The organism is Pseudomonas syringae (genome assembly GCF_021606685.1).
Lineage (GTDB): Bacteria > Pseudomonadota > Gammaproteobacteria > Pseudomonadales > Pseudomonadaceae > Aquipseudomonas > Aquipseudomonas syringae_R.
On sequence record NZ_WKCB01000001.1, the window covers coordinates 1 to 115,343 of the forward strand.

Annotated in this window: 88 protein-coding genes and 13 pseudogenes (1 of these 101 running past the window's edge); 43 read left to right on the top strand and 58 right to left on the bottom strand. The window is 58.5% G+C overall.

What is annotated here, in order from left to right; translation table 11 throughout:
* Positions 1 to 3: 3 nt before the first annotated feature.
* Entirely contained in the window at positions 4 to 1,629 is a 1,626-nt protein-coding gene (gene pvdP / locus GIW02_RS00005; protein ID WP_236415264.1) for a pyoverdine maturation tyrosinase PvdP, read from the bottom strand.
* 142 nt (positions 1,630 to 1,771) lie between these two features.
* Between pvdP and pvdM the strand changes: the two genes are divergently transcribed.
* Genes pvdM through pvdO form a run of 3 tightly spaced genes read left to right on the top strand, consistent with a single transcriptional unit; the run spans position 1,772 to position 5,316 of the window.
* Positions 1,772 to 3,121: a pyoverdine-tailoring dipeptidase-like protein PvdM gene (gene pvdM, locus GIW02_RS00010; protein ID WP_236415261.1), complete on the top strand. Its 1,350-nt coding sequence runs from the start codon at positions 1,772 to 1,774 to the stop codon at positions 3,119 to 3,121.
* Positions 3,122 to 3,138: 17 nt separating this feature from the next.
* Positions 3,139 to 4,410: a pyoverdine-tailoring periplasmic protein PvdN gene (gene pvdN, locus GIW02_RS00015; RefSeq protein ID WP_236415259.1), complete on the top strand. Its 1,272-nt coding sequence runs from the start codon at positions 3,139 to 3,141 to the stop codon at positions 4,408 to 4,410.
* Between the two features lie 33 nt (positions 4,411 to 4,443).
* Entirely contained in the window at positions 4,444 to 5,316 is an 873-nt protein-coding gene (pvdO, locus tag GIW02_RS00020; RefSeq protein WP_236415257.1) for a dihydropyoverdine dehydrogenase, read from the top strand.
* Between the two features lie 135 nt (positions 5,317 to 5,451).
* Here the strand turns inward: pvdO and GIW02_RS27090 are convergent.
* Together GIW02_RS27090 and GIW02_RS00025 are read right to left on the bottom strand one after the other, a co-directional pair.
* Positions 5,452 to 5,523, bottom strand: a pseudogene (locus GIW02_RS27090) (hypothetical protein); the annotation flags it as partial.
* A gap of 187 nt (positions 5,524 to 5,710) precedes the next feature.
* Positions 5,711 to 6,538 carry a N(5)-hydroxyornithine transformylase PvdF gene (locus tag GIW02_RS00025; protein WP_236415255.1) on the bottom strand — a complete coding sequence of 276 codons (828 nt, stop codon included), beginning with the start codon at positions 6,536 to 6,538 and terminating at the stop codon, positions 5,711 to 5,713.
* Between the two features lie 201 nt (positions 6,539 to 6,739).
* Here GIW02_RS00025 and GIW02_RS00030 point away from each other — a divergent pair, with 201 nt between their 5' ends.
* Together GIW02_RS00030 and GIW02_RS00035 are read left to right on the top strand one after the other, a co-directional pair.
* Positions 6,740 to 8,392, top strand: coding sequence for a cyclic peptide export ABC transporter (locus GIW02_RS00030; protein ID WP_236415253.1), 1,653 nt, complete (start codon positions 6,740 to 6,742; stop codon positions 8,390 to 8,392).
* A gap of 156 nt (positions 8,393 to 8,548) precedes the next feature.
* Entirely contained in the window at positions 8,549 to 10,936 is a 2,388-nt protein-coding gene (locus GIW02_RS00035) for a TonB-dependent siderophore receptor (protein ID WP_456362081.1), read from the top strand.
* 121 nt (positions 10,937 to 11,057) lie between these two features.
* Here the strand turns inward: GIW02_RS00035 and GIW02_RS00040 are convergent, their stop codons facing one another.
* The 3 genes from GIW02_RS00040 to GIW02_RS00050 are packed head-to-tail and all read right to left on the bottom strand — an operon-like array spanning position 11,058 to position 37,204.
* The gene (locus GIW02_RS00040) at positions 11,058 to 15,182 is read right to left on the bottom strand and encodes a thioesterase domain-containing protein (protein ID WP_236415249.1); all 4,125 of its coding nucleotides are present in this window, start codon (positions 15,180 to 15,182) and stop codon (positions 11,058 to 11,060) included.
* Entirely contained in the window at positions 15,182 to 26,200 is an 11,019-nt protein-coding gene (locus tag GIW02_RS00045; RefSeq protein WP_236421746.1) for a non-ribosomal peptide synthase/polyketide synthase, read from the bottom strand. The genes GIW02_RS00040 and GIW02_RS00045 overlap by 1 nt, the downstream gene beginning before the upstream one ends.
* Before the next feature lie 3 nt (positions 26,201 to 26,203).
* A complete protein-coding gene (locus tag GIW02_RS00050) occupies positions 26,204 to 37,204 on the bottom strand; it encodes a non-ribosomal peptide synthetase (RefSeq protein ID WP_236421747.1) in 11,001 nt (3,666 codons plus the stop codon).
* A gap of 209 nt (positions 37,205 to 37,413) precedes the next feature.
* Between GIW02_RS00050 and GIW02_RS00055 the strand changes: the two genes are divergently transcribed.
* Both GIW02_RS00055 and GIW02_RS00060 read left to right on the top strand, forming a co-directional pair.
* Positions 37,414 to 37,665 (top strand): type II toxin-antitoxin system HicA family toxin, encoded by a 252-nt coding sequence (locus GIW02_RS00055; protein WP_236418167.1) that lies wholly within the window; start codon positions 37,414 to 37,416, stop codon positions 37,663 to 37,665.
* Positions 37,662 to 38,027 carry a type II toxin-antitoxin system HicB family antitoxin gene (locus GIW02_RS00060; RefSeq protein WP_236418166.1) on the top strand — a complete coding sequence of 122 codons (366 nt, stop codon included), beginning with the start codon at positions 37,662 to 37,664 and terminating at the stop codon, positions 38,025 to 38,027. Before GIW02_RS00055 ends, GIW02_RS00060 begins: the two co-directional genes overlap by 4 nt.
* Positions 38,028 to 38,035: 8 nt before the next feature.
* Here GIW02_RS00060 and ispC read toward each other — a convergent pair whose 3' ends face one another.
* Positions 38,036 to 39,217 (bottom strand): 1-deoxy-D-xylulose-5-phosphate reductoisomerase, encoded by a 1,182-nt coding sequence (ispC, locus tag GIW02_RS00065; RefSeq protein ID WP_236418165.1) that lies wholly within the window; start codon positions 39,215 to 39,217, stop codon positions 38,036 to 38,038.
* Between the two features lie 274 nt (positions 39,218 to 39,491).
* Here ispC and GIW02_RS00070 point away from each other — a divergent pair, with 274 nt between their 5' ends.
* The 4 genes from GIW02_RS00070 to ispG are packed head-to-tail and all read left to right on the top strand — an operon-like array spanning position 39,492 to position 43,970.
* Complete coding sequence (locus tag GIW02_RS00070) at positions 39,492 to 39,929, top strand: hypothetical protein (protein ID WP_236418164.1); 438 nt, start codon at positions 39,492 to 39,494, stop codon at positions 39,927 to 39,929.
* Positions 39,922 to 41,748 (top strand): 1-deoxy-D-xylulose-5-phosphate synthase, encoded by a 1,827-nt coding sequence (dxs, locus tag GIW02_RS00075; protein ID WP_236418162.1) that lies wholly within the window; start codon positions 39,922 to 39,924, stop codon positions 41,746 to 41,748. The genes GIW02_RS00070 and dxs overlap by 8 nt, the downstream gene beginning before the upstream one ends.
* Positions 41,745 to 42,674, top strand: a complete 930-nt coding sequence (gene ispH, locus GIW02_RS00080; protein ID WP_236418161.1) for a 4-hydroxy-3-methylbut-2-enyl diphosphate reductase — start codon at positions 41,745 to 41,747, stop codon at positions 42,672 to 42,674. The genes dxs and ispH overlap by 4 nt, the downstream gene beginning before the upstream one ends.
* 18 nt (positions 42,675 to 42,692) lie before the next feature.
* A complete protein-coding gene (gene ispG, locus GIW02_RS00085; protein ID WP_236418160.1) occupies positions 42,693 to 43,970 on the top strand; it encodes a flavodoxin-dependent (E)-4-hydroxy-3-methylbut-2-enyl-diphosphate synthase in 1,278 nt (425 codons plus the stop codon).
* Here ispG and GIW02_RS00090 read toward each other — a convergent pair.
* The 5 genes and pseudogenes from GIW02_RS00090 to GIW02_RS27095 all read right to left on the bottom strand — a co-directional run.
* Complete coding sequence (locus GIW02_RS00090) at positions 43,932 to 45,110, bottom strand: MFS transporter (protein ID WP_236418159.1); 1,179 nt, start codon at positions 45,108 to 45,110, stop codon at positions 43,932 to 43,934. The genes ispG and GIW02_RS00090 overlap by 39 nt on opposite strands.
* A gap of 40 nt (positions 45,111 to 45,150) precedes the next feature.
* Positions 45,151 to 46,506, bottom strand: a complete 1,356-nt coding sequence (locus GIW02_RS00095) for an MATE family efflux transporter (protein WP_236418158.1) — start codon at positions 46,504 to 46,506, stop codon at positions 45,151 to 45,153.
* A gap of 86 nt (positions 46,507 to 46,592) precedes the next feature.
* Entirely contained in the window at positions 46,593 to 47,408 is an 816-nt protein-coding gene (gene nadE, locus GIW02_RS00100; RefSeq protein WP_236418157.1) for an ammonia-dependent NAD(+) synthetase, read from the bottom strand.
* Positions 47,409 to 47,483: 75 nt separating this feature from the next.
* Positions 47,484 to 48,116 (bottom strand): annotated as a pseudogene (locus tag GIW02_RS00105) (nicotinate phosphoribosyltransferase); the annotation flags it as partial.
* Positions 48,105 to 48,815 (bottom strand): annotated as a pseudogene (locus GIW02_RS27095) (hypothetical protein); the annotation flags it as partial. The pseudogenes GIW02_RS00105 and GIW02_RS27095, both read right to left, overlap by 12 nt.
* Positions 48,816 to 49,246: 431 nt before the next feature.
* Here GIW02_RS27095 and GIW02_RS00110 point away from each other — a divergent pair.
* Entirely contained in the window at positions 49,247 to 50,062 is an 816-nt protein-coding gene (locus tag GIW02_RS00110; protein WP_122822210.1) for a DUF1206 domain-containing protein, read from the top strand.
* A 33-nt stretch (positions 50,063 to 50,095) separates the two neighbouring features.
* Here the strand turns inward: GIW02_RS00110 and GIW02_RS00115 are convergent, their stop codons facing one another.
* Both GIW02_RS00115 and GIW02_RS00125 read right to left on the bottom strand, forming a co-directional pair.
* Entirely contained in the window at positions 50,096 to 50,299 is a 204-nt protein-coding gene (locus GIW02_RS00115) for a hypothetical protein (RefSeq protein ID WP_064053019.1), read from the bottom strand.
* A gap of 643 nt (positions 50,300 to 50,942) precedes the next feature.
* A complete protein-coding gene (locus GIW02_RS00125) occupies positions 50,943 to 51,497 on the bottom strand; it encodes a hypothetical protein (RefSeq protein ID WP_236418337.1) in 555 nt (184 codons plus the stop codon).
* 297 nt (positions 51,498 to 51,794) lie between these two features.
* Between GIW02_RS00125 and GIW02_RS00130 the strand changes: the two genes are divergently transcribed.
* The 4 genes and pseudogenes from GIW02_RS00130 to GIW02_RS27100 all read left to right on the top strand — a co-directional run bounded on the left by GIW02_RS00130 (position 51,795) and on the right by GIW02_RS27100 (position 54,177).
* Positions 51,795 to 52,262 (top strand): transcriptional regulator, encoded by a 468-nt coding sequence (locus GIW02_RS00130; protein ID WP_122822211.1) that lies wholly within the window; start codon positions 51,795 to 51,797, stop codon positions 52,260 to 52,262.
* 374 nt (positions 52,263 to 52,636) lie between these two features.
* On the top strand, positions 52,637 to 52,957 hold the full coding sequence (locus GIW02_RS00135) for a hypothetical protein (RefSeq protein ID WP_206199171.1): 321 nt from the start codon (positions 52,637 to 52,639) through the stop codon (positions 52,955 to 52,957).
* Positions 52,958 to 53,025: 68 nt separating this feature from the next.
* Positions 53,026 to 53,634: pseudogene (locus GIW02_RS00140) on the top strand (histidine phosphatase family protein); the annotation flags it as partial.
* Between the two features lie 156 nt (positions 53,635 to 53,790).
* Positions 53,791 to 54,177, top strand: coding sequence for a DUF7693 family protein (locus GIW02_RS27100; RefSeq protein WP_419789540.1), 387 nt, complete (start codon positions 53,791 to 53,793; stop codon positions 54,175 to 54,177).
* 305 nt (positions 54,178 to 54,482) lie between these two features.
* On the opposite strand, the gene GIW02_RS00150 is transcribed toward GIW02_RS27100, so the two are convergent.
* A complete protein-coding gene (locus tag GIW02_RS00150) occupies positions 54,483 to 54,731 on the bottom strand; it encodes a CsbD family protein (protein WP_083221824.1) in 249 nt (82 codons plus the stop codon).
* A gap of 100 nt (positions 54,732 to 54,831) precedes the next feature.
* Positions 54,832 to 55,011: a CsbD family protein gene (locus GIW02_RS00155; protein WP_003191424.1), complete on the bottom strand. Its 180-nt coding sequence runs from the start codon at positions 55,009 to 55,011 to the stop codon at positions 54,832 to 54,834.
* Between the two features lie 219 nt (positions 55,012 to 55,230).
* On the opposite strand from GIW02_RS00155, the gene GIW02_RS00160 reads away from it, so the two are divergent.
* The 3 genes from GIW02_RS00160 to GIW02_RS00170 all read left to right on the top strand — a co-directional run bounded on the left by GIW02_RS00160 (position 55,231) and on the right by GIW02_RS00170 (position 58,510).
* Positions 55,231 to 56,544, top strand: coding sequence for a sensor histidine kinase (locus GIW02_RS00160; protein ID WP_236418335.1), 1,314 nt, complete (start codon positions 55,231 to 55,233; stop codon positions 56,542 to 56,544).
* Positions 56,545 to 56,757: 213 nt separating this feature from the next.
* Complete coding sequence (locus GIW02_RS00165; protein WP_098466033.1) at positions 56,758 to 57,486, top strand: helix-turn-helix domain-containing protein; 729 nt, start codon at positions 56,758 to 56,760, stop codon at positions 57,484 to 57,486.
* 79 nt (positions 57,487 to 57,565) lie between these two features.
* Positions 57,566 to 58,510, top strand: a complete 945-nt coding sequence (locus GIW02_RS00170; RefSeq protein ID WP_236418333.1) for a DMT family transporter — start codon at positions 57,566 to 57,568, stop codon at positions 58,508 to 58,510.
* A 62-nt stretch (positions 58,511 to 58,572) separates the two neighbouring features.
* On the opposite strand, the pseudogene GIW02_RS00175 reads toward GIW02_RS00170, so the two are convergent.
* Positions 58,573 to 59,040, bottom strand: a pseudogene (locus tag GIW02_RS00175) (IS66 family transposase); the annotation flags it as partial.
* 155 nt (positions 59,041 to 59,195) lie between these two features.
* Entirely contained in the window at positions 59,196 to 60,134 is a 939-nt protein-coding gene (locus GIW02_RS00180) for a LysR family transcriptional regulator (protein WP_236418332.1), read from the bottom strand.
* A gap of 121 nt (positions 60,135 to 60,255) precedes the next feature.
* Here GIW02_RS00180 and GIW02_RS00185 point away from each other — a divergent pair, with 121 nt between their 5' ends.
* The 3 genes from GIW02_RS00185 to GIW02_RS00195 all read left to right on the top strand — a co-directional run bounded on the left by GIW02_RS00185 (position 60,256) and on the right by GIW02_RS00195 (position 62,029).
* Positions 60,256 to 61,182 carry an alpha/beta hydrolase gene (locus GIW02_RS00185; RefSeq protein ID WP_164444776.1) on the top strand — a complete coding sequence of 309 codons (927 nt, stop codon included), beginning with the start codon at positions 60,256 to 60,258 and terminating at the stop codon, positions 61,180 to 61,182.
* Positions 61,183 to 61,346: 164 nt separating this feature from the next.
* A complete protein-coding gene (locus GIW02_RS00190) occupies positions 61,347 to 61,556 on the top strand; it encodes a hypothetical protein (RefSeq protein ID WP_122822213.1) in 210 nt (69 codons plus the stop codon).
* On the top strand, positions 61,553 to 62,029 hold the full coding sequence (locus tag GIW02_RS00195) for a hypothetical protein (protein ID WP_122822214.1): 477 nt from the start codon (positions 61,553 to 61,555) through the stop codon (positions 62,027 to 62,029). The genes GIW02_RS00190 and GIW02_RS00195 overlap by 4 nt, the downstream gene beginning before the upstream one ends.
* 49 nt (positions 62,030 to 62,078) lie before the next feature.
* Here GIW02_RS00195 and GIW02_RS00200 read toward each other — a convergent pair whose 3' ends face one another.
* The 9 genes and pseudogenes from GIW02_RS00200 to GIW02_RS27110 form a co-directional block, all read right to left on the bottom strand.
* Complete coding sequence (locus tag GIW02_RS00200; protein WP_122822264.1) at positions 62,079 to 62,342, bottom strand: CsbD family protein; 264 nt, start codon at positions 62,340 to 62,342, stop codon at positions 62,079 to 62,081.
* Between the two features lie 570 nt (positions 62,343 to 62,912).
* Positions 62,913 to 63,569, bottom strand: a complete 657-nt coding sequence (locus tag GIW02_RS00205) for a VOC family protein (protein ID WP_122476224.1) — start codon at positions 63,567 to 63,569, stop codon at positions 62,913 to 62,915.
* A 12-nt stretch (positions 63,570 to 63,581) separates the two neighbouring features.
* Positions 63,582 to 63,740, bottom strand: a pseudogene (locus tag GIW02_RS00210) (transposase domain-containing protein); the annotation flags it as partial.
* Between the two features lie 328 nt (positions 63,741 to 64,068).
* On the bottom strand, positions 64,069 to 65,250 hold the full coding sequence (locus GIW02_RS00215; RefSeq protein WP_122822215.1) for a GGDEF domain-containing protein: 1,182 nt from the start codon (positions 65,248 to 65,250) through the stop codon (positions 64,069 to 64,071).
* Positions 65,251 to 65,633: 383 nt separating this feature from the next.
* Positions 65,634 to 65,996 carry a histone-like nucleoid-structuring protein, MvaT/MvaU family gene (locus tag GIW02_RS00220; protein WP_122822216.1) on the bottom strand — a complete coding sequence of 121 codons (363 nt, stop codon included), beginning with the start codon at positions 65,994 to 65,996 and terminating at the stop codon, positions 65,634 to 65,636.
* A 269-nt stretch (positions 65,997 to 66,265) separates the two neighbouring features.
* On the bottom strand, positions 66,266 to 67,447 hold the full coding sequence (locus GIW02_RS00225; RefSeq protein WP_122822217.1) for a GGDEF domain-containing protein: 1,182 nt from the start codon (positions 67,445 to 67,447) through the stop codon (positions 66,266 to 66,268).
* Between the two features lie 127 nt (positions 67,448 to 67,574).
* Positions 67,575 to 69,623: a hybrid sensor histidine kinase/response regulator gene (locus GIW02_RS00230; RefSeq protein ID WP_122822218.1), complete on the bottom strand. Its 2,049-nt coding sequence runs from the start codon at positions 69,621 to 69,623 to the stop codon at positions 67,575 to 67,577.
* 256 nt (positions 69,624 to 69,879) lie between these two features.
* Positions 69,880 to 70,743: a methyl-accepting chemotaxis protein gene (locus GIW02_RS27105; protein ID WP_419789529.1), complete on the bottom strand. Its 864-nt coding sequence runs from the start codon at positions 70,741 to 70,743 to the stop codon at positions 69,880 to 69,882.
* Positions 70,744 to 71,904, bottom strand: a pseudogene (locus GIW02_RS27110) (HAMP domain-containing protein); the annotation flags it as partial.
* Positions 71,905 to 72,321: 417 nt separating this feature from the next.
* On the opposite strand from GIW02_RS27110, the pseudogene GIW02_RS00240 reads away from it, so the two are divergent.
* Positions 72,322 to 72,636 (top strand): annotated as a pseudogene (locus tag GIW02_RS00240) (IS66 family transposase); the annotation flags it as partial.
* Positions 72,637 to 73,043: 407 nt separating this feature from the next.
* Here GIW02_RS00240 and GIW02_RS00245 read toward each other — a convergent pair.
* Positions 73,044 to 74,105 (bottom strand): GGDEF domain-containing protein, encoded by a 1,062-nt coding sequence (locus tag GIW02_RS00245; RefSeq protein ID WP_122822220.1) that lies wholly within the window; start codon positions 74,103 to 74,105, stop codon positions 73,044 to 73,046.
* Between the two features lie 267 nt (positions 74,106 to 74,372).
* Here GIW02_RS00245 and GIW02_RS00250 point away from each other — a divergent pair.
* Positions 74,373 to 74,508 (top strand): annotated as a pseudogene (locus tag GIW02_RS00250) (GNAT family N-acetyltransferase); the annotation flags it as partial.
* A 122-nt stretch (positions 74,509 to 74,630) separates the two neighbouring features.
* Here GIW02_RS00250 and GIW02_RS00255 read toward each other — a convergent pair.
* Positions 74,631 to 74,807: pseudogene (locus tag GIW02_RS00255) on the bottom strand (universal stress protein); the annotation flags it as partial.
* A gap of 53 nt (positions 74,808 to 74,860) precedes the next feature.
* Positions 74,861 to 76,348 carry a SulP family inorganic anion transporter gene (locus GIW02_RS00260; RefSeq protein ID WP_122822221.1) on the bottom strand — a complete coding sequence of 496 codons (1,488 nt, stop codon included), beginning with the start codon at positions 76,346 to 76,348 and terminating at the stop codon, positions 74,861 to 74,863.
* A gap of 513 nt (positions 76,349 to 76,861) precedes the next feature.
* Here GIW02_RS00260 and GIW02_RS00265 point away from each other — a divergent pair.
* Positions 76,862 to 78,142 (top strand): chloride channel protein, encoded by a 1,281-nt coding sequence (locus tag GIW02_RS00265; protein WP_236416817.1) that lies wholly within the window; start codon positions 76,862 to 76,864, stop codon positions 78,140 to 78,142.
* Positions 78,143 to 78,145: 3 nt separating this feature from the next.
* Here the strand turns inward: GIW02_RS00265 and GIW02_RS00270 are convergent, their stop codons facing one another.
* The 7 genes from GIW02_RS00270 to GIW02_RS00300 form a co-directional block, all read right to left on the bottom strand.
* Positions 78,146 to 79,423 (bottom strand): DUF2254 domain-containing protein, encoded by a 1,278-nt coding sequence (locus tag GIW02_RS00270; RefSeq protein ID WP_236416813.1) that lies wholly within the window; start codon positions 79,421 to 79,423, stop codon positions 78,146 to 78,148.
* A gap of 292 nt (positions 79,424 to 79,715) precedes the next feature.
* Positions 79,716 to 81,356 (bottom strand): methyl-accepting chemotaxis protein, encoded by a 1,641-nt coding sequence (locus GIW02_RS00275; protein ID WP_065874736.1) that lies wholly within the window; start codon positions 81,354 to 81,356, stop codon positions 79,716 to 79,718.
* 666 nt (positions 81,357 to 82,022) lie between these two features.
* Positions 82,023 to 82,475 carry a DUF4253 domain-containing protein gene (locus tag GIW02_RS00280; protein WP_236419534.1) on the bottom strand — a complete coding sequence of 151 codons (453 nt, stop codon included), beginning with the start codon at positions 82,473 to 82,475 and terminating at the stop codon, positions 82,023 to 82,025.
* 89 nt (positions 82,476 to 82,564) lie between these two features.
* Positions 82,565 to 82,777 (bottom strand): hypothetical protein, encoded by a 213-nt coding sequence (locus GIW02_RS00285; protein WP_236419532.1) that lies wholly within the window; start codon positions 82,775 to 82,777, stop codon positions 82,565 to 82,567.
* Positions 82,778 to 83,330: 553 nt separating this feature from the next.
* The gene (locus GIW02_RS00290; RefSeq protein ID WP_098466005.1) at positions 83,331 to 83,564 is read right to left on the bottom strand and encodes a hypothetical protein; all 234 of its coding nucleotides are present in this window, start codon (positions 83,562 to 83,564) and stop codon (positions 83,331 to 83,333) included.
* Between the two features lie 58 nt (positions 83,565 to 83,622).
* Complete coding sequence (locus tag GIW02_RS00295; protein WP_098466004.1) at positions 83,623 to 83,841, bottom strand: hypothetical protein; 219 nt, start codon at positions 83,839 to 83,841, stop codon at positions 83,623 to 83,625.
* A gap of 373 nt (positions 83,842 to 84,214) precedes the next feature.
* Positions 84,215 to 84,472, bottom strand: coding sequence for a hypothetical protein (locus GIW02_RS00300; RefSeq protein WP_236419538.1), 258 nt, complete (start codon positions 84,470 to 84,472; stop codon positions 84,215 to 84,217).
* A gap of 501 nt (positions 84,473 to 84,973) precedes the next feature.
* Between GIW02_RS00300 and GIW02_RS00305 the strand changes: the two are divergent.
* Both GIW02_RS00305 and GIW02_RS00310 read left to right on the top strand, forming a co-directional pair.
* Positions 84,974 to 86,403, top strand: a pseudogene (locus GIW02_RS00305) (IS1182 family transposase).
* Between the two features lie 267 nt (positions 86,404 to 86,670).
* Positions 86,671 to 86,943 (top strand): hypothetical protein, encoded by a 273-nt coding sequence (locus tag GIW02_RS00310; RefSeq protein ID WP_236411757.1) that lies wholly within the window; start codon positions 86,671 to 86,673, stop codon positions 86,941 to 86,943.
* 204 nt (positions 86,944 to 87,147) lie between these two features.
* On the opposite strand, the gene GIW02_RS00315 is transcribed toward GIW02_RS00310, so the two are convergent.
* Positions 87,148 to 87,588 carry a hypothetical protein gene (locus tag GIW02_RS00315; protein ID WP_137211957.1) on the bottom strand — a complete coding sequence of 147 codons (441 nt, stop codon included), beginning with the start codon at positions 87,586 to 87,588 and terminating at the stop codon, positions 87,148 to 87,150.
* A gap of 198 nt (positions 87,589 to 87,786) precedes the next feature.
* Between GIW02_RS00315 and GIW02_RS00320 the strand changes: the two genes are divergently transcribed.
* From GIW02_RS00320 to GIW02_RS00330, 3 genes are all read left to right on the top strand, one after another.
* Positions 87,787 to 88,257, top strand: coding sequence for a hypothetical protein (locus tag GIW02_RS00320; RefSeq protein ID WP_122528459.1), 471 nt, complete (start codon positions 87,787 to 87,789; stop codon positions 88,255 to 88,257).
* Positions 88,258 to 88,449: 192 nt separating this feature from the next.
* On the top strand, positions 88,450 to 88,785 hold the full coding sequence (locus tag GIW02_RS00325) for a hypothetical protein (protein WP_236411758.1): 336 nt from the start codon (positions 88,450 to 88,452) through the stop codon (positions 88,783 to 88,785).
* Positions 88,786 to 88,903: 118 nt separating this feature from the next.
* Positions 88,904 to 89,461: an arsinothricin resistance N-acetyltransferase ArsN1 family B gene (locus GIW02_RS00330; RefSeq protein ID WP_150580695.1), complete on the top strand. Its 558-nt coding sequence runs from the start codon at positions 88,904 to 88,906 to the stop codon at positions 89,459 to 89,461.
* Here GIW02_RS00330 and GIW02_RS00335 read toward each other — a convergent pair.
* From GIW02_RS00335 to GIW02_RS00370, 8 genes are read right to left on the bottom strand one after another with little or no spacing between them, the layout of a single operon-like run.
* Positions 89,442 to 90,629 carry an MFS transporter gene (locus GIW02_RS00335; RefSeq protein ID WP_236411759.1) on the bottom strand — a complete coding sequence of 396 codons (1,188 nt, stop codon included), beginning with the start codon at positions 90,627 to 90,629 and terminating at the stop codon, positions 89,442 to 89,444. The two genes, GIW02_RS00330 and GIW02_RS00335, sit on opposite strands and share 20 nt — an antisense overlap.
* The gene (locus GIW02_RS00340; protein ID WP_236411760.1) at positions 90,629 to 91,702 is read right to left on the bottom strand and encodes an ArsO family NAD(P)H-dependent flavin-containing monooxygenase; all 1,074 of its coding nucleotides are present in this window, start codon (positions 91,700 to 91,702) and stop codon (positions 90,629 to 90,631) included. The genes GIW02_RS00335 and GIW02_RS00340 overlap by 1 nt, the downstream gene beginning before the upstream one ends.
* A gap of 37 nt (positions 91,703 to 91,739) precedes the next feature.
* Positions 91,740 to 92,162: an arsenate reductase (glutaredoxin) gene (gene arsC, locus GIW02_RS00345; RefSeq protein WP_150580697.1), complete on the bottom strand. Its 423-nt coding sequence runs from the start codon at positions 92,160 to 92,162 to the stop codon at positions 91,740 to 91,742.
* A 20-nt stretch (positions 92,163 to 92,182) separates the two neighbouring features.
* Positions 92,183 to 92,896, bottom strand: coding sequence for an arsenical resistance protein ArsH (arsH, locus tag GIW02_RS00350; protein ID WP_055135316.1), 714 nt, complete (start codon positions 92,894 to 92,896; stop codon positions 92,183 to 92,185).
* A 47-nt stretch (positions 92,897 to 92,943) separates the two neighbouring features.
* Entirely contained in the window at positions 92,944 to 93,414 is a 471-nt protein-coding gene (locus GIW02_RS00355; RefSeq protein WP_003395039.1) for an arsenate reductase ArsC, read from the bottom strand.
* A gap of 16 nt (positions 93,415 to 93,430) precedes the next feature.
* Positions 93,431 to 94,714 carry an arsenic transporter gene (locus tag GIW02_RS00360; RefSeq protein ID WP_236411761.1) on the bottom strand — a complete coding sequence of 428 codons (1,284 nt, stop codon included), beginning with the start codon at positions 94,712 to 94,714 and terminating at the stop codon, positions 93,431 to 93,433.
* Between the two features lie 24 nt (positions 94,715 to 94,738).
* Complete coding sequence (locus GIW02_RS00365; RefSeq protein WP_175385216.1) at positions 94,739 to 95,095, bottom strand: metalloregulator ArsR/SmtB family transcription factor; 357 nt, start codon at positions 95,093 to 95,095, stop codon at positions 94,739 to 94,741.
* Positions 95,092 to 95,514: an arsenate reductase ArsC gene (locus GIW02_RS00370; protein ID WP_177015390.1), complete on the bottom strand. Its 423-nt coding sequence runs from the start codon at positions 95,512 to 95,514 to the stop codon at positions 95,092 to 95,094. Before GIW02_RS00370 ends, GIW02_RS00365 begins: the two co-directional genes overlap by 4 nt.
* Before the next feature lie 129 nt (positions 95,515 to 95,643).
* On the opposite strand from GIW02_RS00370, the gene arsN2 reads away from it, so the two are divergent.
* Entirely contained in the window at positions 95,644 to 96,108 is a 465-nt protein-coding gene (gene arsN2, locus GIW02_RS00375) for an arsenic resistance N-acetyltransferase ArsN2 (protein WP_236411762.1), read from the top strand.
* Between the two features lie 72 nt (positions 96,109 to 96,180).
* Complete coding sequence (locus GIW02_RS27115; RefSeq protein WP_456361591.1) at positions 96,181 to 96,549, top strand: hypothetical protein; 369 nt, start codon at positions 96,181 to 96,183, stop codon at positions 96,547 to 96,549.
* Between the two features lie 372 nt (positions 96,550 to 96,921).
* Here the strand turns inward: GIW02_RS27115 and GIW02_RS27120 are convergent.
* A pseudogene (locus GIW02_RS27120) lies at positions 96,922 to 97,332 on the bottom strand (DUF3800 domain-containing protein); the annotation flags it as partial.
* Positions 97,333 to 97,424: 92 nt separating this feature from the next.
* On the opposite strand from GIW02_RS27120, the gene GIW02_RS00385 reads away from it, so the two are divergent.
* Positions 97,425 to 97,661 (top strand): helix-turn-helix domain-containing protein, encoded by a 237-nt coding sequence (locus tag GIW02_RS00385; protein WP_236411764.1) that lies wholly within the window; start codon positions 97,425 to 97,427, stop codon positions 97,659 to 97,661.
* Positions 97,662 to 98,047: 386 nt separating this feature from the next.
* Here GIW02_RS00385 and GIW02_RS00390 read toward each other — a convergent pair whose 3' ends face one another.
* Positions 98,048 to 98,695, bottom strand: coding sequence for a nicotinamidase (locus GIW02_RS00390; RefSeq protein ID WP_236411765.1), 648 nt, complete (start codon positions 98,693 to 98,695; stop codon positions 98,048 to 98,050).
* A 145-nt stretch (positions 98,696 to 98,840) separates the two neighbouring features.
* Between GIW02_RS00390 and GIW02_RS00395 the strand changes: the two genes are divergently transcribed.
* Positions 98,841 to 99,533 (top strand): NUDIX hydrolase, encoded by a 693-nt coding sequence (locus tag GIW02_RS00395; RefSeq protein WP_236411766.1) that lies wholly within the window; start codon positions 98,841 to 98,843, stop codon positions 99,531 to 99,533.
* A 48-nt stretch (positions 99,534 to 99,581) separates the two neighbouring features.
* On the opposite strand, the gene GIW02_RS00400 is transcribed toward GIW02_RS00395, so the two are convergent.
* Positions 99,582 to 100,355 (bottom strand): L-iditol 2-dehydrogenase, encoded by a 774-nt coding sequence (locus GIW02_RS00400; protein WP_236411767.1) that lies wholly within the window; start codon positions 100,353 to 100,355, stop codon positions 99,582 to 99,584.
* Positions 100,356 to 100,368: 13 nt separating this feature from the next.
* Positions 100,369 to 101,628 (bottom strand): ABC transporter substrate-binding protein, encoded by a 1,260-nt coding sequence (locus tag GIW02_RS00405; protein WP_236411794.1) that lies wholly within the window; start codon positions 101,626 to 101,628, stop codon positions 100,369 to 100,371.
* Positions 101,629 to 101,887: 259 nt separating this feature from the next.
* Here GIW02_RS00405 and GIW02_RS00410 point away from each other — a divergent pair, with 259 nt between their 5' ends.
* From GIW02_RS00410 to GIW02_RS00420, 3 genes are all read left to right on the top strand, one after another.
* The gene (locus GIW02_RS00410; protein WP_236411768.1) at positions 101,888 to 102,808 is read left to right on the top strand and encodes an AraC family transcriptional regulator; all 921 of its coding nucleotides are present in this window, start codon (positions 101,888 to 101,890) and stop codon (positions 102,806 to 102,808) included.
* A 172-nt stretch (positions 102,809 to 102,980) separates the two neighbouring features.
* Complete coding sequence (locus GIW02_RS00415) at positions 102,981 to 103,943, top strand: nucleoside-specific channel-forming protein Tsx (RefSeq protein WP_236411769.1); 963 nt, start codon at positions 102,981 to 102,983, stop codon at positions 103,941 to 103,943.
* A gap of 14 nt (positions 103,944 to 103,957) precedes the next feature.
* A complete protein-coding gene (locus GIW02_RS00420) occupies positions 103,958 to 104,986 on the top strand; it encodes a purine-nucleoside phosphorylase (protein WP_236411770.1) in 1,029 nt (342 codons plus the stop codon).
* Positions 104,987 to 105,097: 111 nt separating this feature from the next.
* On the opposite strand, the gene GIW02_RS00425 is transcribed toward GIW02_RS00420, so the two are convergent.
* The 3 genes from GIW02_RS00425 to GIW02_RS00435 all read right to left on the bottom strand — a co-directional run bounded on the left by GIW02_RS00425 (position 105,098) and on the right by GIW02_RS00435 (position 107,105).
* Positions 105,098 to 106,057, bottom strand: a complete 960-nt coding sequence (locus GIW02_RS00425; RefSeq protein WP_236411771.1) for a quinone oxidoreductase family protein — start codon at positions 106,055 to 106,057, stop codon at positions 105,098 to 105,100.
* Positions 106,058 to 106,086: 29 nt separating this feature from the next.
* On the bottom strand, positions 106,087 to 106,260 hold the full coding sequence (locus GIW02_RS00430) for a DUF1427 family protein (protein ID WP_236411772.1): 174 nt from the start codon (positions 106,258 to 106,260) through the stop codon (positions 106,087 to 106,089).
* A 68-nt stretch (positions 106,261 to 106,328) separates the two neighbouring features.
* Entirely contained in the window at positions 106,329 to 107,105 is a 777-nt protein-coding gene (locus tag GIW02_RS00435) for an AraC family transcriptional regulator (protein WP_236411773.1), read from the bottom strand.
* A 396-nt stretch (positions 107,106 to 107,501) separates the two neighbouring features.
* Here GIW02_RS00435 and GIW02_RS00440 point away from each other — a divergent pair, with 396 nt between their 5' ends.
* The 3 genes from GIW02_RS00440 (at position 107,502) to GIW02_RS00455 (ending at position 110,311) form a co-directional block, all read left to right on the top strand.
* Entirely contained in the window at positions 107,502 to 109,382 is a 1,881-nt protein-coding gene (locus GIW02_RS00440; RefSeq protein ID WP_236411774.1) for an S-type pyocin domain-containing protein, read from the top strand.
* A 397-nt stretch (positions 109,383 to 109,779) separates the two neighbouring features.
* The gene (locus tag GIW02_RS00450) at positions 109,780 to 110,022 is read left to right on the top strand and encodes a DUF6555 family protein (RefSeq protein WP_101268988.1); all 243 of its coding nucleotides are present in this window, start codon (positions 109,780 to 109,782) and stop codon (positions 110,020 to 110,022) included.
* Between the two features lie 16 nt (positions 110,023 to 110,038).
* Complete coding sequence (locus tag GIW02_RS00455) at positions 110,039 to 110,311, top strand: hypothetical protein (RefSeq protein ID WP_236411776.1); 273 nt, start codon at positions 110,039 to 110,041, stop codon at positions 110,309 to 110,311.
* Between the two features lie 61 nt (positions 110,312 to 110,372).
* On the opposite strand, the gene GIW02_RS00460 is transcribed toward GIW02_RS00455, so the two are convergent.
* From GIW02_RS00460 to GIW02_RS00470, 3 genes are all read right to left on the bottom strand, one after another.
* Entirely contained in the window at positions 110,373 to 110,543 is a 171-nt protein-coding gene (locus GIW02_RS00460) for a metallothionein (protein ID WP_101268984.1), read from the bottom strand.
* An 89-nt stretch (positions 110,544 to 110,632) separates the two neighbouring features.
* Positions 110,633 to 111,085, bottom strand: coding sequence for a DMT family transporter (locus tag GIW02_RS00465; RefSeq protein ID WP_236411777.1), 453 nt, complete (start codon positions 111,083 to 111,085; stop codon positions 110,633 to 110,635).
* A 4-nt stretch (positions 111,086 to 111,089) separates the two neighbouring features.
* Positions 111,090 to 111,578, bottom strand: coding sequence for a DMT family transporter (locus GIW02_RS00470; RefSeq protein WP_236411778.1), 489 nt, complete (start codon positions 111,576 to 111,578; stop codon positions 111,090 to 111,092).
* 117 nt (positions 111,579 to 111,695) lie between these two features.
* Here GIW02_RS00470 and GIW02_RS00475 point away from each other — a divergent pair, with 117 nt between their 5' ends.
* From GIW02_RS00475 to GIW02_RS00485, 3 genes and pseudogenes are all read left to right on the top strand, one after another.
* Positions 111,696 to 112,628, top strand: coding sequence for a LysR family transcriptional regulator (locus GIW02_RS00475; RefSeq protein ID WP_236411779.1), 933 nt, complete (start codon positions 111,696 to 111,698; stop codon positions 112,626 to 112,628).
* A gap of 75 nt (positions 112,629 to 112,703) precedes the next feature.
* Complete coding sequence (locus GIW02_RS27125; RefSeq protein ID WP_236411795.1) at positions 112,704 to 112,907, top strand: DUF2281 domain-containing protein; 204 nt, start codon at positions 112,704 to 112,706, stop codon at positions 112,905 to 112,907.
* Positions 112,904 to 113,282 (top strand): annotated as a pseudogene (locus GIW02_RS00485) (type II toxin-antitoxin system VapC family toxin). The gene GIW02_RS27125 and the pseudogene GIW02_RS00485 overlap by 4 nt, the downstream one beginning before the upstream one ends.
* 16 nt (positions 113,283 to 113,298) lie before the next feature.
* On the opposite strand, the gene GIW02_RS00490 reads toward GIW02_RS00485, so the two are convergent.
* A complete protein-coding gene (locus GIW02_RS00490; protein ID WP_236411780.1) occupies positions 113,299 to 114,618 on the bottom strand; it encodes an Nramp family divalent metal transporter in 1,320 nt (439 codons plus the stop codon).
* 38 nt (positions 114,619 to 114,656) lie between these two features.
* Positions 114,657 to 115,343: the 3' portion of a DUF726 domain-containing protein gene (locus GIW02_RS00495; protein WP_236411781.1), read on the bottom strand. It continues 870 nt past the right edge of the window; the window shows 687 of its 1,557 coding nt (coding positions 871-1,557); the start codon falls outside the window, past its right edge; its stop codon occupies positions 114,657 to 114,659.

Sequence of the window (115,343 nt, forward strand, 5' to 3'; positions counted from 1 at the left end):
AAACTACCCCTTCCCAACCCTCAAATGCCGCGCATACCAAGGCCGCCTAGGCACCCGCCTAAACAACCCCTCCAACCCATCCCCCTCAGCCCCAAACGTAATCCGCAACGCAAGTTTCATCGTCTCCGGATCCATCTCCATCGACTTCCCCATCTGCACCCCAGGCGTGGTACTGCACCCATGCGTATCCGGCCCCAACCACGGGTCCCCCACCTCAACCCAACGCCCCGGCGCAAACCACGCAATCCCATTGACCTCGAGCCTGCTCACCTCACCCGGATGGAACCGCTCATGCGCACGAAACCAGTCTTCAATACGGTCATCGATCCACCCATGAAAATGCCAGAACACCGGGTTCACATGGGATGAAAACGGATCACCAAGAAAGTCGTTTTCCGCCACATACCAGCGTGGCGCAAAGTCCGCCGGGTCGCGGGCCATCGGCACCGGGGCGCCGTTGGAAGGGTCGCGCGGCACCGAGGCCCAGCGCATGTGCAACCAGTCATGCAGCCCCAGCTCCATCTCTGACCCCAACTGGCCCAGGCTCAACCTGGCCAGGTAACGCGGGTCGCGGTATTGGGATTCCCAGACCTGGAAATTGCTGTGATACGTCTCGGCCGCCTTGATGTCGCTGACCCATTGCGTGTAGTCGCTGTCATCCGGCGCCGTCCAGGTGGGCGGCAAGGCAAAGCCGTCGTGGTTGTCGAAATACCGCAGGAACCCCAGGCGGTCACGCTCCAGGGGCGGCTGCGGCGCAGGGAATTCTGGCCACGAGGGCAAGTCCTGCAGGGCACGCGCCGTGCCGAGCATGTGCCGGTGCATAAAGAAGAAGTCGATGCCCGAGCCGTTGCGGTCCTTGTGTTTGCCGCGGGCGTCGCGCTCCTTACCGCGAGGGCCGGGCTGCCAGCCGATGCCGCGCAAGGCGTCGCGTTTTTCTTCGGAGAGTTTATGCCACTGGTCACGGGTGGCGTGCCACAGCTGGTGAAACAGACGGTGCTCGGGCGCGATCAACCAGGCCAGCAGGGTCGGGTTGAGGCCGATGCGTTGGCGGGCCTCGGGAAACCAGTGTTTGTGGGCGATAAAGCGGCTGTCGCGCTCGGTCAGCGCCAGCGGCCGGTCCAGGTCGAGGATCTGCCCGGTGAGGGTGCTGCTGCCGGCGTTGGCGAAATCGGCCCAGACCTGATCGAGGGTCATCTTAAACTCATAGGCGGGCGTGCCGTCGGCCGAGTCGCGGTCGATCAGCCGCCAATAGAGCACGGCACTCTCGCCCGTCAGCAGGTCGCCAAGCACGCGGTAACGCGGTTCGCCCTCGGCACGCAGGTTTTGCGCGGTGTCCAGGTAGCCGCGCAGGCCACGGCCACGCGGGGCGATGTCGAGCAGCAGCTCCAGCCCTTGCAGCGGCAGGCCCTTGAGGCCCGCGTCGCGACCTTCCAGACGCAGGCTCCAGACCCCGCGCAAGGTATTCGCCAGCTGCTGGCCAGCCGTGTCGGCCAGGTCCACCGTGGCTTCACCGGGGGTAATCGGGAATTCTTCTTCGCGCGTCAACTCGCGATGGGCATAAAAGGCCGCCGGCACAGCGGCACCGGTAAGCGCCAGGCCTGCGATGAACCCGCGTCGAGAGATGGTCATTGTCTACCTTAGGAAACGGCTTTATCAGAGCTAGAACGTTTGCACGCCGGGGAAATTTACCGTGCAACCCGCGCCGCCTAAATTTCCCCGCCCACCGCTCGTTCTTCCCTGATAGCGAAGGCCTCAACTGACTGAGATGGCAATGACAAAACCACGTTCGAAAAAGGCGCTGTACATCGGCTTGCCACTGGCATTGGCCATCGGTGCCGGGGCCGGTTTCCTGGTCTGGGATCACTGGTTCAAGGGCAATGCCGGTTACCCGCTCAAGGTGATCAAGCAGGCCAATGAAATGCAGGACCGCCTGCTGTCGTTCGACAGCCATATCACCGTACCGGTAGATTTCGGCACCGCCGGCAACGAGGCCGACAAGGACGGCAGTGGCCAGTTCGACCTGGCCAAGGCTGCCCGGGGGCGCCTGTCGGGCGCGGCCCTGACCATTTTCGGCTGGCCGGAAATCTGGAACGGCCCCAACGCGCCGCACAAACCCACCGAAGGGTTTGTCGAGGCGGCCCGGCATGAACAGGAAGTGCGCTACAAGATCATCAGCGCCATGGTCCGCGACTTTCCCAACCAGGTTGCCATTGCCTACACCCCGGACGATTTCCGACGCCTGCACGGCGAAGGCAAGTTCGCGATCTTCATCAGCATGCTCAACGCCTACCCGCTGGGCAACGACCTGAACCAGCTGGACCTGTGGGCCGCACGCGGCATGCGCATGTTCGGTTTCAGCTACGTGGGCAACAACGCCTGGTCGGACTCATCGCGCCCACTGCCGTTCTTCAATGACTCGGTGGACGCACTTGACGGCCTGTCGGACATCGGCAAGCAAGCCGTGCACCGGCTCAACGACCTGGGCGTGATCATCGACGTGTCGCAGATGTCGACCAAAGCCCTGGAGCAGGTCGCGCAACTGAGCCGCACGCCCATGGTGGCATCGCACTCGGCGCCGCGCGCAGCGGTGGATATCCCGCGCAATCTCAGCGACAAGGAACTGCAACTGATCAAGAACAGCGGCGGCGTGGTGCAGATCGTGGGCTTCTCTGCCTACCTGCGGCCACTGAGCCAGCCGACCCAGGACAAGCTCAATAAACTGCGCGCGCGCTTCGACCTGCCGCCCCTGCCCAACCTGGCCATGGCGTTGATGCCGGGCGACGCGATCATTGCCGCCTGGCCCGAGCAAAAATTCGGCCAGTACGCCAGCGCGCTGTACGGCATCCTCGAAGAAGAACCCAAGGCCACGCTCAAGGACCTCGGCGACGCCATCGACTACACCGTGCGCAAGATCGGCATCGACCACGTCGGCCTGTCTTCGGACTTCAACGATGGCGGCGGCATCGAGGGCTGGAACAACGTGGGCGAAGTGCGCAACGTCACCGCCGAACTGATCCAGCGCGGCTATTCCGAAGCCGATATCGCCAAACTGTGGGGGGGCAACTTCCTGCGGGTGTGGGACCAGGTACAAAAATCCGCCAAACCCTTGGCTAACCGCTAACTACCTAGAACAAGTCCATGACCGACCGCCGTACTTTCCTCAAGCAGGCCGGGGTATTTGCCGCCAGCCTGCCGCTGGGCACCGCCCTGCTCCCCCAGGCGATGGCCGCCAACGCAACAGACGACCCATGGACGGGGTTCAAGCAGCTGTTCAACCAGGACCCGGATTACCTGCATTTTTCCAACTTCCTGGTGGCCTCACACCCCAGGCCGGTGCGCGAAGCGATTGAGCGTTACCGCGCGCAGATCGACCGTAACCCGGGCCTGGCCATGGACTGGGACCTGCAGGAAACCTGGAAGCGCGAAGGCCAGGTGCGCGAATGGGCCGCGCGCTACCTGAACGCCACACCCCCGCAGATCGCCCTTACCGGCAGCACCTCCGAAGGGCTGGCGATGATCTATGGCGGCATCAAGGTGCGGCCCGACCAGGAGATTCTCACCACCGTCCACGAGCATTACGCCACCCAGAACGTGCTGGATTTTCGCGTGCAAAAGCAAGGCACCCAGGTGCGTCGAATCAAGCTGTTCGACAGCCCCAGCCGGGTGTCTGCCGATGAGGTGCTGGGCACTCTGCAACGCGCCATCCGCCCTAACACCCGCGTGCTCGGCATGACCTGGGTACAGTCCGGCAGCGGCGTGAAGCTGCCTGTCGGCGCAATCGGCCAACTGGTGGACGAGCACAACCGCAACCGCGACGACCAGGACCGCATGCTGTATGTGGTGGATGGCGTGCACGGGTTCGGGGTGGAAAACCTGGGTTTCCCTGACATGCACTGCGACTTCTTTATCGCTGGCACCCACAAGTGGATGTTCGGCCCACGCGGCACCGGTCTGGTCTGCGCCCGCGATGCTAAAAACAACTACGTCACACCAATGGTGCCGACCTTCTCCGAAGACAAGGACTTCGCCACCATCATGACCCCCGGCGGCTACCACGCCTTCGAGCATCGCTGGGCCGCGGATGAGGCGTTCAAGCTGCACCTGCAACTGGGCAAGGCGCAGGTACAGGCACGCATTCACGCGCTCAATACCGAACTCAAAGACCAGTTGCTCGAGCACCCGCAAATCGAACTGGTGACCCCGCGCAGCCCCGACCTGTCGGCTGGCTTTACCTTCTTCAGGGTCAAGGGCCAGGAGAGCGATGCGGTGGCGGCCTACATGCTGAAAAATCGTGTGGTGATCGATGCGGTAGAGCGCGATGTCGGCCCGGTGATCCGCACCGCTCCCGGCCTGCTGAACAGCACCGATGAGATCCAGCGCTTCATGACCCTGCTGAGCCAGCGGTTGTGACCCGCCCTTTTTTCCTTTGAACGAGATGCCCACATGAATCCATCCCGACTCAAACCCCTCACGGCCCTGGCCCTGAGCGCCCTGTGCGGCGCCCTGCTGCCCAACCTGGCGCAGGCCGCCGCGCCGCAACCTGGCAAGGTTTTCAAGGACTGCAAGGACTGCCCGGAAATGGTGGTACTGCCCGCCGGCACGTTCACCATGGGCACGCCGGACGATGAAGTCGGCCGCGAGCCGGACGAAGGCCCGATGCACGACGTGACGTTCGCCAAGCCCTTCGCCATGAGCCGCTTCCACATCACCGCCGGTGAATGGGACAGCTACGTCCGCCAGACCGGGGTAAAAATCGCCGACGGCGACACTCGCCCCGGCCGCGAATGCATCGCCAGCAAACCACGCTACCCCCAGGGCCCGCGCCAGCCGGCAGTGTGCATGGACATGGACGACATCAAGCAATACGTGGCCTGGCTGTCGAAAAAGACCGGCCAGCAGTACCACATGGTCAGCGAAGCCCAGCGTGAATACGCCGCGCGCGCAGGCTCCACCGGGCCTTTCCCCTTCCCGTTCGACGCAGGCAAGGGCTACAGCATCGCCGAGCACGCCAACACCTACGGCCCGGCGGACGGCTACAGCTACTCCTCGCCGGTGGGCAGCTACCCGCCGAATGCGTTTGGCATGTATGACATGCATGGCAACGTCTACGAGCGGGTTGCCGACTGCGAGCACCCCAACTACATCGGCGCGCCCACCGACGGCAGTGCGTGGACCGAGCCGAACTGCAAGGGCTACATGATTCGCGGCAACGATTGGGGTGAAGCGCCGGTGTTCTCGCGCTCAGGCAACCGCAACACCATCTACCCGCAGACGCGTGGCGACTGGATCGGTTTCAGGGTAGTGCGCGACCTCTGAAACACCGAATATCCAATGTGGGAGGGGGCTTGCTCCCTATGGCGGTGGGTCAGGTACAAATTTACTAACTGACCCACCCTCATGGGGAGCAAGCCCCCTCCCACATTTGAATCCCACACATCAGGAAGACTCGGTTCAGCCCTTCTGAGCCAACAGCGCCAAGCCTTCATGCAATGCCGGGAATAGGCTGTTGTTGAAGTTGTTCCAGGTGGCGTACCCCCCGCAACTGGATCGGTTTCAGGGTAGTACGCGACCCCTGACACACCGAATACCCACTGTGGGAGGGGGCTTGCTCCCGATGGCGGTGGGTCAGTTACAAATTTACTAACTGACACACCTTCATCGGGAGCAAGCCCCTCCCACATTTGAATCCCACACATCTGGAAGACTGGGTTCAGCCCTTCTGAGCCAACAGCGCCAAGCCTTCATGCAATGCCGGGAACAGGCTGTTGTTGAAGTTGTTCCAGCGCAGCTCGAGGATGGTGTCTTGCGGGGAGATCTCGGTCTTGAGCACGTCATGGAACACTTCACCGGAATCGATGCCGTTGTCCACGTAGTGGAACGACGCACCGGTGAGGTACAGCGGCTCGGACGGCGTGGTGGCCTTGGTCGCCCAGTCCACCACCGTTTGCCCGCGCGCACCGTACAAGGCGTTCCAGGTGGCGTACGCCCCGCGACGCTCGTAAGGCGATTCGATGCGCGTAATGCCTGGGTGGATGTTCATGATCCGCCGGGCAAACGGCGCGCCGGGGCGCACCAGCTCATCGAGGATCACCAGCAGGCCATCCAACACCACGATATCGGCCTTCAATTCCACCAGCGTGTCATGCAGGCGGCGCTCGAAATCCTGTTTGCCGGCGATATGTTCCGCGCTGCCCCTTGGCAGGCGGCGGTAGGTGGACGGCACGCTCATCAGCAAATCGTTGACCAGGCGCCCCTGCACCCGCAGGTCCGCCGGGTACAGCCACTGGCGGCCCGGCTGGTAGGCAAAGCCGTAGTCGGCCACCAGCTGTTGGTCCCGTGGGTTCTGTTCGTCGTCGTCATACACCACGCCCACCAAGTTGTAGGCCTCGCCCAATGGCGTGTCGTTGAGCGCCCCCACCAGAGATTCCAGCACCGACATCATGTAGCGCTCGTGGTCCTTGTAGGCCACCGGCTGCCCGGCCTTGTCGGCGGCGGCATTGCGCAGGGACCACACGTACACCAGATTCTTTTTCGTCATTGTTTCGCTCTCGCTGGATAGATCAGGCACGCGCCAATACGCGTGCGCCTACACCACAAGAACGAACCAGACGCCGTGCAATTTATCCGCCGCCGCTGCCGCCGAGCACACCGAGCTAAATAGTCGCGCCAATTCTTCGTTTGTCATGGGTAAGGGTCTGTGTGCCCAGCCCCCTCTCATTCACTTTTCCGGGAAATATTTATGACCGACCCCAAGCGCGGCGCCTTCAAAGGTCTGCTCGCATTGCTCAGGCCCTTTCGCACCATCATGACGATCTCCGTCGCCCTGGGCATGGCCGGCGGCCTGGCCATCACGTTCCTGCTGGCGACCATCAATAAAGCCCTGCACTCTTCCACCGGCATGACCCAGGGTGTGATCCTGACCTTCGCAGCCTTGTGTCTGCTGGCGCTGGTCAGCTCGATCGTGTCGGACATCGGCACCAATTTCGTCGGCCAACGCATCATTGCCGCGCTGCGCAAGGAGCTGGGTGAGAAAGTGCTGTCGGCGCCCATCGAGCAGATCGAGCGCTACCGCACCCACAAGCTGATCCCGGTGCTGACGCACGACGTCGACACCATCAGTGATTTTTCCTTTTCCTTCACGCCGCTGGCCATTGCCTCGACGGTCACGCTGGGCTGCCTGGGCTACCTGGCGTACCTGTCGGTGCCGATGTTCTTGATGATGGTCGTGGCGATTGTGATCGGCACGTCCGTGCAATACGTCGCGCGCTCGGCCGGGATCAAGGGCTTCGAAGCCGCCCGCGACCAGGAAGACGAACTGCAGCGTTACTACAGCGCGATTGCCTCCGGCGCCAAGGAGCTGCGCATGCACCGTCCGCGTCGCTACCGGATGAACACCCATCGCATCCAGGCGACGGCTGATCGCATCAGCGACATCCAGGTACGTTCGGTGAACATTTTCATCGTCGCCAAGACGTTCGGCTCCATGCTGTTCTTTGTGGTCATCGGCCTCGCGCTGGCGTTCCAGGCCTATAACCCCAACCCCGACCCGGCCGTGATTACCGGTTTTGTGCTGGTGTTGCTGTACATGAAGGGCCCCCTGGAGCACGTCGTGACGGCGCTGCCGATCGTCAGCCGTGCGCAAATCGCGTTCTCGCGTATCGCCGAGCTGTCCGAGCGTTTTTCGTCACCCGAGCCGCACTTGCTGCTGGAAGACAGCGAAGCCCCGAAACCGATGGTGCACAGCCTCGAACTGCGTGGCGTGAGCTACAGCCCACCGCCGGTGGAAGGCAGCGCGCCGTTCCACCTGGGCCCTATCAACCTGAGCATCAAGCAAGGCGATATCGTCTTTATCGTGGGCGAGAACGGCTGCGGCAAAACCACGCTGATCAAGCTGCTGCTGGGGCTGTATCAACCGCAATCGGGTGAAATCCACCTGAATGGCGAGGCCGTGATCGCGCCTACCCGCGACGATTATCGCCAGTTGTTCACCACGGTGTTCGCTGACTACTACCTGTTCGACGACCTGGTTCAGGGCGGCGGGCAGCAATCGATGGACAGCGCCGCGCAGTACCTGCAGCGCCTGGAAATCGCGCACAAAGTCACGATCAAGGATGGCTCCTTCAGCACCACCGACCTGTCCACCGGGCAGCGCAAACGTCTCGCGCTGGTCAACGCCTGGCTGGAAGAACGCCCGGTACTGGTGTTCGACGAATGGGCTGCCGACCAGGACCCGGCCTTCCGCCGCATTTTCTACACCGAGCTGCTGCCGGACCTCAAGCGCCTGGGCAAGACCATCATCGTGATCAGCCACGACGACCGTTATTTCGACATCGCCGACCAGTTGGTGCGCTTGCGCGCGGGCAAGGTCGTGCACGAAATGGAACCTGCTTGAATTTTCTTTTCCGGTTTTTCCAAGTAGCAACGTCTCACTAGTGTTAATGAGAACCAAACTCAAAAAACACCTATAGACTGCCTACCTGAAAACCTAGAAGAGAACGTATCCATGCCAGTAAGACTCGGTCTCAGCCCGCTGAGCAAAGCGCTATTCATGCGCCGGGCCCTGTACGTCAACTGGACGCCCTGCGCGCTGGCCCTGGCGGTTTCGCTGCCCGTCGCCGGTTACGTACAGGCCCAGGAGATCGAGATCAATATTCCTGCACAGCCATTGGGGACGGCGTTGCAGGAATTTGGCCGGCAAACCAACCTGCAGGTGCTCTACAGCCCTGCCGATGTGCAAGGCAAAAACAGCACTGCGGTCAAGGGCAAGCTGGAACCGACCCAGGCCATCACGTCCCTGCTCGCGGGCACAGGCATCAACTACAGCCTGCAAGGCAATACCGTCACCCTCACCGGGGGCGGTTCCGCCGCGCTGGAGCTGGGGGCCACGTCGGTGACCGCCAACCAACTGGGCACCGTGACCGAGGGTTCGGGCTCCTATACCCCGGGCACCATCGCCACCGCCACGCGGATGGTGCTGACGCCGCGTGAAACGCCGCAGTCGATCAGTGTCATCACGCGCCAGCACATGGACGATTTTGCGCTCACCTCCATCGATGATGTGATGCGCCACACGCCTGGCATCACCGTGTCGAGGCTCGACAGCGAGCGGACCGAATACTTCGCGCGCGGGTTCTCCATCGAGAACTTCCAGTACGACGGCATCCCTACCCTGCGTAACGCCGCGTATTCGTCGGGCCAGACGCTCACGAACATGGCGATCTATGACCGCGTAGAGGTGCTCAAAGGTGCCAACGGCTTGCTGGCAGGCGCCGGCGCCCCTGGGGCGACGCTCAACCTGATCCGCAAAAAACCCACCAAGGACTTCAAGGCCAGCCTTGAGGTGGGGGCCGGCAGCTGGGATAACTACCGCTCGCAACTGGATGTCAGCGGCCCGCTGACGGACAGCGGCAACGTACGCGGTCGCGCGGTCGTCGCGTACCAGGACCAGCACTCGTTCATCGACCGTTACGAGCGCAAGACCAACGTGTATTTCGGCACGCTGGAAGCCGACCTCAGCGACGATACCCTGCTGACCGTAGGTTTCGATTACCAGAACAGCGACCCGTCCGGCTCGGGCTGGGCAGGTAGCCGTCCGTTGTTTGACCGCAACGGCAACCGCATCAGCGTAAAACGCTCGTTCAACAACGGCGCCAAGTGGAGCAGTTGGGAGCAATTCACCCAAAGCGCCTTCGCCACGCTGGAGCACCAGCTGGCCAACGGCTGGGTGGTCAAGGGCCAATACACCCACCAATTCAGTGGGTATGACGCCCCACTCGGCGCCATCCAGCTCGGCCCATTCCCGGCGACCGGCTTGTCGACGGTCTACGCGAACAAACTCAAGGGCGATACCCGCGCCGATTCCGGTGATATCTACGCCAGCGGCCCGTTCAGCCTGGGCGGCCGCGAACACGAGCTGGTGGTCGGCGCCTCGGCGTCGAACTCCCACTGGCAAGGCAAGAACTGGGAAGCGCCGATCCACGCCAATGGCCGTATCGTCGACTTCTGGAACTTCGACGGCAATTTCCCGGAGCCGGACTGGGGCAACGTCACCAGCGAGTTCGATGAAACCACGCGGCAAACTGCAGGCTACGCGACCGCACGCTTCAACCTCACGGATGACTTGAACCTCTTTCTCGGTAGCCGCGTGGCCAACTATTGGCTGACGGGCGACAGCAACACCACCGAAACCGGAAAGTTGATTCCCTACGTCGGTGTCACGTACGACCTCAACGAAAACTTCACCGCCTACGCCAACTACACCGAAATCTTCTACCCGCAGACAGCCCGCGACCGTAACAACAAGGTGCTCGAACCGGATGAAGGCAAGAACTACGAACTGGGCGTAAAGGGCGAGTTCTTCAACGGTGGGCTGAACACCAGCCTGGCCTACTTCGAAGTGCATGAATCCAACCGTGCGGAATCCGACGCGGAGTACAACGCCAACCCGACCAACCCGGCGATGCTCACCGAAGCGTCCAAGGGCATCAAAGCCAAGACCAAGGGCTTCGAGGCCGAGTTGTCCGGCGAGCTGGCACCCGGCTGGCAAGCCCAGGCCGGATATACCCACAAGGTCATCCGCGACGAGCATGGCGATAAAGCCTCGACCCTGGAACCCGAGGACCAGGTCAGCTTCTTCACCTCGTACAAGCTCAGCGGGCCGCTGGACCGCTTGACCCTCGGCGGCGGTGCGCGCTGGCAGGGCAAAACCTGGCGCACGGTCTACAACAGCGGGAAATTCCAATCCGAAGACATTCACCAGGAAGCCTACTGGGTGGTCGACGCCATGGCCAAATACCAGTTCACCGACCATGTCTCCGCGACCCTTAACGTCAACAACGTATTCGACAAGTACTACCTCACCAACATCGGCTTCTTCAACACCGGCTACTACGGTGACCCGCGCAACGTCATGCTGACCACACGCGTGGACTTCTGACCCGGCCAACACAGCCCCCCGCCCTCCGGCGGGGGTTTTGTTTGAGCGCGCATAACACGGGCTGCACGCGACAAAAAACACCGGCGCAAGGCCGGTGTTCAAGGTTAAAACGCTCGCCAGGCTAGCGTCTGGCCCCCTGCAGTGCGCAGACGAACGAGGCGACGAACTCAGGGTTGTCGACGATTCGATCGTGGGTCGTGTCGATCACCACCGATGCCTCGACCCCATGTCCAATGCCCTCTTCCAGCGCCGTGCGAATCACCTGGCGAACCGTCTCAGGCTTGCTTTGCGCTGCCCACCAACAGCTCACCGGCGCGTCAATGCGCACATAGTCGGCGTCCTTCAAACGCTCATCCAGCGTGAGTTTCAACGCCCACGACACCTCCAGCTCGCCACCCTGTTGCAACTCGTCGCGCAGGCTGGCAAAGGTTTCGCCCAGGGCCGAATCGGCCCATTCACATAGCGCCGGCCAGTGTTGATCCGCCGCGACGGCGGAGTGTTGAATGTCCTGCCAGGCATGGGTAATCGCCTGCGCCGCATCGGGGAACATCACCGTCAGCAGCTCAACGCGCCGGTCCACAAGCGTTTCGCCTGCGGCCGGCAAGCCGGCAGCCGGTTTGTCTCGATCCCAGAACGCCTTGACGCGCAGCGGTGGCGGCGCGTCGATGCAGCCCACGAACGCGACCTCGGCGCCGCGCGCCTCCAAATACGCAGCAACCTGCAACGCCAGGTTGCCCCCCAGCGACCAGCCACCCAGGTAATACGGCCCCTCAGGCTGCGCCGCCTGGATCTGCCGCGCATAGTCTTCAACCATGGCGTCCCACGTCGGCACCTCGCTCAGCGGGTCGACCAGTGCGCGGCAGATGACACCGCGTACCGGCATGTCCATGCGCAGCGCCATCGCAATGGCCTTGTAGCAATGCGCCGAACCGAAACTTGGGTGAAACAGGAACAGCGACGAACCGCCCTGGCGACCATTCAGATCGACGATCAGCGGATGCCGTTGTTCACCCGGCGTGTCGCCCGCCAGCGCCCTGACGGTTGGGCGCGTCATCAATTGGTTGACCGTGAGCGCGAGCCCGCATTGAGCCGCCAGGCGCTCTTTCACCACCAGCAGCAGCAACGAATGCCCGCCCAGCTCGAAGAAGTTATCGTCAAGGCCGACCTGCTCGACGCCGAGCACCTGCTGCCAGACCTGTGCAACCTGCTGTTCCAGCGCGGTCTGCGGCGGTGCAAAGTCGCGCTGCCGGGTGGCGGCATCCGGGCGCGGCAGTGCCTTGCGCTCCAGCTTGCCGTTGGGGCTCAACGGCATGCGCTCCAGCGCCACCCACTGGGCAGGCACCATAAAGGCCGGCAGGTGAATCGCCAGATGCGCGGCGAGGCTTTCACGCCACTGCGGCCCCGCGTCATCGAGCACCACATACCCGACCAGCTGGGTGCCATCCAGCGCCAGAACCGCCGCTTCGCGTACCTGTTGATGTTCGAGCAGGCGCGCCTCGATTTCACCCAGCTCGATGCGCAGGCCACGCAGCTTGACTTGATGGTCGATACGCCCGCCGTACTCGATCACCCCATCCGCCCGATAGCGCGCCAGGTCGCCGGTGCGGTACATCCGCTCCCCGGCCGCGAACGGGCTGGCGACAAAACGCTCGGCCGTCAGCAGCGGCCGACGGTGATAGCCGCGCGCCAAGCCCTTGCCCGCCAGGTACAGCTCGCCCAACACGCCGATGGGCACCGGCTCCAGGTGATCGTCGAGGATATGGCACGCCAGGTTGGCGATAGGTTTGCCGATGGGCACGGCATCCTTGCCTTCGTCGACGCAGGTCCAATGGGTCACGTCGATGGCCGCTTCCGTAGGGCCGTAGAGGTTGTACAACGCCGCCTGTGGCAGTTTGGCAAACACTTGGTATTGCGCGTCCACGGGCAATGCTTCGCCGCTGCAGATGATCTGCCGCACACTGGCGCAACGCCCCACCTCGCGGTCTTGCAGGAAGGCCTGCAGCATCGAGGGCACAAAGTGCAACGTCGTGACACTTTCACGCGTGATCAGCGCGACCAGCTTCGCCGGATCACGGTGATCGCCGGGCGCCGCCATCACCAGGCGCGCACCGCTGAGCAGCGGCCAGAAAAACTCCCACACCGACACATCAAAGCTGAAGGGGGTCTTCTGCAGCACCGTATCACTGGCACCCAAGGCATAGGCCTGTTGCATCCAGCACAGGCGGTTGGTCAAGGCCGCGTGGCTGTTGCCCGCGCCTTTGGGCTTGCCGGTCGAGCCAGACGTATAGATCACATAGGCCAGGTTTTCCCCACTGAGGGCGACGTCGGGGTTCGCCTCGCTGTAGGCCTGCAGCCAGGATTCATCGCGGTCCAGATCAATGCGCACTACGTGATCGGCGGACGGCAGGTTCAAGTGCGACTGGCTCAACAGCAGGTTGACCGCACTGTCCTCCAGCATGTAGGCCTGGCGCTCCTGGGGGTAATCCGGGTCCACGGGCACATAGGCGCCCCCGGCCTTGAGCACGGCCAGCAGGGCCACGACCATTTCCACCGAACGCTCCATCGCCACGCCCACCAATCGGTCCGGGCCGACGCCCTGTGCGATCAGCGCGTGGGCCAGGCGGTTGGCGCGGCGGTTCAGGGCCGCGTAGGTCAATGACGCTGCGCCGAACGCCAAGGCGGGCTGGTGCGGAGTGCGCTGCGCGTGCGCTTCGAAGGCATGGTGCACGGCCTGCTCAAGGGGGTAGTCGGTAGCCGTGGCATTCCATTGGTCGACGATCTGCCCACGCTCCTGGGCATCCAGCAGCACCAGCGCGTCGATCGAGGCTTCAGGGGTCGCAAGCAGTGCGCCCAACAGGCGCTGCCAGTGCCGCGCCATGCGCTCGATGGTGCTCGCCTCGAACAGATCGGTCGCGTAGCCAAATGACGCGGTAATGCCCGACGCATCCTCAGACACATTCAAGCTGAGGTCGAACTGTGCCGTTCGGCTTTCCCAGTCCAACCCCTCCAGCACCAGGCTCGCGGCTTGCGGTGCGGCGGCGGCGTTACCGGCACCGCGGTTCTGATGGTTGAACATCACCTGGAACAACGGGCTGTAACTCAAGCTGCGCTCAGGGCGAAGCGCTTCAACCAACTGTTCGAAGGGCAGGTCCTGGTGCGCCTGGGCCTCGAGTACCCGTTGGCGCGCCTGGCGCAACAGACTCAAGCCACTGGTGTGCGCATCCACATCGGCCTTGAGCACCTGGGTATTGACGAAAAAGCCGATCAGCCGCTGCGTCTCCACGCGGTTGCGGTTGGCCGTCGGCACACCGACGCGGATGTCCTGCTGGCCGCTGTAGCGATACAACAGAGCCTGGAAGGACGCCAACAGCAGCATGAAACTGGTCGCCCCCTCGCGCTGGGCCAGCGCCTTGATGCCCGCAGCCAGGTGGCTATCCAGCGTCAGGTCGAGGGATGCGCCGCGAAAGCTCTGTACAGCGGGGCGCGGCCGGTCCAGCGGCAGTTCCAGCACCGGTTGGTCACCGCCGAGCAGGTCGCGCCAGTAGGCCAATTGGCGCTCTCTTTCACCAGCCTCCATCCAGCTGCGTTGCCACAGGGCGTAGTCCGCGTACTGGATCGGCAAGGCCGGCAACTCCAGCTCACGGCCCTGGCTGAAGGCGGTATAGGCCTGCACCACTTCCTCCACCAGGACTTGCATCGAAGCGCCGTCAGAGATGATGTGGTGCTGCACCAGCACCAGCACGTGGTCCTGCTCTGCCAGGCGCAACAGGCTGATGCGCAGCAGCGGGCCTTGCTCCAGGTTGAAGGGCTGCGCAATCTCCTGTTCGACGCGGGCTTGCAGCTGGCTTTCAGCAAGGGGCTGCGGCGCCAGCACCACCGGGTAGGCGGGCAGTATCTCCTGCTGCGTGCCCTCGCCGACCCGCCGCAAGCGCGTGCGCAAGCTCTCGTGCCGCGCGATCAGGTGCTCGAAGCTCGCCTGCAGCGCTGCGACATCCAGGTGGCCCTTGAGGCGCAGGGCGCTGGGAATATGATAAGCGGCGCTGTGCGGGTCGAGCTGCCAGAGAAACCACTGACGTTCCTGGGCATACGACAACGGCAGGGCCGTGGCCTCAAGCCGCACCTCGGGGATCGGCAGGTTCGCCGGCGAAACGCCCTCCTGCAGCATCCGCTGCAGATAGACTTTGCGCTGTTCGAGCGGCAGTCCGATAAAGCGCTTCATGATTTTGCGGGCCATCTGGCTGTCCATTACACCTCCTCCATTTCGTCGAGGAGCGAATCCAGGAACGACAGTTTCTCTGAGCTCACACCGCTGCCCTGCCCTTGCAGATGGTCGGCCAGTTGCTTGAGCTGGGCATGCTGGAACAGCTCATGCACGCTGATCTTCACGCCCAGTTCCAACTGAATGCGCGACATCACATTGATCACCAACAGCGAATGGCCGCCCAGCTCGAAGAAGTTGTCATTCAAGCCCACGCGTTCGACGTCCAGCACGTCGGCCCAGATGGCCGCCAGCTGCTGCTCGAGGTCGCTGTGAGGCGCCACGTATTCACCGTGCGAGAGCTGATCGCCCGGCTCCGGCAATGCCTTGCGATCCAACTTGCCACTCGGGCTCAACGGCATGTGCGACAGCCGTACGAAGTGCTTGGGCACCATGTAGTCCGGCAGTTGCGCCTGCAACGCAGCGCGCAGTGCCTGGCCATGCTCGACCTCGTCCGGTGCCGACGGCTGGGCCACGTAGTAGCCGACCAACTGGCCGCCGCCGCTGCCCTGGCGCAGAATCACCTGCGCCTGGGCCACCTCGGCCTGGAGCAGCAACAACGCGCAGATTTCCTCCAGCTCCACGCGGAAGCCGCGAATCTTGATCTGTTGATCGAGGCGCCCCAGGTACTCCAGCGCGCCGTCATCCGCCCAACGCACACGGTCGCCGGTGCGGTACAAACGCGCGCCGGCGCCGCCGAACGGGTCTGCGACAAAGCGCTCGGCCGACAACCCGGGACGCCCCAGATAACCGCGCGCCAGGCCTTCACCGCCCACGCACAGCTCACCGGCAATGCCCGCCGGTACCGGGTTCAGATCGCCGTCCAACACCCGGCAGATCACATTGCCCAACGGCCGACCGATCGGCGAACGCGCACCGTCTTCCAGGGAGCACGGCCACCAGGTCGCATTGATCGTCGTTTCCGTCGGCCCGTAACGGTTGTGCAGCACCACGCCGGGGAGGATCCGCAGGATCTGGTCGCGCAACTCGGCGGTCAAGGCTTCGCCGCCGGAGAACAACCTGCGCACGCTGCTGCACTGGGCAACGCCCAGGGTGTCCATGAACAATTGCAGCAACGAGGGGACGAAGTGCAGCGTGGTCACGCCGTGCGCCTGGATCAACTCCATCAGGCGCACCGGGTCGCGGTGTTCTCCCGGCGCAGCGATGACCAGGCGGCTGCCGCTGATCAAGGGCCAGAAGCACTCCCACACCGACACGTCAAAACTCATCGGGGCCTTTTGCAGCAGCACATCGTCGGCCTGCAAGCGGTAGGTGTCCTGCATCCACGCCAGGCGTTGCGCCAGCGCTGCATGCGTCACCCCTACGCCTTTGGGGTTGCCCGTGGTACCTGAGGTGTAAATCACATACATCAGGTTCTGGCCGCTCACGGCCACCTGCGGATCAGTCTCGTCGACGCCATTCAACCAGGCTTGATCACCCTCCAGGCTCAGGCACTGCACACCCTCGGCCAGCGGCAGGTTCAGGTCCGACTGGGTCAGCAGCCATTGCACGCCACTGTCCTTGAGCATGTAGGCCAGGCGCTCCTGCGGGTAGTCCGCGTCGAGCGGGACATACGCGCCGCCGGCCTTGAGAATGGCGAGCAGCGCGGCCAGCATGTCGAAGGAGCGTTCCAACGCGATGCCCACCAGCGAGTCCGGGCCAACGCCTTGCTGTATCAAGCCGTGCGCCAGGCGGTTAGCTCGCTGGTTCAAGGCCGCGTAGCTCCATTGGTGTTCGCCAAAGATCACTGCGGTTGCCTGTGGTGTGCGGCGCACCTGTTGTTCGAACTGCTGCTGCACAAGCCCGCCAGGGCCCGAACTGACCACGCCATTGCCCTGCGCCATCAGCGCCAGTTGCTCGGGTGCGGTCAAGAGCGTCAATTGCCCCAGCACGGCCTGCGGCTTGGCCACCAGCTCCGTCAGCAGGTGCAGCAAGTGCTGGCTGAGGCGCATCACCGTCGGCGCATCCACCGCACCGAGGTCATAGGTGTAATGCAGGCTCAGGGTTTCACCGACGCCGACAGCAATCGACAACGGGTAGTGCGTCTGCTCACGGCTGTGCACAGGGCCGAAGCGCACGCCCAGTGGGGCGCCCTGCTCCAGCACCTCTGATACCGGGTAGTTCTCGAACACCAGAATGGTGTCGAACAAGGCGTCACCGCCCAGCCCAGCCAGGCGCTGCAGCTCGAACAACGGCGTGTGCTCGTGCTCGCGCAGCGCCACGTTCTGTTGCTGGATCTGCTGCAGCCAGTGCGCCACCGGCATGTCCGGCCGAGGCGAGGCCACCACCGGCAAGGTATTGATGAACAACCCGACTTGCTGCTCCACACCCCGCAGCTCGGCGGGACGCCCCGATACCGTGGCGCCGAACGCCACGGTGTCCTGCCCGGTGTAGCGTTGCAACAGCAGTAACCAGGCGGATTGCACCAGGGTGTTGAGGGTGATTTTCTGGGACTGGGCAAACGCCTTGAGCCTGGCCATTTGCGCGGCATCCAACTCCAGCGCGTACTCACCCAAGCCCGCTGCATCCTGATCCTTGTTGCGCGGCAGCGCCTGGAACAAGCGTGTCGGCTCTTCCAGCGTGGCCAGCTGTTTGGTCCAGAACGCATCACGCAGGGTTTTGTCCTGGGCTTGCAACCAGGCGATAAAGTCCCGGTAGCGCGAAACCTGGGCCTGCGGCGCATGGCCGGCGTAACGCTCGAGTACTTCGCCGAGCAATTGGGAGCTGCTCCAGCCGTCCATCAGAATATGGTGGCTGGTGTAGATCAGATGGCAACGCTGTGGGCCGGTGTGGACCAGCGCGATACGGATCAGCGGCGGCTGCTCCAGATCAAAACCCTGTAGGCGTTGCGAGTCGGCCAGACGGTCCAGCCGCTGCGCAAACCCTTCGCCCTCAAGGCACTCGGTTTCAATGAACGGCAACTGGGCATGGCGATGCACCACTTGCAGCGGGTGCTCGAGGCTGCCATGCAGGATGAAACCGGTGCGCAGAATGTCGTGGTTATCCAGGGCTGCCTGCCAGGCATCGCGGAATCGCGGAACGTCCAGGCCTTCCACATCCACGCGCATCTGGTTCACGTAATCCCCCGCCTGCGGCTCATACAGGGCGTGAAACAGCATGCCTTGCTGCAGGGGCGCCAACGGGTAGACATCCTCCACGGCGGCCAGCGCGAACTGGTCCAATTGGGCCTGGTTGAGCGCGGCCAATGGGAAGTCCGACGGCGTTACCCCCTGATGGGGCGACACACAGCAATGCTCGATCAGTTGCTTGAGTTCCTGCGCATACGCGTCCGCCAGACGCTGCACCGTGGCCTCGCTGAACATCTCGCGGCTGAAGCTCCAGCTCAGGGTCAGCTCACCGCCAAACACTTGGCCGTTGATCTCCAGCCAGTTACCCAACAACGCCTGTGCGCTTTGCTCAGGCCCGGCCTCCTCGCCCGTCGGGGTAAAGAAGGCCGCCGCGGCGTCTTCCTCGAAGGTGCCGTCGAACTGGCCCAGGTAATTGAAGGTGATCCGCGGTTGCGCCAGCCCACCCAATACCTGTTGCGCGTGCTCATCGCCCAAGTAACGCAGGGCGCCGAAACCGATGCCCTTGTCCGGCACCGCGCGCAACTGCTCCTTGATGCCCTTGATCGAATCCGCCAGGCTCACTGCCGGCGTCAACGCCAGCGGGTACATGCTGGTGAACCAGCCGACCGTGCGGGTCAGGTCCACCTCGTCGAACAGGTCTTCGCGACCATGGCCTTCCAGCTTGACCAGCAGCGAGTCAGCGCCGGTCCAGCGCGTAATCACGCGGGACAAGGCGGTCAGCAGCAGGTCGTTGATCTGTGTGCGATAGGCCGCCGGTGCCTCCTGCAGCAGACGACGGGTAAAGGCCTGATCAAGGTGGGTGTTCACCGAAATGGCCAACGAATTGTGCAACCCGCCTTCAGGGTTATCACACGGCAAATCGGCATCGGCACCTTGCAACTGCGCCTGCCAGAAGCGCAGTTCTTCCTGCAAGGCCGGGCTCTGTGCGTGGGCCTGCAAGCGCTTCGCCCAGGCCTGGGTCGAGCTGGTCTTGGCCGGTAATACAAGCGGCTGACCGCGCTCAAGCTGGGTGTAGGCGGTTTGCAGGTCTTCCAACAGAATCCGCCAGGACACGCCGTCAACGACCAGGTGATGGATCACCAGCAACAAACGTTGAGAGCCGTCCGCCAATTCGACCAGCACCGCACGCAGCAGCGGCCCGTCCGCCAGGTCCAGGCTGCGCTGTGCTTGCAGGCCAAGCGGTTCAAGCGCTTCGATCGTCTCCAGAGAACGCTCCCAGAGCAGATCGGCGTGGGCTTCAACCCCGCGATACTGCGCCTGCCAGCCGCCCGAGGGCTGGCTGAAGCTCAAGCGCAAGGCGTCGTGATGCTCGATCAACGCCAGCAAGGCGGCGCTCAGTGTAGCGCCGTCCAGACGAACGCCGGGACGCAGTACGACGGATTGGTTCCAGTGGTGCCGCTCGGCAATGTCCTCCTGGAAAAAATACTGGTGAATCGGCAACAGCAGGGCTTCGCCGCTGACCAGGCCCTGATCGATGACCAGCCCTTCCCCACCGGTTTGCGCGACCGCGGCCAGGCTCTGCACCGTCTGGTGCTGGAACAGATCCTTGGGCGTGAAGCGAATACCCGCCTGGCGTGCACGGCTGACCACCTGGATCGAGATGATCGAGTCGCCGCCCAGCTCAAAGAAGTTGTCGTTCAAGCCCACACGTGGCAAGCGCAGCACATCGGCCCACAGGCCTGCGATCTTCTGCTCCAGCTCGCTCTGCGGCGCCACGTAGGTTTGCTGCATGAGGCTCGCATCCGGCTGCGGCAGGCCCTTGCGATCAAGCTTGCCGTTGGGGGTCAGCGGCATCTGCGCCAGGAACATGAAGTGCGCGGGCACCATGTAGTCCGGCAGGCGGGCCTTGAGGGCGCGGCGCAAGGCTTCACGGAACTCGACGTCGTTGATCTGAGTGGACGCCGGCACCACATAGGCGACCAGTTGCTTGCCACTCGGGCCGTCCTGCGCGACCACCACGGTTTCGCCGACGCTGTCCTGCTCGCGCAGGCGCGCTTCGATTTCACCCAGCTCGATGCGGAAACCGCGGATCTTCACTTGGTGGTCGACACGACCGAGGTAGTCCACCACGCCATCCGCACGGCCACGGGTCAGGTCGCCGCTGCGATACACGCGGCTGCCAGGCTTGCCGAACGGGTCCGGCACGAAGCGCTCGGCGGTCAGTGCCGGGCGCTCCAGGTAACCCCGCGCTACGCCCTCGCCGCCCAGGTACAACTCACCGGCCACGCCAATCGGTTGCAGGTTCAGCTGCGCATCCAGCACATAGCCGCTGCGGTTGCCCAGCAAGGTGCCGATGGGGGCGTAGACGGCGCCGCAAGGGTCGCCACGGCGGGCCTTCCACAGCAGTGGCGTGACCACGGTTTCGGTCGGGCCATAACCGTTGAACAGGTAGGTCGGTTTCAGCGCGCGCCAGGCCAGGTCATAGCTGGCTTGCGCAACCGCGTCGCCACCAAAGCAGTACACGCGCACCGCCGGCGGGTTACCGTCGCGCTCGGCATGCTCGGCCAACTGCTGCAGGTACACCGGCGGGAACACCGCCATCGTCACGTTGTGGCGATGCATCTGCGCGTAGGTGTACTCGGGCAGCCACAGGCTGTCGTCGCGGATCAGCACGCTGGCGCCGTTGATCAGCGGGTGCATCCAGCCTTCGTGGGAGCCGTCGAAGGCGAATGACATGAAGTGCAACTCGCAGTCGCTCGGGGACGTCTCGTAGCGTTCGCCGGTGGCGATGATGTGCGCCACCAAAGGCCCATGGGACACCGCGACGCCCTTGGGCATGCCGGTGGAGCCGGAGGTGTAGATCACGTAGGCGAGGTTGTCGCCGTGCAGTTCGATATGCGGCGCGGTATCGCTGTGATCCGCCCATTCCTCGATGCGGTCGATGGCCAGCATCTGCATGCCTTCCGGGATCGGCAGTTGTTGCAACGCGTGGGTATGGGTCAGCAGCAGTTGCGCGCGGCTGTCCTGCATCATGTACAGCAGGCGATCACGTGGGTATTCAATGTCCAGCGGCACGTAGACGCCGCCCGCCTTGAGCACCGCAAGGAACGCCACCAGGCTTTCGGCACTGCGTGGCATGGCGATGGCCACACGCACTTCGGGGCCGATGCCACGCGCGATCAAGGCATGGGCCAGGCGATTGGCCTGGCGGTCCAACTCGCCGTAGGTCAGGGTCTGGGCATCGAATTTAACCGCCACCGCCTGCGGGTTTTCCTGCGCGCGGTCGGCCACCCGTTCGTGCACCAGGCGCTGGGCGCTGAAGCCAGCGTCGGTTTGATTCCACAGCTCAAGGATGTGCTGTTGCTCGTCGGCGTCCAGCAGGTTCAGCTGGCCAATGCTCTGCTGCCGATCGGCAACCATCGCCTGCAACAGGTTTTGCCAATGGCGCGTCATGCGCTCAATGGTCGGCGCTTCAAACAGATCGGTGCTGTAACCCAGGGAGGCCCAGAGCCCTTCGCGGCTGTCGTGCGCGTCCAGGTCAAGGTCGAAGTGCGCGGTGCGCGCGGCCCAGCTCATGTTTTCGATTTGCAGCTGCGCAAGCGTCGGCGCGTCGGCAGCGGGCCCGTCGGCCTGGAAGTTGAACATCACCTGGAACAGCGGGTTGAGGCTCAGGCTACGCTCGGGCTGCAGCGCCTCTACCAGTTGCTCGAACGGCAGGTCCTGATGGGCCTGGGCTTGCAGGGCGCGCTGCTTGACCTGCGCCAGCAGCTCGCTGACCCTGGTGTGGCCGTCGATATCGGCCTTGAGCACCTGGGTGTTGACGAAAAAGCCGATCAGACGTTCGGTCTCGACTCGATTGCGGTTGGCAATCGGCACCCCGACGCGTACGTCTTGCTGGCCGCTGTAGCGGTGCAACAGGGCCTGGAACGACGCCAGCAGCAGCATGAACATCGTCACGCCCTCGGCCTGCGCCAGTGCTTTGAGGCCAGCCGTCAGCGACGCCGGCAACAGCACCTCCAGACGCGCACCGCGATGGCTTTGCTGGGCCGGGCGCTGGTGATCAAACGGCAGCTCGAGTACCGGTTGCTCACCGCCCAGCAGGTCGCGCCAGTAATTGAGTTGCCGCGCCTTTTCCCCCGCCTTCATCCAGTCGCGCTGCCACAGGGCATAGTCGACGTACTGGATCGGCATGCTCGGCAATTGCGGGGCCTGGCCTTGGCTGTAGGCAGCATAGAGCTGCACCAGCTCGTCGACCATCACCTGCATCGACCAGCCATCGGAGACGATATGGTGCTGCACCAGCACCAGCACGTGCTCATCCGCCGCCAGGCGCAGCAGGCTCACGCGCAGCAGCGGGCCTTGCTGCAGATCGAATAGCCGGGCGATTTCAGCTTCGACCCGCGCCTGCAGATCGGCCTCGGCCACCTCGGCAAACAGGATAGGCACTGGGGCCGGCGCGTGAATAATCTGCACTGCGCCCGCGTCCTCCTGCTGCACAGACGTGCGCAAGCTTTCGTGACGCGCCACCAGGGTGTCGAAGCTGCGCTGCAAGGCGTCGATATCCAGGTGCCCGCGCAGGCGCAAGGCGCTGGGGATATGGTAAGCGGCGCTGTCGGGGTCCAGTTGCCAGAGGAACCATTGGCGCTCCTGGGCATACGACAACCGCAACGGCTGATCACGCCCTACCGCCAGCATCGGCGGTGCCGACGGCGCTGCGTTTGGCTCATCATCCACCACGCTGGCGACAAACCCTTGCAGGCGTGGCTGCTCGAACAGGCTGCGCAGCGGCACGTCGCGGCCCAACAGCTGACGCAGTTGCGAGATGACCTGCATCGCCAGCAACGAGTGCCCGCCCATCTCGAAGAAATGGTCGGTCAAGCCTACTCGCTCGGCCCCCAGAATCTTCGCCCACACGGCCGCAACCTGCTGCTCGAGTTCAGTCACCGGTGCGACGAATGCCTGCTGCGACTGGCTGGCATCGGGCTTTGGCAGCGCCTGACGGTCGAGCTTGCCGTTGGGGTTGAGCGGCATACGCGCCAGGAACATCAGCTGCGCCGGCACCATGTAGTCCGGCAGTTGCTCGCGCAGCACGCCCTTGAGCGCGTCGGCGTCTTGCGGCTCGGCCACCAGGTAGGCGACCAGCTGGTTATCGGCCGCCACGACCACGGCTTCGCGCACACCATGCTGGGCCAGCAACAGCGCTTCGATTTCACCCAGCTCGATGCGAAACCCACGGATTTTTACCTGATGGTCCACTCGGCCGACGTATTCGATAACGCCATCCGCGCGATAACGCGCGAGGTCGCCCGTACGGTACAGGCGCTCGCCGGTCGCGCCAAAGGGGTCCGGCACGAAGCGTTCAGCGCTAAGCAACGGGCGGTTCAGGTAGGCGCGGGCCAGGCCACATTGGCTGCCGATATACAGCTCACCCACCGCGCCCAAGGGCGCCAGGTTGAGGTCGCGATCCAGCACGTAGAGGGCACGGCCTGGCAGCGAGCGGCCAATCGGGCTGGCGGTGGCGCCGATGACATCCTCGCCTGCCGTGCAGTCCAGTACGCTCGAGACCACGGTGGCTTCGGTCGGGCCGTAGGTGTTGAGCAACCGCACGTGACCGAGGCCGGCTTTCAACCACTGCGCCGGACCTTCCAGCGGCATCGCTTCGCCGCCGATATGCACTTGGCGCAGCGCGCCGTAGGAACGTGGCCCGGCGGCCAGGCAATCGAGCAGGAACAGATTCCAATAGGCCGTCGGCAAGTCGGCCAGGGTAATGCCCTGGCGGATGATTTCGGCGTACAACCGCCCGCTGTCCCATAACTCGGCGCCGCGCAAGACCACCGTGGCGCCGTGGGTCAATGCCGGGTAGAGCTGCTCGACAAAACCGTCGAAGTTGAGGGTCGCAAATTGCAGCACTCGATCCTCCGGCGTCAGGCGTGAGTAGCCAGCGGCGATCCCGGAAAACTCGGTCAGTGCCGCGTGATTGATCGCCACGCCCTTGGGCTTGCCAGTGGAACCGGAGGTGTAGATCACATAGGCAAGGTTCTGCGGGTCGACCGCCACGCCTGGGTTGCTTTGCGCACAGGCCAGCAGCGCGGCTTGCGCAGCGTCGATATCCAAGCGTGCAACCTCGGCCGGCAACGCCAATGGCTGCGTGGATTGGCACAGCACCAGCCGCACCCCGCTGTCTTGCAGCATGTGCAGCAGGCGCTCACGCGGGTACTGCGGGTCGAGCGGCACATACGCGCCACCGGCCTTGAGAATCGCCAGCAGGCTGACGACCATGGCGAACGACCGCTCCACCGCAACGCCGACCATCACCTCGGGGCCGACGCCCTGGCCGATCAGGTAGTGGGCCAGGCGGTTAGCCTGATGATTGAGGTCGGCGTAGCTGAGCGACTGGTCGTCTAGGCACAGCGCGATGGCGTCGGGCCGTTGCTGCGCCTGGGCTTCAAACTGCTCGTGCACGCTGCTTGCGGTGTCAAACGCTGCGCTGCTGTGGTTCCAGCTGCCCAGCAGTTGATGCTGCTCGTGCTCGGCCAGCATGGTGATGTGTTCGAGACGCAGCTGCGCAGAACCTTCGAGTGCACGCAACAGCGTTTGCCAATGCTGCGCCATGCGCTCCACCGTGGAGGCATCAAACAGGTCGGTGGCATAGGTCCACGAGGCCCAGAGGCCTTGCTCGGTTTCTTCGGTGTCCAGGCTCAAATCGAACTGCGTGCTGTGCTCTTCGCTCGTCAGCGGTTGCACGGTGAGGCCCGGCAACTGCTGCGCGCCAGCCGAGCTGCGCGTTTGGGTCTGGTGGTTGAACATCACTTGGAACAGTGGGTTATGGCTCATGCTGCGTTCAGGTTGCAGCGCCTCCACCAGCTGTTCGAACGGCAGGTCCTGGTGACTCTGGGCCTCGAGGGCGCGCTGTTTGACCTGGGCCAGCAACTGGCTGAAGGTCATCTGGCCGTCAATGTCGGCCTTGAGCACTTGGGTATTGACGAAGAAACCGATCAGGCCTTCGGTTTCGGCACGGTTGCGGTTGGCGTTCGGCACGCCAACGCGGATATCGGACTGGCCGCTGTAGCGATACAGCAGGGTCTGGAACGCCGCCAGCAACAGCATGAACACGGTGACGCCTTCACGTTGCGCCAGGGCTTTGAGGCTCGCGACGAGCGCCGGCTCCAGCGCCACGTCATGGCGCGCGCCACGGTAGCTTTGTCGCGCCGGGCGCGGGTGATCCAGCGGCAACTCCAATACCGGTTGCGTGCCGCCCAGTTGCTCGCACCAGTAGCCGAGCTGACGCGCTTTCTCGCCGGCTTCCATCCAGCTGCGCTGCCACAGGGCATAGTCTGGGTACTGAATCGACAACGGCGCCAACTCGCAGGCCTGGCCTTGGCTGAAAGCGGCGTAGAACTGCATCAGCTCCTGGACCATGACCCCCATTGACCAGCCGTCCGAGACGATATGGTGCTGCACCAGCACCAACACATGCTCCTCTTCGCTCAGGCGCAGCAAGTTCAGGCGCAACAACGGTCCGTGGAGCAGATCGAATGGCCGCGCGATTTCAGCCTGCACGCGGGCCTGCAACTGCGCTTCGTCCACTGTGCTTTCAAGCAGTTCGATCTGCGCCTCTTCCAGCACCACCTGGGAGCGGTTCTCGCCCTCCAGGTTCAGGCGTGTGCGCAGGCTTTCATGGCGTGCGAGCAGGCTGTCGAAACTGCGTTGCAAGGCGCTTTTGTCCAGGCGGCCGGCGAGGCGCAGAACGCCCGGGATGTGATAGGCGGCGCTGTCCGGGTCCAGTTGCCAGAGAAACCACTGACGCTCCTGGGCGTAGGACAGCGGCAGGGCCTGGCCGGCCTCGCGGACCGCGACGATCGGCAATTGGGCAAAGCTCATGCCCCGGCTTTGCAGGCGTTGGTAAAACTGCTGGCGTTGTTCAAGAGGCAGGCGAAGAAAGCGCGACACCAGATCAATATTAGGGTTGGAAAGCATGGTTCAAATCGCCTCTAGTTCGCTCAAAAAGTCACGAAGGTCATCAAAATCTTCCGCAGTGCCCGCGCGGAAGGTGGCAGCGGCCTGGACATAGGCGCGCAGCGTTTCGGTCTGGAATACTTCCACCAGCGGGACTTCCAGGCCCAGTTCGGACTGGACCCTGGAGGTGATCTGGATCGCCAGCAGGGAGTGGCCGCCGACTTCGAAGAAGTTGTCGTTCAGCCCCACCTGCGGCAGGCGCAGCACCTCGGCCCAGATCGCAGCGATCTGCTGCTCCAGCTCGGTTTCAGGGGCCACATAAGCCTGTTGCATCAGGCTCGCATCCGGTGCGGGCAGGCCCTTGCGGTCGAGCTTGCCGTTGGGGGTCAGCGGCATCTGCGCCAGGAACACGAAGTGGGCCGGCACCATGTAGTCCGGCAAGCCGGTCTTGAGGGCGCGTTTCAGGGTGTCGCGGAACGCGGTTTCGTCGGCCAGGCCGGCATCCGCCGGAACGACGTAGGCCACCAGTTGCTTGCCGGTCGGGCCGTCCTGCGCGACCACCACGGTTTCACCGACGCTGTCCTGCTCGCGCAGGCGCGCTTCGATTTCACCCAGCTCGATGCGGAAACCGCGGATCTTCACCTGATGGTCGACACGACCGAGGTAGTCCACCACGCCATCCGCACGGCCACGGGTCAGGTCGCCGCTGCGATACACGCGGCTGCCAGGCTTGCCGAACGGGTCCGGCACAAAGCGTTCGGCGGTCAGTGCTGGGCGCTCCAGGTAACCCCGCGCCACGCCCTCGCCGCCCAGGTACAACTCACCGGCCACGCCAATCGGTTGCAGGTTCAGCTGCGCATCCAGCACATAGCCGCTGCGGTTGCCCAGCAAGGTGCCGATGGGGGCGTAGACGGCGCCGCACGGGTCGCCACGGCGGGCCTTCCACAGCAGTGGCGTGACCACGGTTTCGGTCGGCCCATAACCGTTGAACAGGTAGGTCGGTTTCAGCGCGCGCCAGGCCAGGTCATAGCTGGCTTGCGCAACCGCGTCGCCACCAAAGCAGTACACGCGCACCGCCGGCGGGTTACCGTCGCGCTCGGCATGCTCGGCCAACTGCTGCAGGTACACCGGCGGGAACACCGCCATCGTCACGTTGTGGCGATGCATCTGCGCGTAGGTGTACTCGGGCAGCCACAGGCTGTCGTCGCGGATCAGCACGCTGGCGCCGTTGATCAGCGGGTGCATCCAGCCTTCGTGGGAGCCGTCGAAGGCGAACGACATGAAGTGCAGTTCGCAGTCGCTTGGGGACGTCTCGTAGCGCTCGCCGGTGGCGATGATGTGCGCCACCAAAGGTCCATGGGACACCGCGACGCCCTTGGGCATGCCGGTGGAGCCGGAGGTGTAGATCACGTAGGCGAGGTTGTCGCCGTGCAGTTCGATATGCGGCGCGGCATCGCTGTGATCCGCCCATTCCTCGCGGCGGTCGATGGCCAGCATCTGCATGCCTTGCGGGATCGGCAGTTGTTGCAACGCGTGGGTGTGGGTCAGCAGCAGTTGTGCGCGGCTGTCCTGCATCATGTACAGCAGACGATCACGTGGGTATTCGATGTCCAGCGGCACGTAGACGCCGCCCGCCTTGAGCACCGCAAGGAACGCCACCAGGCTTTCGGCACTGCGCGGCATGGCGATGGCCACGCGCACTTCGGGGCCGATGCCACGTGCGATCAAGGCATGGGCCAGGCGGTTGGCCTGGCGGTCCAGCTCGCCGTAGGTCAGGGTCTGGGCATCGAATTTAACCGCCACCGCCTGCGGGTTTTCCTGCGCGCGGTCGGCCACCCGTTCGTGCACCAGGCGCTGGGCGCTGAAGCCGGCGTCGGTTTGATTCCACAGTTGCAGGATGTGCTGTTGCTCATCGGCGTCCAGCAGGTTCAGTTGGCTGACAAGCTGCTGCTGGTCGGCAACCATGGCCTGCAACAGGTTCTGCCAGTGCCGTGCCATGCGCGCGATGGTTGCGGCGTCGAACAGGTCGGTGGCGTAACTCAGTGACGCGCGTAATTGGTCCTGAGACTCCTCGATATCGAGGGTCAGGTCGAACTGCGCGACCGTCTCATCCCAGCCGACCGGGCTGAGCTGCAAGTGCTCCAGGCAGCGTAGATGCCCACCTGCCAGGCTGACATGGTGGTTGAACGCGACCTGGAACAACGGGCTCAGGCTCAGGCTGCGCTCGGGCTGCAAGGCCTCCACCAGCTGTTCGAACGGCAGGTCCTGATGAGCCTGGGCTTGCAGCGCGCGCTGTTTCACCTGGGCCAGCAACGCGTGCACGGTGGTGTGGCCGTCAATATCAGCCTTGAGCACCTGGGTGTTGACGAAAAAGCCGATCAGGCGTTCGGTTTCGATCCGGTTGCGGTTGGCGATTGGCACGCCGACCCGGATATCTTGCTGGCCGCTGTAGCGGTGCAACAACACCTGATAAGACGCCAGCAACAGCATGAACAACGTCACGCCCTCACGCTGGGCGAGCGTCTTGAGGTCCGCCAGCAATGGCGCCGCCAACGGCACCTCCAGGCGCGCACCGCGATGCGTCGGCACCGCCGGGCGCTGGCGATCGAATGGCAGCTCGAGCACCGGTTGCTCACCGCCCAGCAGGTCACGCCAGTAACCCAGTTGCCGCGCCTTTTCACCCGCCTCCATCCAGCCCCGCTGCCACAGGGCGTAGTCGACGTACTGGATCGCCAGGTCCGGCAATTGCAGGGTGTGGCCCTGGCTGTAGGCGGCATAGAGCTGGACCAGCTCGTCGACCATGACCTGCATCGACCAGCCATCGGAGACGATGTGGTGCTGCACCAGCACCAGCACGTGTTCATCCTCGGCCAACCGCAGCAGGCTGACGCGCATCAGCGGCCCACTGCGCAAATCAAACGGCTGGGTGATCAGGGCTTCGACCCGGGCCTGCAAACCGCCCTCGTCAGTATCGGCCGCGGTGAGTTCGATCCGACCCTGTGGGTTGATCACCTGCACCGTGCGCTCGCCCTCTTGCTGCAAATGAGTGCGCAGGCTTTCGTGGCGCGCCACCAACGTGTCAAAGGCGCGTTGCAGTGCGCGCGGGTCCAACGAGCCTTTAAGGCGCAGTGCGCTCGGCACATGGTAGGCCGCGCTGTGCGGGTCCAGCTGCCAGAGGAACCACTGACGTTCCTGGGCGTAGGACAACAGGAGCGGCTGCGCACGGTCGACTTTCACCAGCGCCGGCGTCGAATCACGCTCGGTGCCCAGCGCCAGGACAAAATCGGCCAGCCGCGGGTGTTCGAACAGCACCTTGAGGCTGACTTGCACCCCAAGGCCATGGCGAACGCGGGACACCAACTGCGTGGCGAGCAACGAATGCCCGCCCATTTCGAAGAAGTGATCGTCGAGCCCCACGCGCTCGGCGCCCAGTACCTGGGCCCAGATCGCCGCCACACGTTGCTCCAGCTCGGTGACGGGCGCGCGCCAATCGGCCAGGGGTTGGCTGGCATCGGGTTTGGGCAGTGCGCCACGGTTCAGCTTGCCATTGGGGCTCAGCGGCATGTGGTCCAACAGCAGCAGGTGCGCCGGCACCATGTAGTCCGGCAGCTCTGCGCGCAGTGCGGTCTTGAGGCGTGTGCGCAATTCGTTTTGCTGGGTGTCGGACAGTGGCTGGCTCGCCACGACGTAGCCCACCAGTTGGCTGTCGGCGGCAATCACCAGCGCCTCGCGCACACCGGCCTGAGCCAGCAGGTGCGTTTCGATTTCGCCCAGCTCGATACGGAAACCACGGACCTTGACCTGGTGGTCGATACGGCCCACGTACTCGATCATGCCGTCAGCGCGATAGCGCGCCAGGTCACCGGTACGGTACAGGCGGCCCGCGCCGCTGGTGCTGAACGGGTCAGGAATGAAGCGCTCCGCCGTCAACTCGGGACGGTTGAAATAACCCCGCGCCAGCAGCGGCCCGCCGATCACCAGTTCGCCCGCAACGCCGACCGGCACCGGGTTGAGATTGGCGTCCAGCAGGTAGATGGCGCGGCCGTCCAGCACCCGGCCAATCGGCATCATGGTCGGCAAGGCTTCGCGGCCGTCGACGTACGCGGCGCACTCCAGGGCAGTCGCAGTCACCGTAGCCTCGGTAGGACCGTAGGTGTTGAGCAGGCGGACATGCTGCAGGCCCGCGTCACGCCAGGCGCTCAGGCCTTCGGGTGGCATGGCTTCGCCGCCGATGTGCAGTTGGCGCAGGCGCCCGTAGTCGCGCGGGCCCAGCTCGGCAAAGTCGCGCACCAATAACAGCCAATAGGCGGTGGTGAGGTCGACCACGGAAATGTCGTGAGCGAGCAATTGCTGGTAGAACGTGTCGCTGTCCCACAGGTCGCCGCCCCGCACCACCACGGCTGCCCCGCAGCACAGGGCCGGGTACAGCTGCTCGACGAAACCGTCGAAGTTGAAGGTGCCAAATTGCAGCACGCGATCATCGGGCTGCAACGCGAACAGCTCGCTGAACACTTCCACGTGCCGCGCCAGGGACGCCAGGTCGATGCCCACGCCTTTTGGCCGGCCGGTGGAGCCGGACGTGAACATCACGTAGGCCAGGTTGGCAGGCCACGCGCGTGGCGCCGGGTTGTTCCCGCTGTACTCGGCCAGCCAGTCGGGGCCGTCTTCCAGGCAGATCAGGTGCAGGGGGTCGGTGATCGGCAGTTGTTGCAGCAATGGCTGCCGGGTCAGCAGCAGGTGCAGGCCGCTGTCCTCGATCATGCATTGCAGGCGCTCGGCCGGGTATTTGGGGTCCAGCGGCACGTAGGCGCCACCGGCCTTGAGCACCGCCAACAGGCCCACGATCATTTCCAGGGAGCGATCCACCGCCACGCCCACCAAGGTATCGGCGCCCACGCCCTGCTCGATCAAGCGATGGGCCAGGCGGTTGGCGCGCAGGTTCAATTGGGCATAGCTCAGGCGCTGCTGATCGAGGATCAGGGCGACATTCTCCGGGTGCTCCGCCGCCTGACGCTCAAAGCGCTGCAGCACGCTGGCCTGTGCCGGGGTGGCGACATCGCGCGGGTTCCAGTCCTGCAGCACGCGCTGGTGTTCGTCGGCCAGCAGCAAAGGCACGTCGCCCAAGGCTTGCTCAGGCGCTTCGACAAACCGCTGCAACAGGCCCAGCAGGTACGCGGCAATATTCTGTACGGCGTCGTGGGCGAAGTCGGCACACTGGTATTCCAGGTGCAGGCTCAAGTGCTCGCCGCCGTGCACGGTCAGGGTCAGCGGGTAGTTGGTGCGTTCCTGATGGCTGACGCCGCTGAAGCGCAGGCCACCCTCGCCGGGCTGCTCCAGGGTCTTGGCGACCGGGAAGTTTTCGAACACCACCAGGGTGTCGAACAGCGCCTCCCCAGCCGAACCGGCCCAGCGCTGGATATCGAACAGCGGCGTGTGCTCGTGCTCACGCATTTCCACGTTCAGGGCCTGGACGCTGCGCACCCAGTCGCCGACGCTGTGCGCCGGGTTCGCCGTGGCGATCAAGGGCAAGGTGTTGATGAACAGGCCAACTTGTTGCTCGACATTCGCCAACTGCGCCGGCCGCCCTGACACCGTGACGCCGCAGGCAACGCTGGCCTGGCCGGTGTAGCGTTGCAGCAGCAACATCCACGCCGATTGCACCAGGGTATTGAGGGTCACTTGATGGGCGCGAGCGAAGGCAGCCAACTGCCTCGTCTGGGTTTCATCCAGCTCGCAAAGAATCTGTGCATACGCCTCGCCGCTGTGCGACGCGGTCTTGGCCACACTGCGCGCCAGGTGGGTCGGCTCGTCCAACTGCGCCAGGCGCTGACGCCAGAAGGCCTCGCCCAGCGCCGGGTCCTGCTGTTGCAGCCAAGCGATGTGCTGGGAAAACGCTGCACCGGCTGGCGGCAGTGGCTGGCCTTTGCAGGCTTGCAGCACTTCATTGAGGACCAGGGCATTGCTCCAGCCGTCCATCAAGATGTGATGGCTGGTGTAGATCAAATGCCAACGCTCGTCGCTGATACGCACCAGCGCGACCCGCAGCAGCGGCGGGCGCGCCAATTCGAAGCCCTGGCGATGGTGCTCGGCGGCCAGGCTGTCGAGCGCCGCCGCGAGGTCTTGGCGCTCGCGAAAGTCAAACTCATCGAACGGTAAACTGACCTGACGATGCACCACCTGCAGGGCCTGGCCCTGATCGTCCTGCCAGACAAAACCGGTGCGCAGCATGTCATGGCGCGCCAGCACCTGGGCCCAGGCGCGCTGGAATTGCGCCACGTCGACCCCCTGCACATCGGCGCGCAACTGGCTGACGTAGACGTCGTCCTCACCCTGCTGATAGAGGCTGTGGAACAACATGCCCTGCTGCATCGGCGACAACGGGTACACATCCTGTACATCCCGCGCGGGCAGCGCCAGGTCGTCCAGTTGCGCTTGGGTCAGCTGCGCGAGGCTGACGTCGGCCGGTGTCAGGCCACCGTGTTGCGGGTCGATGCAATGCGCGATCAACGCCTGCAGTTCGCCGACGTAGTCATCCGCCAGGCCTTGAATGGTCGAGGCCTCGAACATCTCGCGGCTGAAGCCCCATTGCAGCGCCAGCTCGCCGCCATACACCTGCCCTTCCACGGTCAGCCAGTTGGCCAACGGCGCCTCGGGGTCCTGGGCCTGGCCGCTGCCTTGGGTGGCCGGCACAAACAATGCCGACTCATTGAACTGGCGGTCGAACTGGCCGAGGTAATTGAAGGTGATACGCGGCGTGGCGAGGTTGGCCAAGCCGTCACGGGCCGCCGGTGTGCCCAGGTGGCGCAGCAGACCGTAGCCGATGCCTTTGTCGGGCACGGCGCGCAGCTGCTCCTTGACCGACTTGATTGCACTCGACAAGTCGCCATCGGCCTGCAGGCGCAGCGGGAACAGGCTGGTAAACCAGCCGACGGTGCGGCTCAGGTCGACGTTGTCGAACAGGTCTTCACGGCCATGGCCTTCCAGCTGGATCAGCGCGGCGGGCTGACCGCTCCAGCGGCGGATCACTCGCGCCAGGGCGGTCAGCAGCAGGTCGTTGACCTGCGTGCGGTAGGCCGCCGGGGCATCCTGCAACAGCTGGCGGGTGCGCTCGCCGTCGAGGCGGATTTCAAGTTTGCTGCCCAGGCGGTTTTGCAGGCCGCCCTCGGGGCGGTCGCAGGGCAAGTCTGCATCCACAGATTGCGCCTGCCAGTACGGCAGCTGGCCGTCGAGGGTCAGGGCATGCGCCTGCAACTGCTGCGCCCAAGCCTGATAGGCGCTGGTCTTGGCCGGCAACGCGGCACCGCCGTAAGCCTGCTGCAGGTCTTCGAGCAGGATGCGCCAGGACACGCCATCCACCACCAGGTGATGGATTACCAGCAACAGGCGCTGAGAACCGTCAGCCATGCTGACCAATGCGGCGCGCAGCAGCGGGCCATGTTCAAGGTCGAGGCTGCGCTGGGCTTCGTCACACCGCGCGGCCAGTTCAGTGTCGTTGGCGGCACGCGACTGCCACAGCGCCGCCGCGCTGACCTGCGCGGCATGGGTTTGCTGCCAACCGTCGGCCTGCTGCACAAACCGCAGGCGCAGGGCATCGTGATGGTTGACCAGTTGGGTCAGGGCCGCCTCAAGGCGCGCAGGCTCCAACGCCGCGCGCGGAGTCAGCAGCAACGACTGGTTCCAATGCTGACGCGCCGGGATCGCCTCGGCGAAAAAGGTCTGTTGCACCGGGGTCAGGATGACGTCGCCGGTGACCGCCCCTTGGTCGATGACCATCGCCTGCTCGAAGGTAGCCACCAACGCCAGGCTGCGCACACTCTGGTACTGGAACAGGTCGCGCGGGCTGAGGCGAACCCCGGCCTGGCGCGCGCGGCTGACCACCTGGATGGAGATGATCGAATCGCCACCCAGTTCGAAGAAGTTATCGTCAAGGCCGACCTGCTCAACGCCCAGCACGTCGCTCCAGACCGCTGCCAAGGCTTTTTGCAACGGGTTTTGCGGCGCGATATACGCCTGTTGCGGCGCGGCATTCGGCAGTGGCAAGGCCTTGCGGTCGAGCTTGCCGTTGGCGGTGACCGGCAACTTTGCCAGGTGCACCATATGGCTCGGTACCATGTATTCCGGCAGGCTGCTGAGCAGCCAGGCCTTGAGGTCGGTGGGCGCTGCGCCTTCCAGCACCAGGTACGCGACCAGTTGCTTGCCGCCCTGCACCAGCACCACGGCCTCACGCACGCCGGGGTGTTGCATCAGGCGCGTCTCGATTTCGCCCAACTCGATGCGCAAGCCGCGCAGCTTGACCTGATGATCGAGGCGACCGAGGTAGTCGATAACCCCATCGGCACGCTGGCGCACACGGTCGCCGGTACGGTACAGCCGCGCGCCGTCGCCAAACGGGCTGGGCACAAAGCGTTCGGCGGTCAATGCCGCGCGACGGTGGTAACTGCGGGCCAGGCCGATGCCGCCCAGGTACAGCTCGCCGGAAACGCCGGCAGGTACCGGGTTGAGTTGGGCGTCGAGCACAAAGGTGCCGAGGTTGGCAATCGGGCGGCCGATGGGCACGGCGTCGCGGCCTTCGTCGACACAGGTCCAATGGGTCACGTCGATTGCCGCTTCGGTGGGGCCGTAGAGGTTGAACAAACCGGCCTGCGGCAATTTGGTGAACACCTGGATCTGCGCGTCCAGCGGCAGGGCTTCGCCACTGCAGACGATGCGCTTGAGGCTGGCGCACGCCTGCACGCCCGGCTCATGGATAAACGCCTGCAGCATCGACGGCACGAAGTGCAACGTGGTGATGGCGTGGCGGCCGATAGTCTCGATCAAGCGTGCCGGCTCGCGGTGCTCGCCAGGCGCCGCAACCACCAGGCGCGCGCCGGTCATCAGCGGCCAGAAGAACTCCCAGACCGATACGTCAAAGCTGAACGGGGTTTTCTGCAGCACCGCATCGCCGCCGTCCAGACCGTAGGCCTGCTGCATCCAGCACAGGCGGTTGACCAGGGCGCGATGGCTGTTGCCGGCGCCCTTGGGCTTGCCGGTGGAGCCCGAGGTGTAGATCACATAGGCCAGGTTCAGCGCGTCGACAGCCACGTTGGGCGACGCGGTACTGAAGCCGTCCAGCCACTGCGAAGACGAGTCAAGGGCAATCACCCGAATACCGTCCACGGGCAGCAACGGCAACAGGCTGTGCTGGCTGAGCAGCAGCTGGATGCCGCTGTCTTCGATCATGTAGGCCAGGCGTTCCTGCGGGTATTCGGGGTCGAGGGGAACGTAGGCGCCGCCGGCCTTGAGAATCGCCAGCAGGCCGACCACCATCTCGATGGAGCGCTCAACGCAGACCCCCACCAGCACATCGGGGCCAACCCCTTGTTCGCGTAACGCATGGGCCAGTTGGTTGGCGCGGGCGTCGAGCTGGGCGTAGCTCAAGGTGGTTGCGCCGAACACCAGCGCCGGCGCTTCGGGCGTGGCGTGCACCTGGTCTTCGATAAGGTGGTGAATGCCGCGCTCGGTCGGATAGGCCTGCGCCGTCTGGTTCCAGGCCTGCACCAGCACCTGTTGCTCATCGGCGCTGAGCATCGGCAATTCACCGATGCGCTGCTCGCCATCGGCAACCATCGCCTGCAACAGGCTGATCCAGTGGCGGGCCATGCGCGCGATGGTCGACGCGTCGAACAGGTCGTTGGCGTAGGTCAACGCCGCGTGCAGAGTGCCGGATTTTTCATAGGTGTCGAGGGTCAGGTCGAACTGGGTAGTACGGCCCTGCCACTCCACCAGGGCCAGCTCCAGGCCAGAGGCGGTCGTGATCGAGGCGATGTCGGACACCACCGGCTGGTGGTTGTACATCACTTGGAACAGCGGCGTATGGCTCAGGCTACGCTCGACCTTGAGGGCTTCCACCAGGCGCTCGAACGGCAACTCCTGATGGGCCTGCGCGCCCAACGCGTGTTCCTTGATGCCTTGCAGCAACTCACTGACGCGAGTCTGCCCGGTGAGTTCGGTGCGCAGGACCTGGGTGTTGACGAAGAAGCCGATCAGCCCTTCGACCTCGGTACGGTTGCGATTGGCGATGGGCACGCCGACGCGGATATCGCCCTGGCCAGTGTAGCGATGCAGCAGCACGTTGAACGCGCCGAGCAACAGCATGAATAACGTGACGTTGTGTTTTTGCGCGCAGCTACGCAGTTGCGCGGCCAGGCCTGCATCAACCGCAAAATTGTGACGCGTGCCCTGGTAGCTGGGCATGGCCGGGCGTGGGTGATCGGTCGGCAGCTCCAGTACCGGGTGCTCATCGCTCAGGCGCGCTTGCCAGTATTCCAGCTGACGTGCCTGTTCGCCCGCCTCCAGCCAACGGCGCTGCCACAGGGCGAAGTCGCTGTACTGAATCGGCAAGTCCGGCAATTGCGGCGCCTCGTGGCGCTCATGGGCGTCGTAAAAGCGGATGAACTCGTCGATCAGTACGTTCATCGACCAGCCATCGGAGACGATGTGGTGCAGGGTCAGCAGCAGCACATGTTCCTGTGCGTCGAGCTTGAGCAATTGCACACGCAGCAACGGGCCTTGCGCCAGATCGAAGGGCAGCAGCGACTGGCGGGTAGCCGCGTCATTGACCGCCTGTTCGCGCGCGGCGGGGGCCAGGTCGCTCAGGTCGAGCTGTTCGATGGCCACTGACGGCTGCGCGGCAACCAGCACAAGGCGCTCATCGGCCTGACGCTGGAACAGCGTGCGCAGGGTTTCGTGCCTGGCCACAAGGCTTTCGAATGCCTGTTGCATCGCGCTCAGGCTCAGCGTGCCCTTGAGGCGTACCGCGCCCGGCAGGTTGTAGGCGCCGCTGGCCGGGTCCAATTGCCACAGAAACCACATGCGTTGCTGCGCGTAGGACAACGCAAAGCGGTCCTCAGCCTCCACCCCGGCCGGAATCGGAAACCGCGAAAAATCCACCCCTTCTTTCTGCAAGGCCTGCAGGAACAGCTGGCGTTTTTCCAGGGGCAACCCGATAAACCGGCGAGCAAGTTTCAAGGAGTCTTGAGCATTCATTTCTTGGAGTCCGGAGCAATAGGCAGGAAGCACAAAGGCACGTCGTCCCTATAAAACGAACCGGACGGGGAAAAATTAGCGCGGGGATAAAGGCATGAAGCGGCGCGTCATCAAGGGTTACATCAATCTCGGCCAGACCAACGGAACACCAGCTAGCATTGACGAACACCACTTTTTGCAACTACATTTAGTCGCACGCAGGGAACGCCGTGTCCAAAAATGAAAAGCTGCTCGCCAAACTGCTCAATGAGCAAATGGCATTTACCTGGCCAGAGCTCGTCACACTCTTGAGTCGGCTGGGCTACACACAGATCGAGGGGACAGGAAGCCGCGTCAAATTCGACATCGGTGACCCCAGTGCAATGATCACGCTGCACAGGCCCCACCCCGGCAACGAACTGAAACACTACATTCGGCGCCAGATCATCGAACAATTGAAATCAGGAGAACTGATTCAGTGAACAACCAACTGAAACACAAAGGCTACATCGGCTCTATCGAAGCCAGCGTTGAAGACAACTGTCTGTTTGGCAAAATCCTGTTTATCAAGGCGTTGGTCAGCTACGAAGGGAAAACCGTCGCCGAGCTGGACGCAGCGTTTCGTGAGGCGGTGGACGACTACCTCACTACCTGCCAGGCGCTGGGGCAAACACCGGAAAAACCCTGCAAAGGCTCCTTCAATGTGCGCGTCGGCCACGACCTGCATCTGGCTGCGGCCCTGGCGGCAACCCGCAAGAAAGTGACACTCAATGACCTGACGCGCCAAGCGTTGAATGAGTTTCTGCAACATCACAGCGCCGATGTTTGCCCAGCCGCTGGCTGAAGCCGAACCTAGGCGCTCGACACACAGTGGCGCACATGCTCGCGCGCCAATCGCCGCGCCTGGCGGTCCAGGCCGAGGATCGCTTCAAGGTCGACAGCGTTGGACAGGTCGATATGTTGCAACGTCTGTTCGACCACCTCACAAATCTGGGTAAATCGAATACGCCGGCCCAGGAACGCCTCGACCGCCACCTCGTTGGCGGCATTCATGGCCGCACTGGCCCGGGCGCCGTCAGCCAAGACCTGTAACGCCAGGCCAAGGCAGGGAAAACGCGCCACGTCGGGGTGTTCAAAGGTCAGCCCGGCATAGCGGGTCAGGTCCAGTGGGGCCACGCCCGACTCAATGCGTTGCGGATACGCCAGGGCATGCGCCACCGGCATGCGCATGTCGGGGTTGCCCAGTTGCGCCATCACCGATTGATCACGAAACACCACCATGGAATGCACCACGCTTTGCGGATGAATCAGGGCTTCGATGCGCTCGGCAGGCAGGTTGAACAACCAATGGGCTTCGATGATTTCCAGGCCCTTGTTCATCATGGTCGCGCAGTCCACAGAGATCTTGCGCCCCATGGACCAGTTGGGGTGGGCGCAGGCTTGCTCAGGCGTGGCGTCAGCCAGGCAGTCCAATGGCCAATCTCTGAATGGCCCGCCTGACGCCGTCAGCACCAGCCGCTCAACACCGTCAAGCGTGCCATGGCACCCCTGCAAGCATTGGAAGATCGCGTTGTGTTCACTGTCCAGCGGGATCACCACAGCGCCTGCCCTGGCAGCGGTTTCAATGAACAATGCACCCGAGACGACTAACGCCTCTTTGTTGGCCAGGAGGATTTTCTTGCCGGCCCGCGCAGCGCTCAAGGTCGGCAACAACCCCGCCGCGCCGACAATCGCCGCCACCACGGTGTCGACCTGCGACTCCCGCGCAGCTGCGCACAACGCATCGTTGCCACACAGCACCTCCGTGGGCACGCCAGCCGCCAGCAGATGCGCCTGTAATTCGATGGCATGTTGCGGCTCACTGACCACCGCTATCGCGGGCCGAAATCGCAGGCATTGCTGGTACAGCTTGTCCATACGCCGATGGGCGGTAAGGCCGTGCACCATAAATGCCTCAGGGTGACGCGCGACTACATCTAGAACACTGTCGCCGACCGACCCGGTTGAACCGAGAACGAGCAGGCGTTGCATCATAGTCTTGCCATCCATAATTAATAACTGACAGATACAAGCCTAGGCGCCTGGACCCGTATGACAATATAACCATTAGCGATAGAGCTTCCCATTATTCAGCGCAATCATCGCGTATATCAAAACACAATAACCACCATTGCAAACCACACTAACAAAACTCAAGCCCGCGTGAATTATTGAGGTACGCTCTCACTGTATATCTTTTCATCACACGACAATTAGCCCTAAGGTCCGCAGTATCGTCCGAGGCCATAGATACTGTGGAGCGGTTCAAATGAATGTAACCAACATTCCATTTCGCCCTGCGTGGGCGCATGTTGGAAGCGAGCCTCCAGCGCAGGCTCACGCGGTTGAGCAGCATGTTCGCGAAAACGCACGCAGGATCTACGGCGCCAACACCCTCCCCATCCTCGGGCAGTTACATATACTAAGCATCGACAAAAAAGTTTATGAAATACTTGGCCGCCCTCATAGCGGCCTTGTTCCTTGCTTTGTTTTTATGGCACCAGCGCAGGCTATTAACTACCTGACGAAGATACGCCCGCTGTCCGGCGCTATATCAATGAACTGCATCATTGGATCATCGGTTATCACTACTGGGCCGTTAACGATACTTGCCGCTATGTCTGCGTCTCGGCGAATGATTCATGACGCGTTGATTGTATGGGCTGACCGCCACGACGAGCATAGTGGAGATGCAGACTATGTATGAACTATTAAAGTCGGTGAATAACCCAACCTGCCTGCGCAGTTTGCACCCTGCTGCCCTGGGGCCGTTGGCGCATGAGCTGCGGGCGTTCATCCTGCAAACCGTCAGCGCCACGGGCGGCCATCTGTCGGCCAACCTGGGCACCGTCGAACTGACCATCGCCCTGCATTACGTGTTCGACACACCCGATGACCGGATTGTCTGGGACGTAGGGCACCAAGCCTATGCCCACAAGATCCTTACCGGGCGCCGCGAAGCCATGCCCGGCCTTCGTCAGCTCGGTGGGATTTCGGGTTTTCCGCGCCGGTGCGAGTCACGCTACGACTGTTTTGGTACCGCGCACTCCAGCACCTCGATTTCGGCCGCCCTTGGCATGGCCCTGGCCGCCCGCAACCTGGGGCTCGCGCGCCACTGCATCGCCGTGATCGGTGACGGCGCCCTGAGCGGCGGCATGGCCTTCGAGGCGCTTAACAACGCGGGGCTGTTCCGTGACTTGCCATTTCTGGTGATCCTCAATGACAACGATATGTCGATCTCGCCATCGGTGGGCATGCTGCGCGAACACCTCGGCGCGCTGACTGCCGACCGCCATGGCAGCCACGACCCCAGCGTGTTCAAGGCCATGGGCCTGACCTACCACGGCCCCATCGACGGGCATGACCTTGGTGGACTGGTCAACGCATTGCGCCACCTGAAAAACCAGCGTGGCCCGCAGTTGCTGCACATCATTACCGAGAAAGGCCACGGCTACTCGCCCGCTGCCGCCGACCCGGTGCTCTATCACGGGCCAGGCAAGTTCGACCCGATCCAAGGCATTCGCCCGGCGGCTCCCGGCGCGCCGACTTACACCCAAGTGTTCAGCCAGTGGCTGGCGGATGAAGCCGAGCGCGACCCACGCGTGGTGGTGATCACCCCAGCCATGCGCGAAGGCTCCGGGCTGGTGGCGTTCGAGCGGCAGTTTGCCGAGCGTTACTTTGATGTCGGGATCGCCGAGCAACACGCGCTGACCTTCGCCGCCGGCCTTGCGGCCGATGGCATGAAACCGGTGGTGGCGATCTATTCGACGTTCCTGCAACGCGGATACGACCAACTGATCCACGACATTGCCCTGCAGCAACTGCCGGTGGTGTTTGCGATCGACCGCGCCGGCATTGTTGGCGCTGACGGTGCCACCCATATGGGCGCCTTCGATATCGCCTATTTGCGCTGCATCCCCCATCTCACTGTGATGGCGCCAGCCGACGAACAGGAATGCCGGCAGATGTTGCACACCGCTCTGCAGCAACCGGGACCTTGCGCCGTGCGCTACCCTCGCGGCTCGGGCAGCGGCATCGCGCCCTCACTCGAGCTGACCGAACTGGCGGTGGGCAAAGGCGAAATCCGCCGCACCTGTACCCAGGCCCACGGCAAACGTATCGCCATCCTGGCCTTTGGTTCAATGACGCAAAGGGCAGTGGCAGCGGCAGAGTTGCTTGATGCCACCCTCGCCAACATGCGCTTTATCAAACCCCTTGACCACCACCTGCTGCAGGCGCTGGCACGCGAGCATGATTGGCTGGTGACGGTTGAGGAAGGTTGCGTGATGGGCGGCGCAGGCTCGGCCTGCCTGGAATACCTGGCCAGTCAGAACCTGCGGCCACCCCTGCTGCAACTGGGCTTGCCCGACCACTTTATCGAACACGGTACACCTGAGCAGCTCCTGAGCCAGTGTGGCCTGGACGCCGAGGGCATCACGCACGCCATACAACGCTTCGCCGATGAGCACCCGTTGGCCTGTCCATTGCCCTGCACACCGGTCTACCGCGCGAGTGCCTGCACATGAACGTTATCCTGGCTCAGCCACGGGGCTTCTGTGCCGGCGTGGTTCGCGCCATCGACACGGTTGAACAGGCGCTGGCGCAATTCGGCGCACCGGTCTACGTGCGCCATGAAATCGTGCATAACCGCCATGTGGTGCAGTCCCTGCGCGACCAGGGCGCCGTGTTCGTAGAGGACCTGGAGCAGGTGCCGAGCGGCGCTGTGACTATTTTCAGCGCGCATGGGGTGGCCCGCGCAGTGGAACACCAGGCGTCGCAACGTGAACTCAACGTGCTCGATGCCACCTGCCCGCTGGTGACCAAGGTGCATCTGCACGGACGCCAATACGCTGCCAAGGGCTACCAGTTGATCCTGATCGGCGAGCCTGGGCACCCTGAAGTCATCGGCATCCTGGGCCAGGTCGACGCGCCAATCACCTTGATTCAGACGGTCGAGCAAGCCCACGCCCTGGACTTTCCTGCCGATACCCCCCTGGCCTACCTCACCCAGACGACCCTCAGCGTCGATGACACCCGCAGTGTGATCGACGCTTTGCAGCAGCGCTATCCGCAGATTGTCGGGCCTGCCGCCCGCGACATTTGCTATGCGGTGCAAAACCGTCAACAGGCGGTGCGTGAGCTGTGTAGGCAAGTGGATGTGCTGTTGGTGGTTGGCAACACCCATAGCGCAAACGCGGTGACCCTGCGCGCACTGGCGAACGACAGCGGCACGCCCGCCTACCTCGTGGCCGACGGCAGTGAAGTACAGACCTGCTGGTTTACCCCACAGATGACCTTGGGGATCAGCGCAGGCGCGTCAACGCCGGAGGCTGCGGTGCAAGACGTGATCGCGGCCCTGGCGCGAATCGCCCCGCTGCAACTACAGACCTTACCGGGCCGCGAAGAACGCGTGCAGTTTCAACCGCCAAGCGGGCTGATTGCCCGCCAATAGGCCAGAGGAATCGCTGCCATGAATAACCCCATTGTGCGTCGCGCTACCCGCCAGGTGTCCATCGGCAACGTGTGCATGGGCAGTGGCGCACCGATCGTGGTGCAGGCCATGACCAACACCGACACCGCGGATGCCCAGGCCACCGCCGCACAGGTCGAAAGCCTGGCCCGCGCCGGCGCGGAACTGGTACGCATCACCGTCAATAGCCACGAGGCCGCCGCTCAGGTGGCAAGCATTCGCGAACGGTTGGACCGGCACAATCTCGATGTGCCGCTGGTGGGCGACTTTCACTTCAATGGCCACCGCCTGCTCGCCGCTTACCCTGACTGCGCCCAAGCCCTGGCCAAGTACCGGATCAACCCCGGGAATGTCGGCAAGGGCGCGCGGCGCGATGAACAGTTCTGCCAGATGATCGAAGTCGCCTGTCGCTATGACAAACCGGTACGCATCGGCGTGAATTGGGGCAGCCTCGACCCCGACCTGCTGGCAGGCATGATGGATGCGAATGGCGCCCTCGCCGTACCCCTGGCGGCCGACGCGGTGATGCGCGAGGCGCTGGTGGTGTCGGCGCTGGACAACGCCCGGCGGGCGGTTGAGGTCGGGTTGCCTGCCGACCATATCGTGCTGTCGGCCAAGGTCAGCCATGTGCAGGATTTGATCGCGGTCTATCGCACCCTGGCGTCGCGCTGTGACTTCCCCCTGCACCTGGGGCTGACCGAGGCCGGCATGGGCTCCAAGGGGATTGTCGCGTCCACGGCGGCCCTGGCCGTGTTACTGCAGGAAGGCATCGGCGACAGCCTGCGCATTTCCCTCACCCCCGACCCCGGCGGCGAACGAGCCAAGGAAGTCCAGGTTGCCCAGCAGATCCTGCAAACCATGGGCTTGCGTGCCTTCACGCCGCAAGTGGTCGCGTGCCCAGGCTGCGGGCGTACCACCAGTGTGTTTTTCCAGGAACTGGCACAGCGTATCGAACACTACCTGCGCAAACAGACCCCGCTGTGGCGTATCCATTATCCCGGCGTCGAACGCATGCAGGTGGCGGTCATGGGGTGTGTGGTCAATGGCCCCGGGGAAAGCCGTTTGGCCGATATCGGCATCTCCTTGCCCGGTGCCGGGGAGCATCCTTCGGCACCGGTTTATATCGATGGCGAGCGGGTGATGACCCTCAAGGGGCAGACGATTGCCGAGGATTTTATCCGCCTGCTGGAGGCCTATGTCGCCGCCCGCTATGGCAGCCAGCATCAGGCCCTGCAGGCATTACTCTCTGCCCAGGCGCCGATAGCCCAGCAACGCTGAGGCCAACACCACCGCCCCCGCCGCCTGCGCGACCCAGAACCCGCTGGGGGCGCCAAAGTGATCGATCATCCAACCGGAGCTGGCGGCGCCGATGGCCACGCCGATGCTGAGGCCGGTGATCAGCCAGGTCATGCCTTCGGTGAGGCGGCTGGGCGGCACGACCCGCTCCACCAGGGCCATGGAGACGATCAGGGTGGGGGCGAAAAACAGCCCGGAGATAAAGATCGCCACGGCCAGCCCGGGGATATTGCTCACCAGCAGCAGCGGCAAGGTGGTCAGTGCCGTGGCGATGCCACAAAACAGAAACTGCCGGGGCAGCGGCGCCTTGAGTGTCAGCGTGCCAAACGCCAAGCCTGCCAGGCATGAGCCAATGGCGTACACCGACAGCACAATACTCGCCGCCGCCGGCTGGCCCTGATGCTGCGCGAAGGCCACGCTGACCACGTCCACCACGCCGACGATCACGCCCATGGCCAGCAGCAAGATCATCAGGATCAGCACCGAGGGCGAGGCGATCAGCCAACGCCCGTGGTGATCCTGATGGGCGTGCACCGGCGGCTCAGTCGCACGTTGCAGCACAAAGGTGGTCACGCCCACTGCCAGCAACAGGGCCGCCACCAGTGGCCCGGCTTCGGGAAACAGGACGACGCTGAGCCCCACCGAGATCGGCGGGCCGATGATAAAGCACACCTCATCCAGCACCGATTCCAGGGCGAATGCGGTTTGCAGCTTGGGTTGGCCTCGGTACAACTCGGTCCAGCGTGCACGCACCATCGCTGACATATTGGGCATGCAACCGGCCAGGGCGGCGAACAGGAACAGCGTCCAGTTCGGCGCCTGCAAACGGGTGCACAGCAACACCATCAGCAACGCCCCGCCACCGATCAGCGCAGCCACCGGCAGCACCCTGCCCTGGCTGTAGCGGTCGACCAGGCGTGAAACCTGCGGCGCACAAAACGCCGTGGCCAAGGCAAACACCGCCGCCACCGAACCGGCCAGGCCATAACCGCCGTGCACCTGCGAAAGCATGGTGATCAGGCCGATGCCAGTCATCGACACTGGCATGCGCGCCAGCATCCCCGCCAATACAAAAGCCCGGGCGCCAGGGACCTGGAACAACTCGGCGTAGGGGTTTGCCATCAATCACAAGCCTTCTGTGGGGAATTTGCGCGACCGTTTATCACACCAGCCGTTTGATCTGTTTATGCCGCCACACCAAGCGGTAATAGGCGGTCTGCAGCCCCAGCATCGCCAGGTAGGTTACCGGAAACGCCATCCAGACGCCCTCAAGGCCAAAGTGCGCGTTGAGCAGGTACGCCATCGGCAGTTCCACGCACAGCACGCAAAAGATCGAGATGACCACCGGCATCAACACCACGCCGCTGGCACGCATGATGCCGCCGATCACGGCCTGGAAGCCAAATACCAGGATGCTCCACAACATGATGTGCAGCAGGTGTTCGGCGTTTACCCGCGCCGCGTCATCGGTGATAAACAGGCCGAGCAACCAGTGCGACAACCCATAGCCAAGCACAATCAAGCCGCCGGTCAGGCCGGTGTTGATCAACAAACCCGTGCGCAGGATCGGCCCGATGCGCTCCAGCTTGCCGGCGCCAATCGCCTGGGCCCCCAGGATCGAAGCGGTAATCGCAATCGACAGCGCCGGGAACTGCACGTAGTTGACGATCTGCGTCACCGCGCCATACGCCGCCGTGGCCTGTGACCCGTGGCTGTTGACCAGGGCCAGAATGACCAGTTCCGACAGCGACAGCACCACCATCTGCAAGCCCGTGGGCAAGCCGATGCGTAAGACCTTGCCCAAAATAACGCGGTCCAGGCGCAGGGCCGCAAGCAGTTCGCGGTCCGGCGCCATCACGTGGTTTTTATGGCGCAGGCGCAGGATCAGAAACAGCATGGCCGCCGCGTTACCCACCAGCCCCGCGTACACCGCGCTCTGGATACCCATCGGCGGCAAGCCGATCCACCCGCGAATCAGCGCCGGGGTCAGCAGCAGACCCACCAGGGTCGAAACCATCAAGGCCAGCAACGGTGAAATAGTGTCACTGACCCCGCGCAGCAACTGGGTGTAGAGGATGAACACCAGCAGCAACGGCATGATCAGCATCATCATCTGCGCATAGCCCACTGCATCATCGAGCACATCCAGCGGGGTGCCCAGCGCCTGCAACGCCGGGCGCGCAAACAGGCTACCAAGCACCGCTGCAATCACGCCCACCAACGCACCAAGCGTCAGGGTCGCGCCGGTGATCGCCTTGACCATGCCGGTTTCCTGAGCGCCAAAGGCTTGGCCGATCAACACCGATGCGCCCGCTCCCAGGCCGATCACCAGAGCAATAAAGAAAAACACGATGGGGAACATTCCCGACACCGCCGCCAGTGCCTGGGTGCCGAGCATTTGCCCGACGTAGATGCCATTGAGCGTGCCGGAAAAACTCTGCAGGAAGTTGGACAGCACCATCGGCGCCAGGAAGATCAGATAGACCTGCCACAACGGGCGTTGCAAAGGGTTTTGCATGAAAAATGGGGCCTCGCAGAACAAAAGCGTCCGAGGGTTATACCGTAATTGGATCCGATCTTCCCGTGCTTTAGCAGGACTGAGGTTCAATTTGGAGTGATGGGCTGTGCACGCTTGTGGGCCGTCTTGAGATACGCCGACTCGATAATCGCCTTCACCCGCTCGCTCACCGGCTCGCCCATCAAGTACGCGTCGATCTCTGCATACGTGCAGCCATAGGCGTGCTCATCCAGCTTGCCCGGCGCCAGTTCTTCCAGATCAGCCGTGGGGTGTTTGTGCACCAGGTTCGCCGGTGCGCCAAGGGCGGTGGCCAGCAGGCGTACCTGGGTTTTGGTCAGGCCCGACAGCGGCGCGAGGTCGCAGGCGCCGTCGCCGAATTTGGTGAAAAAGCCCATCAGCGCTTCGGCGCCGTGGTCGGTGCCGACCACCAGGCCATTGTGCAGGTTGGCCACGGCGTATTGCGCGATCATGCGCGTGCGCGCCTTGACGTTGCCTTTGATGAAATCGACATGCGCGGCGCTGGCTTCGGTAGCGTTCAGGCTGGCAATCAGGCCGTCGACACTGGCGGCGATGTTGAGGGTGTCGATGTGGTCCGGGGTGATGAAGCTCAAGGAGGCCTGGGCATCGGCTTCATCCGCTTGGGTCTTGTACGGCAGGCGCATGGCGATAAAGCGCGCAGCGTAGCCCTCAATGCCCAATTGCTCGACCGCCAATTGGCACAGGCGGCCAGCCGTGAGGGAGTCCACGCCACCGCTGATCCCCAGAACCAGGGCCTTGCAGCCGGACTGCCGCAGGGTGCTCTTGATGAAGTCGATGCGCCGTTGAATCTCCTGGGGCTCGCCGCCCTCGACCAATGCGCGGTTGATATTCAGTTCCTGTGCGATACGGTCTTGAATCTGCATGTCACACCTCTTTGTTGCCTACATTGACCTGTGGGAGCGGGCTTGCTCGCGAAGACGGCGTGTCAGCCAACCCACTTAATGCTGACCCACCGCGTTCGGGAGCAAGCCCCCTCCCACAGAGAACACTTGGGCTGCGTACTGCAAAAACGACGGGTCTTCGCAGACGTTCTTGATCGGGTCATCCGAGAACTTCACCACCGGCTCACCGTGCACCCGCACCAGTTTCATCACGATGCTCAGCGGCTCCACACCGTCCACATCGCAGGCCAGGCTGGTGCCCATGCCAAAGCCGAACCTGGCCTTGCCACGCACATGCCGCAGGATCGGCACACATTTTTCGAAGTTCAGGCCGTCGGAAAACATCAGGTCCTTGGTCATCGGGTCGATGCCCAGTTGTGTGTAGCGGGCCAGCACCTTGTCGGCCCACGCGATGGGGTCGCCGGAGTCCTGGCGCAGCCCGTCGTAGAGTTTGGCGAAGTACAGGTCGAAATCCTTGAGGAAAAAGTCGGTGCTGATGCAGTCGGTCAAGGCAATGCCGAGGCGCCCACGGTATTCACGCACCCAGTTTTCCAGGGCGGCATTCTGGCTTTCGCGCAGGCGGCCCAGTTGCTGGTGCACCATCAGCCATTGGTGGGCCATGGTGCCGATCAGCGGCAGGTCGAACTCATAGGCCAGGTGCGCGTTACTGGTGCCGACGAACTGACCGGGGATGGTCAGCCAGTGTTCCTGTAAAGCGTCTACTAGCTCATCGAACCCGACCCGGCCTTTGGTGGGCGACTCCCAAGTGGCTTGCCCCCCATGGTTCACTAATAGAAAAATGCCGCAGCTTGAGCTTACGTCGCGTAAGTAATCTCCGCAGAGCTGGTTCTCGAGCCGTTCAAAATGCTCGGGGCCGCTCCAGTTCTGAGAGAGCTTTAATTCGACAGGTACGGACGCGTAGGTCTGGCTATTCTGGAATCGATAATCCGGACGTTTGTCATCGGCAAGCTGCTCTTCCTGAGGAACGACGTACCTTCCTACTGCGCGATCTCTCAACCATTTCCCGATGAGCTTCCGAATGGAAGTCTCCTGATTGGTCAGGAGCAAAATTTCTGCATAGCTAGAGTCGCCATCTTCTAAATCATGCTTTAAATCCAGAAGGCGATCGACTGCCAGGCTCCAGAGTTCACGATGGGTAGACGGCGTGCTTTCCAGCGACTCATGGAATTCGACGACCTTCGCTGGCTCCCAAGGTGACGTCTGTGAATCGGCTGTAGCTTTCTGATGAGCGTAAAATGCGCCCCATGGACGTAATGGCTCGGCAGGGTGCGCCTGTGCGATCTCCTGCAATGCAAGGAATGCTTCCTTCCCTGGCGTCTCTCGAATAAGAGCTAATAGGCCATCACGAGCACCTTGGGCATCGTCCCTATTCGTATTCCTCCAACCAATGTGGAAAATCCCAAGCATTGAACGCTACCCCACTGCTGTCACCGACCACTCAAAGAGCGCAATCGTCCAGAGCATGCTGAACGCCCGTAATGGCATGCATCACCTAGCTACCAGGCACAAAAGCTATCTGAGAGCCCAATGAATCTTTACGCCCCAGAATGATGTACCTACAGCACTGCTGAGGTCTCCCGTAAAACTACATGCGAGAACATGTACGATATTCTGTTCACCTGGCTATTGAACTGAATTGAAGATGACTCCGTCAAAACGGGGACACAATACTTGGACGAGGCAATCTAGAATGCGGCAGGCGTTGGGGATTTTGAAATCACTTCACCCTTCGACTTGGTAACAGAACCCCACCCCACAAGAGGGGTCTGCTCTTGTATAAGATCTCGGGAATACATCGAATGTCCGCGCAAAACAGCCTAGTAATACTTGCTCGAGGAGGGTACGCCGCTCGGGGATTGCTTTATTTGATCATCGGTATTTTCGCGTTGCTCGCAGCACAAGACTCGACAAAACCGAAGGACAGCCACAAGAGCCTGGAAGCATTGCTGAGCCAACCATTCGGCTATTTTCTGGTTGGGCTTGTGGTGGCGGGACTATTCGCATTCGCAGCTTGGCGCGTCCTACAAGCTACCCGTGATGTCGATCACCACGGCAAAAAATTCAAAGGCTTGGTGATTCGCGCAGGCCTGTTCGCGGGAGGTATGGTCAACGGCGCTCTCGCGTTTTTCGCGTTGGGCCTGCTCATTAGCGGCATTAGAAGCTCGGGCAATTCCGGTGGGCAGACCAAAGACTGGCTAGCGCATTTTTTGTCTTGGGATCACTCGAATTTGTTGGTGTACCTGATTGCTCTCGTTCCCCTTGGTGTGGGTATTGCTCACATCATCAAGGGATGGAAAGCGTCGTTCGAGAAATATTTTGAGGCCGACGAGGACGTCATGCGCTACATACGCCCTGTATCACGATTCGGACTAATTGCCCGTGGAGTCGTGTTCCTAGAAATTGCGTTGCTACTGGCAATAAGCGGTTCCACTTATCAAGCCATGGATCCACCTGGTATGAAGGAATCACTTGATGCGCTCCAAAATCTGCCAGCTGGTTGGTTGATTTTGATGGTGATGGCCTTAGGGCTGATTGCTTTCTCGGTTTACAGTTTCTCTGAAGCCTTTTGGCGCAAGATCAACATGGATGTGCCGGGAGTGCCGAGCAGGGGTTGATGAGAAACGGAAGTCTTACAGCCATGCGGAGCCTTACTCGCACCAAGGCCCCCATGTTGGCGGGTTATCTACGATATCGATGGACGTGCTGAGTTCGTCTTGCATGTGCTCGAAGACTCTGTCGAGACGCGGGTGAGCTCTCGATTCTCGGAGTGCATTTACTAATTCCAGAAGCTCTCGGCCCTGGGCTAGCGGCATCTGGATATCGCAGTACACCGTGTCATCGTCTTGTCCCATGCCCTCACCCGCTCAGTCTTTTTCATTGATGTCTTGCGGCCCTATGCTGCTCTAGGTGCCGGATCTCTGCTTCCCAACTCTCCAGGAATTTATCCCAGTCTGAAGCGTATGGCCCATCGACCAACCTGGTCGACCCGATGCTTGCCTGATGGAAACGCTCCCTCCAGGGTTGCGGAATGGTATGTTCCAAGATGATGTCGATTCCGGAGTGATGACGCTCCACCGAGACAGAACTACGAACCTCAATGAGTTCGAGAGGCTTCTGAGTAGAGGACGTAGCGTTTAGATCTAAGTCGTCGAGCTTATCAAGGGTGGCAAGGAGCTCGGATGCATTGGGATCGCCAGGACGGAGGCTGGCAAGCGCCCACAGAGCCCTTCGCCTAGCGCCCTCAAGCTGACGGAGTTCATCGTGGGTCATTTCAGCCGCATCCTTGTTGATTTGATATCGGGCAGTAGCTATGGCGTGCCGCCTGCGGCGGGTGGCTGGCGTGAACCGAGCCGTGGCAAGCCACGTCTCGGCCCTCCGGGCTTTCATCCAGCACGCCTGCGCGCTCCGCTTGCCTGATACTCGCATGGAAAGGAAATACTGGCGCAGCGAGTCCGAATCCGGAGCAGGTGCAACCGTCCCCTAGGTACAGGATTATTACTTATGGAGCTTACTAAAGCGACTCGATAGCACTGCAGCTTCGGTAGTCTCCCAAGCTTCAGGGTCAGACGTAGCGTTGAACATCACCCATGCCCTCCACAGGAAAAAGGCGGCAACCAAGCTCGACTCAATTACTGCAAATACCGTAGTGGTATACATATAATCTGAATTTTCCCCAAAGAAAAACAGCACTGGAAATATCGAAGCTATCCAACCGGCGACGAAAGTTAAGCAAAATGCGATGGCCGCAGTGACCGTCAGGAAAAGCGGGACTTGATATCTATACTGGGTTGCAAATGATTTCTCGCCGTTTTGCTTTGCTAAGCCGTACAAAATGCCTGTGTTTTTTTCTTTGTCATTATTTCTTTTAAACAAGCCATATAGAGTTACACTCTCGCCGACCTCTAACTCTTCGTAAAACTTGTTCGACACTTGCAAATTCGGGATAACTGCACCATCAATGCTGACTTTAGCTTTATGTCCGCCGTTCATTCGATCAACAGATCGGACGTAGTCAACTTTTCCTGAAACTTTCACGCAATCGAACTTCATCACTCACTATCCCTGCCTTCGCTTAAAAAACCGCATTCAGTTCATGCCAGGAAGCCTTCTATGATGGTTGCAGGGAGGCATGCGGAGGCTATCCAATGCACGCTCTATGGAGCGGCTCGCATCAAGGCCACCGAGCCATGTCCCACCACCCGCTCTTCTGATCAACCATCGCTCCTGACACCGTGGCGCCTTGATCGACGACCGCCTGACAAACCTAATGCCACGATAATATCACTATGATCTGTTTATCGAAACACGCTTGCCGTGGCTCTATCCTCAGTTTTGAGGATCCGACTCATGCATCTGAAAGAAGCGCTGGCAGGAGCATTGCGAGGAGCTCGTGCTCATCAGGGGTTGAGTTACGAAGAGTTGGCGGGGGCAACGCACAGAACGTACGTGGGGAAGCTTGAGCAAGCCAGAGCGAATGCGACGCTGGAGAAACTGGACGAGATCGCTGACTACCTAGGACTCGACCTTTTGACTATGGTCACTCTCGCCATTGCTGCGCAAGGTGACGAACTTCCATCCGAGGCTTTGCAACGTACTGCCCTGCGAATCAGGGAATTCGAGATGTCCGGAGGGTGGCAGTTGGTAGAGGAGCAATTCCGTGATGGAAAGCTCATCAAGCGCTCCCAGGGAAAGCCAAAGCGGCCCGTTAATGCGATTTACATTCGAGCCCTGAAAGCGCAAGGTTTCGACAGGAAAACAATCGCTGAAAAGCTCGGCGTTGCCAGAAGCACAGTCCAAAAATATTGGAATACATAAGTCTGCAGAACATCAGCAATCCTGCAATCTAAGCAAATCGCGGTTTATGGCGCGCCCTATCGGGTCGGCTGTCGTAAACCATGCCATGGCTGACGCCAAGTCATGGCCCCTTGGGCTTCCATCCTCGCGCCTCCGGCCTTACAGGCCTGCGCGCTCCGCTTGTTCTGGTTATTTCCATCGACGGAAGAAACTAGGTATACCTCAGCCCTGAGCAGTGGAGTGCAGTCATCCTGTCTGTCCATATTTCTGTTGGAAGGTGCAGTCGCGGGGTGGACAATACGGGCTGGTCACTTGCTAGGTGGCAATTGAGTAAGGAAGGGCCACTAGCTGTCTATTGCGTTCAGGCGGACACGATTTATGTAGAGGGGCGCCCCGTGTCACTTGACCAGTCGGAGGCTGTTACCGAGCTACTGGACGAACTTGAGCAGGCTTTAGGTCATCTTAAGGCCACCACCAACGCTAACAAGCTAATTGAGTCACAACGCTTGAGCCATGAGGCCGACGAGTTAGCTCGTCGAGTGAACACTGCCTGGCTGACTTTGCGTTCGGAAATTGGTGAGTCTCAGAAGTTGCTTAATGCGCTTCACGGACTCAGCTTGCTCACCGGCGAACGAAGGGAAGCTAAGCTCGAAGAGCTTAAATTCAAGCATGCAGGCACCCAGATAGAGGGATTGCTGTCGAGGCTTCTTGATTGAAGGTTGAGTACCAGTAACCTTGGGGATCGAAGAGAAATGATGGCCGAATCTGTGCGAGTAGTTCGTAAATGAAGCATGTGAGACTAATACGACATGGAGAAAGCGCTGCGAACGCGGGCGAAGCCACTTTAGATCATGCGACCATTACTCTGACCCCGAGAGGAGTTGAGCAAGCGCAGCTGGTGGCATTGTCGTTCAACCATGCTCCGGCTCTGATCGTTGCCTCGCCTTTCACCCGAGCGCACTCAACCGCTATGGCGACCGCAGCGGTGTTTCCTCATATCCCTTTTGAAACTTGGCCCATCCAAGAATTCACTTACCTTGAACCCGCGCGGTGCACTGGCACAACCGTCGCTGATCGGCGCGAATGGGTGGAGGCGTATTGGGCCAAAGCAGATCCTGGTTTCACGGATGGTCAAGGCGCTGAGTCATTTCTAGATTTCATAGCTAGAGCTCAGTCTTTCTTGGAGTGTCTTGCAGAGCACCCCGCCCAAAACATCGCTGCGTACTCTCACGGCCAGTTCATTAACGCTGTTGCCTGGCTGATTGAGCGCAAGACGCTCGGCATTGATGCCGGAGCTATGGTGGACTGGCGTGAGTATGAAATCGCGAACCACGTGCCCAATTGTGGTGAACGGCTGCTTTCGAAAGATACCGACGAAGCCGATTGGAAAGTAAGCCGGTCAGCCACTAGGGAGCCACAAATGGACTCCACTTGGCGCGTGCCGGGCAGAGCTTATCAAGTCACTCGAGATCCCGAACGTCTGCTCATTGAGGAGCGCGCCGAAACTCTCGCAGCAGCAGGCTACCCTCCGCCAGACGATGATCCGGCTATGTACGCTGAGCAAAGGCTGAAAGAGGCCAGAACCGCAGCTCGTTCATCCCAAGTAGGTAGCGTTAGCGGAAACACTACGGCGGAGATCTCAGCGAGAAAGGTATGCCAATTATTGCGAGAGGTCATCTTCGAGCGACGGTCGATGACCAGGGTCAGTCAGCCGTCTTGGGATGAGATTTATGCGGGCCATTTCGTGGTGAGCGTCGAGGGTTGGCGGATATCGATCTACAACGAATGTGACACGCTCGACTACTGCGAAGAGTGCATCAGCTCTGATGGGCGACGCTGGTCGTTTGACTCTGGAGATCGCTTTGGTACTGACCCAATAGCGTTGCTCAGCACTTGGGAACATCAGACGCTTGAGCGTCTCCTGAAAGCGCTCTAGGGAGCCAAGTTCGAACGGGCCTCTACGAGGACGGCTGTCGTAAACCAAGCATCGATGTTGCCGAGTCCTGGCCATGTGGGCTTCAATCCTCCCGCCTGCGTGCTCCGCTTGCTACTGACCCCAAGTCACCCTTCCAAGAGATTTGTGGCCCAATAGCCTCGTCGTAATTTGGACGTGCTGCTTGGATGGAAGTGAATTGTGCATACCTGCCCTCGTACCCCCGCAGCCCGCTGATGGACAGTTCTAGGGGACGGAGGCGATAAAAGTTAAATGGAGCACCCCTGTCGAAACGTCCTTTTCCTTACTCAGCGGCGAAAGAGACGGTCTAGAACCAGCAGAGCAATTGCACCAATCGCGATTGCAGCAACTGGTTTCTCTTTAACGAACGTGGATACGCTGTCCAGGGCATCGCCATAGGTTTGAGTCAGCTGACCGGCAGCTTGGCGTCCCGCACCTTCGGCTTCCAGCTTCGAATCACCAAGCAGTTTTCCGACTGCGCTTTGGGCTTTACCGGCAACCTTTTCTACAACGCCTTCTACCTGCTCACTTCTCATGATTGATTAAACCTTCGTATAAGTTGGAAGCTCAGAATGAGTGAACTGCGATGGCTACCATCCGATAGCCATCCCAGCGAAACGGTGTTACCGCCTAGAACTACTTTTTGTCTACGGCGTCTTTGACCTTGCCAGCCACTTGCTGTGCTTCACCTTTCTTTTCTTGGATGGCACCTTCGACCTGTAGCTTCTCATTGCCTGTGACTTTGCCGACACCTTGCTTCACGTTACCGATAGCTTCGTTGGCCAGGCCTTTGATTTTGTCTGAAGTACCACTCATGGCTGTCTCCCGGTTAGGAATAGGTGTCCTATCTGGACAGAAAAATTGACTGGCGACTGCGACCGGGAGTTCCACGGTTGACGACTACCACTCGTCGCCGGCCCTTCGAGTGCTATCTGGAAACAGATACATCGCTGTTCGGATGGAGAAACAATTTCTTGCTGTCCAAGCTATCAAAACAGCATGATCGCCCTACTGCCCTCAGCGATGCATAATCAGATGCCCCACATTCCTGCCCCCTTTCCTCCGAACGAGGATGAAAGAGCCCTGTCGCTAGAGCATCTCGGGGTGCTGGACTCAGCTCCGGAGAAAGAATTCGACGATATCGTCGTGCTCGCGAGCACCTTGTGTGAAGTACCGGTCGCGCTGGTTTCTCTGGTGGATAGAGAACGTCAGTGGTTCAAGGCGTGCGTCGGGCTGGACGTGAGGGAGACGCATCGGGATCTGGCGTTTTGCGCGCACGCGATCCTGGCTCCCGCCGATGTGTTGACTGTCGAAGATGCCAGACTCGACCCGCGCTTTGAACACAGCGCGCTGGTGCTTGGCCCGCCCTACATTCGCTTTTACGCGGGAGCTCCTATCATTGACGATACGGGGCACGCTCTGGGTACGGTGTGCGTGATTGATACCAAGCCGCGAACCCTGACAGCACCACAGCGCACGGCATTGTTGGCATTGGCGAGACAGACCGCTTCGTTGTTGCAATTGCGCCTGCTCAGACATCAAATAGAGCGTCGAGCAGAAATGCTTGAACAAGAACTGGCTCAGGCGAATGCACTTAATCAAGTGGCCGAAGAGTCACTGCGTCACGCCAAGCGTATCTCCTCCTTGGGAATGGTCACGGCCAGTATTGCGCACGACTTCAACAATATTCTTCAAGCGCTAAGCGCAAGTTTGCAGATGATCCGCTTGCGCGCCAGACGACCAAAAGCCGTCGAGCAATTTAGTGATACCGGATTGCAGGCGGTCGAACAGGGACGGCAGTTGGTCAATCATCTGCTTTCTTGTGTTCGACTCGACAGCCCAAATTTGGTGTGCGTTGACGTTAATGCTCGACTTGATGCAATGCGCGATGTGTTGTCTCGCACCGCGACCGAAAGTGTTGAGCTGACTTTCGACCTGTCAGCCCCCGACACCGCAGTGATGTGTGAAGAAGCCCAGTTGAATGCAGCTGTCTTGAACCTTCTCACAAATGCCAGGGATGCGCTCGGGCCAGCAGGAAGTATCTGCATTTCAACGCGACTGATGCGGGTTGATGATGACGTAACACTGGCTGGAGGCAATTACGTCGTGCTCAGCGTCACTGATACCGGGCCAGGTATACCAGATGACCTGGCGGCTAAAATTTTTGATCCTTTTTTCACCACAAAGGAAAGAGGAAAAGGTACGGGCTTGGGCTTATCGCAAGTCCGTAAGTTCGCAGAGAACGCTGGGGGCACGGTCATGGTGGATAATGCACCCGACAAGGGAACAGTCGTATCTTTGTACTTGAAATCATTGGGTCGAATCGACTTTGCGATTATTCCCACATAATCATCGTGGCTTAAGTAACCTTCTTGACATGATTTGCCTGTATGCCGGCCTGATACGCTGTTGTTCCGTAAGTGTATGGCCAATACAGGTTGTGCGACCAACGGGCTGATCCGTAGATGTTAGAATCAGTGGCAAGTCTGACCTAACGCGGGCGCGCATTGGGCGTTTTGGGACGTCAACCTTGGATAACCAGACGGGCCGGAAGGTGCAGTAATGTTTCTTAGTCTTGAAGTTCGCAGCTATGAGAGGGAAGACCGTCACCACCACCACGAGCATGCTCAATTGGTACTGCCGATTCGTGGCGAAATGGAAATTGACGTAAACGGTCGCGGCGGCTGCATTGATCAGTCATTGGCAGCGCTTGTGACACCTGGCTCGATCCATTCGCAGCAGACTAACCTTGATAGCCGTTTTTTAGTTTTGGACTGTGCGCCGACGATTATGGAAACGCTCCAGATCGAGCGTCTTGCTCAGAAAATATATGTGCCCATTTCCCCCGCTACTCGTCGGCTTATAGAGTTCGCTGAGCTAATCGGCAATGCACAATTGTCCATCGCGGCCTCCCAATTGGGGCCTCTGCTTTTATCGTCTCTAAATCCGGATATCTCCCGCTTTCCAGACCCCATGAAGCAGTTGATCGCACGTATTCAGGCGGATCCTGGAGCGAACTGGAGCAATGAAAGCATGGCTCAAGTAGCAAAAATGAGCATGAGTCAGATGCACCAACGTTTCCGGCTAATGTTCGAGATGAGTCCTCAAGTTTGGTTGACTGATTTACGCCTGCAAGAAGCTCAACGATGGTTGCGTGGAACCTCATTGACCATATCCGAGATTGCCTTGCGTGCCGGCTTTAGCGACCAGGCATCGCTGACCCGTGCCATGCAGCGCGTGAGGGCCACGACCCCGGCGGTTTATCGTAAAACGCAAAAACAGTCTGGGTAAAAAATCCCGCAGTTACCGACAATACTCCCCGAATCAGTTGCTCCAGACTTTACCCATAACGCTTTGGAGCGGGGATGAAATGCTTGCTGATCGATTACTGCTAAAGGGCATTGTCTACGGAGTTTGCGCGGGCCTGTGTTGGGGAGTGATCTTCCTCGGCCCCCAGCTCACCCCGGGGCTGAGCGGCCTGCAATTCGCCGTTCTGAGATTTCTCTGCTACGGCGCGATTTCGGTGGCCTTGCTTATGCCCCGCTGGAGGCGCGTTTGCGCCAATCTCACTACCGCCGACTGGAAGTCACTCTTCTGGCTTAGCCTGATTGGGAACCTCATTTACTACACGCTAGTGGGCACCGGTGTGCAGTTGGTTGGCATTGCCACAACGTCTCTGATCGTCGGACTCATTCCGGTGTTCGTCACGCTGGCAGGTCGTCATGACGTCAACGCAATTTCTTTGCGCAAGCTCACTCCCTCGCTGTTCTGCGCTGTGGGCGGGGTCGTACTCATCAGCTGGCACGCACTGATCAACGGCGACAAGCCAGATATACTGACAAACGTGGCCGGAATTCTATGCGCAGCGGGCGCGTTAGTGACATGGAGTTGGTTCGCAGTGAGCAACGCTCGGCGGCTGGCTCAGGTAACCAGCGTTTCCGCCCATGACTGGGCACTGCTGACAGGGGTCATGACTGGCGCTCAGTCACTGCTTTTGGCGGTACCTGTCCTGGGCTGGCAGGTCGGAACGCATGACAACTCCGAATGGCTACACTTTGTCATGGTAGCCGGTGGCGTAGCGTTTTTATCTTCGGTTGTGGGTAATGCGTGCTGGAATCAGGCGAGCCGACTTCTACCACTGGCACTAAGCGGACAAGTGCTCGTGATTGAGACGTTAGCGGCGCTGGTTTTTGGATTTCTATGGGAGCATCGGCTGCCCGACTTACATGAAATTGCGGCGATTGCACTTCTGGTCACCGGTGTCTTGTGGTGTCTGAATTGTCATCGTACTCCCCGTCACTCTCCGGCTGTTTAACTCGTACAGAGATGCTATAGCGACAGGAATACTGACTACCCCTACCAGTTGTGATTAATTGGTCACCCACTATGCGGTAGCAACTGATCGATCTCACTCGCCCGGTGCGTCGGTAGGCGCGTGAGAACATCCTTCAGATACGCATATGGATCATAACCATTCAGCCGCGCAGACGGGATCAAGGTCATGATTGCCGCCGCCCGTTTGCCGCTGCGCAGTGATCCAGCGAAGAGCCAGTTTTCGCGCCCAAGAGCCCATGGCCTGATTTGGTTTTCGGCCCAATGGTTGTCAATGGGTACTGCCCCGTCATCGATGTAGCGTGATAGCGCTGCCCAGCGTTTCAGGCTGTAATCGAGTGCTCTGCTGATGGCTGAGCCTTCGGGCACCAGATCGCGCTGGGCGCTCATCCAGGCATGGAGCATGTTCATCACCCGTACAGCTTTTTCTTGTCGTATTCGACGCCTTAAATCCGGCTCCAGATCGCGGACTTCGCTTTCGATTTCGTACAGAAACTGGATATAACGCAGGGCTTACTCGGAAGATGGATAGGTCGCAGAGCACATCCGCGAGCATTACCCAGGCGTGACCGTCCCACTTGGCGTCCACAAACTCTCCCTCGTAGGTTGCCCCTGGAATGTTCCCCTGCATTCGAAAGCATACTGGCCGTTAATCAGCAGGTCACGGGTCATGCAGAGTGAATGCCTTCCGCAGAATGCTGCTCCCATGGTGGGCATGGTGACCAAGCCTCCACGAGCTTATCGATGAAGAGTCGAATTTTTGGAGAGAGGTGCCGCTTGCTAGGGTAGATCACCCGAATAGGCTCTGCGGCCTCTGCATACCCAGCGAGCAATTGAACAAGCTTGCCGCTCCTCAAATCGTCGTTCACCACGTAGGAAGGAAGAGTCGCGATGCCCAGGCCAGCTACAGCTGACTGGTGTAATGACTCAGCACTGTCCATCTGTAGTCTTCCACCATGAGTAACGGGCACATATCGCCCGTTTACTCGGAAATTCCAAGGAAGCAGTCTGCCGCCGCTCACAAAATGCAGGCACTGGTGCTCGGATAAATCCTCAGGCGTTCTAGGCTCAGCATGTTCAGCCAAATACTTGGGTGAAACGCAGGTAATCATTTGTTGGTAGGCCACAGTGCGCGTTAGCAACCGAGAATCTTCCTTCGGTGGCCCGATGCGCATGGCCAAATCAAATCCCTCATCGATCAGATCGACCAGCCTGTCAGAGAAGGTGATATCAACGCTCAGGGAGGGCCAATCCTTGAGACAGCACTCAATGTGCTGAAGGACATGAAGTCTGCCCAACGCAACAGGCAAACTCATCCGCAGTCGCCCACTGGGTGTCGAACGACGAAACGCAAGAGCATCCTCCACGTCATCCAGATCCTGAAGAACGCCCACACAGCGCTCATAAAGAACCTGGCCGTCATCGGTCATGCTCAAGCTACGCGTAGTGCGATTCAGTAGACGTACCTGTAAACGAGCCTCAAGCCTGACTATCGACTTCCCCACCGCAGAGCGCGTGAGGCCAAGTTGCTTTGCCGCCGCAGTGAAGCTTCCCGCGTTTACCGAGCTTACAAACGCGGCGATATCATTCAGATTATGGAGTTCCATACGGCCTCGGTGGTCTCAACGCTCGGGCGGCTTAGCACCTGTTATGGGGAACCCTATTCCCCAATAGTAAGCATAGTATCTCAATTAGCTAATCAACTCCCAGCGATCAATTGAGGTCATTATGAACACCAAAGTCCAAGCAGCCGTCCAAACCTGGGCCAATAGCCTTAGCGATCTGGTACCCGTTCTTAAGGGAATCGATACCACCACAAAAATGAGCGACATCCGCGACTCTTACGCAAAAATGCTCGCGCAAAATCCAGCGCCAGCTGGCGTTAAATTCGAAGCAGTCGACATGGGTGGCGTACCCGGCACACTGGTTACTCCGGACGAGATCAAAACCGACGCGGTCGTGATGTACATCCACGGCGGCGCGTACATTGTAGGACGTCCAGACGGCTACCACGGTATCGGCGGCAACTATGCGAAAATGCTCGGTGCTCGTGTGTACATGCCGGACTACCGCCTCGCTCCTGAGCACAAGTTTCCAGCATCTATTGACGACACATTGCGCGCTTACGAATGGTTGCTTGAGCAGAAAATCCCGGCTAACAAAATTGCGTTTTCTGGCGAGTCGGCTGGCGGCGCAATGGTTGTCAGCGTCATGGTCGCGGCTAAATCGAAAGGGCTTCCATTGCCTGCGGTTGGCTCCTCCATCTCACCATGGGCGAACCTTGAACACACCGGTGCTTCCATGAGCAACCGTGAAGGCCTGGATCCTCTGAACTCCAAGCCTGTCTTGGACATCCTCGCCAGAGCATTCCTAGGCGACACATTGGCCAATCATCCTCTGGCCTCACCTGTGTTCGCGGACGTCACCGGTCTTCCACCGATCTTGGTGCAGATCGGCGAGAACGAGCTGATGTTGAGTGATGCAATGCGCCTTGCAACTCACCTGGCTGATAACCGCGTTCGCGTGAACCTGGAAGTATGGCCAGCGATGTTCCACGCCTGGCACTTCTACGCCACCATGCTGCCTGAAGCTCAGCAGGCTATGGAGAGCTCCGTTCGCTTCATCGAGGCTGGCTTGGCCGACGCTAACCGCTAAACGCAGAACAACCGCGATAGCTTTCTAGGCTATCGTGGCTCTACCCATATTTTCTAAGGCCATTTGCCCATCCACTGCTAGTAGTCTGACAGCTCGCCTTGTCTAGATACGTATTCATTTCTTGTGCTGCGCTATGCTGAGTTTCCCTGAAGGAGGCCACATCAATGCCAAAGGAATACTCGTTGTCGGATGTGCTGGAAAGGATGTACCAAAATCAGCTCGCTCTCGAAGCTGCGCTCATGGAGTTGACCCTCCAAGTGGAAGCCCAGGGACATGCGAAAGTGGGCGACAACGTCCGTGGTGCGCTTTACACAATTGGTGAGAACGCTGGTCATATCAAACAGGGGCTGGCCCGGCTCAAAAAACTCCCATGACCCAGCCGCTTTTCGATTTTGATCTCAAACGCGTTTCCCGCACGCACTACATCACTGGCAAGGCGGCGATCAACTTTCCGCACGCTGGGAGTACAACTGGCGGTTGGCATTTTCTGTCGTACTTCAACAGAGATACGAGCGTGGCAAAAGTGTCGCTTGCAGGTATTCATTATCCTGATACCACCGACTTCTTTGGTGACGCTGGAATATGCGACGTTACCGACCAGTTGGCGAAGCTAGGCTGGGCATCAGAAGGCAAACGCTTCTTCATGGCCGATCATTACCGAGCGGCTTCCGACATGATCGTTAAGTGGACTCTAAGCGATTCTAAGCACAGCAATGTCGAGATGGCTGAGTGGTTTCCCTCGCTAGAGGACAGACAAATGCTCTTCACGCTTCTGGGAACCGGAAAACAGAAACTTCTCGATATGGGCAGACTGCAAAAACTTGAAGGTTGGATCAGCTCACAGTAAGCCCAACTTAGCAGGAAGTGTCACCAGGTTGGAGACACCTCCAACTCGTTCAGCGACGAAAAATGCGGTTGATCAGGATCAGCGCTGCAGCACCTATCGCGAGTGCAGTGACTGGTTTTTCTTTAACGAACGTGAATACGCTATCCAGTGTATCGCCGTAGGTTTTAGTCAGTTGTCCAGCTGCTTGATGCCCAGCACCTTCAGCTTCCATCTTCGAATCACCAATCAGCTTCCCGACCGCGCTCTGCGCCTTGCCGGCCAGCTTTTCTGCTACACCTTCTATGATTGAGGGCTGGCAACCGGATAACGTCATGACTGCAAACGAAGATTTGATTACTTGGAACACTCGCTGGCGTCTTGCTGGCGGCATTGTGTCCTGCAAGACATGCCATTCCCAGCAGCCTGAGACTCAACGAGGGAACGCTTTTGAGCACCTTCCGGGTTCTGGTTATGCTGGGCAGCACTGCACGCCGTGGGATGACCTAGACGTGATCTGCCAGAGCTTCAAACAAGACAAATAACCTGGAGGCTGGCTATTGACGACCGCTCGTCAGTAGCGCCAAAAAAAGAGGCGCTCCTGGGAGCGCCTCTCTATTCACTTTACTGCTCGCCAACCGGATTTGAATCGGCTAACTCCGTCCAGCAGATCATGATGTGTTTAACCACAAGTGATTAGCCATGAGCGGAGCTTTACCTAAACCCCAAAAAAACGAAGCGAAAGCGACATCCTTGTCGCCCAAGTGTAAGCGTCCGGTTAAGGCACGTTGCGATGAGTAAGCGCCGGGCCAACACCTCTTCTGAATCCAAACCTCGACGAATCACACGCCAGAGCCCCCGCATTGGGATCAGAACGAGATGTTGGCTGAATGGTTAGGTCAATACATCACCAGTTCAGAACCATGGGCAATCCTGGACGGAAATCTTGTGTCTGGCCACTTGCGCCATGATCGATTTCCAATACGACCAGATGCTCATCACCATGAACAATTTCAAATCCTTTCAGCTGGTTTGCGCAATTTGCAGGGGTAGAAAAAGCTTGGCTGTTGGGAGTGGTAACTCGCACAGATGTAATTTCGCGAAAGCCGCTGGAATGTTCAAACGGCTGCGCTCGCTCAACCGGAGCCTCATCTGGTCTCTTGGCAAACGAAAGAAAAAACCACATCGGTTCGGATATAGGCGCATATCCCACTTCGACTTTCAGGGCAGTTGGCAGGTAGACAGGTCGATACTCCCAAACTGGAAATATTGGCTTCTCCCCTACGGTGGACGGTCTGAAGCAAACTCCAAAGGGCGCGGCGATTCCATCTGCGCACTTGAGGCGGTCAAAGAGTTGGGTTGGCGCTGTTAACTGACTTTGAGCTTCTGATTCATCGGTGAGATGTAAAAGCTCGATGAAAGAATTTCGGAAGAAGAACCTTCTATTCGCAGTGCCTTGGCCCGGATGTACATTTGGCGTCCCTTCAACGAGCCCTAGGGCTTTCAGTGCGTCAGCGCCTCGACCGTCATCATTTACACAAATAAAAATGTGATCTATTTCCATCGTTAATTTCCTTCAATCCTGTGATTTGATTGCCCAATTAGTCGGCAACAGGTCAGTAACTTCGCTCGCCCGCTGCGTCGGCAGGCGAGTCAAAACGTCCTTCAGATAGATATATGGATCGTGCCCGTTCATGCGTGCCGACTGGATCAAGCTCATGACCCCGGCAAATCTGGCGCAGCTGTTTGGGGTTTATTGCAGCGCGCTGAGCGTCAATGCCGGCGCCCTAACAGGAATCTACCCAGTGCCGGTGATTGCACCTGGGAGCTAGGCCGTCGGCAGACAAGCTGTTCCGTTTTATGTGAGGTCATGATGCTAATTCAGCGGGCTAATCTTGATGTCGCAAGAGAACCTCGCTCGCTACCGGGACGGCCAAGAGTTCCGCCCCTGAATCGTATAACCTTACTGCTCGCTTCGGGGCAGTCTCATCCGGCGCATACGATCAATAAGGACGTGTAGGAGAATGATCATGCTACTGGGAGGAAGTTCTTTAGTGCTGCGGCTACAGTATTAAAGGCGCTTCATTCTGTTGGGGGTATGACTGCACGAGCTTCAAAGTATTGCGCCCTGACGCCTTTGCTTCATAAAGCGCCGCGTCCGCCTTGGCAAGCAAATTGGCTATCGCGTCGCCCTCATTGGGTACAACGCAGCAAACACCAATACTGATGCGCACCGAAATTTTTGCCTCACCATATTGAGCTGACGACTCAGCTAAAGAGGCGCGCAACTCATCTAGTACACCCAAGGCCCCGTCAGTATTAGTGGTCGGCAGCAAGATCAAAAACTCCTCACCTCCATAACGACCAATACTGTCGGAATGGCGAATACGCTGGGTTAGATGATTGGCACAGTGCCTAATAACTTCATCTCCTGCCAGATGGCCATACCTGTCGTTGATATGCTTGAAGTGATCAATATCGACCATAGCAACTGCCAGGCTCGAACCGTCTCGGCGCGCACGCTCCAACTCCCTCGAAAACTGATCAAGGATGGCTCGACGATTTAGGATACCGGTCAGCACATCTCGCAGCGCCATGTGCTGAAGCAAAGCCTCGCTGCGCTCTTTAGCCAGGAGCACCAAGCCCAGGGAGATCATCATCGCAGTGAAGGTACCAATGCTGACCGAGATCGTTTGCTTGAGGTTACTCACGTCGTAACGCATTTCCGCAGCCCCTCCGCCAAGCACTGCCACGACTCGCATACCCAAACCGATCAGACTGATGCTTGATCCGATGATCAACAACATGCGTGCACGACCCTGGACGGGAATGTGCCGGTGAGTCCAGTAAATGATCAATGAGCACTGCACCATCAACACCACCGTAGCAGCCAGCATTCGCGGTTCTAGCGTATCGATCAAAGTGACCATCAACACCAGCATCAATGCTGCTGGAGCAAACACTCGCCACCATGCGACAGGAAGCTCGACAACCCGGAAGACACTGGCCCCATAGAAGGATAGTGCCACTGCCAATAGGGTGTTGGCGGAGCCGTAGGTCAACCACAACGGTGCGTGACCATAGAACGTATAGCCGATGTAGGCTAATGCATGCGCTAACAGACCGAAGCCTATCGTTAGAAGGCCATCACGCTGGTTGAACTGTCCGACTAGGATCAAACAAAAAGCCATAATCGTCGCTACCAAAGCGACACAGGCGAAAAGCGTAGGGGTGTGAGCAATCATAGGGTTCACCTGGCGCCTGCACTAGCACCTCTTAGGCGCAAGTTTAGTCGAAATGGCCGAGTGCCACTACCAAGCCCTTTGAGCTTCGATGCTTAGGACTGGTATCGAGATACCTGTACGGCGCCATTAACTCGTCGGGAAAAGGATTTCTGCAACTTCGCATCGCTGGTATTTCCACAACCCACCTAGCAGTTCGTATAGGTGAAGCAATGGAAAGAGTGAGCTTCTTGTAAAACCTACCTTACGTGCGGGGTTCCATTTACCTGGAGAAAAAATGGGCGCGCTGCTGAGAGGAAGTCTGGTAATGCTGAGAGCGCTGCCGGCGAACCAAAAGTTAAGCCCAAAAAAGGGCCATCACTGGCCCCTATGTACTCAACCCCAAATCACTTGCTTAGCCAGGACTCGACAGTCGCTGCGCCATGCTCAGTTTTCCATTCCTTCAGGCCGCGATGGTTCCCGCCTTTCGTTTCAATGATTTCACCGGTGTGTGGGTTCTTATAAACCTTCACCTGGCGAGCCTTGCGTGTGGCTTTAGGCTCAGATACTGGAGCGCGACGACCAGCCTGTGGATCCAGCAGATTGATCACGTCCTTGAGGCTGTAGCCGTATTTTGCGAGCAAATCACGCAGCTTCGTTTCAAATTCGATTTCTTTCTTGAGGCCAGCGTCACCCTTGAGGGCTTCGAGCGCTTGGAGCTGTGCGGCGAGGTGCTTTTCGAGCTGGCGGAATTCTGCGAGTTTGGACATGGAGGTTTCCTGAGTAATTAGTATTTTCACGTTACAACAGAATAGACACTCGGATGAAGCAGAAGTATCAGTGTTCCTTAGCATCGTTGTCATGCAAACCATTAGCCAGGGGAAGCACTCCGCAGGAGATCGAGAGCTTTAAAAGATCTGTGCCCCCTGATTCGCAGAGTCATCCTGCTCGCTTCGGGCCAGTCATCGGGCGCATACGATCAATAAGGAAGTGCAGGAGAATGCTTACGCTGATAGGAGGAAGTTTTTTAGTGCTGCGTCTACAGCATTAGAGGTGCCTCATTCTGTTGGGGGTATGACTGCACCAGCTTCAAAGTGTTGCGCCCTGATGCTTTAGCGTCATAAAGCGCCGCGTCCGCCTTGGCTAGCGCGGCGGCTGTCGTATCGTCCTCATTGGGCACCACACAGCAAACACCAATACTGATGCGCACCGAAATTTTTGCCTCACCATATTGAGCTGACGACTCAGCTAAAGAGGCGCGCAACTCATCTAGTACACCCAAGGCCCCGTCAGTATTAGTGGTCGGCAGCAAGATCAAAAACTCCTCACCTCCATAACGACCAATACTGTCGGAATGGCGAATACGCTGGGTTAGATGATTGGCGCAGTGGCTAATCACTTCGTCTCCCGCCAGATGGCCATACCTGTCGTTGATCTGTTTGAAGTGATCGATATCGACCATAGCGACTGCCAGGCTGGAACCCTCTCGTCGTGCACGCTCCAAATCCGTCGAAAACTGCTCAAGGATGGCTCTACGACTCAGGATACCGGTCAGCACATCTCGCAGCGCCATGTGCTGAAGCAAAGACTCGCTACGCTCTTTGGCCAGGAGCACCAAGCCGAGGGAGATCATCATCGCGGTGAACGTACCGATACTTACCGATATTGTTTGCTTGAGGTTGCTTACGTCGTAACGCATTTGCGCAGCACCTCCGCCAAGCACGGCGACAACCCGCATACCCAAGCCGATCAGGCTGATACTCGATCCGATGATCAACAACATGCGTGCACGACCTTGGGCGGGAATGTGCCGGCGCGTCCAGTAGATGATCAATGAACACTGCACCATCAACACGAGCGTAGCAGCGAGCATTCGCGGTTCCAGCGTATCGATCAAACTGACCATCAACACCAGCATCAATGCTGCTGGAGCAAACACTCGCCACCAGGCGACAGGAAGCTCGACAATCCGAAAAACACTGGCCCCATAAAAAGCCAGTGCTACTGCCAGCAGGGTATTGGCAGCGCCGTAGGTCAACCACAACGGTGCATGGCCATAGAACGTATAGCCAATATAGGCCAAGGCGTGCGCTAACAAACCAAAGCCAATCGTTAGAAGGCCGTCACGCTGGTTGAACTGTCCGACCAGGATTAAACAAAAAGCCATGATGGTTGCGACTAAAGCGACACAGGCAAAGAGAGTGGGCGTATGGGCGATCATGGCGGCTCACCGAGTGCTGGCAGGAGTGGCTGATCGCAAGTTTAGTTGAGCGATTCAAACGTCAGAAAGATATTTTGCATTCCAAATCCACTGTCACTCGCAACTGGCCGCGCCTTCACAACGTGGACTATTCGACCAAATCCGCCACCATAGAAGTCAGAACATCCAGCCCAAATGGCTTAGTTAGAACATGCGTACAGGGTTCGAGATGGACGTCTTTTAATACAGCGCTTTCGGCATAACCTGTGATGAAGAGGACAGGGAGATTGGGGCGAGATTTGCGACCAACCCCTGCCATTTGTCGACCGTTCATTCCACCTGGCAATCCGACGTCAGTAATGAGCAAGTCTACAACCGCGTCAGACTGAAGAATTTTCAAGCCATCTACACCGTCAGCAGCCTCAAGCGTGGCGTATCCAAGATTACTCAGTACGTCAGCCACAAGCATCCGGATTGAAGGCTCGTCATCGACTATCAGTATGGTTTCCCGCTTTCGTCCAGAATGGTCATCACTGATATCAGTCTCGTCAGGATTTGGCGTAACGTGGCCATCGTGGCGTGGCAGAAAAATCGATACGGTCGTTCCTCTACCCGGCGAAGATTCAACCTTGATATCGCCACCGGACTGACGTGTAAAACCGAAAACCATTGAGAGTCCTAGGCCTGTACCTGTACCGAAAGGCTTGGTGGTAAAGAACGGCTCAAACGCTTTGGAGAGCGTCTCAGGAGTCATACCCGAGCCGTTATCCGAAATAGATATACGAAGGTATCGACCGGGTACGATTTCATGATCGAGTTCGTCGTTTTTTTCAAGCCATTCATTGGACGCCGATATGACTATTCGCCCCCCGTCAGGCATCGAGTCACGCGCATTCAGACAGAGATTGAGTAACGAGTTCTCCAACTGGGCAGAGTCAATCAACGCAGGCCACAATCCCTCCATCTCTTTGACGTCGATGCTAATCGAAGGCCCAACAGCCCGTGAAATCAGTTCTACCATTCCCTCGATAAGCGCCTTCACATCAGTTAGCTGAGGTGTCAGTGTTTGGCGTCGAGAAAACGCCAAAAGGCGATGAGTGAGGGCACTCGCCCTCTTGACAGCACTCTGGGCAACAGCAAGGTACTTATCAACATCTGCTGAGCGCCCTTGAGCGAGTCGAGTCTGCATCAATTCCAGACTGCCCGAGATGCCAGCTAAAATGTTATTGAAGTCGTGTGCGATGCCCCCTGTGAGCTGGCCCACCACTTCCATCTTTTGCGAGTGACGCAAGGTTTTCTCGATGTTCTCACGTTCACTGACGGCAACAAGAATACGCTGCTCAAGGGTCTGGTTAAGTTCTTTGAGTGCGTCCTCAGCTTTCTTCCTATCTGTCACGTCGATTGACGAGCCGATCAGTCCAATGACCTCGCCGCTCTCATCAAACAGTGGTGCCTTGGCCGACAGCCATGTAGCGGCAGAGCCATCAGCAAGCCTGACCTCCTCCTCAACTTGCTCTGATAGACCACTCTCCATAATTCTTCGATCTGTCGCCATGATTACGCGACCCTGTTCCGGGTCATCCAGATACTCGGCATCTGTTTTGCCAATGTAAAATTCAGGACTTTTACCGATTAGCTCTGTCGTACCCTGGTTAGCTACAAGCATCCTGCCTTGCCGATCTTTCGCAAATACTACGCCTGGGACTGCGGCAGTGAACGTTCGCAGCAGCGTGTTGAGCCTGTCTCGTTCGGCCTCTGCTACCCGCCGCGCTTCGATATCAATAAGGACGCCAGGAAAACGCAGCGGTTTGTGATCCTCATCGAGCTCCACCCGCCCATTTGCTTCAACCCATCTGTAAACACCATCGCTTTGCAAAACGCGATATTCGCAGCGGTAGGCACCACCTCTTCCGAGCGCATCGGTCACTTTGCTCTGCACGTGCGCAAAGTCATCCGTATGAATAGAGGCCGTGACGAGTTCCAGTGGCAACCCTTTTAAACACAGGTCAGGCGAAAGACCGAATGAACGCGCGAAGCGTTCATCTGCGGTAAAGCGATCTGCTGGCACATCCCAAACCCACGTACCAATGATGGCACCTGCATCAAGTGCCAGCTGAAGCCGTTCAGATGCCTGCTGAGCCTGCTGGTAGAGATCTGCATAGTCGATGGGAATACCATCAATAGCATCGTGATTCATCGCTTTCAACCTGTCTCAACCAAGCGCTTGGAAGCTTGGCAATACGTTTATTTTTAGAGGCGTGGGAGCATTATTCAGGTACCACCAGTAATCAATATGGCGTCACTGTATTTACATCGACTAGCCTTTACCTGAGAAGGTTTAAAAATTAATTCGTACTCGCTCGAATGGAACAGCGAATGAGCAGATAAGCACCAGCATAAGCCCGCAAACAAAGGCTGGGGGAGGCAACAAATTGGGCTCCCCCACTGTCGCGTTACAGCTTGAAACGCGAAACGACAGTACGCAGTTCCCCTGCCAGCAGCGACAGTTCCTCCGCAGTAACAGCGTTGTCTTCTATGCCCTCCATCAATGCAAGGCTACCGTTACGAATCTCAGTCACATTGCAATTGATATCCTCCGAGACGGCGTGCTGCTGAACTGCCGCGCTGGCTATTTGGGTGTTCATCCCTACGATTTGCTCAACGCCGTCATTGATTGCATCCAGGCTGGTCGAGGCCTGATCAGCGGACTCGATGCACTCCTGCGCGCGCAGCTTGCCCGCTTTCATTTGTTCGACGGCGTCACCTGTCGCCAGTTGAAGCTCTTGAATAATCCGGCGGATCTCTTCGGTGGAGTTTTGTGTGCGCGAGGCCAGAGTTCTGACCTCGTCGGCGACCACCGCGAATCCTCGACCCTGCTCACCGGCGCGGGCCGCCTCAATGGCCGCGTTCAACGCCAGCAGGTTTGTTTGATCAGCAATGTTACGGATCACCTCGATAACGCCACCGATCTGCTGGCTGTGTTGCGCAAGCGCCGAAACCTTTTGCGCACTGCGCTCCACCTCATCGGCCAAGGCTTCAATAGTCACGCGGGTTTCCTGCATCTTCGCCAGGCCGGTGTTGGAGGACTGGCTGGCGTGCTCAGCGGCGTGTGCGGCACCCTCGGTGTTTTGCGCCACGTCCGCAACGCTGGCTGTCATCTCGTTGATAGCCGTTGCGACTTGTTCGGTTTCGCTTTGCTGTGCGCTCATCGCGCGCTTAGCCCGGTCAATCGACACACCTATACGCTCCGCCGCATCGGAGACCGATTGTGAACTGCGCTCGACCTGAGCAAGCGAGGAGCTAAAGGCTTGCACCATATGGTTAAGGCCATTACCAACGTCGGCCATTTCATCTTTGCCCCGTACTTGAATGCGCACGCTCAGGTCACCCTGTGCAATGAGTTGGGTAGCTACCAAAACGTCGTTGATGGTGCGGCGCATGGCGCTATAGATACCGCTGAACACATACACCAGCAACAGGCCAAGAATGGCAAACATGCCCAGGATGAATAGCCGTTCCGAGGTTTTTTCCTGAACTCGTCGTTCAAGCGCATTCAGCAGTGCGTCTTGCAGTGTGTCTTGCGCCTTGTACAACTCAGCGACCACCGCATTGCCTTTGCCTGGCAGATTCTGAACGCCGGTGATGGTGTCGCTTGGTGCGTCAATTAATACTTCAAGGTCGGCACGGAAACTGTCAAGGCTCACAAAAGCACTGGTGATCGGTGCCTGAATACTGTCGGCGAGGGCAGGTTCTCTGCGACGCAACAGGGCCAGGCTTTGTTGAAGTTCTTTGTGGACGAGTAACTCATTTTTGAGCATCGACTTGATAACGCTGCGCGCCCCCGAACTCAACGTTTGTCCGTCATGCAGTCCGCTGGCAAGACCGCGCAATTGCCCGACGATGTTGATTTGCCGTGGCAGCCTCAGGGTGCTCTGGTCGATCATGAACAGCGATGCGTAATCTTCATCCAACACCATGCCCGACGTGGCCGATACGTAGTACACGAAGTTCAATGTCTCGGTGAGTTGATCGTTCCAGTTGTCGAACATCTCGTTTTGGTTGGCATCGGCCTTTGCCTGCTCAATCAAACGCTGTGCCGCCGTGTGCAGACGCTGCACGCGATCACCGGTTTCCAGCTGCGTGTTGAATTGCCTGTCGGTGGCGGCCAGTTTCGAAAACGCGTCCTCCAACTTCAACTGGTTGGCCGACAGATCGGCTTGAGCATTTCTATCCCCGCTGAGCAAGCGGTTCGTGAGTGCGCGTTGCAACATCGATAGGCGCAGTACAGGCGTTACGTCCAATAGATAGCGCTGGCCTACTTGTTCCGAGCGAATGACCTCAAGGCTTCCGTTGATCTGATGGATCACACGCGTGCCGAGCAGAACCAAAGGGATTAGGACGATGATTGCAAGCACACCAAATTTCGCGGGGAAGCGTAAACGGTTAGCTAGGTTTATGGCAGGAGCAAGGATATTCATAGAGTTCTCACAGCCCGGAATGGGACAGTTTGTAGTTAGTTTTTTGTTGAGAACGCTCCATTTTCTCGAATGCCTGGCTCTGTCTGGCTCATTCGGCTAATCACGTTTTATGTAATTAAACGTTTCAGTCATCCTGTCGGCACTGAGATTGATAACTTTATCAAAAGTTGTACAGCCATTTATTTTTGTACAGCTTTGGAACGCCTTGAGAGCAGTGATGTCGCTGAGCCATCACCATTTCAATGGAGCTCTTCAGGGGGAATTGCTTCGGTCGTTAACTCAGTTAGGCGAGTGGATTTCCGAGCAATCCTTGCGGTACATCCAGTCGCTGTACGAAATCGAGAGCGAAGTCCGCGACCTGGAACCGGATTTACGGCGCCAAATACGGTAGGAAAACCTGTACAGGTGATGGATAGGCTGCATGCCTGCATGATCGCCCAGCGCGATCTGGTGCCCTAGGGTTCGGCCATCATTTTAGTGCTGGATTACAGCCTGAAACGCTGGGCAGCGCTGTCGCGCTACCGGGATGATTGGGTCGTCCCCATAGAAAACAATTGGTGTGAGAATCAAATCAGGCCATGGGCTCTTGTACGCAAGAACTGACTCTTCGCCAGATCGCTGCGCAGCGGAAAACGGGCGGCGGCGATCATGATTGTGATCCAGTCTGCGCGACTAAATGGGCATGATGTATATGCTTATTTGAAGGACGTGCTCGCGCGTCTGCCGACGTAGCGGGCGAGTTTGATCGATCAGTTGCTGCCGCATAAGTGACAACCGGTTTAATCACGCTAGGCGTGATGGACGGACGCATACGCAGGGTCTTGAAAATGACTTAACCGTACTGATAAGACGAATGGAGATTTTGTGTAGGGATACCACCAACTCTGGTCTATATAGCAAGAAAATTGGCGTGATGTAGTCGACGATAGCGCTCTTTGCCTGGGACGTGTGAGCGCCCGCCTGTCATCTGTGGTGTGGCGGTTACAGGATGAACGGTAACATTTACACCACTCATTCACGCGACTCAAGAAGTGACTATCAGTGACGTCGCGATTCGACACGTTGAACAGAAATTGCGAAAGTACCCTCGCAACCTGCTTGTTCAATTCTACGACTTACCATGCGAAACGTGAACAGCCCTAATAAGCACTGTCGTTAGCGCGTATTTCTGTCTGTGACGGGGGGTCGATACCGACCACTCGGTTGCGTCCCGCACGCTTGGCTGCATAGGCACGACCATCTGCCACCTTCAACAGATCGTCAAGGTGCTCGCAATTACCACCGAAGACTGCGACACCCGCACTTAGGGTCATGTTCAGTTGCTGGCCACTGAGCTCTAAGGGCGTCGCGGCAAGGTGCTCGCGCAAGGTTTCTGCGATTAGCATGGCCTGTTCCGCCCTGGCCCCCGGCAACAGAGCGGCGAACTCCTCTCCGCCCAGACGACAAAGTAGATCGGTGGCACGCAGACGTTTCGTTAGTATGCTGGCAAAATGGCAGAGCGCTTGGTCACCTGCGTCATGGCCAAAACGGTCGTTAATTTGCTTGAAGTGATCTATATCCAGGTACACCAGCGCTAGGGGAGTACCATTACGTAGAGCAAACTCTGACTCACGCTGAAATACCTCGGCCAGCTTCGCGCGATTAGCCAAGCCGGTTAAGTGGTCGGTAGTAACTAGCTCTATCAGACGCTGCTCGGTAAGAACTCGGGTACGCTCATAAGTGTGCGAGAAAATGGTGATTGCCAATGTCGCTAGACCAATGTCGAGAACGAAGCCAATATCGTCCACTGGACTCTTTTCTGCATGGTGCCTGGTGATCATGTACAGGCCAAGACTGACGAACAGCAGAGAACCAATCAGCCCCAGACGTAAGCCAAGCAGCAGGTAAAGAATTATCGGTATGGTCTGGATCCAGGCAAATATTCCTACCGATGTCTCTGGCGAGGCGAGCGTGAACATCATAACAGTGAAAAATGGCAGCAGATAAATGATGGTCAGGACTTGTAGTTTTTTGGTGCGGTCAATGATCATCAGCATGTACAGCGAGATGAACGCGTAAGCTAGTTCCAGCCCGGCCAGCAGCCAGTAACCACGGTTGGCGTTGAACAGTGAGAAGAAGATACCAAAGCACAGAGTTGTCCAAAGCAGCGACTTGAGCATCATGCGTCTGTGTTTCTCGCTATGGTCAATACGGTTGGGCATCGTATTTCCTTCGGTCATGCAAACTGTAGTGGCAATTGGCAACCACCAGTGTACCTCTTATCCACACTGAAATTGGCAACTCCGCCAACCATCTATCTATTACCGTCGAGAGTCGATTTTCGGTCACGCTGAATTAAGCGGGCCGCCGAATCACATCGACCTGATTTGGGTATAAGGTAAAAGCTGTCCGCTAGGCTCTATTTTGTGACCTAGGAACCGTGAGGTAGCCCTGGAAAAGTCAACTGTCCCCAATGCTAGCCCCCCCCCTTGAGTGTTGATGTGAAAGAAAAGAATCCCGAAGCGGTAGGGTTTATTTACATTGCGGGTGTGTTCAAACAGGTCTTTCTCCGCTGGATGGCGAGGGCCGCCCCTCCCCTTGCTGTACCTGAGCCTGCCCGGCTAGAGCTGTAGTAGTGAATCGCTCCTAGCTTATGCTTCGGGGCGATTCATTATTCAACAGGCCGGCATCCTTTGATTCGGTAGCAATTGCACGATCTTACTGGCTATCTGTGTCGGCAACGTGTCAGCACATCTTTGAGATAATGTAGCCAGCTCCTCCAGCAAATGCTCTTGACTGCCAAGGCCGATATTGCCGCTCAGGTCTGCAGATGCAGGGCATTTCTCCTCATCCAATACATGCAGCAAGGTCAGGGGAGCGCTGAGGCGTAGCCAGGCCCATGCTGCGTAATCGAAGACCGCCAATGAGGATTATGAGTTATCAATGCATGCCGTTACGTGGGTCATTGTCGTTCTCCTTAGTGGCTTATGAGCTTGTCGATGGCACCGGGTTTGTCATGAACAGCGAATCGGTCAACGATTGTTGCGCTGGCTTCATTGAGACCGAGCACTTCAACCTCCGCGCCTTCACGGCGGAACTTGATCACGACCTTATCCAGCGCTGCGACGGCGGTGATATCCCAGAAATGCGCCTGTGTCAGATCGATGGTGACTTTGTTGAGAGCTTCCTTGAAGTCAAAAACTTCAGTGAACTTGTCAGCAGAGCTAAAGAACACCTGGCCCACGACGCGGTAAGTTCGATGCGATTCCGTCTCTTCCAGTGTGCTCTCGATATCTAGGTAGTGCCCGACCTTATTGGCAAAAAACAGCGAAGCCAGCAGCACACCTACAAGTACGCCATAGGCTAGGTTGTGAGTGGCCACGACGACCACGACAGTCGCCACCATAACAAGGTTGGTCGACAGCGGATGCTCTTTCAGATTGCGCAAGGAATCCCAGCTAAACGTGCCGATGGACACCATAATCATCACTGCTACGAGTGCCGCCATAGGGATTTTGGAGAGCCACTCGCCAAGAAATACCACCATCAGCAGCAGGAAAATGCCGGCACACAATGTTGATAGACGGGTACGACCACCGGATTTCACGTTGATGATCGATTGGCCGATCATGGCGCAACCTGCCATGCCGCCAAGCATGCCGGCAGCGATGTTGGCCACACCCTGGCCTTTGCACTCGCGGTTTTTATTGCTGGTGGTATCGGTCAGATCGTCGACGATAGTCGCGGTCATCATTGACTCGAGTAGACCTACTACGGCCAAGGCAGCCGAGTACGGGAAAATGATGCGCAGGGTTTCAAAGTTCAGCGGCACTTCGGGCCAAAGGAAAATCGGCAACGTATTCGGCAGTTGGCCCATGTCGCCTACAGTGCGGATATCCAAGCCAAGGTAAATGGCGATGGCAGTCAGGGTCAGGATGCACACCAACGGTGACGGAATCAGCTTGCCGATCTTCGGTACGTATGGGGAAAGGTAGATGATCCCGAGACCCGTTGCGGTCATGGCATAGACGTGCCAGGTGACATTCGTAAGTTCCGGCAACTGCGCCATGAAAATCAGGATCGCCAATGCGTTTACGAAACCTGTGACTACCGACCGTGAAACAAACCGCATCAACGAGCCAAGCTTCAGGTAGCCGGCAAGGATTTGAAGTACGCCACATAGTAGGGTCGCGGCCAGGAGGTACTGAAGTCCATGCTCTTTTACCAGCGTAACCATCAGCAGTGCCATGGCGCCTGTCGCCGCCGAGATCATTCCGGGACGCCCGCCGATAAAGGCGATGACGGCACAAATACAGAAAGAGGCGTACAGACCGACTTTGGGATCTACCCCGGCGATGATGGAAAAGGCGATGGCCTCCGGGATCAGCGCGAGTGCGACGACGACTCCTGCGAGCACGTCTCCGCGAACGTTAGAAAACCACGTTTGATTAATTTTTTGCAGCATAGAAATATCCAAGGCAATGCACCGCACGCACACCACACAAATGGCGAGCGCATCGATACGAATTCAAATTGTGAGGATTATTTGACTGTGTGCTTTGGGTGTAAGAACCGGGCATACAGCAGCAAGCACCGCGAGCGAAACAGGCGGGTGCGAGGTGTTGCGAGGGGGCGTAGCGCTAAGGTGGCGTAGGCTGCCAGTAGATCGTTTGGAGTACAGTCATGCTGATGTTCCTGTAGCTCAAGGCGGAGGCGGCATTGATAATACCTTAAAGCTAATTTTCATTGCGACCCGTTACCTGACCGACGGCGCTTTGCATTTAGTCCTGCCCTTCCACGGCGCTTCCTCTACTCCGCTTTACCTGCCGGCCCTCCCCCTCCTTATCTCACTCGCTGCGCTCCAAGGCCGTTTGGAGCCAACGTTTTATTTGTATAGTCTTGCCCTGAATACGGCTACTTGAACGGGAGTTCCGGGTTGATCAAACCGATAATGCTGTTACGCCGAGGCTTCGCCTCAATGCGCTGGCGCACCAGGGTCACGTTATGGATTGCGGCAACCATTGCCGGCCTACTGGTGGTGGCTTTCGCAAGGCTGGCAGACATGGCACTGGCGCAGTTTGCTCAACAGACCGCTGAGCGAGCGTGGCTACCTTTTATTTACACCCCACTGATCGGCATGCTCGTAGTCTGGCTGACAACGCGCTTTTTCGTGGGGGCGCAAGGCAGCGGGATTCCGCAGGTGATCGCAGCAACACGCCTTGCCCGTCAAGGTAAGCCCGTTAATAAATTGGTTTCACTGCGTATTGCTTTTGCCAAGATATGCCTTGGCACTCTGGCGCTGACGGGTGGCTTTTCGGCGGGGCGTGAGGGCCCCTCAGTTCAGGTTGCTGCATCCATCATGCACTTTTTCCACCGCTTCCTACCCAATGCGCGAATCGTACGCAGCGAGGATCTTATTCTGGCAGGAGGTGCAGCGGGTATTGCGGCAGCATTTAATACGCCCCTGGCAGGGATAGCATTCGCGGTAGAAGAGCTGGGACGCAAGCTGGAAACCCGTACCAGCGGCGTTCTTCTTAGTACCATCATCCTATCTGGGATGGTTGCCATTGCTTTGCAGGGAAACTACAACTATTTCGGCCACTTCGGCATTCAGGACATCAACCTCTACATAGTCGTCCCGGCATTAGTCATAGGGATTGGGTGTGGGCTATTGGGAGGTTTGTTCAGCCGAATGTTGTTATGGCCGCAGCGGCATCCACACTTCATTATCTGGCAATGGCGGCGACTGCATCCAGTGTGGTTCGCCGGCATCTGTGGATTAGTCGTCGCTATATTGGGTTGGCTGAGTGGTGGAATGTCGTTCGGTAGTGGGTACGGCATTACCTCTCAGGTCATCGCATCCGATGTAGTCCTGCCATGGCACGCCCCTGTTACCCGCTTCCTTGCGACCGTAGTGACCTACTTCTCTGGTATTCCAGGAGGTATTTTCGCGCCCTCGCTCGCTGTAGGGGCCGCAGTCGGCGCAAATACCGCAGAGCTATTCCACCTGGCCGCTCAGCCCACTATTGCACTCTGCATGGTTGGGTTTCTGGCCGCCGTTACTCAGTCGCCAATCACCTCCGCAATCATTGTGATGGAGATGATTGATAGCCACAGCATGGTTATCAGTCTCATGGCGGTAGCCCTGATCGCCAAGGCTGTCAGTTCGAGAATGGGCCCTGAGTTGTACCAGCAATTGGCGCGAGGCTTTCTCGAGAGTGCAGAACCTGCTGCCGCGCCAAAGAATCCAGCTCGATAGACCTTATCGTGTCATCGTTCTAGCCAGAGCGTTCAGTTGATCCTTCTCATGCTGCAGCGCTAACGTGGTCTCTGCACGAGTCATCAGAAGATCCACGTGCGTGTCGCACGCATCTTTAAAGATCGCTGAGTTTATTTCAGCGAGACTGATGAGGGCTTTCAACAGGCGCACGTTAACTTCCAGCAAAGCTGCACCGTCCCTGCTGATAGGAGCAAAAAAATCATCGAACAGATCATCAACCGTCAATCCTCGGAGAAAGACCTGCTTACACCTTTGGTCTGTTTGCGAGCCAGAGACGTGAGGTTTGCTCCAGCAAGTTAGAGTCCTCACTCCCCGGCCAATGACATCGATGGCTGTTCCTGGGTCGTTCACCGCAGGCGATAAAGCGCGAGAAGCGATTTCCGAGAGAACACAAAGTCCGAAGCGTGGATCATTTTCAAAGGTTCGACGGACGCCTATGGTCAGAGCCTCCAGAACCATCTCACGTGCAGTATCGATATCACCGTCCGTCGTGTTGCCCAGGCTCACAATATGCAGGAGTGGCATTCCCTCGTGCACAAATGTCCCAGGGAGCACCTCCAGATAAATCTGTACTTGATCGTCCTGCGCGAAAGCTCCGAGTGCGCTTACATCAATATGTTGCACGTAACCTGTCAGCTCACTTTTGACTGTGATTGCGCCAGGAGGTAGCGAAAGATCGGTCGGGTAAGCTGAACCGCCTAAGTAGGGCCACTGAACTCGTTGAGTGATTGCCGTTATCGCAGCCTTCTCGACGCGGTCGATGGTTTCTCCCACCCGTCCAAGTTTTGACAGGTGGTCGATCCAGCGCAAGAGGGTGTAAACGATCAAGATCACCACAATTATCGTCACTGCGAACAGCAACACCCGACCTTGCGTGCCATAAGCACCCGTGCTCAACGCGATGATCCCCACCAGGCTAAACAGGAATGAGCCTATAAACGTGGCAAGGGCATTTTGGGTCGTCGTGTCTTCCATTACCAAGGTGGTGGCGCGCGGTGTCACTCCGCTGCTCGCGGCCCCATAAGCGGTGACCATTGTGCTCAACGAGAAGGTTGTGACGGCCAGCATGCTGGAGGCAATGATCCCCAGAATTTTGTCTACGGCATCTGCGCCGATGCGCGCTGGCAATGACTCCGGAATGAAGTCTTTGAATACAACAGCGAGCAGTGCCGTAGCCACCCCTAGAAGGGAGAATAGGGAGGCTCTGAACCACAGCCGTTTGGTGAGTTGACTCGTTACCCAACGCCAACGAGCAATCATGTGCAATCCTTCAGTGACTACGTCAGTGGACGTCGCGAGCAGCGCAGAAGTTTTATTCGGAAATTTGAAACTGGTTTTACATCCTGGCTAGAGATGAAGCATCTCACAGTTATCCGTGTTGCTGCGATTGCGAGCGTCACCTGCACGGCCCATTGCAGCGAGACGAAGAAGGGGTGCGAAAACGTTTACGTTGTTTGTTCAGGTAATGGCCGCTTCAAAGGGTCGGGTTATGCCGTGCGTGCTTAGCGAAAGATGAAAAGTGCGCCAGCAAAAGCGCACTTTTCTGTGGGGTCTAAAGCTTAAATTTGGCTACCAACTGGTTGAAGGATACTGCAAGCCTTGAGAGCTCGTGGCTCGAGGCATTTGTCTGATGTGCTCCTGTAGCAGTTTGAGCTGACAAGCTTTGAATGTTGACGAGGTTACGATCTACCTCACGAGCAACCTGTGCCTGTTCTTCTGACGCGCTTGCGATAACCAGATTGCGTTCTGTGATTGCAGCTACACCCTCAGTGATTGACTCCAGAGCAATGCCTGCAGCCTGCGCAAGCTGACGTGTGTTAGTTGCCTGGCTCTGACTCTTAGTCATGGTTTCTACTACAGAGGTAGCGCTTGTCTGAGCAGCGTTAATCATCCCCTCGATTTCAATAGTCGATGATTGGGTACGATGAGCTAAAGCTCTTACCTCGTCAGCTACTACTGCAAATCCGCGACCTTGCTCGCCCGCTCGAGCAGCTTCAATGGCCGCATTCAGAGCTAGGAGATTGGTTTGGTCAGCAATCGACCTGATGACCTCAAGCACCTTGCTGATTTCTTTCGTCTGATGAGCAAGCTCTTGAACCTGCGAGCTCGATGAGTTGATTTCCCCAACCATTCCTTCAATCGCTACAACAGCTTCTCCAACCTTACTTTTGCCAGCCATGGCGTCTTGATTGGTTCTTTGCGATATTTCTGCTGTAGAAACGGCATTGCGAGCGACTTCATCGACTGCAGCTGTCATTTCATTTACAGCGGTAGCAGCCTGTTCAATTTCGCTGTTCTGCTGAGTAAGACCCCGTGTGCTCTCGTCCGTTACGACACTCAGTTCTTCTGCTGCCGAGGCGAGCTGATCTGATGCACTGGATATATTTTGAATTGTGCTTCGAAGGCTCGCCTGCATCCCATCTAGGGAGGACAGTAATTTCCCGGTTTCGTCCTGGCTACCTGCGTCAATACGTTGCGTAAGATCTCCACCTGCAATACGCTCCGCAGCCGATACTGCATAGGAGAGTGGCCGTGTAATGAGTCGCGTAATAAGAAGACCCAGGCCCATTGCCAGAACGAACGCGATTACCATACCTGCAATCATCGTTAGCTTAGAACTTTGAATGAGAGCATCGCTTTCACTTCGGAGATCGTCTGCTTGATCATTGTTAGATGCAATTATCCCTAGCATTTCTTTCTCAGCGAAACCGTACTTATCGCTGACGTCTCCTATCAGTTGCAATCTCGCCCCTGGCAAATCCCCCGACATCAACGTATTGGCGAACTTCTCTCCCGCTTTTATATAAGCAGGCCAATCCCGTTCAAAATTATCACCTAAGGCCTTTTCGTCATCGCGCAGCGGGGTGCTACGATAAATAGCAAATGCTTTCTCTACAGCACGCTGACGATCAGATAATGATTTTTGAGTGGTTGCGAGTTCCCCCTCAGCTGCACCACCAGCTTTTTGTGCTAGCAACAAGTATAGGTCTCTATTGTGATAAATCACTTGCTGCAGAGCTTCATTTACCTTGTTAATTGAAGTTATATTATTGCTAAATACAGATGAAATCGCGTCGCCCAGCCGCGAGTTGCCGTTCATCCCGACGAGCCCAATCGCGATAGTTATCAATGCGCATATCAAGAATGATATGGACAATTTTGCCGCAAGGCGTAAGTTCAAAAACCAAGTCATAGAGCTTTCTCTTCATAGGGGAGATCTGGTTAACCTTGAGGCGTGCCATTGATCAGGGAGGGTATCGGCAGGCAAGTATAATTATTGAGCTTTTTTCTCACGCGCAGCTTAAATAGATTGTTTCTTATGCTTATCACACTAACCCCAAGTAATATTAATTTTAATAACAATTCGCACTTCAATTTTTAGGGTTGGTGAATATTTACTGAGACCAACTTGGCTGATTTAGCTTCTTGTCCATTGAAGGCCGCCTTTCCCAGTTGGGTGGGAAGCAATCTGAATAGCTAATGCTTCTCTGATCCTTCCACTAGACCGAGTCAGCTGGGAATCTGAGATCGTCAATCCGGCTTAACCACAGTACGTCGGAAAACGCTGAGTAACCGGAGCAAGCGGAGCGCGCGGGCTGGCACAGCCGAAGGCGTGAAGGATGGACGCCCGCAGGGCCGAGATACGGCGGGACGCGGGAGCTCGGTTTACGACAGCCCGCCCGCGCACAGCGGCTCGCCAACAGACGTAAGTCAGTCAGATCTTGTTTGACTCAGTAGCACCACCGCCGTGGCTGAACAAAAAGCGTAAAGCAAATGCCCTCCTACATGGCTGCCAAAAACCCCAGACCTCTCACAAGCTCAGGTATCTATTCAGCCGGGCTTTTGCTGCGCACGAAGCTCACTCCACGTAACGGAGCCACAAATATGTCCGACCAGAGATCGCCTGTGCGACTGCGGAAATGCGTGCTTGTAGATCTTCATCGTTAGTGTTGTAGAGCGCACAGAAGTCTTGGGCTACGACGTTAGCAAGGGATGTATCAGGCGGTTCAGCACGAATGAAGCCGATGTAAGAAGCACCTACACCCATCAACTCATAGCCATGTGCTTCTGAAAAGTGACGCGCAACCGCAAAGTTTTTCGCAGGATCTAGGTCGGAAGTGAAATAGCCATTCGGAAAAGCGGCGAGTACCTGGCAAGAATGCTGAACGGGCACCAAGAACGCTGAAAGGGGCTGCTCTAGAAGAGAGATAGGGTTGTTCTGGTAACCGATCCACTCCTGGAGGGCCTGCTGATCTAACGTCAAACCATGAGCGCAAGCATCCTCGAAGGACGTGGCTGCAACAAGGCTCATGAAATTGCGAAGACAGATTGCGAACTCCGCTTTCGTAGTCGGATAGCCAATGTATTCACCATTCTCAAAGCACTCTGGAGGTAAACCCGCTATGAATTATTGCGCACATGCCCCGAGGTGTAACGGGCTTGGTGCAGATCATCGAGCGAGAACAGAGGCTTAAAGCCTGGGTGCGTTTCAGCAATCTTACGCCGAGCTTCGGTCAAATCGTCAAAGCTGGTAATCCCGCTCACGCCGTACTCGTCGCATGTACCTACAGACGGATTTTCACGCATGCCATTACCGCGAAATTCGATATCCATAAACCGTGGCCTTCTCCATGATGGAACTGAACTGAGTGAGTAATCCTAAGCGTTCCAGGATCATCATTAAGGTCTGCCGCCGAGCGAAATAGGTCTGCCATCACATAGCAGCACGCTACGCTAACTTTGACGTTCGCAATTCGAGGTAATGTTGGTGTCCGAAACTGGCCTACCATGCAATTTCTAATCGACTCAGGGAAGAAACTGAGTGAGCGTCTGCCCAACACACTTCGCGTGATTAAACGGGTGCCCACCTGTGCGGTAGCAGTTCGGTGCGTCAGCAGTAACGTGAGCACAGCTTTGAGATAGCCCCTTGAGCCTTCAGCCTAGCCGGCACCTGCTTGATGGGCCCAGAGTTCTCGAAGATCGTATCTAGAGCACCACCTGTGCTACTCGGTTGTAGATACGGCCCGCGAATTCTGCCTTACCTTAGCGGTGAAGCATCGCCCATTAGGCCAAAGGGCCTCTCCTAGACGCCAAAAGCTCGTAAATGCTCAACCGCTGCCGCCAACAAGGACGTCCAGCTCGCGCCATGGCCTAAGATGATTTCGTCCTACGCGTTCGCAATTTTATGGAGACGCTTCTCAAGCGCCACCCTGCACAGGATCCTCAGATTATCACCGTCAAGCTTGGAGATGGTCTCTGTTCCTTGAAGATTCAATATCAACTCCTGCGCGCGAATATCATGGAGCAACGCTTCAACTGCGGTAGGTGCTTGCGCGATCAGGGCGAGTAAATGAACCGATACACGTTTAGCGGGGTGAGTATCTTTACTGGCGCCTAACATGGATTTCCACCCTAATTCTTAACGGTTGCTGCGGGCTAAAGAATTGTCCGTCTTCCAGTTAATGAGGCGACGGCGTCGAACCACGTAAGTGACCATAGGGGAAATTTAGAAATGAGCTCCAGGCTTGAAAGGCCTCATGATGACGCAAAGCTGCGGCATCCCACTTGGCTCCTGCAACCTCCTTAGAAGAAACAAGCATCATCATTGTGCTAGTTGCCGCATCTAGCTCAATTAAAAGGTAGTGGGACTTGAATCTGAAATCATCGATTCCGCTCATACGCTCGCCTTGCGACGAGCCTCACCGGAGATTCCGGAATGTACCCATCGCTGTAGTGACCGATGATTCATGAGCGCATTCAAGTGAATCGATGAACGGTCAATTAGCTTAGTGGATTCGGGGTTGAAGAGGCTTTTTAAAAACCTGAGTACCTGTGGATTTTTTTCGTGGTGTCAACCCGCAGCTCTTTGGCTCTACTAGCACCCCACTCAAATGCCTGGGTCATAGTTTGGTGGAACGAACAATACAGGAGCTCCAAAACACAGAATTAGTGCAATTGCCCATAAAGCCGAAATCGCAACACATCCTCACGTTGCGTAGTGAGGCACTCACGACTAGCCGATACCCTGTTTTTTACCAGAGCTGATGGGTGCTATCGATGAGTGTCCGCCTCCTCAGCCGGATAAAATTCGCCTTCCTTCCCCATCTTTTCCAGCCGTTCGCGCACCATCAACTCAACGTTGGCCACTGCAGCTTGATCGTCAGGGTTGACCACCTTTACGCAAAGACGTCGGACATTCTGATCGTGGGTGGCCGCGCTTGGATAAACCTTAACCCACCCTCCCCTGTCCAATACTGCCAGCTCAATAATCAGCACAGCACGGAAGAAAAGCACTGGCTTCAGACGCATTCCGGCACAGTTCACGATGGCGTGCTGCCTATGGAACGACTGACAGCTATCGGCCCAGAGTGTGTAAATACTTAGCAGGAGCGTGCGGTACTGAGGTAAAGCTAGTCTGTAAATCTCAAACCGAACGGATGCCGTCGAATGACAGGATCTTCTAGAACCAGTGTTCGTGCATTTTCGAAAGAAATTCAGGGGTAATCGGCAGACTGCATGCTGAACCGATCACCGAGTCTATCCCGCACTTCGGACACAGAGCGGTGTTATCTAGATCAACCCACTCAGTGATTTCTGAGGGCGAAAACACACCTAAGCAGTAAAAACAGCCACAGTGATCGCTTGCTTCAATTTGAGTTCGGTGATTTGTAGAAAATAGGTGCGCTGAAATCACATCCATGGGCAAGTCCTTAAACTCCAAAGTTACTAGCATTTCTTTCTTGCATCAGAGTACATCAAGAGCCGTCCAACGTTGCTACGATTGCCCAAAGTGATAACGCAGGATTGCCTATGAAACGTTTCATCCAAGGTGACCATCGCGGACAAAGCACTCTGCTTCCCGAAAGCCTTGACGACTACGTCAGTGATACCAATCCGGTTCGCGTAGTCGACGTATTTGTCGACGAACTCGACTTGGTCAATTTGAGGTTTGATCGCGCTATTCCTGCTGATACAGGCCGACCTGGTTATCACCCTGCGATCTTGCTGAAGATCTACATCTACGGCTATCTCAACCGAATTCAGTCGAGCCGGCGCTTGGAGCGAGAAGCCCAGCGCAACGTCGAATTGATGTGGCTAACCGGGCGTTTGATGCCGGACTTAAGACCATCGCCAACTTCCGAAAAGACAACAGCAAGGCCATCCGAGGCGTCTGTCGTCAGTTCGTCGTGCTCTGTCAGCAGCTCGGATTGTTCGGAGAAAACCTGGTTGCCATCGACGGAAGTAAATTCAAGGCCGTCAACAATCGTGACCGCAACTTCACTAGCGCCAAACTAAAGCGGCGAATGGAAGAAATTGAATCGAGCATCAGCCGCTACCTGACCGCGCTTGATGCTGTTGATCGACAAGAATCCACAGCCTCCGAACCCAGCGCCGTGCGGTTGGAAGAGAAAATCGCCAAACTGAAGACGCAAATGAAAGAGCTTAAAGCAATTGAAACTCAGCTCAACGAATCACCGGATAAACAGGTCTCACTGACCGATCCAGACGCCCGCTCAATGATAACGCGCGGCACTGGAATCGTCGGTTACAACGTGCAGACAGCGGTCGATACCCAGCACCATTTGATCGTTGCCCATGAGGTTACCAACGTCGGTTCCGACCGCGATCAACTCAGCTCGATGGCCAAGCAGGCCCGCGAGGCTATGGCGTCAGATACCCTGTCGGTAGTGGCTGACCGAGGTTACTTCAAAGGCGAACAAATCCTGGCTTGTCACGATGCAGGTATCACCGCCTATGTGCCCAAGCCGATGACCTCTGGAGCCAAGGCTGACGGGCGTTTCAATAACGATGCCTTCCTCTATGACACGGCAAAAAACGAATACATTTGTCCCGCTGGGGAGGCGTTGATCTGGCGCTTTTCCAGCGTTGAAAAAAGCCTGAAGTTGCACCGTTACTGGAGTTCTAACTGCCAGGGATGCGTGCTGAAATCGAAGTGCACACCGAGCAAGCAACGACGAGTTCGGCGATGGGAGCATGAAGCCGTATTGGAGGAAATGCAGAACAGGCTGAGCAACGCGCCGGACATGATGCGAGTCCTCAAGCGTACGGTCGAGCATCCCTTCGGGACACTCAAACAATGGATGGGCGCCACACATTTCCTGACCAGAAAGCTGGCCGGGGTAAGTGCGGAGATGAGCTTGAACGTCCTCGCCTACAACTTTAAGCGAGTCATGAAAATTCTCGGTACCAGCGGTTTAATGAAGGCGCTGTCGGCCTGAAGAGGTCTGTATTTTGGCCACCCAGCGGCGCTAAGGGCACCCAGGCCCTCGTTATGATCCGTAGGACTTGTTCTGAGCAATTACTCGGCTAACAACCTTCGGCACTGCCCGCCGACAGTGCATTAGCGCGTTTTTACACACTCTGGGCCAGAAGCGGTCATTCCACCTGCCTGCCAAATTAGGGCGTTTCAGACTTCGGCGCGCGCTCGCAGTGCGTCGTAAACGTGCGACTACACTCTGTGTAGTGAGCACCTTAAAGGACAGCACATGGACATCACCATTCAGCGCAAGAAAGGAATATTTGACAGCGCCTATGGCCAGGCTATCCCGCTGGCAGTTTTGTTTGATGGAACGTTCGTGGGCCGCCTGGAAACGGGTGAAACATTATCTTTGAAACTTCCGGACGCTTGCGGGACGTTGCAAGTCGGTATGCTTGCCCCCAGAAACTCGCCTTACATTGGAAGCGCGTCTGGTGAGGTCTATCGACCAGCAATGCACAGAGGGTTACCCCCGGACAAGCCGTTCAGTCTTTTTCGGTAAAGACTCGGAAATGGGTGTTCTTTGACGTGCTGGGTTTGGCGGGCTCAGCGCCGTTCAACCGCTGGGTACTGGCGCTTGAGACAGATCAACTTTAGGAAGCTTCTGAAAGGCTTCAATCGGCCAAAACTGGTCGACTCGCTCTGGCTTTTTTGCCGCTTTCAAGCACTGGTGTTAGTCAGATTGGGGTAGCCATTGTCCTCACCTTTAACCTATCGAAAGGCAAAAAATCTGGTCATTGCTATCTAAGTAATACATCCCTTCTAGGACGCCAACCATCGGCGTGAGCCCGAGCAATGGTTCAGACTTAAATGTGATAGGGAAAGAAATCCGTTTCGCTTCATCTGAGGCTTCATCACAGGAGGGTTTAACAATTCCTCCCCAGAACGAGACAGCTGTGCCGTCATTGAGGAACAGCGTGGGTTGTCGATGGCCAATATGTTCAACCAGACTCCAGTGCACGTACCCCAGATAGCGAGTGCCATCGGCATCGCAAAATTCGGCTCGCACGATCATCGCCAAGCCTACTTCCTCAACACAAGGTCGGACTGTGCATTCATCCTCAACGGACTCGTCCATCGGAAAGCACCATACCCCAACATCGTGCAGATCGCTCGCTGTCAGTTCCCAAATCTGCTTGTCGCGCACCTCACGCCTCCTTGTAGTTTTATTCAGATTCTGCACAGTACAGGGTGCCAGCTTTGTCCTTCAACGAGCTAAGGAAGTCAGGGCTGTTGATCTGGTTTAAGCGTTCGGCTTGAAGCAGGCGCTACGACGATAGACGTGATACCACTGGAGTATCATCATTCTCTGTGACACCGCCGCACTGCATTGAAGGACTTCGCGATGCATCAAGTTATCAGCGCCGCTTACTACCGACCTGGATTCGCCAGGAGCGCTTGCGCATGGTTAATGATTGACGGCATTGGAATTGAGCAATGGCTGTCCACTCATCTCGAATGGTCAGACGTCGCAAGCCTTGGTCTTTCTCTGATCTGGCTTATCGACGAAGACGAAGACGCTCTTGCGAACCGTCGCATCATCCCGGCGGAGGATGGAAGCTCCACAATCGTGCCGTTGCTGGTCTGTAGCGATGACATGAATTTCGACTGTATCGTCTTGGTCGCTGAGCAGGTAATCGAGGCTGACACCGTACACTGGCGGCGCTTCGGTCGAAGTATTTCGGACAAACTGGAAGTTGGAATCTCGACAAAATGGATCGCCGAGAGCAAGCCGGTAAGCTTCGCATTGGAGGACTTCCAAAGCGCATTGGAGCAGTTCACTCAGTTGTCGAAGACGAAGCCAGACAACCATTGAGATGACCCTTGAGCCCTCAATAGCCTAGCTTACGTTGCACCATTTTTATCGCTATCAGGCTCACTACAACGTTTAAATGTTGTGACCCCGTAGCCCGAATTCACAATGGCCATACATGCTTCCAGAGGACACGCTGGAGCAGAAATCCTAGTAGAATTCGCGGAGCTCATTACTGCCCCGTTGAGATGTTCTATGAATTCTGATTTAACTGAAGAAGAAATGCGTCGTGCCCTATTCGGTGCGCCTCAGCCCGAAGAGCAGGTGCCCGCTCCTCTAGTAAAGGAGCCTGTGGAAGAAGTTGTGCCCGCGAAACCGGTGGTTGCTCCAGCGGCCCAGAAGAAAGCGTCGAAAGCTTTTACGCCCAGGCTGCGGGTCACACTCCGGGTTGGGAACGAGTTTGAGGGAAAAATGATCGAGTTGATTCACGAGGCTGATACGTTGAGCTCGTTGCTTGCTGAGCAGCAGGCTGTGAAGGCTGCGAGGAAGAAGTACAAATATGTTGAGGTTGAATCAGTCAAATCGATGTAGAGGCTTTAGCTAACCGAATTAGGCGAATGGTAGCGTCCATAAAATTTTCATATTTCGACCATGTCCTAGGCTGATCCAAAAAGGGTAATGTTTAACTTTCGAATCAGGGACGACCTACATGGCTTTGAAAATCCGTACGGCGGCAGTAGCAGATGCAGAAGCCATCCAGCGCATTTATGCCCCCATAGTTTCGAACACGGCGATCTCATTCGAAGAAACCCCGCCAAGCGTTGAGGAGATTGCTCAGCGGATAGCGACGACACTTCAGACATATCCCTACCTTGTGGCTGAAGAAGGTGGTGAGATCAAGGGATATGCATACGCAAGCCAGCATCGTGCACGTGCAGCCTACCGATGGGCTGTTGACGTGACGGTGTACATAGCTGAATCAGCTCGCCGCCAGGGTGTTGGCCGCGAACTCTACGAGACTCTACTTCCAATACTTGAGAAACAGCGGTTTCGCGCCGCTTACGCTGGAATTGCGCAGCCCAATGAAGGCAGCGTGGGCCTGCACGAGTCGCTAGGATTCACCCATATAGGGACGTATCCAGAGGTAGGCTTTAAGCTTGGGAAATGGCACGACGTCGGCTATTGGCGGCTCGGGCTGTGCCAGGCAACCCCTCCACTGGAACCTATTCTCTTCCCCCAGGTTGAAATCAAGCCAGTGATGGGGTGAAGGCTCGTAGTTTGGTGAATGCGACCAAAGCGCCGATACCCAATATCCCGGCCATGATCCAAATTAGCCAGTTTGGGCCAAGCTGCACCAGGATGTATGCGCATGCCATGGGCGCTACCGCTTGTGCAACCAACACTGGGCGAGCGATCAGGCCAAGGTGGATGCCCAGGTTGGTGCTGCCCAACAGTGTAAGTGGGACTGTTCCTCTGGCGATGGTCATGATCCCATTTCCACCGCCGAAGGTAATCACTGCGATAAGGGACAGCATCACCATCCCCGGCCCCAAGGCCAACAGTCCGACGATGCAAGCCAGAATTCCTAGCCTTGCTATCCATACCGGATGAGCGTTGCGGCCAAACGCATATTCCAAAAGCCGAGCGACAACTTGAGACGGCCCCATCAGCGCTCCGAGCGTTACTGCCATGGCGGCGGAAATTTCATGGCTACGCAGGAGTGCTATTAGATTGACCGCCAACGCTGACATCACGAACGCATGTAATGTGAACAGCAAGGAGATCCACGCTAAGCATGGATCAGCAGGCGCGTACGATGTTTTGGCGATCTTGGCGGACTCACTTGCTCGCGGCGTAGGGACTGGAACCGTTAGCAGGTGAAGGGGCAAACCTACAGCAAGATGGATTAACGCGAGCACCCTGCAGGTGGTTTGCCATCCATGGCTCGCATCCATCGACGCCAGGAAAGGCCAAGCGACCGTGCTTGCGAAGCCCGCTATGAGTGTCAGTCCGGTCATCGAGCTTCTCGCTCTTGCCCCCATCAGTCGGCCCAGTGTCGCGAATCCAGCGTCATACAGGCCTGCGGCCATGCCCAAACCCAAAACTGTCCATGCGATGTAGTAGACGAACAGCCCTGATGCGAAAGACATGGTGATTAAGCCAAGGGCCAGCAAAAGCGAACTGCTGGCGAGCACCCATTTTCCGCCATGCTTATCAATAGTCCTGCCGACTACAGGCGCGCTTATCCCAGCGACAAGCAGAGACCACGATAAGGCGCCCACTACAGCGGGAACGGATGTATCTAGTGAGTGCGAAATGGGTTCAGCTAGAACTGCCGGCAGATAAAACGTGGAGCCCCACGCAAGAATCTGGTTACAACCCATTGAGCCAATCAGGGTCGCATGCTGCCTTGTCGTCGGGGCTGCGGTAGACATCAGTCCAACTCAGCGAGATAGCTTTGCACTTGCTTGACTACATCTCGAGCGGTGCGGGTTACTCCGATCAATGTCGCGGAGGCGAGCCCCGTCCAATCGCCGTAACCCACCAGCCACAGATTGGGTGAAGCAACACTCCGGTTTCCGTTCACAGCCACTTTGCCATCCTGGCCTACAATGCCCAGGCTGTTCAGGTGGTCGAGCGCTGGAGAAAACCCAGTGCACCAGATGACGACATCCACCGCTGTTTCGTCTCCTGATGACCAAACAACGCCTGTTGAAGTGAAGTGCGTGAATGGCCGTACTGCGCTCAATACACCGCGTTCACGAGCGTCCTTCACCGATGGCACCATTACGATATCGCCCAGCCCCCCAGCGGGTTGTTCAGGCTCCACACCTTCCTGTTGCGCCTTCAATCGAGCAGTAGCTCGTTCGAACAGGACGCGCCCATCAACCTCATCAGGTAGAAACTTTGGGGCCTCTTGAGTTACCCAGGTTGCCTGAGCCACTTTAGAAACCTCGGCGTAAATCTGGGATCCCGAGTTGCCACCACCCACGACAAGGACGGTTTTCCCCTCAAACTCATTCGGCCCAACGTAATGAGCGGAATGAAGCTGCTGCCCTACGAACAACTCCTGTCCGGCATAGCTCGGTGTAAATGGGCGGCTCCAGGTGCCTGTTGCACTGATAACCGCCTTGGCATCCCAGTTTCTATCCCCGGAGACAACCCGTAATCCTTCTTCGATTTTTTCGACACGGGTCACCCTGGTGGATCGGATGATGGGGAAGTCATATCGACGCTCGTACAGAGTCAGATAGTCGATAACATCATCACGGTGAGGCGTTTCTTCTGATACGGCAGGCATCGGCCAGCCCGCAATCGAGCTCCATGCCGATGGAGAGAAGAGTCGCAGCGAGTCCCAGCCATGCCGCCAGGCTCCTCCTGGTGCCGACTCCGCATCGAGCAGCACATAAGACAAGCCTGACCGCTTCAAAAAATAGGCGACTGTCAGCGCGGATTGACCACCGCCAATGACCACAACATCAAGTTTCGAATTCTGACTCACCAGCATCCTCCAGGCTCAATCGCGGCACCTCACTGTCGTCGTATCAGACTCTGCGACCGTGCTCATCAATGACCACTTGGCCGTCCTCTTTGACGAAACTCCCACGCTGCTCTTGCGGTAACAAATCGAGCACAGCTTCTGACGGACGACACAAACGCGTCCCCAAAGGCGTCACGACGATGGGGCGATTGATCAGGATAGGGTGAGCCATCATGGCATCGATGAGCTGTTCGTTCGCCAGCGATGCATCGCCCAATCCCAGCTCTTCGTACGGTGTGCCTTTGATACGCAAAAGAGCCCGCACCCCGATACCCATATCCTCAATGAGTCTGACAAGTGTGGTGCGATCAGGCGGGTTCTTCAGGTACTCGATAACCGTCGGTTCTTCCCCGCTGTTACGGATCAACTCCAAGGTGTTGCGAGAGGTGCCGCATTCGGGGTTGTGGTAGATCGTGATCTGGCTCATATCGCTTCCTCGTACTGACGTTAGATGGAGCGCTGGTTGACGCGTTTGGAAAGCTCTTCGGCGGACTCTTTACGCTCGGAGTACCGATCAACCAAATAATCCTGGCGATCCCGCAACAGCAGGGTGAACTTCATCAGCTCTTCCATCACGTCCACGAGACGGTCGTAGTACGAAGACGGCTTCATACGACCTGTCTCGTCGAACTCGGTAAATGCCTTGGCCACCGAAGATTGGTTTGGGATGGTGAACATCCGCATCCATCGACCCAGTACGCGCAGCTGATTGACCACGTTGAAAGATTGCGAGCCGCCGCAGACCTGCATCACAGCAAGGGTTTTGCCTTGCGTAGGTCGTACAGCGCCAATCGCCAGCGGAACCCAGTCAATTTGGGCTTTGAATACTGCACTCATGGAGCCGTGACGCTCAGGGGAGCACCACACCTGTCCCTCAGACCATTGCATCAGCTCGCGCAGCTCAGCGACCTTGGGATGTGTATCGGGAGCGTCATCCGGAAGCGGCAGACCCGATGGGTCAAAGATCTTGGTTTCAGCACCAAACTCATTCAGCAGGCGTGCCGCCTCTTGCGTGACTAACCGGCTGAATGAGCGTTCTCGCGTTGATCCGTACAGCAGAAGAATGCGAGGTTTATGGAGCGAAGGAGTACGAGGCGACAGTTGCTCCAGCGAAGGAATGTCGATCAGGTCGGCGTGTACGTTCGGCAATGTGTCTTGCATATAAACTCCTACGGCGGCGCCTGGTTGGGTGCCGCCTCGGTAGATCTTTAAAGCGAACCGATGCGGTTCAGTTCAGCTTTCAACTGTTCAGCGCTGATGGTCTTCAGTGGCAGCGCAAGAAATGCGCTCACGCGCTCGTGAATTTTGGCGAGTGTGGTTTCAAAAGCTGCGGTGATCTCGGCTTCCGAACCGCTAGCGTCAGACGGGTCGGCCAGACCCCAATGCGCCTTCAAAGCTGGCCCAAAGAAGATTGGGCATGCCTCACCCGCTGCCCGGTCACAGACAGTGATCACGATGTCTGGCGGTGAGCCTTCAAAAGCATCCGAAGCCTTGCTGCTCAAGCCCGCCGTGGAGATACCCGCCGCCTCCAGCGTTTGCAATGCCCGTTGATTCACCCGGCCACTGGGAAAGCTTCCTGAGCTGACGGCTTCTACACCCTCGGGCGCCAAGTGGTTGAAAAGCGCCTCGGACAGAATGCTGCGGCAGCTGTTGTGGGTGCACATGAACAAGACTTTCATCAGACGATTCCTTGATTCAAAAACTGAGGCGCAGTGCCAGAGCGGACAATGTGGCGACGAGGATGGGCACGGTCAGCACGATCCCGGTCTTGAAGTAGTAACCCCAACTGATCGTTATATTTTTCCGGGCGAGCACGTGCAGCCACAACAGAGTTGCCAAGCTCCCAATTGGGGTGATCTTCGGGCCCAGGTCGCAGCCGATGAGGTTGGCGTAAACCATCGCTTGCTGGACAACACCATCGACTTCGGCGGCATGAATGGATAAGGCGCCTACCAGAACGGTGGGCATGTTGTTCATGATCGAAGACAGCAACGCTGTCAGCAGCCCTGTACCAAGGGACGCGCCCCAAACGCCATAACCGGCGAACACGTTCAGGATCTGCGCGATGTGGTCGGTCAGGCCGGCGTTCTTCAGGCCATAAACAACCAGGTACATACCCAAAGAAAAAATCACCACCTGCCATGGCGCCTCTTTGAGCACCTTGCTTGTGTTGATGGCGTGACCACGAGCCGCGATGACGTAAAGAATGAATGCACAGACCGCTGCAATGGCGCTGATTGGCACCCCCAATGGCTCAATGACAAAGAAGCCGATCAGCAGTAGTGCCAGCACCCACCAACCGGCTACAAAAGTGGCCCGGTCGTGGATCGCCTCGTCCGGATTGTCCAGTTGGTTGAGGTCATAGGTCTTTGGTAGATCTTTGCGGAAAAACCACAGCAGCATGGCTAATGTCGCCGCCACGCTGACGATGTTTACCGGCACCATGATCGAAGCATATTCGTTGAAGCCGATATCGAAGTAGTCGGCAGAAACGATGTTTACCAGGTTGGAAACCACCAGCGGTAAGCTCGCCGTATCAGCGATAAAACCGGCTGCCATGACGAATGCCAACGTAGCCGCAGGAGAAAAACGCAACGCCAGCAACATCGCGATCACAATGGGTGTGAGGATCAATGCTGCTCCGTCATTGGCGAACAGGGCCGACACCGCTGCGCCCAACAGGACGATAAATGCGAACAGCTTGCGCGTGCTCCCTCCTCCCCATCGGGCCACATGCAGCGCAGCCCACTTGAAAAAACCTGCCTCATCAAGCAGCAGACTAATGATGATGACCGCGATGAAAGTCCCAGTGGCATTCCAGACAATGCGCCAAACCTCTGGTATGTCGGCAAGGGTAACGACACCTGCCAGCAACGCCACGATGGCACCGAACATCGCACTCCAGCCAACCCCAAGCCCCTTGGGTTGCCAGATGACAAGGACGATGGTGGCGATAAAGATCAATACGGCAATCAGCATTTCATTAATCCGGTTAGGCGTGACTCAGCTACACACGGTTTGGTTGATCGGACGGTCGTTCATGCCGCAGAGGCGCTTAGCCTCGGTTTCCAGCCATTGCTGATTGGCGTCTACCACTTCCTTCAAAACTGCAGTCACCCACGCGGGTAAATCAGGATTCAGGCGGTAATACACCCACTGGCCTTGGCGACGATCCAAAAGCAAACCGGCAGAGCGCAGCAGGGCCAGATGACGAGAAATCTTAGGCTGACTCAGGTCGAGTGCTGCCGTTAGCTCGCATACACACAGCTCACCTTCACTCACGACAAGCAGCGAAATTTTTGCTCGGGTGTCATCCGCCAGGCACTTGAATAAGGTGGTGGGGTTCATGGGTTCTGTCATAGATCCTCCAGGTGTTTGGTCTTGACCAAAACGAAGAGCTTGATGCGCTCGTGGATGTCGTGGAGCGTATGGCGAAATGCGCCAGGATCATCGCTAGTTACTGGGTCAGGAAAATCCCAGGCAATGACTTCACCTGCACTGGGCATTGGTAGGCACTCGCTTGCGGATTTATCACAAAGAGTGATTACGTAATCGAATCGATCAGCTTGAAACTCGCTGAGGGACTTGCTGCGCAGGCCCGTTGCATCGACTCCAACTGCCTCCAATGCCTGAGTGGTGCGCGGATCAACCTCAGACGGTTCAGATCCTGCACTGAAGGCCTCGAAGCGCGGGTCGGTGTGCCGCAGCAAAGCCTCTGCAAGCAGGGAGCGGGCTGAGTTGGCAACGCACACGAAAAGCACTTTGATAGCAGGGCTCATGGTGGAACTCGATGCATATGGAAAATCGAATATACGCTTTGGCGAATATTCGGTAAAGCGAATATGATGGCTGCTGCTTCGGCTTGAGCCGTGACAGTTCCTACAAAGCGGCACAAAGGAGATAAGGGGATGGGCAAGGAGATGATGATCCAGGCAACGGAAATAGCCGGAGGGCAGTCGCAGCGCTTTCGCGATGCACTGAAATCTGCTGAACTTCCAGCAGACGATGTTGATCTTCCAGGCCGAACCTTTTTTGAGTTCACACTGGACAGTGAGACGGTCGCATGGGGAGGATTCGAAACGCATGGTACGGACGGGTTGTTGCGTTCTCTGGTCGTAGTGTCGACATTCAGATCGAAGAGGGTCGGTGTCGCGGTGCTTCGGGTCATTGAAGCGAAAGCCGCCGAGCAGGGAATCGCTCGATTTCATTTGCTGACAACAACTGCTTCAGGCTTTTTTGAACAACAGGGCTATGCAGTAAATCAACGAGATTCTGCGCCGCCTCTGATTTCTCAGACGGAGCAGTTCAGGGGGCTTTGCCCTGGATCGGCTTGCTACATGTGCAAGGCCTTATCTGCGAATGCACGAAAGTAGCTGATCACCTTGATGATGGCTTTTAGCCTCGATGCCAGCTAGATTTGGAGCTTTCTACGATCAAGGAAGGATATGAAAAAGCTCATCGCAGTAATGGGGATCTGTGTCGCACTAGGCGGTTGCGCTACGTCCCACTACACCGCAGGACGAGACTTTCCGTCAGCCAGTGTAACGAGCATCACCAAAGGCAAAACGACGACTACTGAGTTGAAGTCCCTGTTTGGTGAGCCCTACGCCAAGAGTGCTGTCAGCGAGACTGACGAAAAGTGGATCTACACCTACACCAATGGCTCAGCCCATGCCCAAAGCTACGTGGTCACCATGAAGGTGACGACTACGGGCACTCAGAAAACTCTCGACGTCTTGATCCGAAATGACGTGGTCATCAACTACACGTTCAGCGAAGGCCCCGCTCCAGGCAGTACCACTGCGACGAACTAAGTTCGCCACCTTGCCATTGGGCGACCCACCGCGCTCAGTACGCTGTTGATGGAGCAAGCTCATGGACAGAACATATGCCTTCGTGGATGAGTCCGGGAATTCCGACATTGATACGTCAACCCGCTCGCTAAAACGGTCGGCCTGGCGGAGAGCCTCCTGGTGTACCTGGTAGTCAGCATATCCAGACTCATTCGTAGGCGGTGGCAGAAGAGACTGGTACTTGGATGGCCACTCAAGCATTCCAAGAGTCAGGCTGCGGAGGATTTTCTTGTAGGCAAGAACTGCTTCTTCCGAAGCTTTCTCTTCGTAGATCTGAGCGACTGAACCAGCGAAAAAATCTGCAACCTGAACCAAAACGTTGTCCTTACTGGCCATCGTCTGGAAGGCATCCTTATCGCCAAATAGGTCGTCCACGAATCGTTCTGCAACGTAGCTTTTGAGGCTCTGATGAAATTCCTGGCCACCATGCTCGTCTACGATCATCTGGAGGTCAGGGTATGCGCGGAACAAACGTTCATAGAGCAACCCGTTCACGTATTTTATGAACGAGGTCTTGATACGGAGGCCGCCGTCTTTGTGAATTCTGGACTTATCAACGACGGTGAAATAGAGCTTGAATGGCAGCTCAGCTAGCTCGTTGAGGATTCGGGCACGGCGATCTGAATTTTTGGGCTTCAGATTGCTGGATTTGATCTCACCTGTTTGAAAATGACGCATGCGGAGTGCTTCAGCTTGGGCATAAGCAACTTCCAGGTCTTTCTCTGCCACCAGAATGGAGCACACGATGAAAAAGCCCGAGCTTCCTCCCTTTAGCGCTGAACGTAGAGCCGATCACACTGCTGGCACTTACTGTTGCATCCCATGAAAAACGCTCAATGCGCGAAGTTCTTCTGGCGTCGCTAGCTGAGGCTGAGGCGCTAGGGCTGGCAGATAGACCGCTTCCAACCGAACCGAAAGCCATCAATCCGCCTCGAGAGTTGGAGGCTCAGAGGAAATGGTTGGCCGTGCAGGAGCTTAAGACGAAAGGGCTTAGCCAGAGTGAGGCAGCGAGACAGCTAGGGCTGCCTGAATCTACATTGCGGCGGTTGTGGCATCGAACGCTTAAAGATTAAGGCTGGTGCGGTGAATGCATCAACTTGGGAAATTAGCTAACTGAGAATCTTGCATTGTGGATCGGTACTCGCGTCAGCCTCCATCCAGAGACCACGCTTTCTGGCAATAGGATCGAGTTAGATCCAAAAGGGCCATCAACGTCTGGATTTACTCAGAGACGTGGCGTGTCAGGCACCACGATTCTCCCCTATCAATGTTGAGATCTTGCCTGCCCTGTCCATTTTCTTGGAAAAAGATGGACAGCTGCTACCACCCTTAACTTATTGTTATTTATAGTTTTTTTATGTCAATTTTTGGGCCCTCTCACGGGTGTACATGTCGGTGTCGAGCAAGCCCTGGATCACCGGGGTTTCGTAGTCGTAGGCACTTTCCATGGTGTGTCTCCTTAACGCGTGGCCATCGCGGCCAGTTCTTCGCGGGTACTGCTGATGACAGCACCGGCCTTGAGCAACTCATTCACGGCCTGCACGCTGCCTTCCTCGCTGATGCCGCGGCACGCCGGCAGGTGCAGGATCACTTCCAGGCCGGCCTTGAGCAGTTGCAACGCGGTGGTCTTAACGCAGTAGTCCAGCGCCAGGCCGCCGACGATCACGCGGGTCACGCCGTGGGTTTTCAGGTACTCGATCACACCGGTCGAGAGTTTGTCGTGCAGGTCGTGGTAGCAGGCGCCGTAGGGGTGCAGGTCGGGTTCGACGCCTTTCCAGATGAAGTGGTCGTAGTCATAAGGTGTGGGCAACTCGTCGAGCAACGTGAACCCCTCGGTGCCCGGCACGCAGTGGCTGACCCAGGTGACATCGGCGTGCGCCAGGCCGGTGGGTTGCAGCATGTCGCTGTGCTGCGCGACCACCCACGGCGCGTGCGGGGTGTGGGCATCCTTGCTGCCGATGCGGTGGCCGGCGAGGCTGGCCATGTAATTGAGTTCGCCACCGATCTGGTCGCCGCCAACCACCGGCAATTCGTTGGGGCACAGCGGCGTGAAGCTCTTCTGGGCGTCGACGTCGAATGAAGCAATGGCGGTTTTCGCGAGGGTCATGGCGGTTCTCCTGTGGCCTGGAAACAAAAGTACACGTCATGTACTTTCATAGCAAGAAACATTTAGTTATCTATGCTGATGCTCGTACATGACATAGCTGTTCGATCCGTTAGACTGTGCCCCCTGCTGCTCAGAAGGACGCCACATGCCACTCAGCCCCTACCTCCACACCGTCGACCTGTGCGTGTTGTTTTACTGCCGCGCGCGCGGGGAACTGCAATTGCTGCTGAACAAACGCGAAGCCGAGCCGTTCGCCGGGCATTGGGCTTTACCGGGTGTGGTGGTCAATGGCGACGTGCAAGACCTGAGCCTCAAGGACGCCGTTGAGCGCCTGCGCGCCAGCGACAAGGTCGGCCTGCCCCTGGCCTGGAGCGAGCAAGTGGGCACAGTGGGGGATGCGTTTCGCGACCCACGGTGCTGGTCATCGTCCACGTATTACCTGGCGATCGTCGCGGATGAGGTGAGCCTGGGCGAGCATCAGGCTTGGTTTGCGCTGAAGGCGCTGGCAGATGGCAGTATCAAGTTGCCGTTCGACCACAACAGCATTGTGGCCGCGGTGCAGGAACGCCTGCTGTCCAAATCGCTGTACAGCAGTTTGCCGCTGTTGTTCCTGGGCGATGAATTCAGCGCGCCGGAAGCGACCACGATCTTTTCCCTGGTGCTGGAGCGGCCGGTGCTCAAGACCAGCATTCGCCAGCGGTTGTTGAAGCTGACTGAGGCGGGGTATTTGCGCGAGACCGGGCGCAAGAAGAACGGTGAAGGCGGCCGGCCCCAGGCGACGGTGCAGAACCTGAAGCCTGGAGCGGTGTATTTCTTTGATCGCAGTTTTGCCGAGTAGCCCTTATTCCAGGAACAACAACGGTCAAATGTGGGAGGGGCGTACGGCTTAGTTCATCCAGTTGCCGCCATCGACGTTGTAGGTCTGCGCCACCACATAGTCCGCGTCTTTCGAAGCCAGAAAGATCGCCATCCCAGTCAAATCCTCCGCCGTTCCCATCCGCCCATAGGGCACCTCGGCCCCTACCCGCTTCTTCTTCTCACCGGGCTGCAGCCCTTCGTGTTTGGCAAACAGCGCATCCACCCCATCCCAATGCTCGCCATCCACCACGCCCGGCGCGATGGCATTCACGTTGATCCCCTGCTTGATCAGGTTCAACCCCGCCGATTGCGTCAGGCTGATCACCGCCGCCTTGGTCGCACAGTAGATCGCCACCAGCGGCTCGCCCCGCCGCCCGGCCTGGCTGGCCATGTTGATGATCTTGCCGCCCTGGCCCTGGCTGATCATCTGCCGCGCCGCCGCCTGCAGGGTAAACAGCGTGCCGGCGACGTTGATCGAAAACAGCCGCTCATAGCTGTCGCGGGTGATGTCGACGATGGGCGCCAGGTCAAACAAAGCGGCATTGTTGATCAGGATATCGAGCTTGCCGGCCTGGGCGACCACCGCGGCAATCGCAGCGTCGATGGAGGCCTGGTCGGTGACGTCCATCTCCACCGCATAGGCCTGGGGGCCCAACTCGGCAGCGGTGGCCTGGGCCCGTTGCAGGTTGATATCGGCGATGGCAACGGTTGCGCCTTCAGCGATGTAGGCCTGGGCAAAGGCGCGACCGATGCCGCGCGCCGATCCGGTGATCAGCGCGCTTTTACCTTCGAGTCGTTTCATGGGGAAGTCCTGTTTATTTTGGGTAGCCGGCGCGTTTCATTTCGCGTTCGGTGGTCGACTGTGCCTGGAGCAACGCCTGGTCAACCGTCATGCCGCCGGTGAGCGCCGCCGAAAACAGCTTGCCCACGGACGTGCCGATAGCCTGGAACTCGGGGATGGTCACGTACTGGATGCCCACATACGGCACCGGCTTGGCCGAAGGGTGCGCAGGGTCGGCGTGCTTCATCATTTCCAGGGTTACCTGCGCAAACGGCGCTGCGTTGAGGTAGGCCTCGTTGTAGGTGGATTGGCGCGTGCCCGGCGGAACATTGGTGATGCCCTCCTTGTCGGCGACCAGTTGGATGTAGTCCTTGGACGTCGCCCAGGCGATAAAGGCCTTGGCCGCGTCCTTGTGTTTGGAGGTGGCCGGGATCGCCAGTGACCAGGCGTAGAGCCAGGACGACCCCTTGTCCGTGACTTCGGTCGGGGCGGCGGCAAACCCCACGCTGTCGGCGACCTTGCTTTGGGTCTTGTCGGTGGTGAACGAGCCGGCGACGCTGGCGTCGACCCAGATCGCACACTTGCCGCTGTTGAACAGCGCCAGGGTTTCGTTGAAGCCGTTACTGGAGACGCCCGGCGGGCCGTACTGCTTGAGGGTGTTAACGTAGAAGTTGGCCGCTGCGGTCCATTCGGGGCTGGTCAGTTCCGGCTTCCATTGCTCGTCGAACCAGCGCGCGCCGAAGGCATTGGCCATGGTGCTCAGCAGCGCGATGTTCTCACCCCAGCCGGCCTTGCCGCGCAGGCAGATGCCGTACTGGTCTTTGTCCTTGGCCGTGAGCTTGGCGGCAAACTCGCCGAGTTGGGTCCAGGTCGGGTGCGAGGGCATGCTCAAGCCAGCTTGCTTGAACAGGTCGGTGCGGTAGTAGGTAACCGTGCTTTCACCGTAAAACGGCAAGGCATACAAAGTACCGTTGACCGACAGACCCTGGCGCACCGAAGGGAAGATATCGTCGGCGTCGTAATCGGCCGGCAACTGGGTCAGCGGTTCCAGCCAATGTTTGGCGCCCCACAGCGGGGTCTCGTAGGTGCCGATAGTGAGCACGTCAAACTGGCCGCCCTGAGTGGCGATGTCGGTGGTCAGGCGTTGGCGCAGCACGTTTTCTTCGAGCACTACCCAGTTGAGCTTGATGTCCGGGTGCTGCTGCTCGAACACCTTGGACAGGCGCTGCATGCGGATCATGTCGCTGTTGTTGACCGTGGCGATGGTTACAGTGTCGGCGGCGTGGCTGGGCATGCCCAGCACCAGGCCGGACAGCAGGAACAATGCGTGTGGGAGCTTGAGCATGGCGGTTTCCACCTGTTGTTTTTGTTGTTGAGCGTCGATTACAGCATCTCGGCCACGCCCTCACAAACGCTTGGCGAATGCTCGACTGGTACTTTTTTAACCGCCACGCCAGGATCAAAAAAGTATCAGTGGCGGACAAAACCTGGGCTAGCGCAGGCACGCCTTAGGCGCGTATTTTGGCGAGAACCAACACACAAGAGGCAGCCCCATGCCCGTCGACCGCGCCACCCTGTTCGAGCACCGGCCTGCCGAGCTGGAAGTGATCCTGCCCGAGCCGGAGCATTGTTTTCGCTGGTTCGAACACGACTATCCGTATGCGTTGGCGCGCTGGAACCACCACCCCGAGTTCGAGATCCACCTGATCCGCCAGGGCAGCGGCAAGTTGGTGGCGGGCGACTATATCGGCGCGTTCAGTGCCGGGCATGTCGCGCTGATCGGCCCCGACCTGCCCCACGACTGGATCGGCGAGCTGGCCCCGGATGAATACCTGAGTGGCCGCGATGTGGTGCTGCAGTTCGACGGCGCCGCCCTCCTCGCCCTGCGCAAAACCCTGCCGGAACTCGGCGACTTGCACACCTTGTTCGAACAGGCCCGACGCGGCCTGGAGTTCACCGGCAACACCGCCGTAGAGGCGGCACGGCTGATGGAAGCCATCGGCAGCGCCCAGGGCCTGCAACGGCTGATCCTGTTCCTGCAATTGCTCGACACCCTCAAGCGTGCCCCGCGCCAGCAGGTAAAATCGCTGGCCAGCCCTTGCTACGCACCGACCCTGGATGCACGCAGCGCCGAACGCATCAACCGGGCCTTCGACTACTTGATGCGCGAGCTGACGGGGGACGTGCGCCTGTCGGAGATCGCACGACAGCTGGACATGAGCGAACCGGGCTTCTCGCGCTTCTTCAAGCGCAACACCGGCCACGGGTTTATCGACCTGATGCGCAAGTTCCGCGTGCAGCGTGCCTGCCGGCTGTTGCTGCAAAGCGAGATGTCGGTGGCGGACATCTGCTTTGAAGTGGGCTACGCCAACCTGTCCAATTTCAACCGGCATTTTCGGATCGAGATGAACCAGACGCCCAGCGAATATCGGCGCGATAGCGACCTGCATCGGTTCATCGCCTCGAACAAATGACACCCAGGCAATTTTGACCAAAAGGTCGACTAATCCGGGTTTTTTCCATACAGCTCAACCCTTTGAGCAAAGTTGGTACGCCACGTGCAAACGTTTGCGCTACGAACTTGGCAGCCAAGTTCATCGCTACCCTGAGAATAGGGTTCAAACCGCGTACGAATAGGGATTTTCAATGCACACCACCTCAAGGCGTCCTGCTTCCCTGGGTGTTTCCTTGCTACTGGCGGCCGTTACGGGAGTACTCAGCACACCCATTTTGGCGCAGCAAAAACCCGCCGATGACTCAGCACAGGGCGAAGCCCTTAGCCCGCAAACCAACAACGCTGAAGCCAACCCGGCGAAAAAAGGCCCGTACTGGTCGGACTGGTTCAACCAGGACCTGACCCTCATCGGCAGCAAAGACATCAGTTTCGGCCCCAAACCCCAGGATGACGTCTACCTGGAATATGAATATTTCGGCCGCAAAGGCCCCTTCGAGCTGTACGGCTATATCGACGTGCCCAAGATCCTCACCATCGGCAACAGCAATGACAAAGGCGTCTGGGACCACGGCTCGCCGGTATTCATGGAACATGAACCGCGTATCTCCATCGACTACCTGGCCGGCCGCAGCCTGGCCATCGGCCCGTTCAAGGAATGGTACGTCGCGTTCGACTGGATCTACGACCACGGCAGCAACAAGGCCAACCGCGCCAACACCCTGTACAGCGGCCTCGGCACGGATATCGACACTCACTCGCGGGTCAACCTGTCGGCCAACTTCTACGGGCGCTACCAGTGGGAAAACTACGGTGCCAGTAATGAATACTCGTGGGACGGCTACCGCGCGCAGATGAAATACATCGTGCCCATCAGCAGCTTCGACAACGGCGCCTCGCTGACCTATATCGGGTTCACCAACTACGATTTCGGCTCCGACCTGCACAAGGACAACCCGGCGCGCACCGCCAATTCCCTGGTGGCCACCAACGTGCTGTTGTACTCGTTTACTCACCTGCGTTTCACCCTGGTTGGCCGTTACTTCCATAACGGCGGCAACTGGGAGGATGGCAGTGAGCTGAACTTCGGCGAGGGCAACTTCCGCGCCCGCTCTGACGGCTGGGGTTACTACGCCGGCGTGGGCTATCAATTCTGATCAAGGAGTTTTAGATGAAAGTGTTCACTCGTCTGTCGATGGCTGTCGGCCTGGCCCTGCTGCCCCACGTGGTGCTGGCGGACACGCCTGCGCCGATCAAACCCAAAGTGATGCTGATCACCATGTTCGCCCCCGAGGCACAAACCTGGATCGACCGCCTGGAGCTCAAGCAGGAAGTGCGCGTGCCAGGGCTGTCCGCCGAGTACCCGGTGATTCGTTGCAACACCCAGGACGTGTGCCTGCTGGTCACCGGCATGGGCCAGACCAACGCCGCCGCGTCCACCCTGGCCCTGGCGTTGTCGCCCAAGTTCGACCTGCGCCACAGCTACTTCCTGATCGCCGGGATTGCCGGTATCAGCCCCAAGCACGGCACCATCGGCACCGCCGCCTGGGCCCATTACCTGGTGGAATTCGGCACCCAATGGGAGCTGGATTCGCGCGACGCGCCCAAGGATTGGCCGACCGGCTATATCGGTATCAACACCAAGGGGCCCAACGAGAAACCGCCGCTGGACTACAAAACCGAAGTGTTCGAGCTGAACCCCAAGCTGCAAGCCAAGGCGTTTGCCCTGTCGCAGAAGGTCGAGCTGACGGAAAGCAAGGAGTCCAGCGCCTGGCGCAAACACTACCCTGCCGCACCGGCCAACCAGCCGCCGCAAGTCACCCGCTGCGACACCCTGGCGGGCAACACCTGGTTCTCCGGCACCCGCCTGAGCGAGCGCGCCGAAGTCTGGACCAAGCTGCTGACGGACAACAAAGGCGAGTACTGCACCACCCAGCAGGAAGACAACTCCACCTACGAGGCCTTGCTGCGCGCCAGCCGTGAGGGTCTGGTAGACATCCAGCGCCTGGCGGTGGTGCGCGCCGGTTCCGATTTCGACCGGCCGTACCCTGGCTACAGCGAGGTCGACAATCTGCTCAAATATGCCGACCAAGGCGGTTTTGTACCCGCACTGGAGAACCTGTACCGCACGGGGAACCCGCTGGTACAGGCGATTCTGAAGAACTGGTCGGCCTGGGAAAACGGCGTTCCCGAGGCCTAGTAAAGATCAAATGTGGGAGGGGGCTTGCTCCCGATGGCGGTGGATCAGTTACAGATGAGCTGACTGATATACCGCAATCGGGAGCAAGCCCCCTCCCACATTAGAGCTGTGTCAGGGCAGGAAAATGATCTTGTCCGCACTGCCCTGATTCACCTCTTCAAAGCACTGCACGCCCTCGGCCAGCGGCACTTCGCGCAGGCCGCTGGGCAACGGCAGCAGGCCTTCATCGAAGAAGCGCCCGAACTGCTCCAGCATCACCGCGCACTGCTCGCAGTTATAGAGCAACGAATTGATCCCCACCACCGAGCCACCCTTACGGTAAAGCGCCAGGGCAGGAAGTTGCACGTGGCCGTCCACCGGTGCGGCAATGATCGCGATGCGACCGAACGGCGCCAAGCCTGCCACCGCAGCCGGCAGCCAGAAACCCGTGGTGTCGAAGATCACATCGGCGCCGCCCTTGAACACCGCGTTCACCTGCGTGCCCAGTGCGTGCGGCTCGCCCAGGGCAATCGCGCTGAACCCTTGCGCTTGCAACACCTCCACCTGATCGGCCCGGCGTACCGCCGCCAGCACCTCGGCACCGCGAACTTTCGCCAAGGCCAACGTCGCGCTGCCTACGGCGCCATTGGCGCCAATCACCAGCAACCGCGTGCCTTTGCCCACCCCGCTGCGCTCCAGCGCATCCCACGCGGTGGTGTATGGCACGCCCAGGCTGGCGGCTTGGGCGAAACTCAGGTGGCTGGGTTTACGCGCCACGCCCTTGGCCGACACGGTGAGGTACTGCGCGTGGGAACCGTCGGCGAAAAACCCCAGGTCGCGACCGGTGCCCCAGACCTCCTGGCCCACCAGCGCCTGCGGGCCTTGCACCACCACGCCAGCAAAGTCCCGGCCGGGAATGCGCGGCAAGGTGGTGTAGGGGAAGCGGCCGAGCACGTTCTTTACGTCGCTGGGGTTGAGGCCTGCGGCCTTGATCTGTACCAGTACCTCATCGGCCGCCGGCACCGGGGTGGCGACGTCGACAAAGCGCAGGGTGTTAAGGTCGCCAGTGGCGGAAAATTGCAGGGCTTTCATGGGGCAGTATCCATCGAAGGGAAAGGCAATCAGGACAACCAACCACTGACCAGCTGCCGCCCCATGGGCCACAGCTGCTCGCCCAGCAACATGCCCATCAGGCCCACCAGGGCGATGGCGGGCGGCGCGGGCGAGCGGAAATCCAGGGCGCCATAGATCAAGCCGACAAACAGGCCGATGGCCAGGGAGATCAGATAGTTCATGGGTGGGCGCCTGATTGATTGATGCGCTCAGTGTAGAGAGCCCAACCCTGAAGCATCGGCCAAGTCCTTCAGGATTTCGGCCAAGCTGCATACTGCGATGGCGCCATCCCCAGTTCGCGGCGGAACATGTCGCTGAAACTGCTCGGCGAGTAGCCGAGGGCGCGCGCTATGGCACTGACGGACTGGCCCTGGATCAACTCAGCCGCCGCCGTGGCCAATTGCACCTGGCGGCGCCATTCGGCGAAGCCCATACCCAGATTGTTCTGGAACAACCGCGCCAAGGTGCGCACGCTGGCACCGGCGGTTTCGGCATGCTGCTCGAACGGGATGGCCAGGGACGGCGCGGCCATCACCGCTTGACACGCATTGATCAGGCGCCGGTCGGCGCCCACCGGCATAGCGATGCGGATCTGCGAACGCCGGGCGCGCTGCAGTTCCAGCAAGGCCAGGCCAACCACCGCGTCGTAATAGCCTGCCTCAACGCTCTCGCCCTGCTCTACCAGCGTCACAATCAGCTCGCGCAGCAACCCGCCGACCTCGATGACCTGCACTTGGCCGTCCAGCGTCGCCGCCAGCGCCGGGCGCAGGTAGATATTGCGCATCTGCAGATCCGACACCACACGAATCCCATGCTCCACCCCCGGCGGCAGCCACACCGCACGCTGGGGCGGCACTACCAGGGCTTCCTCGGACGTCTCGACCCACATCACGCCGCTCATGGCGTAGAGCAACTGGCCCCAGTCATGGCAATGAGGCTCAACGTACCACCCGCGCGGATAAGTACGCGCCAGAGGTTGTACCGGGACGGCGTGATCACTGAGGTCGGGGGGCGCAGCCAGGGCCATGGTGGCACTTCATTCGCGGGTGAGGCGCCATAGTAGTTGGAGGGGCTGGCGGTGGAAACACAGCGGGCTGTATTTCATGGCAAGCGGTTCATGTGACGCGCGGCAGGAGACGCCCTCAACGAATCAGTGCGGCCCAAAATCGCAAATGCGAACAAATACCATTGGTCGCATGTTTATGCATGAATGCATGTGTTTATAGCGCGCGGGATCTGTACGGAAATACAGTTTTCGTGCGCCTTGCAACTTGCTCTTCAAGCATCGCCGGTGCTGAGGAATGACATGGCACGGAAGCAGGAAGGCTCAGATTCTGGCCTCCATTTCAACAGGCTTCACCCTCGCCCTCCGAGGTGTGAATACTTTACTCGGGAGAACACTATGTCAGTACCAGGCGGACCCATGACTATTGGGCCGGTTTATATCGGGCCTCAGCCCACCCCATTACCCGCATCGGTCATCGGGGGAAATTATGTACATCTTCCATCAGGCTGGAAAATGCCATCCAGTACGAGTGAATTCGGCCAAGGGCTGAAAGACCTTATTATCAATCAATCGAACATTAGCAATCACGAGGTAATTGCCAGTATTTCGCGTATTACACAGACTGAAAAAACCAGCCTGGAAACTATCATCGAACAACAAAAAAAGCTCACGGACGAAGATGCGCAACTCGCAAAACAGAGACTGGCTGAAATGGCCAAAAATGCACCTTTGGAGTACAGGCTGTATTCGGTCTTCACGGCGCAGATGGAGAAGAAAAAAGCGCTACTGAAACGTGACTCGCAGAAAAAGATACTGGCATTCATTGAAAGTACAAAAGAATGGAATTTCCTGCAAAACCCAAGTCGCTACCCCTACCGTACAACCGCAACCTTTCCGGGACCCGGCGGCAGCAAGTTCACGCTTGAAAAAGTGATCAATACGGTTGCTCAACGTGACGCCCTGCTCAAGGACAACTACACGCAGAAGCCCTCTGCAGAACTCGTTGCCAGTTTTGTAAATCAATTTAATTTGTCTGTCCGTAACGTATTGCTTTATATCCGAGGCCAGCACGCTGAAGTCAGTCAAGAAATCGCGGCTACGAGAGCCGAAATCCGCAAACTCGAAGCCCTGGTTATCGCCGCGGAAAAGGCGCGCACCGCCGCCCAGGCCCAAGCGCTGAATGCCGCTCACACGTTCCGGCTTCCAGCAGCAAGTAAGACCCAGCTCAGTGCGGCAGGCGGCGTCATTACGATTAGCGCTGGGTCACGCATCACCTTGGAAGCGGCCATACAGGCTGCAATCCGGGCACTCAAAGTCGCAGCGGGCACAGCTATCAGCGTCACCTCAGCGGCGGGAATCGGGCTTCTCACGTATTCGCCCTCACTTGGCAATGGAGAGTTACCTGTAACGCTGCTCAACCTGCCCGCCAAGGATCTGGCACCTGATTTACCTGAAAACTTGCTGGGTGTGGCCGCTGCCGGTGGCACGGTGGATATGCCGTATCGAATTCTTGGCGATCCTTCTAAATACTCAGTAGTGGCGACACAGATCACAGCTGGCGTATCTGCCCAAGTGCCGGTTAGAGCGCTGTCTTTCGATCCAGTAGCTGACGCCTACACCTATGTCAGTACGGACACCCCGCCCATCACGTTGACGTTTCCGATTGCAACACCGGGTAACAGTTCAACGGCAACGCCTACGCAACCCGCTAAAGGACCGACGTATACAGGTATTACGCTGACGCCTACTGGGGGCAGAGCTGATTCATTTCCTGCTATTCCGGTAGATTTCAGGGATGCCATTTACGTTTATCCGGTAGACGCTGGCTTGCCTGCGATTTATGCGGTGTTCAGCAGCCCGTATGAAGGTGCAACAACCAGAGGCGTGCACAGTGGACGCCTGTACAACCCAGACAAAGCAGGAGGGCCCATTCAGCAACTTGACTGGAGAACCACGTCGGTCACTCGCAAAGGCATTGACTTGGTCAAGTTGCACACGGGAAGATTTGGACCCTCTGATGCAAATGCAGTAATGATTGGCCGACTGGAGCAGATCCTGGGGGGCAAAGTGTTTATGACCGACACTGATAAACGGTTTTATACTCATGAATTAAGGGAGCTGGAACGGTATAGGGTTCTGGGCGTCGCGGACGGAGCACAGCCAGATGATGATTCGATCTGGAATAACACTCATTCGGCTACGCTAGAGGATTTCAAGTTAGTCGACAACTTTAATTTACTGTACACACCTGAAGCAGTGGAAGCTGATAATGCACAGGTTGAGAGGCAAAATAAATGAGCGCTATTGAGACAATCATACAAGCTGAGACCCCTAGGGACGTCATTCTATTTCTAACAAAAAACGAGTGCGGCATTTCCTACCCCAGACTCGACGGCCTCTACAACAGAAACAACTGGGTTAACATCCATAACAATCTTGAGCTTTTAGTACTCGTTGATCACATGACACAAGAAGGACTGATTGAACGAAGTGCAGGCATTATAAAAAGAGGCCCCAACTGGAAAGAGCCTGCCTTCGTTATCGAGCAGAAATACTCCTTTGAATAATGTGTAACGCCGTTATGAAAGACAGTCCAGCTGAGGCTGGGCAATTTCTCGGCACCGCTCAACCATCGGAGTGAATTTTTAGCGCCCGCCGGAATCATTAGCTTTAGACCACCAGGATCGATGGGCCAATGAATAACGCAAAACTGTTCGTGATCGACTACACCCTACAGGGCGAACCCAAGTCATTCATCATCCGCCTGGAGAAGCTCGACGCGGCTGAAGCCTGGCACTGGGCAAGCTGCGACGCTGGCGTGGGCCGTATCGGCCGTTTCGCCCGTGAACAGGTGAAAAAGACCAGCCAGGAACAGGCCGAAAGGTACGGCATCACCAACGTGCAATGGCGCCGCTCGGATGCGCGCGCTCAGGCTTGATCAAGGAGAGATACCGATGGTTTTACCCGCGCAAGTCAATGGCAAGGCGCGCATTGACTACATCCAGGACACGCTGTTCGGGCCACTGGCCAAGCACGCGCAATGCCACGTGAGCTTGCAACATAAGCCCGGTTGGCTGGTGCTCAAGGTGTTCCAGCCACTGCCGGACGATTTGCATGACGCGCAAACCGTGGTGTTTGCGCTGGAGGGGCGACGCACAGGCGGTGTGGTCAAAGACCGTCAACACCTGTCGGACCACAGCCTGCGGCTCGAGCTGGAAACCCAATAGCCCAAACCGGACAGGTCAACTGTGGGAGGGCAAATGCCCCCTCCCACATCTTCTGCCACATTTAGCCATGAGCTGACTTGGCGCACTCACAGCCGGTGGCCGCCGCACAGGGCTCGCCGTGCGCATGGTGCTCGGCGCATCCCTGGCAGCAATAGCCTTTACCGTCCTTCATCACCGCATCAACACCCAGCACACATTTGCAATGTGGGCAGGCACAGGTTTTATCGGGCATGCTCAGACTCCTTCTTCATGGTCGTCCCGGTGCGGCGGGCGCCGGCACCTTATGCAGTGACTGCGGCCCGCCGTCGATGGTTCAAACCATCATTGGCTACGCGTATTGCTGCGGTACATGAACACCAGCGCCACCGCCAGACACACCATTGCCAGAATCCGGCTGCCAGACAGCTCGATGGCCGGGTTGCCCAGCCAGCCGAAGTTATCGATCAGCATGCCCATGCCCAACTGCCCGGTGATCACCGCAACAGTGGCAACGGCAGTGCCCACCACCGGCACCGCGCCGACCATGACCATCATGTACACCACGCCGAACAGGGCGCCGGTCAGTTGCCACTTGGGCACTTCCAGCAGGCTCACAGCCTGGGCCGGTTCGAAGAAGAAAATAAGCAGCGCAGTGACCAGGGCGCCGACCGCAAAGGTCACCAGGCTGCTGCGCAGCACACCCACCGTCTGGCCCAGCCGACCATTGATTGCCGCTTGCACACTGAGTACCGCGCCCGCCGCAACCACTACCACCAATAACAGAATCAGATTCATCACCTTACCCTCGTGCAATCAGAACCAGCGCCGCCACAATCAGCGCCAGGGCAATCCAGCGCTCGCCATTCACGCGTTTACGCGCCGTGCCGAACCAGCCGAAATGGTCGATCAACACGCTCTTGCCGACCTGGCCGGACAAGATCGCGATCATGGTCATCGCAATGCCGATATGCGGTGTGGCGAGGGTCAGTACCACCACATACATCGGCCCCAAAAAGCCGCCGATCAGCTGCCAGCGCGGCAGGTCGGTCAACGCCGGGCCCTTTTGCGGGCCGCTGAACAGCAGCAGCAAAAACAGGATCGCCGAGCCGACGCCAAAAATGCTCAGGGTCGCCCACAAATGCCCAACCTGGACACCCAGCGGCCCGAGCAAGCCGGCTTCCACCGACAGCCCCATGCCGGCCATGATCACCAGCGGCAGCAACAACAACCGTAGAAGGTTTTTTTTCGGCGTAGCCTGCGCTACACCCTCGATGGAACTGGCCTGCATACATCACCTGCGCGTCAAGAAAGGAAACATGGCGCGCATTATCCGGTGGCTGTCCTGTGCGATAAATGGGAGCATGCGTACAACACCTTTGCGCATTACGCACAGCACGAGGCCACGATGCAGGGTTTGAATGAACTGAGTTTCAAGGCGCTGCGCCTGTTCGTCGCGGTGCTGGACTACGGCAGCTTTTCCCAAGTGGCGCGCCGCGAGGGCCTCGCGCCCTCCTCGATCTCCCGGCAAATCCAGCTGATGGAACAGGCCCTCGGCCAGCAGCTGCTCTATCGCCACACCCGCGCGGTCAGCCCCACCGAGGCGGGGCGCCTGCTCGGGCGGCATGCGCGCCTGATGCTCGAGCAACTGGAAGCCGCTGGCCAGGCCCTGCAGGAACAGGAAAGCGAACCCACCGGCCTGGTGCGCATCAACGCACCGATGGTGTTCGGCCAGCGTCACCTGTCGCCGTGGCTGGGCGAATTGTGCCGGCGCTATCCCAAGCTGCAATTGGATATCCAGCAGACCGACACGTACGTCGACCCCCTGCAGGACGGCACCGACCTGATGTTCCGCATTGGCGTGCTCAACGACTCCAGCATGCAGGCGCGCATTTTTGCCCCCCAGCGCTTTCGCCTGGCCGCCAGCCCGGCCTACCTGGCCCGGCATGGCACACCGCAGCACCCCGACGAACTGATCAACCACCAGTGCCTGGCCTACAAAGGCATCACGGGGCAGCAACGCTGGTTCTTCCGCCGTGATCAGGGCGACTGGAAGCCCTACAGCGTCAAAGGCCCCATCACCGGCAACCACGCCGACACCCTTACCCACGCCGCCGAACAGGGTCTTGGGCTGGTGGTTTTTCCGTCCTGGCTGATCGGAGAAGGCCTCCGCGCAGGCACCTTGCAGGCGGTGCTGACCGACTACGAAGTGGCGACAACCCTGGAACCGCAGCAGATTGCCGCGCTATGGCCCGGCAGCCGGCGCCTGTCGTTGAAGGTGCGCACGGTGATTGATTACTTTGTGGAGTGTTTCGGGGTCGTGCCGTATTGGGATCGATGATTGCCCAGACTTTTTGAGGAATTTTCCTTCTCGAAAAAGTAGGCCCGTTCTGATTTTACTGGCCAGTATCCCTGCATCTGTCGACCACTCTTTGATAGCTCGCCTAGTTTTGGCTATTTTTGGCCAAAATATGGGGAAAGCCACATGATTACCGTACCCGTGGGTAAATCCAAAGGTCGGCGAATGGGTGCAATGAAAGGGAAGCTCTTCATCCCTGAAGACTTTGACGCCGCCTTACCTGACGATCTATTGGCTACCTTCGAAGGCAGTCCTTCATGAGAGTGCTGTTGGATACCCATATCCTGCTATGGGTACTCACTGATGACCCCCCGGTTATCCAATAAAGCAAAAAAGCTGATTGAGAATGCAGCGGAAATTTACATCAGCGCTGCCACATTTTGGGAGATGGCAATCAAGATCGGTCTGGGAAGACTCACCGTCGACCTGGATGAAATCCGTGAGTACTGCCTGGACAGCGGATTCGTCGAACTGCCCCTCACCTCAGAACACGCGATTGCGCTAAAAGACCTCGAACACCCTCACAAAGCCCCTTTCGGCCGGCTCATTGTTGCAACAGCCATGAGCGAACCGATGAAGTTATTGACCACTGATCAACAGGTCGCCCGCTACACTTCCTTGGCGATCCTTGTTTAGTCCCGCCCGACTTCGATCAAAACACCCACTGCCCAATCAACCACGCATTCGCCCCGCTGATCACGGCAAACAGAAACCACGCCAACACCCGAGTAGGCAGGCGGTTGACGAACGGCCCCATCAGTTGCTTATCGCCGGTCATGCGGATCAACGGGTACAGCGCAAACGGCAATTGCAGGCTGAGCACCACCTGGCTGAGGATCAGCAGCTTGCCGATGGCGTCGTCGCCCATCAGCCACACCCCGAGAAACGCCGGGATCAGCGCCAAGCCCCGGGTGATCAGGCGACGTTGCCAGCAAGGGATACGCAAATTGAGGTAGCCCTCCATAATCACCTGACCGGCGATGGTGCCGGTAAAGGTCGAGCTTTGTCCGGAGGCCAGCAAGGCAACACCGAACAGGATGCTGGCAAATGCGCCGCCCACCAACGGGTCAAGCAGGTGATAGGCGTCCTGGATCTCGACCACGTCGGTGTGACCGGTCTTGTGGAAAGCGGCGGCGGCGAGAACCAGGATCGCGGCGTTGACCAGCAGCGCCAGGGCCAGGGAGCCGATGGTGTCGATACGCGCCAGCTTGACCGCGTCCTGTTTGCTGGCGAGGTCTTTGCCGATCAGCCGGGTTTGCACGATTGAACTGTGCAGATAAAGGTTGTGCGGCATCACTGTGGCACCGAGGATGCCGATGGCCAGGTACAGCGGCGCGGCATCGCTGATGGCCGACAGTGACGGCGTGAAGCCGCTGAACACGTCCGGCCAATAGGGTTTGATCAGCACCAGCTCGATGAAGAAACACACGCCGATGGTTGCCACCAGCGCCAGCATGATCGCCTCCAGGCGGCGAAAGCCCCGGTTTTGCAAGGCCAGGATCAGCAAGGTGTCAAAGGCGGTGATGACGATACCGGTGGTCAACGACACCCCCAGCAGCAAATGAAACGCCAGGGCGCAGCCGAGCACTTCGGCGAGGTCGGTGGCAATGATGGAGATTTCCGCCAGCACCCACTGGGTCCGCGCCGAGCGCCGGCTGTAGCGCTCGCGACACAGTTGCGCCAAGTCCTTGCCGGTAGCAATGCCCAGCCGCGAGCACAGGCACTGCACGGCCATCCCCGCCAGGCTGGCCAGCAACACCACGAACAACAGGCTGTAGCCATAGCGCGACCCGGCTTCGATGGCGGTCGCCCAGTTACCGGGGTCCATGTAGCCGATGGAAATCAGCAGCCCGGGCCCGGCGAACATCAGCACGCGCTTGAAAAAGGAAGCCTTGGGGTCAACGGCGACAGAGCCGGCCACTTCCGGCGGGCAGAAGGGGGCGGTAGCAATTTTTGGCAGGCTGAATTTCACGCGGCATCCCAGGCAAACACACTAGACAGGCGCGCAGCTTAGCAGTCGGACGCAACCGTGCGCATCACCGTGTCCCGCGGCAAGTCAAACGCCTCCACCACTTGCACCACCAGGTCCATCTCCTGGTTCAGCGCCTCACGCTCCATGCGCTGGCGAATCACCCCGACCACCAGCACCGCCAGGGTCGTGATCGAATACGCCGGGCCGGAAAACGCACGCACCCCAGTCACCAGCAGCATGGCAGCCGCCAGCGCCTGCCCCACCACCGGGATCGCCGTCGCCGCGCCACGGCGCAGGATAAACCCGGTCAGCCCGGCCAATGCCGTACCGCTCAAGGCGGTGGTGGCGGAGCGGCCGACATTGATGCGGTTGAACACACCCTGCTCTTTTTGCGCGGCCGCCTTGAGCTCAGCGTCGAATACCTGCCGGTCGGCATTGCTGAGCTTGTCCTTGTACTGCTCGATGAGTGTTTGCGCGACCTGGGCTTCCAGGTCAGCCAGCGCCACGGTTGCCAGCGGCTCGGCAAACTTGATGTCCAGGCGCTGCGCTACATCCTCGGCAATCTGGCGGTAACTGACGCCATGGCCACGGGCCAGGTTCATAAACGTATCGCCGCCCATGCGCTGCAATTCGATTGCCAGCTTGAGCGGCTCGCGCACGGTGGCGTCGATCGATGCGCTGCGCTTTTGCGCCATCAACTCAGCGAGAAACCGCAACTCCTCCGG

Coding starts and splice junctions, on each gene's coding strand:
- pvdP (WP_236415264.1), bottom strand. CDS start 1,629: ATGACCATCTCTCGACGCGGGTTCATCGCAGGCCTGGCGCTTACCGGT.
- pvdM (WP_236415261.1), top strand. CDS start 1,772: ATGACAAAACCACGTTCGAAAAAGGCGCTGTACATCGGCTTGCCACTG.
- pvdN (WP_236415259.1), top strand. CDS start 3,139: ATGACCGACCGCCGTACTTTCCTCAAGCAGGCCGGGGTATTTGCCGCC.
- pvdO (WP_236415257.1), top strand. CDS start 4,444: ATGAATCCATCCCGACTCAAACCCCTCACGGCCCTGGCCCTGAGCGCC.
- GIW02_RS00025 (WP_236415255.1), bottom strand. CDS start 6,538: ATGACGAAAAAGAATCTGGTGTACGTGTGGTCCCTGCGCAATGCCGCC.
- GIW02_RS00030 (WP_236415253.1), top strand. CDS start 6,740: ATGACCGACCCCAAGCGCGGCGCCTTCAAAGGTCTGCTCGCATTGCTC.
- GIW02_RS00035 (WP_456362081.1), top strand. CDS start 8,549: ATGCGCCGGGCCCTGTACGTCAACTGGACGCCCTGCGCGCTGGCCCTG.
- GIW02_RS00040 (WP_236415249.1), bottom strand. CDS start 15,182: ATGGACAGCCAGATGGCCCGCAAAATCATGAAGCGCTTTATCGGACTG.
- GIW02_RS00045 (WP_236421746.1), bottom strand. CDS start 26,200: ATGCTTTCCAACCCTAATATTGATCTGGTGTCGCGCTTTCTTCGCCTG.
- GIW02_RS00050 (WP_236421747.1), bottom strand. CDS start 37,204: ATGAATGCTCAAGACTCCTTGAAACTTGCTCGCCGGTTTATCGGGTTG.
- ispC (WP_236418165.1), bottom strand. CDS start 39,217: ATGATGCAACGCCTGCTCGTTCTCGGTTCAACCGGGTCGGTCGGCGAC.
- GIW02_RS00070 (WP_236418164.1), top strand. CDS start 39,492: ATGAATGTAACCAACATTCCATTTCGCCCTGCGTGGGCGCATGTTGGA.
- dxs (WP_236418162.1), top strand. CDS start 39,922: ATGTATGAACTATTAAAGTCGGTGAATAACCCAACCTGCCTGCGCAGT.
- ispH (WP_236418161.1), top strand. CDS start 41,745: ATGAACGTTATCCTGGCTCAGCCACGGGGCTTCTGTGCCGGCGTGGTT.
- ispG (WP_236418160.1), top strand. CDS start 42,693: ATGAATAACCCCATTGTGCGTCGCGCTACCCGCCAGGTGTCCATCGGC.
- GIW02_RS00090 (WP_236418159.1), bottom strand. CDS start 45,110: ATGGCAAACCCCTACGCCGAGTTGTTCCAGGTCCCTGGCGCCCGGGCT.
- GIW02_RS00095 (WP_236418158.1), bottom strand. CDS start 46,506: ATGCAAAACCCTTTGCAACGCCCGTTGTGGCAGGTCTATCTGATCTTC.
- nadE (WP_236418157.1), bottom strand. CDS start 47,408: ATGCAGATTCAAGACCGTATCGCACAGGAACTGAATATCAACCGCGCA.
- GIW02_RS00110 (WP_122822210.1), top strand. CDS start 49,247: ATGTCCGCGCAAAACAGCCTAGTAATACTTGCTCGAGGAGGGTACGCC.
- GIW02_RS00115 (WP_064053019.1), bottom strand. CDS start 50,299: ATGGGACAAGACGATGACACGGTGTACTGCGATATCCAGATGCCGCTA.
- GIW02_RS00125 (WP_236418337.1), bottom strand. CDS start 51,497: ATGAAGTTCGATTGCGTGAAAGTTTCAGGAAAAGTTGACTACGTCCGA.
- GIW02_RS00130 (WP_122822211.1), top strand. CDS start 51,795: ATGCATCTGAAAGAAGCGCTGGCAGGAGCATTGCGAGGAGCTCGTGCT.
- GIW02_RS27100 (WP_419789540.1), top strand. CDS start 53,791: ATGTACGCTGAGCAAAGGCTGAAAGAGGCCAGAACCGCAGCTCGTTCA.
- GIW02_RS00150 (WP_083221824.1), bottom strand. CDS start 54,731: ATGAGAAGTGAGCAGGTAGAAGGCGTTGTAGAAAAGGTTGCCGGTAAA.
- GIW02_RS00155 (WP_003191424.1), bottom strand. CDS start 55,011: ATGAGTGGTACTTCAGACAAAATCAAAGGCCTGGCCAACGAAGCTATC.
- GIW02_RS00160 (WP_236418335.1), top strand. CDS start 55,231: ATGCCCCACATTCCTGCCCCCTTTCCTCCGAACGAGGATGAAAGAGCC.
- GIW02_RS00165 (WP_098466033.1), top strand. CDS start 56,758: ATGTTTCTTAGTCTTGAAGTTCGCAGCTATGAGAGGGAAGACCGTCAC.
- GIW02_RS00170 (WP_236418333.1), top strand. CDS start 57,566: ATGCTTGCTGATCGATTACTGCTAAAGGGCATTGTCTACGGAGTTTGC.
- GIW02_RS00180 (WP_236418332.1), bottom strand. CDS start 60,134: ATGGAACTCCATAATCTGAATGATATCGCCGCGTTTGTAAGCTCGGTA.
- GIW02_RS00185 (WP_164444776.1), top strand. CDS start 60,256: ATGAACACCAAAGTCCAAGCAGCCGTCCAAACCTGGGCCAATAGCCTT.
- GIW02_RS00190 (WP_122822213.1), top strand. CDS start 61,347: ATGCCAAAGGAATACTCGTTGTCGGATGTGCTGGAAAGGATGTACCAA.
- GIW02_RS00195 (WP_122822214.1), top strand. CDS start 61,553: ATGACCCAGCCGCTTTTCGATTTTGATCTCAAACGCGTTTCCCGCACG.
- GIW02_RS00200 (WP_122822264.1), bottom strand. CDS start 62,342: ATGACGTTATCCGGTTGCCAGCCCTCAATCATAGAAGGTGTAGCAGAA.
- GIW02_RS00205 (WP_122476224.1), bottom strand. CDS start 63,569: ATGGAAATAGATCACATTTTTATTTGTGTAAATGATGACGGTCGAGGC.
- GIW02_RS00215 (WP_122822215.1), bottom strand. CDS start 65,250: ATGATTGCTCACACCCCTACGCTTTTCGCCTGTGTCGCTTTGGTAGCG.
- GIW02_RS00220 (WP_122822216.1), bottom strand. CDS start 65,996: ATGTCCAAACTCGCAGAATTCCGCCAGCTCGAAAAGCACCTCGCCGCA.
- GIW02_RS00225 (WP_122822217.1), bottom strand. CDS start 67,447: ATGATCGCCCATACGCCCACTCTCTTTGCCTGTGTCGCTTTAGTCGCA.
- GIW02_RS00230 (WP_122822218.1), bottom strand. CDS start 69,623: ATGAATCACGATGCTATTGATGGTATTCCCATCGACTATGCAGATCTC.
- GIW02_RS27105 (WP_419789529.1), bottom strand. CDS start 70,743: ATGGTGCAAGCCTTTAGCTCCTCGCTTGCTCAGGTCGAGCGCAGTTCA.
- GIW02_RS00245 (WP_122822220.1), bottom strand. CDS start 74,105: ATGCCCAACCGTATTGACCATAGCGAGAAACACAGACGCATGATGCTC.
- GIW02_RS00260 (WP_122822221.1), bottom strand. CDS start 76,348: ATGCTGCAAAAAATTAATCAAACGTGGTTTTCTAACGTTCGCGGAGAC.
- GIW02_RS00265 (WP_236416817.1), top strand. CDS start 76,862: ATGCGCTGGCGCACCAGGGTCACGTTATGGATTGCGGCAACCATTGCC.
- GIW02_RS00270 (WP_236416813.1), bottom strand. CDS start 79,423: ATGATTGCTCGTTGGCGTTGGGTAACGAGTCAACTCACCAAACGGCTG.
- GIW02_RS00275 (WP_065874736.1), bottom strand. CDS start 81,356: ATGACTTGGTTTTTGAACTTACGCCTTGCGGCAAAATTGTCCATATCA.
- GIW02_RS00280 (WP_236419534.1), bottom strand. CDS start 82,475: ATGAGCCTTGTTGCAGCCACGTCCTTCGAGGATGCTTGCGCTCATGGT.
- GIW02_RS00285 (WP_236419532.1), bottom strand. CDS start 82,777: ATGGATATCGAATTTCGCGGTAATGGCATGCGTGAAAATCCGTCTGTA.
- GIW02_RS00290 (WP_098466005.1), bottom strand. CDS start 83,564: ATGTTAGGCGCCAGTAAAGATACTCACCCCGCTAAACGTGTATCGGTT.
- GIW02_RS00295 (WP_098466004.1), bottom strand. CDS start 83,841: ATGAGCGGAATCGATGATTTCAGATTCAAGTCCCACTACCTTTTAATT.
- GIW02_RS00300 (WP_236419538.1), bottom strand. CDS start 84,472: ATGCGTCTGAAGCCAGTGCTTTTCTTCCGTGCTGTGCTGATTATTGAG.
- GIW02_RS00310 (WP_236411757.1), top strand. CDS start 86,671: ATGGACATCACCATTCAGCGCAAGAAAGGAATATTTGACAGCGCCTAT.
- GIW02_RS00320 (WP_122528459.1), top strand. CDS start 87,787: ATGCATCAAGTTATCAGCGCCGCTTACTACCGACCTGGATTCGCCAGG.
- GIW02_RS00325 (WP_236411758.1), top strand. CDS start 88,450: ATGAATTCTGATTTAACTGAAGAAGAAATGCGTCGTGCCCTATTCGGT.
- GIW02_RS00330 (WP_150580695.1), top strand. CDS start 88,904: ATGGCTTTGAAAATCCGTACGGCGGCAGTAGCAGATGCAGAAGCCATC.
- GIW02_RS00335 (WP_236411759.1), bottom strand. CDS start 90,629: ATGTCTACCGCAGCCCCGACGACAAGGCAGCATGCGACCCTGATTGGC.
- GIW02_RS00340 (WP_236411760.1), bottom strand. CDS start 91,702: ATGCTGGTGAGTCAGAATTCGAAACTTGATGTTGTGGTCATTGGCGGT.
- arsC (WP_150580697.1), bottom strand. CDS start 92,162: ATGAGCCAGATCACGATCTACCACAACCCCGAATGCGGCACCTCTCGC.
- arsH (WP_055135316.1), bottom strand. CDS start 92,896: ATGCAAGACACATTGCCGAACGTACACGCCGACCTGATCGACATTCCT.
- GIW02_RS00355 (WP_003395039.1), bottom strand. CDS start 93,414: ATGAAAGTCTTGTTCATGTGCACCCACAACAGCTGCCGCAGCATTCTG.
- GIW02_RS00360 (WP_236411761.1), bottom strand. CDS start 94,714: ATGCTGATTGCCGTATTGATCTTTATCGCCACCATCGTCCTTGTCATC.
- GIW02_RS00365 (WP_175385216.1), bottom strand. CDS start 95,095: ATGACAGAACCCATGAACCCCACCACCTTATTCAAGTGCCTGGCGGAT.
- GIW02_RS00370 (WP_177015390.1), bottom strand. CDS start 95,514: ATGAGCCCTGCTATCAAAGTGCTTTTCGTGTGCGTTGCCAACTCAGCC.
- arsN2 (WP_236411762.1), top strand. CDS start 95,644: ATGGGCAAGGAGATGATGATCCAGGCAACGGAAATAGCCGGAGGGCAG.
- GIW02_RS27115 (WP_456361591.1), top strand. CDS start 96,181: ATGAAAAAGCTCATCGCAGTAATGGGGATCTGTGTCGCACTAGGCGGT.
- GIW02_RS00385 (WP_236411764.1), top strand. CDS start 97,425: ATGCGCGAAGTTCTTCTGGCGTCGCTAGCTGAGGCTGAGGCGCTAGGG.
- GIW02_RS00390 (WP_236411765.1), bottom strand. CDS start 98,695: ATGACCCTCGCGAAAACCGCCATTGCTTCATTCGACGTCGACGCCCAG.
- GIW02_RS00395 (WP_236411766.1), top strand. CDS start 98,841: ATGCCACTCAGCCCCTACCTCCACACCGTCGACCTGTGCGTGTTGTTT.
- GIW02_RS00400 (WP_236411767.1), bottom strand. CDS start 100,355: ATGAAACGACTCGAAGGTAAAAGCGCGCTGATCACCGGATCGGCGCGC.
- GIW02_RS00405 (WP_236411794.1), bottom strand. CDS start 101,628: ATGCCCAGCCACGCCGCCGACACTGTAACCATCGCCACGGTCAACAAC.
- GIW02_RS00410 (WP_236411768.1), top strand. CDS start 101,888: ATGCCCGTCGACCGCGCCACCCTGTTCGAGCACCGGCCTGCCGAGCTG.
- GIW02_RS00415 (WP_236411769.1), top strand. CDS start 102,981: ATGCACACCACCTCAAGGCGTCCTGCTTCCCTGGGTGTTTCCTTGCTA.
- GIW02_RS00420 (WP_236411770.1), top strand. CDS start 103,958: ATGAAAGTGTTCACTCGTCTGTCGATGGCTGTCGGCCTGGCCCTGCTG.
- GIW02_RS00425 (WP_236411771.1), bottom strand. CDS start 106,057: ATGAAAGCCCTGCAATTTTCCGCCACTGGCGACCTTAACACCCTGCGC.
- GIW02_RS00430 (WP_236411772.1), bottom strand. CDS start 106,260: ATGAACTATCTGATCTCCCTGGCCATCGGCCTGTTTGTCGGCTTGATC.
- GIW02_RS00435 (WP_236411773.1), bottom strand. CDS start 107,105: ATGGCCCTGGCTGCGCCCCCCGACCTCAGTGATCACGCCGTCCCGGTA.
- GIW02_RS00440 (WP_236411774.1), top strand. CDS start 107,502: ATGACTATTGGGCCGGTTTATATCGGGCCTCAGCCCACCCCATTACCC.
- GIW02_RS00450 (WP_101268988.1), top strand. CDS start 109,780: ATGAATAACGCAAAACTGTTCGTGATCGACTACACCCTACAGGGCGAA.
- GIW02_RS00455 (WP_236411776.1), top strand. CDS start 110,039: ATGGTTTTACCCGCGCAAGTCAATGGCAAGGCGCGCATTGACTACATC.
- GIW02_RS00460 (WP_101268984.1), bottom strand. CDS start 110,543: ATGCCCGATAAAACCTGTGCCTGCCCACATTGCAAATGTGTGCTGGGT.
- GIW02_RS00465 (WP_236411777.1), bottom strand. CDS start 111,085: ATGAATCTGATTCTGTTATTGGTGGTAGTGGTTGCGGCGGGCGCGGTA.
- GIW02_RS00470 (WP_236411778.1), bottom strand. CDS start 111,578: ATGCAGGCCAGTTCCATCGAGGGTGTAGCGCAGGCTACGCCGAAAAAA.
- GIW02_RS00475 (WP_236411779.1), top strand. CDS start 111,696: ATGCAGGGTTTGAATGAACTGAGTTTCAAGGCGCTGCGCCTGTTCGTC.